The organism is Methylobacterium sp. P1-11 (genome assembly GCF_008329595.1).
Taxonomy (GTDB): Bacteria; Pseudomonadota; Alphaproteobacteria; order Rhizobiales; family Beijerinckiaceae; genus Methylobacterium.
The window spans coordinates 109,041-203,596 of record NZ_NPKS01000009.1 but is presented as its reverse complement, the minus strand read 5'-3'; the positions used below and the strand labels follow the sequence as shown (position 1 = coordinate 203,596).

The following is a 94,556-nucleotide window of genomic DNA, read 5'->3' as shown; positions in this document are numbered from 1 at the left end:
CACGTCGATAGGCCGGGGGTGCAAGCGCGGTGACGCGTTGAGCCGACCGGTACTAATCGCCCGATTGGCTTGATCGCTCTCGTGATCCGTGTCCGTGAGACACACGAAACAAGAAGACCCGCAGCGTATCCGCTGCATGCTTGCCGAACCGGACCCACGCCGTCGCACAACCCTGCACGGCCAGGTCCCCAACAATTGCGATGCGCCGGTCTGGTGGCCTGAGCGGCGTGCCCAGAACCCGATCCCATCTCGAACTCGGCCGTTAAACACGCCAGCGCCCATGGTACTGTGTCTCAAGACACGGGAGAGTCGGTCGCCGCCAGACCCGCACATCGCAATCAGCATTCCCTCTCCACGACACCGATCCGGCCCCGGAGCCGGCGCCCGCTGACACCAGCCTGCGCCGCACCGGACCAGCCGCACACACTTGGCGCGGGGTGGAGCAGCCCGGTAGCTCGTCAGGCTCATAACCTGAAGGTCACAGGTTCAAATCCTGTCCCCGCAACCAAATCCCGACACGCAAAACCCGCCGCGCTCATAAGCGCGGCGGGTTTTGCGTTTGTCGCAACCTGTCGAACTGACACGGTCCCCGCGCCGAATCGTGCCGCGACGGTCGCCGCCGCTCCGGCAGGGGAGGGGGGTCGAGCGCCGGCCGATGATCGCCGACGCCTGTGCCGGGTCGATAACGCGGTCTCAGAACAGACCGTCGGCCAAGCTCACCGAAATCACTCGATCCCGGTTCCTGGGCACGGTGTCCGAGCCGCGGCCTTGGCGGTGTTGGCCTCGCAGGCACCTGGCCTTAAGGTGCGGTGGGGTACGCCGTGATACGGCGTAAGGGGGGAGCGACAATGATCTCACAGGCGGGCGGCACGGCCGACCTCGATCGGAGCTGAAGAGCGCGGTTTGCGCGTCTCCGCTCCCTTTCATCGTCCGGCCCACCCGGTGATGCGTCGCGCATCGCCGCCGAGGCTGGCCGTTCTGGCCCTGGCCCTGCTGGTCGCAACAGGGGCTCAACCCGCGCGCGCCTTCGACCTGTTCGGCCTGTTCGGCAGCGAGCCGGAACCGCCGCCGCCGAGCGCAACCGCGCTGCCGTACACGCTGCGGATCACCGGCACAGACGATTCCGACGTGCTGCGGGCCCTTCAGGACACCTCCACCCTCTATCGCCTGAGGCAGGATCCCCCGCCCGACGGCGAGGGGTTGCTGCGCCGGGCCGAGACCGACCTCGCCAAGCTCGCCGACGTCCTGTCGGGCTACGGCTACTATCAGGGAACGGTGACGATCCGGATCGACGCCGCGCCGGTGCCGGGGCAAGCGACGGCCGCGGTCGGCGCCGCGGAGGCGTGGCGCAACCGCGGCCTCATCCCGGTCCGCATCGCGGTCGATCTCGGTCCCCTCTACCATCTGCGCCGGATCACCGTGCGTGATTCGGCGGGCAAACCGTTCCCGGAGTTCGAACTGCCCGGGCGGGTCACCCGCGTCGACGAGGATGTTCCCGCGCGCTCCGCGACGGTGCTGGCGCGGGAAGCGCAGGTCGTCGATCACTTCCGCGCCCAGGGCCATCCCTTCGCCAAGGTGGTCGCGCGCGATCCCGTGGTAGACGATTCCGCCCACGTGATGGACGTGACCTTCACGATGGCGCCGGGCCCGGTGGCCGGAATAGGCCCCGTCGCCGTCAGCGGTGCGCCGGGCATTGACCCGGCGACCATCCGGTCCTTCATCTACGCCGAGCCGGGCGACCCGTATTCACCCCAGGCGGTGGCGGCGATCCGCCGGTCGGTGGCGCGGATCGAGGGGATCGGCGGCGTGCGGGTTCGCGAGGGGACGACCCTCGACGGCGACGGGAATCTGCCGCTGTTCGTCGAGGTCACCGAGCGCGAGCGCAACCTCGTGGGAGTCTCGGCGCGCTACTCCACAGTCGACGGGCCGGGCGTGCGGGCCTACTACGCCAACCGCAACCTGTTGGGTGGCGGCGAATCCTTCCGGGTAGACGCCGACATCTACTATCTGGGTCTCGGCAACGACCCGTTCGCCAACCAGCGCAAGGCCGCCGGGATCGGCACAAACGGCCTGGGCGGACGCCTCTCGGCAACCTACGTCCAGCCGGCCCTCTGGGGGACGCGCAACGACTTCCTGGCCAACGCCTTCATCACCCGCGAGGTGCAGCAGAGCTACCTCGTGGATGGCGGGGGTGTCTCAGGGGCGATCCGCCACCGGTTCTCGGACACGTTCTCGGCGCAGATCGGGCTCGACGCCCAGGCGGGTCGGTCGAAGGACGCCCTCGGCACGGTCAATTACCGGCTGATCGGCGTGCCGGCCTCGGTCACCTACGATTCCACCGACAGCCTCCTCGACCCGACGCGGGGCGTCCGGGCCATCGCGTCGCTGGCGGTCTATCCTGGCGCGATCTCCTCGCCCGGCATCGTCGTGGCCAAGGCGCAGGGATCGACCTACTACGCCCTCGACGACGAGGCCCGCATGATCCTGGCCGGCCGCATCGGCTTCGGATCGGTCTCGGGTGCGCCGCTGGGGGAGATCCCCGACAATTTCAGGTTCTTCGCGGGTGGCGGCGGCTCGGTGCGGGGCTACCCGTACCGGACCCTCGGGCCGATCGGCCCCTTCAACCTGCCGATCGGCGGCCGCAGCCTGCTGGAGGCCTCGATCGAGGCGCGCATCAAGGTCACCGACACGATCGGCGTAGTGCCGTTCTTCGACGCGGGCACCGCCTTCGCCTCGGCGATGCCGGATTTCGACGAGAAGATCCGCAAATCCGTTGGCATCGGCCTGCGCTACTATACCGGCATCGGTCCGATCCGCGCGGACGTCGCCTTCCCGCTCGACCCCTACAAGGGCGGACACGTGCGTCCCGCCGTCCTGTATCTGAGCCTGGGGCAGGCGTTCTGAATGGCGTTCCGAACCGGACTCACGCGGCGCGCCGCGCATAAGGCCGCCCGCCACGGCCGGCGGGAGCTGGCGCTCGTCCTGGTCTGCCTCGCCCTGCTGCTGCCCTGCACCATCGCGGTGACGCGCGCCGACGAGGGTGACAAGTCCGTGCTGGCCGGCCTCCTGTCCCGCGCCCTGTCGACGCCCTCCTCGCGGGTGGCGATCGGTGCCGTCGACGGTGCCCTGTCCTCCGACGCCACCATCCGGGACGTGGCGATCAGCGACCGCGACGGCGTGTGGCTGAAGCTCGACCGGGCCCGCATCGTCTGGCGGCGGCTCGCCCTCCTATCGGGACGGCTGGAGGTCGACAGCCTCGAGATCGGGCACCTCGACGTGCTGCGGCGGCCGATCCCCGGCCCACCGCCGCCCGAGGCCAAGCCCGACGGGCGGCTCCTCCCGGACCTGCCGGTCAAGGTCGAGATCAAGGAATTCAAGCTGGCCGAGCTGACGCTGGGCGAGGCGGTGGCCGGGCAGCCGGCGCGGCTGTCGGCCGAGGGCCGGGCGAAGCTCGGCGCCGCCAGCGAGGGGCTCGACCTCCAGGCCCGGGCCCAGCGCATCGACGCGCCGGGCCGCTTCCTGCTGTCGCTGCTGTTCGTGCCGAACGGCGAGCGACTTGAACTGAAGGCAAACCTGGTCGAGCCGGCGGGCGGCCTGCTCTCGAAGGCCGCCAACCTGCCCGGCACGCCGCCGATCGATTTCGAACTCGACGGAACGGGTACACTGGACGCCTGGGGCGCCAAGCTGGACTTCACGGCCGGTCCCGAGATCGGCGCCAAGGGCGGCGCGAAGATCTCCCGCATCGGCGCCGAGCGGCGCCTCACCCTCGACCTCGCGGCGCGGATCGAGGGGCTGATGCCGGGCCCGGCGGCGGCGGTCTTCGCCGGCATCACCAAGCTCGACGGCGGCCTCGCCTTCGCGGATAGCGGCGCCTTCCGGATCGACCGGCTGGAACTGACCTCCCGCACGGCGCGCCTGGCGGCCGGCGGCAGCCTCACCCGCGACCGGGTCGCCGACCTGACGCTGCAGGCGCGCGCCCTGCCGACAGAGGGCGACGTCACCCGGGCCGGCGAGGCCGAGATCGGCAAGCTCGTCTTCGACGGCAGCCTCAAGGGACCGCTGGCGACGCCGGCGGTCCGGGGCCGTCTCGACGCGGCCGCTCTGCGCAGCCGCGGGTCCAGCCTGGACCGGATCGAGGCGAGCCTCGGCATCGACCCTCAGGGCGAGCTGTCGGCGCAGCGTTTCGTCATCACGGCGGACGGCCGGGTCGACGGGCTGAAGCTCGCCGACCCAGCCCTGCGCCGGGCGATCGGCAGCCGCGCTACCGTGACGCTGCGCGCCTCGGCCGGCGCAGACGGCGTGGTCGACATCGCGGCGCTCATGCTGGACTCCGACACAGCGCGGGCAACCTATGCCGGCCGGGTCGGCCAGAACACGCTGGCGGGCACCGTCGACGCGGCGCTGCCGGACCTCTCCGTCTTCTCCGGGCTCGCCGGTCAGGGCCTCGCGGGCAGCCTCGACGCCAAGGCCCGGCTCAGCGGCGATCCGGCGCGCAAGGCCGTCGCCGCCGATCTCGCCGTGACAACGAGCGGCCTCGTCACCGGGATCCGGGCGGCCGACCGCACCCTCGGCCGCGCGCCGAGCCTCCAAGGGCGCGTGTCCCAGACCTTCGACGGGTACGGCTTCGACCATCTGCGCCTGGAAGGCTCCGGCGTCACCGCGACTCTGCAGGGCGAGGCGACGGCGACCCACGCGGACGTCACCGGCAGGATCGACCTCAAGAGCCTCGCGGAACTCGACGGGCGCCTCACCGGCAGGGCCGGAATCGACGCGCGCCTGACCGGATCCCTGGAGCGTCCGGACGTGAGCGCGACCCTGACGGCCCCCGCCGCCACGGCGGCCGGCAAGCCGATCCGGGATCTGCGCGTCGAGGCGATCCTGCGGGACGCGCTCCTCGCGCCGGACGGCACGGTCCAGCTCGGCGGCGACGTCGGCGGCAAGCCGCTGACCGGCGGCGCGCACCTCGCGCGCGTCGGCGGGGACTGGGTCCTCGACCGGCTCGGCCTCGATCTCGGCTCGGTCTCCGTCGCCGGCCAAGCGACGGTCGCAGCCGACACGTGGCTGTCGGCGGGCACGCTCACCGTGCGGGCCGGTGACCTGACGGACATCGCGCCCCTGGTCCCGGAACCGGTCTCGGGCCGCCTCGACGCGGCGCTGACCCTCGCCCGCGACGGCGGACGCCAGGACGTGACCCTCCGCGCCACCGGGACCGGGCTCCGCTACGGCGAGACCGCGCTCGCACGGCTCGACGCAGACCTCTCGGGACGCGACCTGCGCGCCCATCCGGTCCTCGACGGACGCGTCGAGGCCGATCGGCTCGTGGCCGCCGGCCAGCGGGTCGACATGATCCGGCTCCTCGCCAACGGCACGCCCGCCTTCAGCGACGTGAGCCTCACCGCCCGAGCGCGCGGCTTCACCCTCGACGGTGCCGCGCGCGTCGTCCCGGCCGCGGACACGCGGATCGAGATCCAGCGCCTGTCGGCGGCCCGCGGCAGCGACCGTTTCGCCCTGACAGGGCCGGCTGCGATCACGCTCCGGGACGGCGGCGCCGTGATCGACGGCCTGTCGATCGCGGCGGGGTCCGGCCGCATCACGGTCGCGGGCCGCGCCGGGCAGGATCTCGACCTCAAGGTGGCGATCCGGTCCCTACCCCTGTCGCTCGCCCGGATCGCCGCGCCCAGTCTGGCCCTCTCAGGGACCCTGGACGGCGAGGCGGACCTCCGCGGCCCCGCGACGCGACCGGAGGGGCGCTACGCGGTCAGCGTGGCCAAGCTCGTCGCCCCGCAGACGCGGCAGGCCGGGCTGCCGGCGATCGACGCGACCGCGAAGGGCACGCTGTCGGACGGGCAGGCGAGCCTGGACGCTCGGGTGACGGCCGGGCGTGGCGTCGCCTTGACGGTGTCCGGGTCGCTGCCCGTGGAGGCCGGGGGGCCGCTGGACCTGCGCGCCCGCGGAACACTCGACGCCGCCCTCGCCAACTCCCTCCTGAGCGTCGGCGGCCAGAGCGTCACCGGCAAGGTCGCCATCGACGGCGGCGTCACCGGAACCCTGGCGGCGCCGCGGGCCCAGGGCGCGGCGGTGCTGAGCGGCGGGAGCTTCACCGATCCGCTGAACGGGCTCCGCTTCACCGGGATCGAGGGTCGCGTCACCGGCCGCGGCGACAGCGTCGTGGTCGAGCGACTGACCGCGACCGCCCGCAACGGCGGCCAGGTCTCGGTCACCGGACGCGTCTCCCTCGCGCCCGATTTCCCGGGCAATTTCCACGTCGTCGCCGACAAGGCCGAACTCGTGTCGAGCCCGCTGATGACGGCCGTGTCGAGCCTCGACGTCACGCTGGCGGGGCCGCTGGCGCAAACGCCGCGGATCGCCGGCCGGGTGAACGTGGTGTCGATCGACGTCGCGGTTCCGGACCGGCTGCCGGCCACCATCCGGCCGCTGCCGGGCGTCCGCCACGTCAACACGCCGCCGGCCCTGCAGGCGCGCCTGGCGCAGCGGGCGGAGCGGAAGGCGGCGACCCGTCCCGGGCGGCGGTCCGGGAAGCCCGCCGTCCCGTTCGACGCCACCCTCGACGTGACGATCGACGCGCCGAGCCGCATCTTCGTGCGCGGGCGCGGCATCGACGCGGAGCTCGGCGGCGCGCTGCGCGTCACCGGAACCTCCGCGTCGCCCAACGCCAACGGCGCCTTCTCGCTGCGGCGCGGACAGTTCGAGCTCGTCGGCCAGCGCCTGGATTTCAGCCGCGGCCGGCTGACCTTCGCCGGCAGCCTGACCACGCCGGAACTCGATTTCGTCGCCGAGACCAAGGCCACCGACGTGACCGCCCGCATCGCCGTCTCGGGCTTCGCGGACGCGCCGCAATTTTCCCTGACCTCGGATCCGGTCCTGCCGCAGGACGAGATCCTGTCGCGGATGCTGTTCAAGAAGGCGTCGGCCGGCCTGTCGCCGTTCCAGGCGCTGCAGCTCGCCCAGGCGGTCGCCCAGCTTTCGGGGGGGGCCGCCGGTCCGGACATGTTCGAGCAGGCGCGCAAGAGCCTCGGCCTCGACAGCCTCGACGTCTCCACTGGCGCGAGCGGCGGGCCCGCGATCGGCGCCTCGCGCTACATCTCGGATCGGGTCAGCGTCGGCGTGAAGGCCGGGGCGAAGCCCGCCGACACGGCCGTCGGGGTCGACTTCGACGTCACGCGGCGGATCAAGCTGAAGGGCGAGGCCGGGAGCGACGGCCGCACCAGCCTCGGCGTCGGCGCCGAGTACGAGTGGTAGCCGGCGACGTCACACATCCGCTCGTTCGACCACACCTGCAATGCTGCGGGATCGACATGCTCGGTCAATGGTTTAGGTTCGGCACGGGCGGCCGCCAGGGCCGCCGATCGGGCGGGAAACACCACGGGCGATGGACGAGCTTTTCGAGACCGATGACGATCCACCGGTTCCGGAGGGCGGCCTTCTCCGCAGGCTACCGATCATCAACAGGCGGGGCCTCCATGCCCGCGCATCCGCGAAATTCGTGCAGACCGTGGAGCGCTTCGACGCCGCCGTGACCGTGACCCGCGCGGGCGAGACCGTCGGCGGGCGCTCGATCATGGGTCTGCTGACACTGGGCGCCGCCATGGGCACGTCCATCGCCGTCACCGCCGTGGGCCCGGATGCGAAAGGCTGCCTCGATGCCATTGAGGCCCTGCTCGCCAACCGCTTCGGCGAGGACGAGTAGCGCGGCTCAGGCCGCCGCAGGGTCCGCCTTGCCCGGCCACTTGCACAGGTTTGAGACGGGGCATCGCGGGCAGGCGGGTTTCCGAGCGGTGCAGGTATCGCGCCCATGCCGGAACAACCAGACATGGGCGTTGTCTTTGAGACTTTCGGGGGCGAGGCGGGCGAGGCCGTCCGCCACCGCGTCGACTGTGGGTCCCGGCGCCAGCGGGATCCGGTTCGAGACCCGGAACACGTGGGTGTCGACAGCGATCACCGGTTCGTGGAAGGCAAAGTTCGCCGTCACCTCGGCGCTCTTGCGGCCAATCCCCGGGAGGCGGCGCATCTCCGAGGCCGTGCGCGGGACGGCGCCGCCGTACTCCGCGAGCAGGGCCGCCGACAGCTTGACGATGTTGCGCGCCTTCGAGGGTCCGAGCCCGACCGGCCGGATGATCTCCGTGATCCGGGCCTCGCCGAGCGCGACCATGCCGGCGGGATCCCGGACATCGGCGAACAGCGCGTCGGCGATGCGGGAGACGGTCGGACCGGTGGATTGAGCCGAGAGCAGCACGGTCACGAGCATGCGGAACGGATCGATGCGGTCGAACCCGGCCTTCGGGTCCGGGTCCCTTTCCGCGAGACGTCCGAGCACCGCGGCCACCGTGTCGGCGTCACCGCTCGCGTACGGTCCGGATGCCGTCCCCGCGACCGCCGTCCGGCTCGGAGCGGATCGAACGCCGTGGGGGATGTCGCGGGTCATCGGCGCCAGCTAGGGTCCGGCGCCCGCCCTCGACAGGCTCCGCGCGCGCGGCGGATTGACCGCTCAGGCCTCGGCGCGCCGCCAGGGCACCGAGGCGGAGCCGGCGCACAGATGGAGCGTACCGGCCACGACCGCGCCGGCCCTGCGCAGGATCTCGACGCGCAACGCGCCGCGGCGGGCGAACAGGCGGGTGACCACCCGGACCAGCGAGGCCTCCGCCGGATCGGCGATGATTGGTCGCGCGGCCGTCCGGGCGTCGAGGGCGAGGAAGGTCTCGACCGCGTCGCGGACGGCGGCCGGATCGGTCACGGCGAGGATCTCGGACTCTGCGGCCTCCCAACCCTCAGGGCGGATGCCGATGAGGTTCCCGACCGGAACCGACCGCGGCGGTGCTGAGCGGCGCGCCGCCAGGGGCAGACGGCGCAGCGTCGGCTCCGACACGGGTGCGGCTTCACCGACCAGGCAGATCGGGCGGCGCAGCGCTCCGAGCCGCGCCCGCAGCGCTCGGTCGACGGCCTCAGCGGCCGCCCGCTCCACCAGCCCAGCGGCCTCGGTCCCACCAGGCTGCCAGCGCCGTGTACGGCCGCCCAAAACCGAGCCAGGCATCGCCAGCGGGACGACGCCACGCAGCGTATCGCGGCCCGTGCCCCTATCCTGGCTCCAGGCGAGGGCGACGGCGACCGGGCGGCCGCCCGGGCGGTGCTGGGCCAGCGGCAGCAGATGGTCGGGATCCCGCAGCGGGTCGTCGACGGCGTGGCGCACCAGCAGGGCCCGCCACGCGCTCACGGCCCCTGCGTCCACGGCGCCGGGCCGATGGAGGTCGACCCGCCACGTCTCAGAGTGCGGGGCAACCTCTGAATCCGGTGCCGCCGCGCGGTCCGGCCACTCGGACCGGCCGCCCTGTATCACGGTGAAGCGTCGCACCATCCGCGTGTCCTGCCTCTCGACGATCCGTCCCGATCCGGGACGGTCCGGCGCCTCCGCGGCGCCGTTCGGGTCGATGGCTTCAAGGACGGTGCCGCCGGACGTCAGGGGCCCGGGATGGCAAGCGGGTTGTCGGTAAGTGCGGCGGCATCGGGCGCGTCGATCCTCGGGCGACCCAGAAAGGCGTCCCAGAGCTGGCGCACGAAGGCCGGGTCGAGGTCGTGCAGGATCAGAACGAGCCGCGAGGTGTGGTCGGGATCGGGCCAGGCCGGCAGGGTGATCGGCGCGTGGAACACGTGCTGGACACCGTGGACGACGAGGGGACGCTCGGGATCGTCGGCGAGGGCGACGATCCCCTTGAGCCGCAGCAGCTTCGGCCCGTGGCCGGAGCGCAGGAGATCCATAAACATCTCGAAGGCCGCGCGCGGTACGGGCGCCGCGCTGGTCAGGCAAATCGCCTGGATCGACGCGTCGTGGCGGTTCACGTCGCCATGGTGGTGATCCTGCTCCAGCGCCGCGTCGCCGAGCCAGGCACGCACGTCGGCCGCCTTGCCGTCGAGGCCGAACAGGCCGCCGAGGAGCGTCTCCGCGGGGGCGTCCGGCGCGACGATCGGAGCAGCCGGGTTGAGCGCCGCCAAGCGCCCTCGAATCCCCGACAGGTCACCCGCGAGATCGGCCTTGGTCAGCACGATCCGATCGGCGACCGCGACTTGCCGCAGGGCTTCCGGATGGGCGTCGAGGGTCTCGGCACCGGTGAGCGCATCCACCACTGTCACCACGGCCTGGAGGCGGTACCGCAGCACCAGATAGGGATGGTAGATCAGCGCGTGCAGGATCGGCGCCGGATCGGCGAGGCCCGTCGTCTCGATCACGACCCGCCGGAACGGCCGGATCCGGCCGTTGTCGCGCTTGCGCAGCAGATCCTCGAGAGTCGCGATCAGGTCGCCCCGCACCGTGCAGCACAGGCAGCCGGCGCCGAGCAGGATCATGTCCTCATCGACGGTCTCGATGAGCAGGTGATCGAGGCCGATCTCCCCGAATTCGTTGACGATCACCACCGTGTCGGCGAGCGCCGGATCGCGTAGCAGCCGATTCAGAAGGGTGGTCTTCCCGGCTCCCAGGAAGCCGGTGAGCACGGTCAGCGGGATCGGCTCCGGGCGTCGTGGATCCGGAGCGGGTGCGAGGGTCTCTGACATAGGCGGCGAAGTGGGGTGCGTCGGCGTCCGCGGCAACGCGGCCATGCGCGGGGAACCCCGCCAACCCTACTCGTCGGCAGCCGCTTTCTTGGCAGCCGACTTCTTAGCCGGAGCCTTGGCGGCGGCCTTGTCGGACTTGCTCTCGGCCTTGGCCGGCACCGGCTTGTGGGCGGCTGCCTTGGGTGCGGGCTTCGTCAGCCCCTTGCCGGGCTTGGCCTCGGGCATCCCGGTCGTTTCATCGGCGGTGTAGGCGCTGGCGTTCCGCGGCATGCCATGACCGGGCTTCGCGGCGACCTTCGGAGTCGATTTGGCGGCGGCCTTCGCGGCCTCGGCCCGCTCCATCCGCGCTGCGCGCGCCTGCTTGGCCGCCTCCAGGGCCGCCATGCGCTTGGCCTTGGCAGCCTCGAGCTTGGCGGCACGGGTGTTGGCGGCTGCGGCCTTCTGCTCGGCCTCCTGGGCCTCGAGGATCTGCTGGCCCTCGGCCGGATTGCGGCCGATCCAGACGGCGACCGGCTGGAGCGGCGCCCGCGGCGGCAGGGACCGCGCCCGCAGTGCCGGGTTGGAGAAGGCGGCCAGCGCCAGGGCGGGCGAGTTCGCCGCCGAGCCGCCGATCAGCTGCGCCGCCGAACCGGGGGCGCTCAGCGCGCCGGGACCGTCCTCGATGTCCGGGGGCTTCTTGCCGCCGCACACGAAGGGGCGCATGTCCGGGGGCGCGGGGCTCGCCGACGGCGGCAGCGCATCGAGAGTCGGGCTCGTCCAGCCGGCGCTCTGGCTGAAGGCGTAATCGAACAGGTCGGCGGTCTTCACGTCACGCTCGCGCGGGGTCGGCTGTCCCATCACGATGGTGACGATCCGCCGGCCATTGCGCGTGGCGGTCGCCACCACGTTGAACCCGCCCGAGCAGATGAAGCCCGTCTTCATCCCGTCCGTGCCGGGATAGCGGCCGAGCAGGCCGTTGTGGTTCGCCATCACGGCGCGACCGAACTGGATCGCTGAGATCGAGAACAGGTCATGGGAATCCGGAAAGTCGCGGATCAGAGCCCGGGCGAGAACCGCCATGTCGCGGGCGGAGGTCCACTGTCGCGGGTCCGGCAGGCCGTTGGGATTGTACCAGCGGCTGTCACGCATGCCGATCCGCTGCGCGGTCTCGTTCATCAGCGCGGCGAAGTTGTCGATGGAACCGCCGAGGGACTCGCCGATCGCGTAGGCGACGTCGTTCGCCGACTTGACCATGATGATCTTCAGGGCGTTGTCGAGGGTGAGCTGCGTCCCCGGCTTGAAGCCCATCTTCGAGGGTGGCTCGGCGGCGGCGGCGGCCGAGATGGTGATCATCGAGTCGAGCGAGACCCTGCCCTGCCGCACGAGATCCAGGGCGACGTAGGTGGTCATCAGCTTGGTGATCGAGGCCGGGTACCAGGGGTCGGTCGGCGCCTGCGCGTAGATGACCTTGCCGGAATCCACGTCCGCTACGAGGATCGGCACCGTCACGGCGTTCGCTGCGCCGATCCCGACCAAGCCTGCACCGAGCAGACCCGTCAGCGCCGCAAGCCCGACGGTGAGGCGTCGGTAGAGAGAAGAGGACATTCGAGCCCGACTCGTCAGAGGATCGCCTGGGTCGACGCAACGGGGCGTCGGTTTTCCGGCCAGCCAGCCGGAGAGCGGCGCAACCCGGACGGCCGAAGGCGGTCGCCGGACTGCATCTCGGCATGAACGAGTCCACCATGGCAAGAGCAAGGCGAGATCGCACAGCGGGTCTGCACGGCGCGGTTGTCGGTGGCCCACGGCCGCCGCAAGGCCTATGTGCAGGCCGAGCGCGGGAGGCGGATCGCGCGCGCATCTGACTGGGACGATTGTGGCTTACGCGGTCAAGGAGATTTTCCACACGCTTCAGGGGGAGGGCGCACAGGCCGGGCGTGCAGCCGTGTTCTGTCGCTTCGCCGGATGCAACCTCTGGTCGGGACGTGAGGCCGACCGCGCCGCGGCGGCGTGTCGGTTCTGCGACACCGACTTCGTCGGGATGGACGGGGAGGGCGGCGGACGTTTCGCGGATGCGGCCTCGCTCGCCGGCGCAATCGCCGCCACCTGGGCGGGGGGCGCCGAGAACCGCTACGTCGTCTTCACTGGCGGCGAGCCGCTGCTCCAGCTCGACACATCCCTGATCGCGGCCGTCCACGCGGCCGGGTTCGAGATCGCGATCGAGACCAACGGCACGCTGCCCGCGCCCGCCGGGATCGACTGGATCTGCGTCAGCCCCAAGGGGAACAACGCCCTGGCCCAGACCACCGGCCACGAGCTGAAACTCGTGTACCCGCAGGCGGATGCCGATCCCGCGGATTTCGTCGGCCTCGCCTTCCAGCACCGCTTCCTCCAGCCGATGGACGGGCCGGATCGGGCCACCAGTACCGAGGCGGCGATTGCCTATTGCCGCCGGGATGCCCGCTGGCGACTGTCATTGCAGACCCACAAGATCATCGGCATTCCCTGAGAAGATCAGCGCAAGACGAGGGACGTCTCTCGGAAGTCCTCTTCCCATCGCGCGAAGACTCGGAAACGATCACGACCGCGATTCAGTCGCGGAACGGAGCCGGTGAGCGCCGATGGATCCTTTCCACAGCCGTGGAATATCTCTGCTCCGTCGCGGAATGCGCCGGAGCACGAATGCGATGGCATCTGGCCGATCGATCCCGACCCGCACCTGACGAAGCTGTCCGGCCGCCAGCACTGGCATTTCCGGGCGGGCGTGCCGGTGGGAATCAACGTCAACGGCGTCCGGATGGACGCCGGCGATGCACGGACCGCCCTGCTGGGCATCCGGCGGGACGCCCGTGCCCATCCCTACCCGGCGACCTTCACACATGCTCCGGCGACCGGAGAGCCTCTGCGCAGTCCGACTGTGGCCGAGGAGCCGGCCACGCTCGACATCGACCGTGACAGCGTCTTCGAGATTTTGCTGCCGAGCGGCGTGCCGGTGCTGGTCCAGGCCGGGCGCCATGCCGGGCTCTACCTGTTTCAGGAGAACTTCGGCGCCTTGGAAATCTGGGATGGCCGGGCGTTCCGGTCCCTCGGACGGCTGCCCGCCGCGGCACCGGGAACCACGCTGACGGCGACTCCCGAGGGGATCTCCTACACCACCGCCGACGCGCTGGTCTCAGTGGGCCTTCCGCAACTCGGCCCGCGCCTCGCCCTCGGCGAAGGCGGCCTGCCACGCCTGCGCTTCCTCTCGGCGCCGGGCTGGCGTGGGACCGAACTCCTCGCTCTGGCGGAACGGAACGGACGCCTCGTCCTGTGCCAGGGCTCAGTCGGGGTGGATGCGCTCGACCTGCGGGACCTTGGCGGATCCTCGTCCGGGACGCCATTCTGCGGCCCCTGGATGAATCGTCTGGGCGACATGTTCTGGACCGGATCCAACGGGTTCGTCGCGTGCCGTGCGGGCGGCCCAGACGGGAACCTCGTCGCTTGGCCGGGCGGCTTCGTGCCGATCACCGCTCAGGCACCATGGCGCGACCGGGCCGACCAGCATCACCAGCTCGGCACGCTGGACGGCCGCTACCATCTCGCAGCCGTGACCTCGGACCCGGCGCTCAACCGACTCGACAGGCCGCGGCTCGCCGCCGGGTCGGCCGCCTACTGGGGTGCCGACCGTTTCGACCTGCCCTGGCAGGCACCGGCCGAGACGCTCACGCTCGGAGCGCATGCGGGCGCTCTGTTGCTCCCACTGCTGGCATTGCAGCGGGATACCGTGCTGCTCGCCCTCGCCATCGACGGTCCGCGTGCCGCATTCCTGAAGGATGTGACCCTTCCAGAGCCCGCGACCGGACACGTTCTGCACCATGCCCACGGGGCAGGCCTTCACCGGCTTCCGATCACCTTGGAGGTTTCCGCCCTCCGCGATGCCGGCGCCCTTCTGCACGACGGCACGCTGCATCTCTGGACGCGGTCCGGGCGCAGGTGCCACGCTCTACGGCTGCGAACGGCATGAGCCCGCTGCTGACCCGCGCGATTCTCGCGCTGCTCATCACCGGAGCGGCACCGGCTAAGGCGGACATAGCGCCCCGGCAGCTCGTCCTCGTTCAGGATTCCGGCTGGATGGAGCCGTTCCTGAGCGCCGAGGGCTCGCAATTTCGGCCGTTCATTGAGGCTCTGGCGGCCGCCATCCGCGTGCCGGGCGGCACGATCGCAATCGCGACCTTCGATCAAGACGGTCAGGTGCCGGAACGGATGTCACCGCGCATCCTGTACGCGGGTCCCTACGCGGCAGCGCCTATCCGATCCGCGGTGGCGGCGATCGACCTGCCGCGCAAGGCCGGCGGACAGGCCTATGCCGATGCCGATTTCAACGGCGCCCTACTCGGCGGCATCCGGCGCGGGCTGCACGGGCGAGACGGCGTCATCTGGATGGTGACGAACAACAAGAACGCCCCGGGCAACAGCCCCGCAGTCGAGCGCAACACCGCCGCCTTCTACGCGGCGCTTCGCGATTCTTCCGCGATCACCCGGATCGCTGCCTACCCGGTGAGGATGCCCCTGAAGGGCCGCAACTTCGATGCGTCCGGATTTGTGGTTTACGGCATCGGATATGGCGCGGGCGGCCAGCGTCCCCTCGAGGCGGCCCTGTCGTCGGGTGGTCTGGCGGCTTTGTTCAGACATCCGCCGGTCAACCTAAAGCCGGTTCTCGCCGGCGGCGTGACCCTGCGGTTCGACAAGCTGGACAGCGGCGGTCTTCAGGCCGGCCTGGAGGACGGCGTGCTGGTCGTCCGAGGGGCGGACGCCGCGGCGGGGACCGTTCTGCGGTTGATCGGGCACCTCGACAACGGGCTCTATCCGCAACGGATCGTCGCCGCGCGGCTCATCCTGCGCTGGAGCGCGTCCGGCCCGGAAGCGGCTTCCGCGCGGGCGGCCATCTTGCCAGACCGGGTCGCCAACCTGCCACCGCAGGGCGAGTGCGAGGCGCTCGCTGTGTCCTTGACTCTGCCGCCGGTCCCGCGGCCGGCGGGCCTCGGCGGTCTGCTCTCCGGCCAGCGCGCGGTCGACGGCGCACTGAGCCTGCAGCTCACGGAGCTGCGCCTCGGCCTCGATCCTGCGTTCTTGGAGCGTGTACGGCTGATCTTCGGCAGCAGCCTCCTGATCGGCGACCAGATGACCGGAGAAATCGTCACGCAAAACGGCACGTTAGAGGATCGCCTGCCCAGCCTGTTCCGTGATTATCGCAGCGTGTCGGAGGCCGTGGTCACACTTCCGGTCCGGATCGAGGCTGGGTTCTCGCCTTGGCCGCTCATCGCGGCCTCGACCGGCGCGCTCGCGCTCCTCGGCGTCGGCTTCCTCGGCGCAGCCGCGACCGGGCGCCCTCGGACCTGCACGGGGATGCTCGGCGCCTTCCCGAGGCGCGCGATCCTACGGCCCTTTCGCACCACGATCCTGCGGGCCCCGGATGGCAGCCATTGGCGGGTGCGCGCCACTCTCTGGGGACCGGCGCGGGCGCATCGCCTTGCGGAGGTCGAATCCGGCGCATGATCGGTTCGTTCGACAGAGGAATGCCGCCACAGGGGCCGCTCCCGATTCAGGCGCCTAGCGGAGCGGATTTCCGCATCCCGCCTCCGCAGGGCCTCGGCCCACAGGCGGAGCCGCCGCTCAAAACCGGGCGCGCGGTCGGTGCAGCGAGCCCGTTCGCCGGCCTCGACCGCGCGCCGACAATGTCGGAGATCACCCTCGGCAGCGTCGCACTGATGGTCCTGGCCGTCATCTTCCTGTTCGTCCGCCAGGGCGTCCGCGTCAGCCTGGTCGATCGACGCGCGACGCTCCACGCCGCCGCCGGGGCGAGTCGGACCCTGTTCGCGGCCCTGATGGTCACGGCCACGGTTCTGATCGGCGCCACGGTCGGCCGCCTCTGGCAGGCCTGGGCCGGCCTCACCGTGGCCTTCGCCCTCTGCGCAATCCTATTCGCCGCCGCCCTGGCGCTGATCCTGCGCGCGCCGGACCGGAGACGCTGACATGACGGACGACGCGCGCCCCGCAGGCTCGGAGACGCTTCTGAAGGTCCGTCCGACCGTCTTCGTCGCGCTGGGTGGCACCGGCATGGAGGTGTTGCTGCGCCTGCGCCGGCGCATCCTGCAGGCGGAGTGGAATGGGACCCGGATCAGCGCCATCGACCAGTTCCCGGCAGCCGCCTTCCTGTACTTCGACACCGATACGCTGGAGGCCCGCGAGGCCGGGCGCGCCGCCGCCACCGACCCGTTCTCGACCAAGGTCGCCTTCCGGGACGGGGAGACCCTGCAGAAGGCGGTTCATCTCGCGCGCTATCAGGCAGAGCGACGCAGCTACCCGCATATCGACGAGTGGCTGCCGGACCGCGACCTGTCGCGGATCGATGCATCCAAGGGTGCCGGCCAGATCCGCGCGATCGCCCGCCTGCTGTTCTTCGACGCGGTGCGCCCGTTCCTGGGCCGGCTGGCCGCGAAGGCGGCCGCGGTGCTCGCCAACATGTCGAACGAGGCGCAGCTGCGCGCGCTCGGCCTCGATACCGCCACCGACCTGCGCGTCGTGGTCGTGGCCTCGGTGGCCGACGGCACCGGCTCGGGCGCCGTGATCGATGCCGGCTACGCAATCTCGTCGCTCGACACGCCGAAGCGGCCGGACGCCGTCGATCTCTTCCTGGTCCTGCCCTCGGGCTATGCCGGGGCCAACAAGGACCGGGTCTTCGCCAACGGCATGGCGACCCTGTCCGAGCTCGAATACGTGATGCGCGGCAAACCCGAACCGCCCTATGTCGAACGCTGGGGCGACCACGAGCCGGTGGCGCCCGGGGTCGAGCGGACCTTCACCGATGTCTACCTGTTCGACACCCAGAACCTCGCCGGCCAGCGCACCGCCGCGGTGAGCGACCTCTACGACATGATCGCCGATGTGCTGTTCGAGGATTTCGGCAATTCCGAATTCTCCGGCCGCAAGCGCTCGACCGGCGTGAACCAGACTCAGCACAAGATGCACAAATGGGCGCCGCCGGGCCCGGACCGCGCGGCCCGGACGGCGCTGTTCTCCCTGAACTACTCGGCGCTCGGGCAAGCCGTGCTCGCCACCCGCGGGAGCCTGGAATTCGAGGAGGCCGCCGCCCGCGCCGGACTCGGCATGGTCGCGGCCTTCTTCGGTGTCGCCCGGGGCGAGGCCGAGCGCCATGTCCCGACCGTCGAGGCGCGCGACCGGTTCGCCGCCGACCGGCTCGGCCTGCGCTTCTCGGCCTTCGAGGCCTTTCCGAAGGTTCTCCGTCCGGCGCCGCCAAGCCTCCCGGAATACGACCTCGTCGGCCTGCTCCTCCAGCGGGCCGACGGCTCGTCGATCCAGGAATCGGTCGTGCTCGCCGCGGACGTGGCGGTCGACGCGGTCCGCGAGGAGATCGCCAACCCGCGCGACTGGGCGCCGAGCCTGCGCCAGGCCGCCGAGCGCCTGCGTGACGACATCCTCGGCCGCGCGGGAGCCGGCACCGTCTACGGCCCACGCGGCGCGGAGGTGCTGGATGTGCGCGCGCGGCTCGAAGCCGTGTGGCTCGCGGATCCGGACGGCACGCTGGCCGCCGCGCTCTATCGCCTCCTCGATGATCAGGAGCGGGGCGGCCTCGACTACACCCGCGCCCTGATCGAGGGGGTGAAGGACCTGATCGAGGCCGAGGGCGGGGCGCTCGCTCGCCTCCAGACGGCGGCCGACACCTACGGCCGTCTCGCCGACGCGGTGACGGCGGAGCATTTCTCCGCCTCGCTCAGCCGGCTCGAGCAGGTCCGGCCGGGCCTGATCGTCTCGCATCGGCGCGACGCCGAGCGCTACCTGGAGCAGGCCCGCGCGGATCTGCGCGGCGCCTGCATGCTGCGCATCCGGTCGCTGGCCGCCCGCGAGGCCGCGGAGCTGCTGCGGCGGGTCGCGGCGCGCCTCGGAACCCATGTCGGGCGCGATCCCGAGACCGGCCTCCCGCGCCATGACGGCCTGCTCGGCGCCATAAACCAGGGCCACGACGACGTGGTCCGGCTCATGACAGCGCTGCGGCTCGACATCGCCGAGATCCGCAACACCATCGAGCGGCCCTGCGGCGGAACGTTCCTGGTGCTGCCCTCCGGAGACCTGTCGGAGATCGCGGTGGCGCCGGCCGAGCGCCTGGCCCGGGCCCGGGAGGCGTTCCGGGCCTATGGCGGCTCCCGGGCCGTTTTCGCGCTGCTGCGGGAGGAGGACAGCCGGGCGGAACTGCTCGATGCCGTCCGCACCATGGCGCGGCGGCGCCTCGCACCGCATCGAACTCGCATCCCTGCGGCGCTTGACGCCCTGCGCGAATTGCCCTCCGCCCGGCAGCGCGAGACGCTGGCGCTGATGCTGCTGCGCTGCATGCCGTGGATCGACGCGCGGTTCGACGCCTTCAGCCCGAGCGGCGACCAGTTCAAGACGATCCTGGCTGTGGAGGGTGCGCACGCCTTCCAGGCGGAATTCGGCGCGATCCTGCGTGCAAGCCTTCCGGCGGTCCTCGGAGCCGGCGAGATCGGCTTCATCGAATCCGGTCAGCGCGGGCGGATCGTCTGCTATTGCGAGCTGTCGGGTATTCCCCCTCGACGTGCTCGGCCCCCTGCGGCGCGACTGGCGCCGCGCCTATGCGCAGGAACTCGACCGCCTCGACGCGATCCCGCTCCACAACCACAAGGATTATCTCCGCTTTCCGGACCCGGTGGCGCCCACGGCCGAGGAGACGGAGGCCCTGCGCGAGACCTTGGCGCTGTTTCTCCGCGCGGCCTGCCTCGGGCTGCTGCGGCGCACGCCAGAAACCGGCCTGTGGCGCTTCGAATTCGAGCCCGGCGATTGGCGCAGCGTCGGTTCCGAGCGAACCCTGCGCCGCAAGCTGTTCGACCGGGTTCAGCACGGCGCGATCACGGCGCAGCTCGCGCGGGCCGAGGCGGCGCTGTCGCCGGTCCAGACACTGGCGCTGGCGGCGCTGTTTGCCTGGACCGCCAAGCGCGCCTACGCCCCACGGCGCGAGACCGTGAATTTCGACGCCGAGGCGCGGGTGGATGGTGTCGGCCACGGCGTGGCACAGGCGCTGGCGAGCCGCTGGCGTCAGGCGGCCATCGAAGCCGGCCCGCTGCCGGGAAAGGCCGACCGGCTCCACGACGCATTGCTGGCTCGGATCGAGGACTGGACCAGGCCGGTTCCCGGGAGCCTCGGTGACCTGCCGCCCGAGGAGGCCAACCGCGACACGGCCGACCCGCCGGTCTTCCGGGCCGTCGACAAACGGGCGGTCGATACAGCGGCCTTCGCGACCGACGCCCTGCTGCGCTTGGTCGACCCGGCAGCACCGGCCCTGTCGGCCCTGACGGAGGCGACGGCGATGCGCTTCTACCTCTACCGCGACGCGGTGCAGGGGCCGTATCCGCTGTCCGCTCTGGCCGGGATGGCCCGATCCGGCAGCCTGAGGGCGGACACGCCGATCCATCCGCTCGGGGGCGCGTGGATGCAGGCGAGCGGCCATCCCGATCTGGCGCCGCTCTTCACGCCGGCGCCGCCCGACTTCTGACGTCCCGGTCAGCCGACCATGACCCTCCGCTGGGCGCGCGCCGCTCGGATCGCCAAGCGGGCGAACCGTCCGTCGGCGCGCACCGTATCAGGATCCTGCCCGGCCAGGATCGCGCGGCGCAAGGCGACAAGCGCGGGATCGCCCCAGGCGTCGAGCACGCGCCCGAACGCACCATGGCGTCCGGCATCGAACGGGATCGGCCGTCCGGATCCGTCCCGGGCGGGATGGGCCGGATGCAGCGCGCCGCAGGGTACCCAGCCCTGCGGGATCGGCGCGGTGGCCGCATGGGTCCGACCGAGCCGCAGCCATGACGGCAGGATATGGCTCCGCGGACCGACCCCTGCGGCGGCCGGATCGGTCTCCGCAGCGAAGACCTCGATGCGCGCGAAACGGGTGAGGAAGATCCGGTCCAGGCGCGAGGCAGACGCACGCAGGATTTCGACGTCGCCGGAAGCCAGGAGCGGCCGGCCCGCCAGGGCCCGGAGCCTGCCGATCCGCTCGGGATCGACGACGCGGAGGCAGGCATCCACAGCGCGCAGGCCGAGGCCGACGTCGAACAGCGCCGCCAGGCGATCCTGCGGCCGGATCGCCGCCGCGTCGGGCCCCAGTTCGGTCAGCACGGTGCGCCGGCCCATCGCGCAGGCCGCTTCGGGAAGGCAGAGCGCGACCGACTGGCTCCAGCCGTCGGTGAATCCGGTCTCGTAGGCGACCGGCCTGAGATCCGGCGGCACCGTGAAGGCGAGGCCGCCGCGGGCCGTGAGGAGGCCGATCCGCCCATCCGCGAGCAGCCGGGCCGGCTCCTCGGAATCGCGCGCGAAGACCGCGCCGGCCCCGTAGCTGCCCAGGCTCCACGTGCAGGCCGGATCGGCCAGTTGGGCGCGCAGCAGAGCGTCCACCGCGGTTCCCGGTCCGGCCGTCATCGGCTCCTCGCATGCACGCCACCGCAGCCGGCACGCCTTGACACGGGCGGCGAATGACCGGAAGTCGCGATGCATCACCGAGGTTGCGGTCAACAGGGCGGGCGCGCGACCCGGAACGACCGACGCGGAGACGTCCGCGGGACCTCTCGACGGGATCCGCAAGAAGGGCGCTGGCATGGACGTCATCGAGACCGAGATCCCGGACGTGAAGCGCATCGTCCTGAAGCGCTTCGGCGATGCGCGGGGCTGGTTCTCCGAGACCTTCCGGGTCGATACCCTGGCGCGGGCCGGCATCACCACGCCGTTCGTGCAGGACAACCAGTCCTTCTCGGCGCCGAAGGGCACGATCCGCGGCCTGCACTTCCAGATCGCCCCCCGCGCCCAGGCCAAGCTGATCCGCGTGCTCCAGGGCGCGATTCTCGACGTTGCCGTCGACATCCGCAGCGGCTCGCCGACCTTCGGCCGATACGTGGCCGTGACACTGGACGCCGAGAAGGGCGAGCAGCTCTACATCCCGCACGGCTTCGCCCACGGTTTCTGCACCCTGACCCCCGACGTCATGGTCGCCTACAAGGTCGACGATTATTACAGCCCCGAGCACGACCGCGCGCTCGCCTGGAACGATCCCGAGGTCGGGATCCCGTGGCCGGTCTCGGGCGAGGCGGCGATCCTGTCCGACAAGGACCGACGCGCGCCGCGGCTGGCCGATCTCGGTCCGGTGTTCTGATCCGCGCGTCCCGGCCGCAATTTCGTCACGCCGGCCAGTCTTACGCTGCCCGGCTTTTCAGTTTTTAGACCTATCCGAAGAGGTACTCCGCCATGCGCATCCTGGTGACCGGAGGCTGCGGCTTCATCGGCTCGGCGCTGGTGTTGCACCTCGTCAACGATCTCGGCCACGACGTCTGCACCCTCGACGCGATGACCTATGCGGCCAACCCCGTCTCGCTGGCGCCGCTGGCCGACAACCCGCGCCATCGCCTCGTCGAGGCTGACATCTGCGACCGCGCCGCCGTGCAGCAGGCCTATGCGGAGTTCAAGCCCGCGGCGGTGATGCATCTGGCCGCCGAGAGCCACGTCGACCGCTCGATCACCGATCCGGGCGCCTTCGTGCGCACCAATGTCATCGGCACGCAGACCATGCTGGACGGTGCCCGCGGCCATTACGAGGGCCTGTCGGAGGCCGAGAGGAAGACCTTCCGGTTCCTCCACGTGTCGACCGACGAGGTCTACGGCTCGCTGCCGCCGGACGCGTTCTTCACCGAGGACAGCCGCTACGATCCGCGCTCGCCCTACTCGGCCTCGAAGGCCGCCTCCGACCACCTCGCCCGCGCCTGGCACGAGACCTACGGCCTGCCGGTGCTGGTGACCAACTGCTCCAACAATTACGGGCCGCGTCACTTCCCCGAGAAGCTTATCCCGCTGATGATCCTCAACGCCCTCGAGGGCAAGAAGCTGCCCGTCTACGGCGACGGCCTGAACGAGCGCGACTGGATCCACGTCGAGGACCACGCCAAGGGCCTCGTGGCCGTGCTGGAGCGCGGCCGGATCGGCGAGACCTACCTGCTCGGCGGCCGCGCGGTGCGCAACAACCTCGCGGTGGTGAAGGCTTTGTGCGCGGCCTTCGACCGGCTGCGCCCGCAGAACGCCCCGCACGAGCAGCTGATCAGCTTCGTGGCCGACCGTCCGGGCCACGACCGGCGCTACGCCATCGATTGCAGCAAGGCCGAGGCCGAACTCGGCTGGCGCCCGCGGAAGACCTTCGAGCAGGCGCTCGAGGAGACCGTGGCGTGGTACCTCGCCAACGAGGCCTGGTGGCGCCCGATCCGCGAGGGCCGCTACAAGGGCGAGCGCCTGGGACTCAACGGCTGATGGACGTCCTCGTCCTCGGCGGCGCCGGTCAGGTCGGCACCGAGCTGCAGGCCCTGTCCTGGCCGAACGGCGTCACCGTCCACGCACCGGACCGCGCGGCGCTCGACATCACAGATGCAGACGCCGTCGCGGCGGCGCTCGCCGCCCGCGACTACCGGGCGGTGATCAACACAGCCGCCTACACGGCCGTCGACAAGGCCGAGTCCGACGTGGTCGCGGCGTGGCGCCTCAACGCGCTCGCCCCGGCGATCCTGGCGGCCGCCACGGCCGCGCGGAAGATCCCGCTGGTGCACGTCTCGACCGACTACGTCTTCGCGGGGACGAAGCCGGACGGGGCCTATGCGCCCGACGCGCCGATCGACCCGCAGAGCGTCTACGGCGCCAGCAAGGCCGCCGGCGAGCTGGCGGTGCGCACCGGCAACCCGCGCCACGCCATCGTGCGGACCGCCTGGGTGGTGAGCCCGCACCGGGGCAACTTCGTCAAGACGATGCTGCGGCTCGCGGCCGAGCGCGACGCCCTCACCGTGGTGAACGACCAGCACGGCTGCCCGACCTCCGCCGCCGACCTCGCCGCCGCGCTCGCGACGATCGCGCAGCGCATGGCCGCGGATCCGGACGCGCCGTCCGGCACGTTCCACTGCGTGAATGCCGGCGACACCACCTGGTGCGGCTTCGCCGAGGCGATTGTGGCGGGCTCGGCCCGGCGCGGTGGCCGCACCGTGCCGGTCAAGGGCATCGCGACCTCCGCCTATCCGACACCGGCTCGGCGGCCGGCCAATTCGCGCCTGTCCACCGACAGCCTCACGGCCGCCTACGGCATCGCGCCGCGGCCGTGGCAGGCGGCGCTCGACGACATCCTGGACCGGCTCGTCGGGCCGGTTTCAGAGGGAGTTTCCAAGCCATGAAGGGCATCGTTCTGGCCGGCGGATCCGGCACGCGCCTGCACCCGGCCACGCTGTCGATCAACAAGCAGCTCCTGCCGGTCTACGACAAGCCGATGATCTACTATCCGGTCTCGGTGCTGATGCTGGCCGGCATCCGCGAGATCCTGATCATCTCGTCGCCGGAGCACCTCGACAATTACAAGCGCCTGTTCGGCACCGGCGAGCAGTTCGGCGTGAGGTTCTCGTACGCGCTCCAGCCGCGGCCCGAGGGCCTCGCCCAGGCCTTCGTGATCGGGCGCGACTTCGTGGGCGACGACGACGTGGCGCTGATCCTCGGCGACAACCTGTTCTTCGGCGCCGGCATGGGCGAGCTCCTCGAGCGCGCATCCGGCCGCAAGCAGGGCGCGACGGTCTTCGCCTACCATGTCGACAACCCGCAGGCCTACGGCGTGGTCAATCTCGACAAGACCGGCCGCCCGACCAAGATTGTCGAGAAGCCGCAGACCCCGGAATCCACCTGGGCGGTGACCGGCCTGTACTTCTACGACAATCAGGTGCTCGACATCGCCGCCGACGTGAAGCCCTCGGCCCGGGGCGAGCTGGAGATCACCAGCGTCAACGAGGCCTATCTCCAGCGCGGGCAGCTGCACGTGGAGCGCATGTCCCGCGGCTATGCGTGGCTCGACACCGGGACCCACGACAGCCTGCTGGAGGCGAGCGAGTTCGTCCGCACCCTGCAGAACCGGCAGGGCCTGCAGGTGGCCTGCCTGGAGGAGATCGCCTACCTGCAGAAGTTCATCACCCGCGACCAGCTCGTGGCCCGCGGCGAGATGTTCGCCAAGACCGCCTACGGGCAGAACCTGCTGCGCCTCGCCCGCGAGACCGAGGACGACCTGCGCCTGCGCCGCGGGAAATAGGCCGCTTCACCGTCGGCCGGGCGCGCCCGCGCTATTTGGGCGCGCAGCCGATGCAGATCCCGCGCATGAGCTTGTCGTTGTCCGCCTCCCGCGGCGTGCGCTCGAGGCGATCGTCCGGCGTCTCGGCGCCGGCGCCGCGGCTCGGCGGCATGACGCGGCCGACCGACGAGGTGTTGGGCGCCGTCGCCGTCGAGGCGGGGCCGCCGCCGGTGCCGGTCTGGACTTGCGCCAGCGCGGCGCCGGTCGCCAGGACCGGCAGGAGCAGCGCGAGGCTGAGGGTGGTGAGCGGGCGGGTCATGGGTGCGGAACTCCGTGCCGGGCCATAACGCGGCTGTGACCATCCGGTTCGACCGGACGGGCCGATCCCCACCTTTGTTCGCCTTTGCAGAACCGATGCGGCGCCGTATCAGGAGCCGCGTTCCCGCCGCCGACATTCTGAAGCGTCGAAACTCGGAGCCGCCGCGACGATGCGGGACCCCAACGCGATCGACTTCTGGCGCGGCTTCGCCCTGATCACGATCTTCATCAATCACATCCCCGGCAACACCTTCGAGCGCTACACCTTCTCGCAATACGGCATCTCGGACGCGGCCGAGCTGTTCGTGTTCCTGGCGGGCTGGTCGATCGGCATCGCCACGCGGGGACGCGACGGCAATCCCGAGCCGCCCGGCCGGAGCGTGGTGCGGTTGCTGGCCCGCACCGTCGAGGTCTACCGGGCGCAGCTCACCGTGATGCTGCTTGCGCTGGCGCTGATCGCGGGCGCGGCGCTGCTGCTCGACAATCCGCTGATCCTCGAATGGCACAATGCCGGCGGTTTCTTCGCGGACCCGATCCAGTCGGTCTGCGGCATGGCGCTGCTGACCTACCAGCTCGGCTACTTCAACATCCTGCCGCTCTACGTGCTGCTGATCGGAATCGCGCCCGTCTTCGTGCTGGTCGGCCGCGTCAGCCTGGTCGCGGCCCTGGCTTTGTCCGTGGGCGTCTACCTCGCGAGCCTCGTGTTCGGCTGGAACCTGCCGTCCTGGCCGGGGGAGGGGGACTGGTTCTTCGATCCGTTCTGCTGGCAGCTCCTGCTGGTGCTCGGCTTCGTGCTCCAGGGCTGGAACCTGCGCACCGATCTCCTGCGCCGCTGGTCGCGGCGCCTGTTCCCGGCGGGCGTCGCCATCGTTCTCCTGGGAATCGTGCTCGCCGTCGCCGAGATCCGCCCGGATCCGATGCTGGTTCCGGAGCCGCGTCTGCTCTTCACATTCGAGAAGACCTACCTGACACCGGCGCGACTGGTTCATTTTCTGGGGGTATTGTTAGCGTTTGCGCCCCTTTACGCAGTGTTGGCACCCCGAATCGGCCGCGTCGTCGGTTATCTGACTCAGATGGGCCGGAACTCGCTGGCTGTCTTCTCGATGGGCTCGATCCTGAGTCTCGTCGGGCAGCTCGTGCGTTTCCAGACAGGCGGCGGCGTGCTGATCGACATGCTGGTCGCCGGCTCGGGCCTCGTCGGGCTGGGGTTTACGGCATGGTTCGTCGAATGGCGCAGCCGCAGCAGATCGTCACGACCGCGCACATGAGGCCGGTGCAGCCTTCCGCCTGCCCGACCCGGGCCTTCCTGACGCGGCTCGCCCCGGCGCTGGCGGCGCTGGCAATCCTCGCGGGCGGGAGCGCCGCGGCCGAGCAGCCCGCCAATCCCTTGGCGGGCGAGGCCGCCCTGTCGCTGGAATGCCGGGTCCCGGGGGCGCAGCTCTACACCGTGGCCCAGCTCGGTGCCGTCAAGGCGGCGCTGGCGGAGAACCGCCCGCTCAAGATCCTGGCGATCGGCGGCAGCGCGGCCCCCGGCGCGTCGGCCTCCTATCCGGCCAAGCTCGAAGCCGCCCTGGAACACGCCCTGCCGAAGGTCGACGTGACGATCGACCACCGCGGCCTCCCGGGCGAGATCGCCTCCGGCGCCGCCGAGCGCCTGCGCACCATGGTGGCCGAGGCCGAGCCCGACCTCGTCGTGTGGCAGGTCGGCACCCACGATGCCATCGCCCGCGTCGATGTCGATGCCTTCGCGAGCGCGCTGACCGAGGCGGTCGGCTGGATGCGCTCGCACGGGATCGACGTGGTGCTGGTCGACCCGATCTACACCGCCAGCATGGCGGCCGATGTCGACTACAACCGGATCGTCGAGGCCGTGCGGACCGTGGCGACCCAGCAGGGCGTGCCGCTGGTCCGGCGCTACGAGGCACTGCACTACCTGTCGAGCCGCACCGACAAGGGCGAGGGGCACATGCTCGGCCGCCAATTCCGGCTGAACGATCTCGGGCTGCGCTGCATGGCCGAGCACGTGGCCCTGACGATCGCCACCTCGCTGATGCGGACGGAGGCACCGCAGGAGCCCAAGGCGGCCCCCGCGCAGCCGCCCTTAACCGAGCCGCAACGCGCCCCGGGCTAGACCGGACGGCCAGAGATCGGCCTCCCGCCGAGTTCAGGACCGGCGCGGAGCGCGTAGTGTCTGCCACGGCTCTCCCCGTCCTCGCCTTCCGGCGCCTCTGGGCCTTGCGCAGCGGTCCCCAGCGGGCGGCCCTCACGGTCTTCGCGATTCGCGTGGGCTCCGCCGGCTTCGCCTACGGCGCCCAGGTCCTCGCGGCGCGGCTGATGGGCTGGGACGCCTACGGGATCTTCGCCTCGGTCTGGGTCTGGACCGCGATGCTCGGCCACACCCTGACCCTCGGCCTGTCGCAGGGCGCCTGTCGGTTCGTGCCGGGCGATCAGGCCCAGGGCGATCTCGACCTCGCGCGCGGCTACATCCGGGCCGGTGCCCTCGTGACCGGCGGTGCGGCCCTCGCCATCGCGGGACTCGGCGCGGCCCTGCTGATGCTCGAACCGGACCTGTTCGCCCCGGCCTATTGGGCCCCGATCGCGGTCGCGCTCTGCGTGATGCCGCTCTTCGCGCTCCAGGATTACCTTGAGGGCGTGGCGCGCAGCCAGAACTGGGTCGGGCTGGCCATCGCGCCGCCCTACCTCCTGCGCCAGACGCTGATGATGGCCTGCATGGTCGCCGCGATACGGCTCGGGGCGCCCCCCCGCGCCGAGGTGGCGATGGGCTGCATGCTGATCGCCGCCGCCCTCGCGACCGCCCTGCAGGCCGCCCTGCTCGCCGCGCGGCTCCGGCGGGCGATGCCGGCCGGGCCCCATCGCTACCGGTGGCGCACCTGGCTCGGCACGAGCCTGCCGATCGCCGCCATCGACCTCGCCAATGCCGGCTTCACCTTCGTCGACGTCATCGTGCTCGGCGCCCTGGTGAGCCCCGCGGAGGTCGGGATCTACTTCGCGGCGACGCGGATCCAGCAATTCGTCGTGTTCGTGCACTACGCCGTCAGCGCGGCGACGCTCCAGCGCTACAGCGCCGCCCGGGCGCAGGCCAACCGCTTCCTGCTCGCCGAGCTGGTCCGCCGCCAGGGCCGCATGACGGCGGCCGCGACGCTCGTGGTCGGCGGCGCGATCCTGGCCGTCAGCCCCCTGCTGCTCGCCATGTTCGGCCCGGGGCTCGGCGACAGCGTGCCGATCCTGTGCGTCCTCATCGCCGGCAGCGTCGGGGCGAGCCTGTTCGGGCCGGGCGAGGATCTCCTGACCATGCTGGGCGGCGAGCGGCTCTGCGCCGGCATCACCGTCGGGAGCCTCGTGGCCGCCGCCGGCCTCTGCCTCGCCCTGGTCCCGGCCTTCGGGACGCTCGGCGCCGCCGTGGCGGTGGCCCTCGCGACCGTGGGTCGGGCCGGGCTTCTGGCCCGGGCCGCCGGGCGGATCCACGGGCTGCCGACGCCGGTCTGGGCCGCCGGGATGGCCCGATGAAGGTGGCCAGCATCGTCCGCGCGCCGTCCGACGCCGGCTTCGCGCTGACCGACGCACCGGATCCCGTCGCCTGGGATGCGCTGGTCACGGCGAGCGCCGCCGCGCACCCGCATTTCTCGCGGCACGTCATCGACGCCCATCGGACGGCGGGTCTGCTGCCGGCCGGACTGCGCTACGTCACAGTTCGCCGGGGGGATCGGCTCGTCGCGCTCCTGCCGTTCGTGCCGGCCCGCGACCTGTCCGGTCTCGGCGGCAAGATCCTGCGGCCGTTCCTCTCGCCCTTCGTGACCGCCACCGCACCCCTGATCGCCGGCGGCCCGGACCGAACCGCCGACGCGCAGGCCCTGGTGGCCGGTCTCGAATCCGCCTCCGCCGGCCGCGCCTGGCGCTGGCCGCTGCTGGCGACCGGGGCGGGTGGCGTCCCGGAGATGCTGGCGGCGATGCGCGGACGCGGATGGGCGATCGGCACGGTGGCGGCGTTCGAGCGTCCAATCATGGACCGGCGCGCCGACCATGCGGCGTTCCTCGCCGATCATCCCAACCGGGCCCGCTTCAAGGATCTGCGCCGCCGGGCGCGCCGTCTGGCGGAGACCGGAGCCGTCGCACATGTGAGCGCGACGGGCGGCGCGGACCTCGCCCGACTCGTCACGGCGTTCCTCGATCTGGAGCGCACCGGCTGGAAGGGGCAGGCCGGCACCGCCATGGCCTGCCGGCCCGAGAGCGCCGCGCTCGCCCGCGTCCTGTTCACCGCGGCCGCCGGCCCGGTCGGGATCCGGGCCGACGCGCTGACCCTCGACGGGCGGCCGGTCGCCGTCAGCCTCGCTCTGGTCACCGGCGGCACCGCAACCCTGCTGAAGACCGCCTACGACGAGGATCTGCGCAGCCATGCCCCGGGCCTCCTGCTGGAGGACGAGATCGTGCGGGCCTGCCACGAAACCGGCTTCGCCGACCGGCTCGATTCGGCCACGCTCGAAGGATCGGTCCTGGAAGGCCTCTACCGCGACCGTCATCCGGTCGCCGAGATCATCGCCGTCCCGCCCGGCCGGCAGGTCATTTCGCTGGAACGGCGCCTCCGGCTCGCCCGGTTCGAGCGGGAGGCCCGCGCCGCCGCGAAGCGGGCCCTCCGGCGGCGCTAGACGGGTCTCCGGTCCCGTGTCCGCCACCTGTCGCACGATGGGGCCGGCGCTGCGGTCCAGACGACGCGCGCCCGCTCGCGTGCGGGCTCAGGCCGCAGGGCCGCTGCCACACTCTGTCCTTCCGGGGCCGCATAGCCGTGCCCGAGAGCCAGACCCGCCGAGGCGTCACGCCTCGGTGCAAGGATGGGTCTGGATCGCCCGCTTCAGGCGTGCCGCTCCGGGTCCGGGCTCGCCGACGGCGCCCCGACATGGCGTCGCCGGATCGGCCGGTCAGCGGCTCCGATACGGACCGTCGCCCTGCACCTGATCGTAGACGCCGTGCCCGGTCCGGGCCCGATAGGCGCGGCCGGCGATCGCACCGGGGGTCGGCGGCGTGCCCGGCTGGGCGAAACTCGTCTCCGGCCGATAGGCCGGCCCCCAGCCGATCTCCTCGTCGCCGGCGGGATCCTTGCCGGGAAAGCCAGTGACGTAGCCCGTGCTCTGGGCAAGGGCCGGCCCGGCGGCGAGCCCGAGCAGGAGCAGGAGCGCGAGGGCGCAGCGGCCCGTTGTTCTGGATGGCATCGGTCGTATTCTCCACGTCCGGTCCGCCGCGCGGACCATCTCGAGAGCAAACACGGGTCGGGGACGGAGGGTTTTCCGGGCGTGTACTCATGCCGCGGGAGGAAGGGCAGCCGGGCCGCTCGGACCAGCGGCTGCCCGGGCGGCAAACGATGATCGCGGAGGCGGGCGTCATGGACGACTGGAAGGCGGGATTCGAGGCCGAATTGCGAGCCATGGCGATCGCAAACGGCGACGCCGCCTCGGCGCAGCTACCGGACCTGCTGCGACGCCTGAGCCGGCATCAGGCCGGTCTCGGCGGCAACCCAGTCCTGTCCCTCTATCGACGCTGGCGGATCCGGCGCCTGGGGCAGGCCGTGGCGGAGGCGCGCTGGCACGCGGAGCAGGGGCGCCTCGCCCGTCTCGGCGGCCTCGATCCGCGTCCGTGAGCGGTTCCGGTCAGGCGGCGGCGGATCGGCCGGTCGCGCTCCGGCCCGCCCGCGGCAGCTCGCGCAGCGCCTTCGCGGAGACCGCCGCCACGACCGGATCCGCGCGATCGGCTCGTGTGGCCGGCAGGCGCACGAGCACGATGGTACCCACCGACTCCTCTGAGCGGATCCGGAGCGCGCCGCCATGCAGCTCGACCATCGAGCGCGTGATGGCGAGGCCCAGGCCCGAACCCTTGTGGCAGCGGGTCATCTGCCGCTCGACCTGGGTGAAGGGCCGACCGAGCCGAGCGAGGTCGGAGCGCGGAATCCCGATGCCGTTATCCTCGATGTAGAGGTGCGTGCAGGCGCCGGCGCGGCGCGCACGCACGGCGACGCGTCCGCCGGCCGGCGTGAACTTCACGGCGTTCTGCAGGAGGTTGGCGAGGATCTGCCGGATCGCATGGGGATCGGCGAGGAGGTCGAGCCCCGGGGCCACATCGACGCTGACGGTGATCGCCTTCTCGCGGGCGGCCGCATCGACAGGGGCGAGAGCGGCCGTGATCGCGGTCTGCGCGGAAATCACCTTGGGGCTGAGCTGCACCCGGCGCGCCTCGAGCCGGGCCATGTCGAGGATGTCGTCGATCATGGACAGCAGGTTCGAGCCGCTCTCGCGGATGTCGCGGCAATATTCGGTGTAGCGCGGGGTGCCGAGTGGGCCGAGCACGGCGTTCTCCATCACGTCGGCGAAGCCGATGATGGCGTTGAGCGGCGTGCGCAGCTCGTGGCTCATATTGGCGAGGAACTCGGCCTTGGCTTGGTTGGCCGCCTCGGCGGCCGCCTTCTGGTCGAGGTAGCGCTCGGCGAGGTCGGCGAGCTGCTGGGTCTGGAGTTCGAGGGTGCGGCGCGACCGCTTGAGGTCCTTCACGGTCTCGATCAGTTCGCGCTCGGAGGCGAGGAGCTGCTCCTGATTGCGCTTCAGGCTGGTGATGTCGGTTCCGACCGAGACGTAGCCGCCGTCCTTGGTGCGCCGCTCGCTGATCTGAAGCCAGCGGCCATCCGTGAGTTCGGCCTCGAAGGTGCGGGCGGCCATGCCGGTCAGCGCCATCCCGGCATCGGGCGATTCCCGCCGGACCTGGGGCAGCACGCCCCGGCCCATCACATCCGTGTAGCTCCGGCCGGATTGGGCGTCCTCCGGGCTGAGGGCGTGGAGGTGGCGGAACTTCGAATTGCACAGCACCAGGCGGTTGCCGGTATCCCAGAGCACGAAAGCCTCCGAGATCGCCTCGACGGCGTCGCGCAGGCGCATGTCGGCCGCCGCGTTGGTCTCCTCCAGAGCCCGCTGCTCGCTGATGTCGGTGGCGATGCCGACCAAGTGGCGCCCTCCATCGGCGGCATCGGCCACGACCTCGGCGCGGGCCCGCAGCCAGACATAGGCCCCGTCGGCGCCGCGCATCCGGAAGGCGTGGTCGATCTGCGTCTGGTTGGCCGCAAGCCCTCGGGCGAGGCTGTACAGGTCGCCATCGTCGGGATGGACCAGGCCGTTGACGTCCCCGAACGAGAGGTACTCGTGCTGCCGCCGGTAGCCGAGCAGCATGTACATCGAATCGGACCAGTAGATCCGGCCGCGGGCGATGTCCCAGTCCCACAGGCCGCAGGCGCCCCGGCGCAGGGCGGTCTCCAGGCGACCGCGGATCTGCTCACGGGCGCGGTCGGCCCTTGCCGCCTGACGGGTCTGCAGCCCGTACGCGAAGCCGACGCCGACGATGACGAGGGCCGCGGCCGCGATCAGGACGATCTGGTCGCGGGTCCGCGCACTCCAGCCGCGCAGCAGCGGCTCGATGGGCTGAAGCACCGCCACCTGTCCCGCGCCGCCCGGCAGGCTGTGCATGGCGGCCAGCACGCTCTCGCCCCCGGGGAGTTCGAGGGCCATGGCGCCGGCGCGCTCGCCGAGACCGGAGAGCGGCTCGCTGTCGCCGAGCACGGCGGCCAGCGTCGTCCGGTCGGCAGGCAGCGGCGGATGGGCGGCCAGGATCCGGGTGTCGGACCGGACCACCAGCAGGCGGCGGCCCGGATGCCGGTCGCTCTCCGGCATCAGCGCGCGCAGGTCCTCCGCCGCGGCACCGCTCGGATCGACCGCCCGGGCCGCGAGCCGCGCGAAGCCCTCGACCTCGCCGCGGGCGCCCGCCAGGATCTCGGCCCGCTGGCCCTGAATGTGGAGGGCCGCGAGCCCGACGAGGCAGGCGAGAAACATCGCAAGCGTGCCCGGCACGGCGTAGCGCAGCCAGCGCTCGGCCTGTCCGAGCCGCGGATCCCGAGCCCGCATCGGCCAGGAGATCGTGAGACTCGAATCCGCACGCGCGGAGATGGAAGCGGAAGCCGCCTCCGGCATGGCCGAACCTCACCCGTGGGAAACTGTGATCCGGTTGGGGGCACCGGGCCCCCGAAGGCCCCCCCGAATCTCAGTGAATACAACCACCTTGGGGGGGCATTTGTCCACGGATTTTTTACCATAAGGGCTTGACGGAAGCCCGGTGTGGCGCGGCAGCCCGAGAATCGATTTCTACCGAGGGTTCAAGCGTTTAGCCGTCTCCGAGAGTCCGCGCGAGGATGTCGGCCGAGTCCCGGGAAAGGCCCGGGATCGCCTTGATCCCATTCAGCATTTCGACCGCTTTGGCGCCGCGCGATTTTTCCAGCCGACGCCATGATCCGAAGGCCGTGAGCAGCCGCGCGGCAACCTGTGGGTTGGTCGAATCCAGCGCCGCGACCGTATCGGCCACGCGGGCGAAGCCTGCGCCGTCCCGCCGCGCGAACTGGGTCGGATTGCCGAACGCGAAGCTTCCGATCAGCGCCCGGACGCGATTCGGGTTGGTCATGGTGAAGGCCGGGTGCTCCTGGAGGCGGGCGATCCGGTCGAGCGTGCCCGGTTCCGGGATCTGCGCCTGGATGGCGAACCACTTGTCGAGGACGAGGGGTTCGTCGGCGTAGCGCGCTGCGAATTCCGCGAGCGCGGCCTCGCGGGTCTCGCCCGGAATCAGCGCCAGGGTGCCGAGGGCGGCGAGCCGGTCGGTCATGTTGGTGGCCTCGGCCAGGCGCTCGGCGGCGCGGGCGGCGCCGGCCTGGGGATCCCCGGCGGCGATCAGGTCGAGGGCGGCATTGCGGAGCGACCGGCGCCCCGCCGAGGCGGCGTCGGGGCTGTAGGGCGCGCCGGCTTCCGGCGCGAGCGCCGCGTCGATCGCCTCGAGCCGCGGCCGCAGAGCCTGGCCGAGCCGCGCGCGCAGGGCGAACCGCGCCCGGTGGATCGCGTCGGGGTCGACGTCGGCCGGCACGGCGTCGGCGGCCTCGCCCTCGCTGGGCAGGGCCAGGACCAGCGCCGCGAAGGCCGGATCGGCCAGGGCCTCACCGTCGAGGAAGCGGCCGAGCGCCGCCGCGAAGGCCTCTGTCCGGTCGTCGTCGGGATCGAGGATCAGCCGCAGCGCCACATCCTGCGCCGCCTGCCAGCGGTTGAACGGGTCGCTGTCCTGCGCGAGGAGCCGCATCCGCTGTGCGTCGCTCAGGGTGAGGTCGAGCTTCACCGGCGCGGAGAAGTCGCGCAGGAGGGAGGGCACCGGCTCCTCGGCGACGGACTCGAACACGATCGTGCTCTCGGGCCGGTCGAGCACGTAGACGCCGTCGCGCATGTCCGGACAGGTCGCGCCGGTGAGCGGCCCGGACGCCCCGACGAGGCCGAGGGCCACGGGGATCACCAGAGCCTGCCCGTCGGATTCCGCGGTGCCGGGCAGGCTCTGGGAGAACCGGAGGCTGTAGCGCGCGGCCGCCCGATCGTAGGTGGCCGTGACCGCGAGGCGGGGTGTGCCGGGGCGCTCGTACCAGCGGGCGAAGGCGTCGAGGTTCCGTCCCGTCACCGCCGCGAAGGCCGCGAGGAAATCCTCCACGGTGGCGGCGCGCCCGTCATTGGCGGCGAAGTAGCGGTCCATGCCGGCCCGGAAGGCCTCGGGGCCGATCAGGGTCCGCAGCATCCGGACGATCTCGGCCCCCTTCTCGTAGACGGTTGCCGTGTAGAAGTTGTTGATCTCGGCATAGGCCCGCGGCCGCACCGGATGCCGCAGCGGCCCGGCATCCTCGGGGAACTGGCGCGCCCGCAGGGACCGCACCTCGGCGATGCGGTGCACCGGCCGGGAGCGCATGTCGGAGGAGAATTCCTGGTCGCGGAAGACCGTGAGGCCCTCCTTCAGGCAGAGCTGGAACCAGTCCCGGCAGGTGACCCGGTTGCCGGACCAGTTGTGGAAGTACTCGTGGGCGATGATCGCCTCGATCGCGGCGTAATCGCCGTCGGTCGCCGTCTCCGGGCTGGCCAGCACGTATTTGTCGTTGAAGATGTTGAGGCCCTTGTTCTCCATGGCGCCCATGTTGAAGTCGGACACCGCGACGACGTTGAACACGTCGAGATCGTAGGCGCGGCCGAAGGCGGTCTCGTCCCAGGCCATCGAGCGGATGACGGCGTCGAGGGCATAGCCCGCGCGGTCCTCCTTGCCCGGCTCGACATAGACCGCGCAGGTGACGGGACGGCCCTCAATCGTGGTGAAGGCGGTCTCGACCTTTCCGAGCCGGCCGCCAACCAGGGCGAACAGGTAGGCGGGCTTCGGGTGCGGATCGTGCCAGGTGGCAAAGTGGCGGCCGGGCCCGGCATCGCCGGTCCCGACGCGATTGCCGTTGCCGAGCAGGACCGGCGCCTCGGCCCGGTCGGCCTCGATGCGCGTGGTGTAGACTGACAGCACGTCGGGCCGATCGAGGAAGTAGGTGATCCGGCGGAAGCCGTCGGCCTCGCACTGGGTGCAGTAGACCCCGTTCGACCGATAGAGGCCCATCAGCTTTGTGTTGGCGGTCGGATCCACCTCGGTGACGAGCCGCAGCGAGAAGGGTTGCCGCGGCGGATCGCGGAGCACGAACCCCGAAGGGGATGCCGTGTAGGCCTCGGGCGCGAGCGGCGCGCCGTCGAGGTCGGCGGAGACGAGCCGCAGATCGTCGCCATCGAGGGTGAGGGGCGCCCCCGTTACGCCCGCCGGGTTCGGCCGCAGCATCAACGTCGCGTCGATCCGGGTCGCGTGCGGGTCGAGGCGGATGTCGAGGGCGACGCGATCGATCAGGTAGTCGCTGGGCCGGTATTCCTCGAGGCGGATCAGCGGCGGCGTCTCGGTGCGCATTCGGCTCACTCCGGGTGCGGGATCGGCCCGTTCTGGTCCCTCGGAGCGCGCGGCGCAACGATCGAAGCCGCCGAAGCGGCCTGCGCGAGACCGTCAGCGCGCGGCGCGGTCGAGAGCGTTGGGGCTGGCCCCGCTCAGAGGCCCGGGACCGGACGGCGTGCCGGCACCAGCGGCCGGTCGAGGCCGATCCTGTCGAGAAAGGCCGACAGCCGCGACCGGACGAACGGCTCGGCCCAGCGCATGACGGCGAAGCTCACCGTCAGCATGGCTCCGCATGCGGCCAGAAGGACGGGGTAGGGCGGCAGGCCGGCCGTGACGAGCCGGTGAATCAGGGCGGCGCCGTTGACGTTGTGCAGGAGATAGAGCGGGTAGGTCATCAGCCCCAGCTGGCGGGCGAGCAGGCATCCCCGCGCGCCCAGCCGGTCGCGGAGCCACGCATTGCCGCGCACGCTGGCCGCGATCATCAGGACGCAGCCCGCGAAGATGAGGCGTGGAACCAGAGGGGACTCGCTCCGGCTCATCTGGGCCAGGAACGACTGGGACGCGTCCCCGACCTCGATCAGCGCGCCCACCGCACAGAGGGCGATCACGCACAGGCGGCCGGCCGTCGCACCCTTGATCAGCGACAGCCACAGGAAGACGCCGAGCGCGAAGAAGCAGCCATGGCGCAGGAGCGTCAGTTCGGCGAGGCGCGTTGCAGCCACAGCGGTGAGGCCCGGGATCGCGAGGGTCGCGATCCAGAACAGGGCGCTGGCGCCGCCCAGCGCGGCGCAGACCGAACCGACGCTCCGGTACCGCCCGCACAGCAGCAGCATGAAGACGAGGCCGTAGAAGGCGATCTCCACGCCCAGGGTCCAGTAGACGCCGTCGATCCACGGCTCGACCGGGACGAAGAGCGCGCTGTCGAGATAGGCATGCAGCAAATGCCGGCTTGATCCCATGCGGCCGACGGCGAGCGAGACGAGGACGGTCAGCGTGGCGCAGATCCAGACCGCGGGTACGAGACGCAGGAGGCGGCTGCGCAGGAATGCGCGCGCGGTCGCGTGCTCGGCCGAGTAGGCGATCACGAAGCCCGAGATCACGAAGAACAATTCGACCCCGATCCATCCGAACCAGGTCCAGGCGAACAGACCCGGATAGGCCGCGGCACCTCCGAGGGCGCGCCCGGCCGTCGAGAGCGGCGCCTGCCACGCATAGGCCCCGAGATGGAAGATCATGACCAGCATGGCGGCAAGGAATCGCGCCGCATCGAGGCCGATCAGCTGTGCATCGTGCCGGCTGCGCTCGTGACCCTGCACCGTCATCACCGGCTCCGCCGACCAGAACCGATCTGATCCTTCGCTCCGCGTACACCCGCACCGTCGTACCGCGGCTACATCTTGCTGGGTAAGGCACTCACCTCTTTCGGGCGACGCGCCGCGTCATCGCCGGATCAGGAGGTCCGGCCGGGAACGACCGGGCACGGCAGACGCGCGCAGATGCGGACCGGCCGGCTTGCTTTGACCGCTCCTGGGGCGCGCAGCCTCGAAGCCCTGGCTGGGGACTGTCCGAGATCCTGAGCTTCGCGCGGCCGGGAGCGGGCCGAGTGACCCTCGAGCGCCTATGCTGGAGCCGCCCGCCGATGGACGGTCCCTGAGGATCGTTGAAGCAACCGCGATCCGTGCATTGGACGCGGGGCACGCCTCCTCGCGCCGGATCCCCGGCAGCGATATCCGCCACAATGACCCGAACCGGGCGCGGGCCATCCGACCGCCCCTCGAAGGTGCCGGGGTCCCGTCCGGTTCCGGTCCGGCGGCCCCTCTCCGAAGCGGGCCTTCCGCGCCCGGCCCGCGGCGGCCATCTGGCTGGCTGCGCGGTCGTGCCCTAAGGGGGCGCGGCCAGTCGCAATCAGCCGTCCGCAGGGTGAGGGAGGTCCTATTGTCCGTGGCGAACCGAGCGAGCGGGACCCGGATCGCACATTTCCTGCTGCTCGGTGCCAACCTCTTGCTCGTCATCGCCGGCATCGGGATGATCGCCGCCGGTGCGGAGGGCGGGGTGGCGACGACCGCGTTCTTCGGGGTGTGCGCCGCGGTCTCCATCTGGCGGTTGCGGCCCGACCTGCTCGAATCGGAAACCCACTCGGCCGAGAGCGTGCTCGCGCAGTATCCGGGTCCGATCGTCCTGCGGGCCTCGGTGAAGAAGCTCCTGTTCCTCGCCGCCCTGTCGGCCGGTTTCGGTGGGGTCACGCTCTGGATGCTGCTGCATGAGGCGCCGCCGATGGCGATGCAGGTTCTGCTGTGGCCGGGCGTCGTGCTCTTCCTCGGCGGTGCGCCCTTCCTGATCCTCGTGGCGATCCGGGGCTCGGCGCTGCACCTCGATGGGACAGGCCTCGCGATCGTGCAGGTCGGTCGGTCGCGGCGCATCGGCTGGCAGGCCGTGAGCGGGTTCGCGGTGGCGACCCTGCCGGGCTCGGGCCAGCGGCTGGTCGTGTTCGACGACGCAAGCGCCGGGGACACCCGCCTCGTCGCGATGAACCGCCGCCTCACCGGCCGCGGCAGCGGTCTGCCGGACAGCTATGGATTGGATCCCGAGGCCCTCGCCACCCTGCTCGCGGCCTGGCGCGCGAGCGCGGTTGGGGACGCGGCCGCGAAACCTTGATGGCGTCCCGATGGTTGCCGGTCCTGCGGCCCTTCGCCGGGCGCACCGGATGGCTTAAGGCCTGACGAGAATCGGCTCTATCGGGCCGACGGCGGCCGATAGGCTTCAGGCGGAAGGTCGCGGAAGAAGGTCTCGCCAGGCGCCTGGCCCGGTGCCGGCTTGGGTGCGATCCCGGTACCGCCACCGTCCGTGATGTAGCGCTGGTTGCCGGCCTCCGGCAGGACGGGGGCGGGAGCCTGCGGGGTCGGTGGCACGATGTAGCGCTTCTGATCGGGCGAAGCGATCGGCGGAGGAGCGGGGGGAGGAGCGGGCGGCGGCGCGACAGGCGGCGCCACAGGCGTCTGCGGCGGGGACGGCGGCGGGGTCGGTGGCCGCTGCCGCGGCGACGGAGTCTCGGGCGTCTCCGCCTCGGCGGCGACCGGCTTGCCGGGGCGGCGGGCGACCGCCTTGGGCGCGGGCCTCCGGGGCCGGATGCGCGCGGCCGCCGGCGGGAGGCGCGTTCCCGGCAGGGCGATCCGAAGGCCCTCTACCGCGCGGACGAGGTCGCCGAGGCTCGCCTCGGCTGTGCGGCACAGCCGGATCCTCAGGGAGATCGCCCGGCGCCGTGCGATCGGCTCGGCCTGGAACAGCGCGGGCGGCTGCCCGCCGGAGGCGCTGTCGCTGCGGCCGCCCTCGATCCATTGCCACGCGTAGAGACAATCGGCGCCGAGGGCGATCCCGATCGGACCGTAGGCATTCCGCAGCGGCGGCCGCACCGTCATCGCCTGCCCCGGAAACCGGACGGCGATTTCCCCGGCGATCCCGAACTCGCTGGGCTTGGCCAGCCGCGGCGGGAAGGCGAGGAGCAGATCGGCGGTCTCCCGGCGCAGGGCAATCTCGGCATGGTTGCGGCCGTCGCCGCCGGCGTAGCGCAGCCGCTGATCGAACCCGTCGCGTTCGCGCGTGTCGATCACTGCGGTGACGGCCCCGGCCCCGGGCAGCAGCAGGACGGGAGCCGTCTGCGCGGTGGCCGCGCCGCAGGCGAGGAGCCACATGACGGGGCCGAGCCGAGCAGCGAGGCTTGCGGCGAGGCTTGCGGCGCGCCTCACGGGGCGGTCCGCTCGGTCGTGCCGGTCGTGTCGTAGGCCGAGCGCGCGGGCAGCTGGAACCGCTTCGCCTCGGAATTCTCGGGGCGTCCCCGCTCGGCCTGCTGGTCTTGCCACAACGTTCCCTGGGCAGGAGGCGCGAGGAGTTCCGGCTTATCGACCCCGCGATAATCCGGCAGCAGGGCGTAGCCGAAGCGCTCATAGGGCATCGGCCCCGCGCCGGGCACGCGCCGTGCCACCAGGGGCGGCGCCGGGGCCGTGGGCTCTCTCGCGTAGGTTCCGGCGGGAACGGGCTCGGCCAGGATCCGCGCGAGCCCCGGCGGCGGGTAGCGCAGGCCGTTCTCCATCGGAACCGCCAGGGGGAACTCGTTGCGCTGAACCGCGAGGGGCTTTGCATCGGCCGCCGCGGCCGGGAGATCCGGCCGCGGCACCCGGTTGAGGGGCGGCGCCTCGGTTCTGCTCGGAACGGCCGCGTGGCGCCCGGACGCCACCGGGGCGGCGGGCGGCGCGGGGTCGCAGGGCAGCGGCGTCCCGGCGGTCGCGTCCCGGAACAGCAGGTCGACCACCTTGGGGAAGAGGCCGTCGTAGCGATTCACCGTCTCGAGATAGGGGCGCTGCCGCTTCAGCCGCTGCAGCGTCAGGGCGTAGCCGAAGACCGTGCCCTCGCTCGGCATCCACGCGACGGCCCGCTGAAACCATTCGAGGGCCGTGTCGAACTGGCAGGAATTGTAGGCGTACCAGGCGAGCCCCTGGGCACCTTCGCCGGAGGTGGTCGCCGTGACGACCTGGGCGTAGCGGGCGATGCGCGCGGGTTCGATCGCGGGCGGGCGCGGCAGCGTCAGCTTCTGCTCCAGGATGTCGATGTAGAGCAGCTCGTTGCCGACGAACCGGTCGCGCCACGCATAGGCGACCTCCTCCGCCTCGCGCTGCATGTCGAGCTGGCGCAGGGTGAGGGCGAGCCCGTGGGCGACCATGGCGTCGCCGCCCCGGGCGATCGCCTGTTTGAACCATTCGAGCGCCTCGCGGAACTGGCGCCGCTTGTAGGCATACCAGCCGAGCAGGCTGGTCTGGCTGGGATCGCCGCTCTTGCGGGCGACGGTCTGGAAGGCCGCGAGGTCGGCCGGGGTGGGGGTCTCCGCGCTCTCCTCGTGCAGGAAGGCGGCGATGCGCGCGCGGGTGATGTCGAGGCGTATCGCGTCGAACTCGGAGGCCCCGTTCGCGCCGCGGTGTCCCATCTCGATCAGGCGCTCGGCCTGCGCCATGCGCAGATGCGCCATCGCCTTCTGGATGGTGGCGAGGCGGACGCCGGAATCGGCATTTCCGTCGAGGATCGACTTGTAGAGTTCGAACGCCTCGTCCCCCGAGCCGGAATCGCCGAGGGTGTCGGCGACCGTCCAGATGCTCTGGACGTCGAGGGGATCGAGGGCGCCGGGATCGGCCCGGTAGAGGTCGATGATCGCGTTGGCGTCCTTGCCGGTGAGCGCCGTCATCCGGGACCGGAACTCGGCCCGGCGGAGCTTGCGTGCCAGCTCCTCGGAGGGCTGCCAGGCGGGATCGATCGAGCGGCGGGCCGCGATCGCCGTGCGCAGGTCGTCGAAGCGCCCGGCGGTGAACAGATCCCAGAGGGGCGCCTCCTCGGGCGGGCTCGGCTGCAGGGCGTTGAGATCCGGAGGCTCGGTCCAGCCCGGATAGAGCCGCTTGAGACGGGCGATCTCGGCCTTCATCCGCGCCGTCTGCTTCTGGGCGGCGTAGTAGCGCAGGGCGCTCTCGTCGACCATGTCGGTGGTGCGGGACGTGGCGGGGTCGGCCAGGATCGCGGGCGCGCGCGGCCCGTCGCCATAGACGATGCGGGGCTCGGTCCGGGCCGCAGGTGCGGCGTTCTGGGCGGCCGGCCCGGGCCGGGGATCGCCCTGCGCCGCGGCGGGGGCGGTCGCGAGCGCCAGCAGCAGAAGACAGGGCGCAGCCTGCCGAATGCGGGCCGGCAAACGACCGGTCAGGACTTCAGGCATGACGGGTAGCGCATGCGGGCCGCGGTGAGGGCGAGAAGGCTCAGGGTCGCCGGATAGTAGTTCTGAGTGCCGATATCGCCCCGCGCATCCTCGGGGAAGGGCGTGCCGTCGAGGGCGCAGGCCACCAGCGCCGGGATCCCCAAATAGCCGGCCTCGGTGAGCCATTCGACCTTGCGCCCGTCGCTGGTATCGACGATCGGCAGCCGCTCCCGGTCGGCGCCCGACCACAGGGCCTGGAACGGGGCAAGGTCGTCCGGTCGCACCAGCCCCGCCCAGGCGAGGTAGAGCGGGATGCGGATGGCGTTGTAGGAGAACAGAGGCGGGAAGCCGGTGGCCGGATGCGGCGCGTCCTTGGCGGAGATCCACTCGGTGGGCAGGCTGCTCGGGCCGAAGCGCGACTGGCGAAGCAGGGCGAGGCCGCTGCGCGTCAGGGCTGCCCAATCGTATTCCGGCGCCACGAGGGCGAGGCGCGGGAAGGCGGGAAAGATCCAGTAGGACAGGTTGACCAGCGGCCCGTCCGGCCGCTCCCTTGCGGAGAAGCCGGAGACCGCCGGCAGCAGCAGCGCCCCGTGCGGATCCTTGAACAGGATGGTCTTGCGCCCGAACTCGATGGCGATCCGCCGGGCGGCTGTGCGGTAGCTCGGCTCGTTCCAGGCCTCGGCCGCCTCGGTCAGCGCCCAGGCGACGAGGATGTCGCCGTCGGTGGCGTTGTTCATGTCGCTCACCGCCGGCCTCTTGTCCGGCGACCAGCGCCACGCCAGCAATTCGTCGCCGCGGACCATCAGGTTCGCCCGGGTCCAGCCCCAGATCCGCTCGAAGGTCACCCGGTCGCCTGCCGCCACGGCGAGCAGCATGCCGTAGCCCTGGCCTTCGCTGTGGCTGATCTGACCGTTGGCGGTGTCGACCACCCGGCCCTGATCGGTGATGAACCGGCTGCGGTAGGCGCGCCACGCGGCATCGTTGCCGAGCTTGCCGACGAGCGCCGGGCTTCCCGGGCGCGTGGCCGGAGCGGGCTGCGTGCCCGGTTGCGCCGTGCTCGGCGGTACCATCGGCTGCTCCTGGGCCGAGGCGGGCAGGATCGCCGCGGCGAGGATGGCCGCGGCGAGGGGGGCGCGGGCGCGGCGGCTCATGAGTTCTTCCGGCCGACGTTGCGCACGAGGCTCGTGGTGGCAAGGCCGAGGCACAGGGCCATGGCGAGGGTCATGCCGACGTAATATTCCGTGTTGATCGACAGCCACGCCGCGGAGACGAGGCGCAGGTTCGCCAGGGAGCGGGGCTGCGTCTCGACGATCTCGATCCGCTCGGCGCGGGCCGTCACGAGCGTGCCGGTCGAGGCGTCGAGGAAGGCGGCGCTGCCGCCCAGCCGGGCCCAGACCACGGGATCGACGAGGCAGGAGACCGAGGCTTTCAGCAGTGACGCGTTCGGCGCCGTGACGATGACGGTGTTACTCGACTGGACCGGCGGCCCCTCGGCGATCAGCAGCGAGGCCGTGGCCGGGACCTCGATGGCGTCGTCCGTTCGCATCTGCGCCGTCACCGTCTGGCGCAGGGACCGCGCCGTCCCGACGATCTCGTTCCAGACAGCGTCCAGGGCCGCCCAGATCTGGCGCGAGCCGCGCGTCGTGGCTTCCCAGCGGTCGATGAGTTCGCGGTCGGAGGCGAGCGCCGAGGTCTGGGCCGGACCAGCCGCATCGGCCTGGGGCGGCGGGGTCTGAGCGGGCGGAATCTGCGCCTGACGCACCTGCGGGATCAGGGTGGGAAGGGCGCAGCGCATCGGCAGGTTGCGGCGCAGGCGGTCGAGGGTGAGCACGCCCTCGGGGCCGAACTGGCCGGGCGTGGCCACCATGTCGGCGCGGCCCTCCCAGACCCGCTGGACCTGCTGCGGATCGAAGCCGACCGCTTCGAGCAGCGCCGGGTCGAGGGCGCGGGCGGGCGCGACCACGAGCTGGCTCGCATCGGATGCCACCTGCTGCTGGGTGACCGTCTCGAAGTCGATGACCCGCTCGGAGGCCATCGCCAGCCGCGCGGCCAGGGTCGCGGCGGCGTCGGCGCTGTCGCGGTCCGGTGTCGGCAGCACGAGGCGCGGGCGCTGACCCGGGCCGACGAAGGGCACGGCGCCGCCCTTGATCGCCGCGAGGTCGGGGCTGCGTGCCGCCCGGGCGAATTGCGGGATCTCGATCCGCGAGCGGTCGAGGAACAGGAAGCGCGCCTGCTTGGCCGCCGGGCTGAGGGTGTCGCAGGTCTGGTCGGCGGCGTTGGGCAGCTGCGCCGAGATCTCGACATGGTTCACCCCCGGGCGCCACAGGCTGAAGGGCAGGGGGATGGCGCTGTCGTCGAACACCTCGCCGCGTGCGTCCGGGAGCGGAATGCTGGCCGCGTTGCGTCCGTTGATGTCGATGACGATGCGGGCCTCGGAGGAGAGCCCGGCCACGTAGGCGCCGGCGAGGTGCAGCATGACCTTGCCGTAATCGGCCGGGACGAAATCCCCGGGGAAGCGCAGGTCGAAGCCGACACGCAGCAGGCGTCCGGAGAACTCGCGCGACGTCGCGCCGAGGCGGTCGAGGGTCAGGTTCTCGCCGCCATAGACCATGTAGCCGCGGAAGAGCTGCACGGCCTTGAGCCCGTTCGGCGTCCCGGTCTCGGCGGGGACGGCGAGACTGGCGATCGCCTGCCGGACCTCTTCGTCGCGTGACCCGGTGACCACCAGGGTCGGCGGTGCGTTCGGCCGCGTCGGCAGCAGGGCGAGGCGGGGCCCGGTGATCGGACCGAGGTCGGAGACCCCTTCGATCCCGCCGATCTCGGATGCTGTGCCGACCACCAGGTTGATGCCGTTGCGGCCCTGGAGGGGCGGCCCGAAGGTCACGGTCGGACGGGCGACCCGCCCCACGAGCGCGAGCGCCTGCACGGCCTCGATCATCCGCTCCAGCCGGGCCAGGTTCGGGCGCTCGTTGAGGATCACCTGGATCGGCAGGGCGCCGCTCTCGTCGGGCTCCGCGGCGGCGAGGGAGCGGACATCCATGTCGGTGGCGGTTCCGACCACGAGGCCGGACCGCGACGGGTCGATCTGCGTCCACAATTCGTAGGTGGCCGCCGTCGAGCAATCGACGCGGTGGCGCTGGCTCGCCGTGAAGGTCACGGCGTTGTAGCCGGGCTTGAGCACGCCGTCGCCGATGGCGAATTCCACCACCTTCACCGCGCCGGGCGCCTGGATGCGGGTCCAGCCGACCTTGGTGCCGTTCACGAAGGCGGCGAGTTCGGAACTCTCCGGCGCCACCGAGATCGCGGACAGGTAGGAGAGGCGCAGCCGCGCCGGTCCCCGCGTCTGCGCCTCGGTGAGGTAGACCGGATAGCGCAGGGAATCCTCCTCCCCGCTCAGGCGGAAACCCCGTGGGCCGGACGGCAGCCGGCGCGCCGGCGCGATGGTCGATTGGATCACCGCGCGCGGCGCCGCCTGCGGGGCCACTGCCCGCGGCGGCTCGGCGGCGCGCGGCACCGCCGGTCGCTGTTCCGCCGCCGCCGCACCCGGGCTTCGCGCCGGACCCGTTCCGTCCTCGGGCGGAACACGCAGGGCGTTGCCGCTCGGCGGCACCGTCAGCCGCTCGGCCGGACCCCGGCCGAGAAAGCTCTGGGCCGCAGCGGGACCGCTCGCGAGGGCGAGCAGCAGCCCCAGCGCGGGGAGGCCCAGCCGGATGCCCATCGCCGTCACGCCGCGCTCGTGCGCCGGCCGCGAAGCTCGGCGAGGGTACGCTCGTTCTCGTAATCCATCATCAGGCGGACCCAATCGTCCCCGCTCTCGGAATCGACGCCTTTAGCGGCGGTGGGGAGAGATGCCGCCGGGCTCACCGCCGAAGCCGGTACGGCCGGGACGGCGGGCACGGGGGCGGTCTCGGGCGGCGCATCGTAGACCGGCGCCTCACCGATCTCGACGGGCCGGGGGCGTCGGCTGGCGAGGAGGTAGCGCAGCGCGCGGAACGGCTCGACCAAGCCCCACCACACGAATTGCAGCGTGCCGGTGGGGATGTCCTTGTGCCGCCGCCGCCGGAGCTGGAAGCGGCGCATCGCCTCGGCGTCGCCGTACATCAGTCCGGCGAGCGCCGGGTAGTCGCGGATGGCCAGCGCGCCGAAGCTCAAGCGCAGCACGAGGTCCCGGCCGTCGCGCGTCGCGTCTTCGAGGTGCACCGGCAGGGGCGCGGTCCGCCTGGCTCCCGCCGCCGGCTCGACGCTCAGCGCCCCGCGCAACGCCGCGCGGGTGAGCCCTTGATCGAACGCGCCACTGAGGAGGCGCACGGTGCAGCTCTCGGCGGAGACGCGCTCGATCGACACGTCGGTGCTGCGCCCCGATAGGGTGAGGACGCCGCTCCGATCGATCGCCAGCGACGGCGTGCGTTCGAGCTGGCGCCGCTCGGCGCAGACGCCGAGCGAGGCGCCCGCGGTGATCAGGTTGAAGAAGTTCCACAGCCCGACCACCAGCATCAGATTGGTCACACCGGGTTCGAACAGGTAGCGCCATGCCGCGACGGCGCAGCCGAGCATCAAGAGCAGGTAGATCAGGAAGAATGGCAGCGCCAACGACGAGATATGGTCGTGGTCGAGCGTCGCGCCCTTGTTGGTGACGTTGAAGGTCGGCTTGCGCGGCGAGGCGATGACCGAAACGATTGCCTTGGCGAGGTAGACGCCCTGGATGTACTCGTAAAGTTCCGACACGAACGGCCAGCGGAACTTGCCGTAGACGTAGTTCTGGATCATCAGGTTGATGATGATGTAGGTCAGCGTGTAGGCGATCGACTCGTCCACGCTGGCCACGAAGATCTTCAGATCGAAGAAGATGTGCAGCAGCGGCGCGAACATGAAGATCAGCCGCGGGATCGGGAAGAACCAGAAGGTCATGCTGGAGAGGTAGGCGATCTTCTGGATGGGCTTGAGGCCCCTCTGGAAGAGCGGGTTCTTCAAGAGCAGGATCTGGAACATCCCCTGACACCAGCGGGAACGCTGGCCGATGAAGTCCGTCAGCGTATCCGGCTGCAGGCCGGCGATCAGCGGCCTGTCGACATAGGCGCTGGTCCAGTTGCGGGAATGCAGTTCGAAGGCGGTCTCACAATCCTCCGTGATGGTGATGCCCGAGAACCCGCCGGATTCGTCGAGGGCGGTGCGGCGCAGCAGGGCCGCCGAGCCGCAGAAGAACGAGCCGTTCCACTTGTCGAGGCCGCGCTGCGTCACCGCGTAGAACATCTCGTTCTCCGCGGGCATGCGCTCGAAGGTCCGCAGATTGCGCTCGATCGGGTCCGGATTGAGAAAGGCGTGCGGCGTCTGCACCAGGAAGAGGCGCGGGTCCTGCGCGAAATAGCCCACCGTCTCGGTGAGGAACGAGCGGAACGGGACGTGGTCGGCATCGAGCACCGCCACCAGTTCCCCCCGCGCGTGGGCGAGGCCATTGTTGAGATTGCCCGCCTTGGCGTGCTCGTTGCGCGCGCGAGTGAGATAGCAGGCGCCGAGCTCGTCGCAGAGCGCCTGCAGCTCGCCCCGGCGCGCCCGCGCTGCCGCAGCCTTGGCCGGGTCGGCATCGCCGCACTTCTGGTCGGTGCCGCCGTCGTCGAGCAGCCACACGGTCAGCTTGTCGGGCGGGTAGTTCAGCTGCCGCGCCGCCGCCAGGGTCATGGCGAGGATCGCGGCATCCTCGTTGTAGCTCGGCACGAACACGTCGACCGAGGGCAGGTCGGCGGCCGCGGCCTTGGGCGGCGGGTCGCGCTGCAGCGGATCCGCGTTAATGATCAGGCTGACGAACAGGATGAAGACGCAGTACAGCTCCGCCACCAGTAGGATCAGGCCGAAGCTGAAGCTGATCGGATCGCCCGGCGCGGGCAGGGTGTTGGTGAGCCGCCACAGGATGTAGCGGATGACCACGAGGCTGCCGAGCGCCATGAAGACGAAACGCGTCCGCGGCCCGTCGAAGACGGCCCACAGCACGATCATCGCCGCCATGGCGGCGAGGCTCATGGCGAGCTGGGCCTGCGTCCCGACCGGCTGGCTGAGCAGGGCGAGGCTGGCGATCGTCGCCCCAACCCAGGCCAGCCAACGCAACGCCTGCCTCACGCTACAGCCTCCCGGGCCAACAATCCCTCGGATCGAGGTGCAACAGCTCTATGGCCGGGTTTCTACAGCGACGATGGTCAATGGACAAACGCCATCATAATATCCGGCCCGATTTACCAGATCGTAAATTGCGGTTAATTTAGGAATACGAGGCACCAAGCAGACAGGCATCACGGCACAGTCGCGCGCGCTTGAAATGCGCAATCAAGGCCTGGCAACCTGTTGAAAACCCTGTCCGCCCCATTGGAAGCTTTGCGTTAACTGCCGAGAACGGCGCGCAGCGACCGGTCGAGGCTGTTATCCCGAACCGTTCGGACGCCGCCCCGGAGCCGTCGGCCCTGGGACCATCGCCGCCCCTTGCCTCCACCGGCGGGCTTAATCGACCCTTAACGAAAATCGAGCCTCGCTCCGTACAGCTCCGCCGGGCGAACGGATGACCGCAAAGCCGCTCCAGATCTCCCTTGGACTCCTCAACGCGCTGCAGGTGGCGATCGCAGCCGCGGCGGGGTTCGCGGCCGCCGTCCTGATCGTCGTTCCTGCCGCGCAGCCCGGGGCTTCGCAGTCCACGGAGGAGACGGTGGGTCTGGCCTCGCGCGCCTACGTCGCCGCCATCACGGCGCGGCTGCGGCAGACCGTCGACGAGGCCCGCAACGCCGCCCTGGCGCTCCGCGACGACGAGGGCCTGCTTTCGGCCGATCAGCGTGTCGCACGGCTGCGCGCCTGGCTCGCCCTGAATCCGGTCTATCGAGATGCCCTGCTCGTCGCACCCGACGGCACCGTGCTGATGGCGGGGGATGAGGGGCTGGTGGGCGGCAGCGTCGCCAGGCAGTCCTGGTTCCTGCGCGCCCGTGCAGCCGGGGTCAGCTTGGTGACCGAGGGGGCGGATGCCGAGGCGCCGTTCGCGGCTGCCGTCGCGCTTGGCGAGCGCGCGGAGGGCGACCTCCTGCGCCTCGACGCCGGACCGCGCTACTTCTCCCGGATCGAAGAGGACGTCCGCCGCAGCCTCACCCTGCCTGAAACCCTCGGCTTCCTCGTCGCCACCGCGGACAGCCGGGTGCTCGCCGGGACCCCGAGCCCCTTCCGGACGACCAGTGTCGCCGTCACGACGCCGATGCGCGCGGCGGCCGAGATCGGCTCGCCCGGCTGGCTGGTCACCGCGCAGGCCGCCCCCTCCGGGGAGCCTCTGACAGGATCGCCGAACTGGCGGATGCTCGGATTCGGCCTCGCGCTCGTGGCCTGTGCGGCGGCCCTCGGCTTCGTCGCGGGCAAGCGCCTGACGCGACCGCTGCGGCGGCTTCTGAAGGGTGAGGCGTCGGTCGGGACCGCAGGCGAATCCGCCGGCTCCGAGACATGGATCGGCGAGTTCGCAGCGCTCGCGGAGGTCATGGACGGTCACCGCCGCAGCACCGGCCTGCAGATGGCGAGAGCCGGATCGGAAGTGGCTCGGCTGAAGGCGCGGCTGCAGACGTTCGAGGCGATCTCGGGCTGGGCCTGCTGCGAGATCGACCCCGACACCGGCCGAACCCTGCTGCATGCCGGGAACGAGGGGGGCGGCGCGGGAGCCCCGTTCGCCGCCTGCTTCGCCGCCGCCGACCGGCCCTGCCTCGAAAGGACGCGCATCGCCGCGCTCGCCGCCGACGGCCCGCACGACGTGGTCCTGCGCCTGCACGAATGGCCGGACCAGCCGGTTCAGGTGAGGATGCTCTGCCTGTCCGAGGCCGGAGAGGACCGCCGGCTCTTCGCCCTCATGCGGAAGCTGCCGGGCAGCGAGGGGGCGAGCCTGCCGCAGCCGCTCGAGCCGCGCCGCAACCTCGTCCTGCGCCGCGTGACCGACGGAATTGTCCACGAGTTCAACGACGTCCTCACCGTCGTTCTGGCAAATCTGGCTCTGCTGACGCGCCGTCACGCGCTCGGCGACGAGCAGGAAAGGCTGGTCGGGCGCGCGATGGTCGGTGCACGCCGGGGCGCGGCGCTCACCCGGCGGATGCTGCACCTCGTGCGCGGCGACGAGACCGGCATCACCCTCGCAGAGACCGATCTCGCCACCACCTTCGAGGCCTATCTGCCGTTCCTGGCCGCGAACGCCCTCGGCGACAGGCCGGTCCTCAACCGCATCCCCGGCGGTTTGCCGCCCGTCCTGTGCAGCGAGCGCGTGCTGGAGCTGCTGCTCCTCAACCTGGCGTTCCACATCCGCGACGCCGGCCTCGCCGGCTTCGCCATCGCGGCGGTCGAGGGCGTTCCGGACGAAACAAACGCCGCTCCGGCTCCCTCGGCCTATGTGCGGGTCCTCGTCAGCAGCGGCCGCCGTCCGGAGGCCGCCTTGCCGCCGGTCCATACGGGGCAGACCCTGGCCTCTGCCGCGGCACTGGTCGCCGAGAGCGGCGGTCTGTGGCGCCTCATCCGCGACGGCCTCGGCGGCGAGCCCTTCCTGGCCGAGTTCTGGCTGCCGGCGGCACACGCGGCCGCGGCCAAGCTCCCCCCGGCTCGGTCCGCATCCCTGACCATCCTGCTCGTGGAGAGCGACGGCCTCGTGCGGGCGAGCGTCGCCGAGGTGCTGGCCGATCTCGGCCACGGGGTCGTCCAGGCGGCCTCCGGGGCGCACGCCCTCGAGGTGCTCGCCCGCGACGCCGGCTTCGACGCGATGATCGTCGATCAGTCGATGCCGGTGATGGCCGGCCTTCAGCTCGCCGCCACCGTCGTCGAGCGGTATCCGGACATCCGGATCATCCTCGCCAGCCCGCACGGCCAGCTGCCATCCTCCGCCGACGCGTTCCTGCGCATCGACAAGCCCTTCCGCAACGAGGACCTGCAGGTCGTCCTAGACGTGGCGGTCAATCGCGCCCGCGCCGCCTGATCGTCATCCGGTCGGACCGTCCCGAGCCAGCAGGCGAGGATGGCCGCGCACTCGATCTTGGCTGCAGATGCACGGCTGTAGACCAGTCTTTCCAAAATCCAATCTTAACCATTGTCGGCGAGTGTTGGTTAAAGCGTAAATCGCATCTTAATGGAGCCGGTGCATATGGGCGGGACCGCAGGAGCGACTGCCCGATTGCTGCGCGCACCCGTCACGACGGGGCTCGTCATGTCGTGTGCCTGCGCCGCCTTCGGCACCGTGTCCACCGCGGCAGCAGCCGACCTCGCGGCGCGGGGTGCGGGCGCCGACTGGTACACCGGCGCCTCGCAGCAGGCGGTCGATGACAGTTGGGCCGTGGCCGTCGACGGCTCGACGAGCGTCACCTCAAACAGCTCAGCCTTCGGCTCGGTCACGGTGACCGCCGCGCCCAACGGATCGCCCACGCGGGATGGCCTGCGAGTCCGGGTCGACGCCATCGGCGGAACCTACTCGTATCCGGGGCGCTCCGTCGCCACGCGGGTCACCGGCTATCAGGAGGAAGGCGCCCTCCAGGCGGGTTACGAGTGGATCTGGAAGGACGCGGCTCTCGCCGGCTATATCGGCTTCAATGTCCGCAGCAACCAGCTGTCCATCCCCGATCCGGGCAACCCGGTGGTGGGCACCGGAGTCGGGCTGAAGGTCGCCGGCAACTTCTATGCGACGCCGACCGACCGGACCATGGTCTCCGCCTACGGTTCGTACTCGACCAAGTTCAACGCCTATTATTCCCGCCTGCGGGTCGGCTACATGGTCGCGGACGGCGTCTATATCGGGCCGGAGGCGCTGTTCCTCGGCGACGACTTCTTCCGGCAATACCGCATCGGCGCGCATCTCACCGGCGTCCGCTTCGGGCCCGTGCAGATGTCCGTCGCCGCCGGCTACGTCCGCGACCGGATCCAGGGCTCCGGCTATTATTCCAGCGTCGAGGCCCGCTCGACCTTCTAGGGCTTCGCCGACGCGCGATTGGCCCGTGCCTGGGACACTCCGATCCTGTGCGTCCCGGCGATCCTCGGCCGGGGCTCTCCGAGGTGCCCCAAGGGCGATCAAGGGGTCGGGCTTACCGCGACGGTGCCAGGAGTTGACTGGGCTTCAGGGGATCCCAGACGCCTTCGAAGACCGGCTGCAGCGCGGCGTTGAGCGTCTGCGCTTGCGAGACCGGCGATGGGATCACCCGAGGCTGGAAGCCGATGACGGCGGCGGACACACCGACGAGGCCGGCCACGCACAGACCAACGATGATCCACCGGGGCGCCCGCCAAGTGTGAAGGACCCCGGCAAGTGTGGCGAAAATCGCAATAAGACCAATAAATTGATGCATTGGACACCTCTAGCCGGTGCCTGCTGCGAGAATAGCGCCAGTAATCTTGTTCCAAATTGGAGCAGGCCCGCGGAGACAGGCCGGTCATTTCCGGACGCCACGTTGCGGCGGGATGCACCACCTGCGGCGGGTGCGATCCGCCATGTCTCTGACGGCGAGGCAGCCGGTTCGTCACGCCCAGAAGGCGCCAAGGTTCTGACAGAATGAACCTTTTCGCGGCCGCCTCGCGGAAAGCAGTGCGCATAGCCGCCGGAGCCGCGGGACGATCGCAGCCTGCGCGGAATCGTGCCGCGCGCCGGGCGGATTCACGCAATTTCGGATGCGATCGCCGCTCACCACCGCGCCGACGCGACGCCGACAAGATGGCGCGCGCGGCGATGCGGATCAGAGCTTGCTGACGAGAAGACCCAGACCGAAACCGACCAGACCGGCCACGATCAGGGAGGCGTGGGGCCATTCGGTGGATTTCTGATGGCCTTCCCAGGCGTAGCGGCGGCCCCGGTCATAGGCATCCGCGGCATGGTCCGAGACCTCGTCGGCCGCGTGCCGGACGGCGTCCTTGGCCTGGCCATAGAGGTTCTCGGCGTTGCCCTGGGCCTCGCGAAGGCGGCCCTCGGCCGCATCGCGATCCGAGCCGGCGAGGCCGCCGGCTACGCCCTGCACCTGTCCGCCGAACGCCCGGGCGGAGCCCGCGATCCTGTCCGTATCGACCATTGGCCTGCTCTCCCTATCCCGTCTCGGGTCGACGCTGCCGGGCGCAGCGGCGTCTGGACACCCGGGTCACTGTCGCGACTGAGGCAACAGCGGCATCCTCCGCGCGTTCCAAGACCTGATCTGCCGCGGGCTCCGGTCGATCCGGCCCGCCCTACCGGCCGCACGGCCCGCCACTAGATAAAGCAGGGCTGGATCGACCACACCGCGCCGCCAGCTGGGTTGGGCCGGCCTGTCGTCTGCGCGGCGGAAGTTCCGACGATCTCCCCGATAACAACAGGATAGCCCCGAAATGGAATTTCTGCACACCATGGTCCGGGTTGCCGATCTCGACCGGGCGCTGGCCTTCTACGTCGACACGTTCGGCCTGAAGGAGGTCCGTCGCGTCGAGAACGAGAAGGGCCGCTTCACCCTCGTGTTCCTGGCCGCCCCCGGAGACGTCGAGCGGGCCACGGCGACCAAGTCGCCGCTGATCGAACTGACCTACAACTGGGATCCGGAAACCTACACGGGCGGGCGCAATTTCGGCCATCTCGCCTACCAGGTCGACGATATCTACGCCTTCTGCGCCCGGCTGCAGGAGAAGGGCGTCACCATCAACCGGCCGCCGCGCGACGGCTACATGGCCTTCGTGAAGTCGCCGGACGGTATCTCCATCGAGATCCTGCAGAAGGGCGGCGCCAAGGAGCCGCAGGAGCCTTGGACGTCCATGGCGAACACCGGCACCTGGTAAGGGTCCTGCACCCTTGACCCGGACGGCTCCGCGGGCGCATCTGCCCGCGGATCAGCCGGCCGGGCGGCCGCTCCGGACGCGCGAGCATCCGGGGAGGAAAGTCCGGGCTCCATGGAGAGACGGTGCCGGATAACGTCCGGCGGGGGCGACCCCAGGGACAGTGCCACAGAAAGCAGACCGCCCCGGATCCGTCCGGGGTCAGGGTGAAAGGGTGCGGTAAGAGCGCACCGCGGACGCGGCAACGCGGACGGCACGGCAAACCCCACCGGGAGCAAGACCGAATAGGGGCGGCGCGCCCTTCGCGAGAGGGGCAGGCCGGCTCTCCAGGCCAGTCGCCCGGGTTGGTTGCTCGAGGCGGTCGGTGACGACCGTCCCAGAGGAATGGCCGCCACGTCGGGGCGCGCGAGCGCTCCGGCCCTACAGAACCCGGCTTATAGGCCGGCTGATCCACGCACCGATAAGCCTCGCCAGCGCAACGCCTTACGGCTCGGCGCCGCATCCGAACCGGCGCGCGATGCGCCGAAGATTCCGGTGCGGCAAAAACCTTCGGTTAACCTTGTCGGGTTCAGATCGGTCGGCGCGGCAGTGCCAAGCTTGTGCGTTGACGATCCTCCGAGGCCCATGATACCCGGCATCCTCCCGTCAACGGCGTGTATCGGATCGCCGGGCGCAACCTGCCATGGTGCAGGTCCCGTCCGTGCGCGGCATCTTGCGCGCTCAGCATCCGGTGCCGTTCCCGTCACGCGCGCCGCGCTCGCGCGGCCCGGCACAGGGCACCATGAGACGCATGAGCCGCATCCGCGTCCGGATCTCCGGAACGCGCCGACATTCCGACCGTCCGCGCCAGGCACGGCGCGCGCCATCGGCGAGGCACCCATGAGCCGGCGTCGTCCCTCTCCCGAGACGGCGCCGCGGCACGACGGCGCCGAGGCGCCGGATCAGCCGCACGTCCCGGTCCTCCTCGCGGAGGTCATCGAGACGCTTGCCACGGCGGGCGGGCTTGCGGTCGACGGCACCTTCGGTGCCGGCGGCTACACCCGCGCGCTCCTGGCGGCGGATCCTGCGCTGCAGGTGGTGGCCATCGACCGCGACCCGACGGCGATCGCGGGTGGCCAGGCGCTGGTCGCGGCATCCGGGGGGCGCCTGCGCCTCCTGCACGGTCGCTTCGGCGCGCTCGACACCGTCCTGGCGGAGGCGGGCCTCGCCCAGGTGGACCGGGTGGTGCTCGATATCGGCGTCTCGTCGATGCAGCTCGACGTGCCGGAGCGCGGCTTCTCGTTCCGCAACGACGGGCCACTCGACATGCGCATGGGCGCCGACGGCCCCAGCGCGGCCGACCTCGTCAACGAGGCCGACGAGACGGTGCTCGCCGACATCATCTACCATTACGGCGAGGAGCGGCGCTCGCGCGCGGTGGCGCGGACCATCCTCGAGGCGCGCCGCCGCGGCCGGATCGAGACCACCGCGCAGCTCGCCGAACTGGTCGCCGGCGTGGTGCGGACCGAGCCCGGCAGCCATATCCACCCGGCGACGCGGACCTTCCAGGGCCTGCGGATCGCCGTGAACGACGAACTCGGCGAGCTGGTGCGCGCCCTGCACGCGGCCGAGCGCGCGCTGAGGCCCGGCGGACGGCTCGCGGTCGTGACGTTCCACTCGCTCGAGGACCGGATCGTCAAGCAGTTCTTCGCGGCCCGCAGCGGTCGTTCCGCGCAGGCCTCGCGCCATCTGCCCGGGGGTCCGGTCGAGACCATCCGCAGTTTCCGTCTCGTCACCAAGGGCCCGGTCCTGCCGGGCGAGGCCGAGACGGCCCGCAACCCGCGCGCCCGCTCGGCCAAGCTCCGGGTCGCGGAGCGCACCGAATCCGACGTTCCCGAACCGCTCGCGGCGCTGACCGCCCTGGCGAGCCTGCCCGACGCGGCCCGCGGAGGCCATCGCCGATGATCCGCCTCCTGAACCTGCTGGCGGTCGCCGGCCTCGTCGCCTCGGCGATCTACGCCTACTCGATCAAGTACGACACGCTCTACCAGGGCGGTCAGGTCTCCAAGCTGCAGACGGCCCTGCACAAGGAGCGGCAGGCGATCGCCGTGCTGCGCGCCGAGTGGCAGCTGCTCACCCGGCCGGACCGCCTCCAGGCGGCCGTCGACAAGCATATCGCCCTGGAGCCGATCGGCACCAGCCATCTGGCGCGCCTCTCCGATCTGCCCGCCCGGCCGGAGCGCGGGGACGAGATCGGCCGGCTGCTCGCCGCCACGGCGACGCCCAAGGACAAGGGAACGATCGAGCCGCGCACGACCGGCTCGATCACCCGCACCGTCACCACGACCCGCACCCCGACGACGGCTTCGAGGTAAACCCCCGTGTCCGATCACGCCGACGAGACCCTAGACCCGGCGGTCGAGCCCGCCGTGTCGGACCACGAGGCGGCGCTGCTCGAAGCCGCCGCGCTGGCGCATGCGGCCGGCGCGCCGCGCCCCCTGGAGGAGGAGGCGCGCGAGCCCGAGCCGCGCGCCGAGCGCGCCAAGGCGCTCCTGCGGAGCATGTTCCGGCTGGCCATCGAGCGCTCGCACATGCGCGTCGCGCTGGTCGGGCTGGTCTTCGTCGGCGTGTTCGGGACGATCTCCGCCAAGCTCCTGATGATGGCGATCTTCGGGGAGCCGCCCAGCCAGGAGCACCGGGTCGCGGCAGCCTCCTCGACGGCGTTCCGGCCCGACATCGTCGACCGCAACGGCGAGATCCTGGCCACCGACATCCGCACGGTCTCGGTCTTCGCCGAGCCGGGCAACATCTACGACAAGGACGAGGCGGTCGAACTCCTCACCGCGGTCCTGCCCGAACTCAACGCCTCGGAGCTGCGGGCCAAGCTCACCCAACGCAAGGACAAGAAGGGCGCGGGCTTCGTCTGGGTGAAGCGCGAGCTGACCCCGAAGCAGCAGGCCGAGGTCCACCGGCTCGGCATCCCGGGCATCGGCTTCCTGCCCGACCACAAGCGGGTCTACCCGAATGGCGTCGCCGCCGCCCACATCCTGGGCGCGACCAATCTCGACGGCATCGGCATCGCCGGCATGGAGAAGTACATCGACTCCACCGGCCTGCAGGCCCTCAACAGCTTCGGGCTGATCAACAAGCAGGCCGACCTGAAGCCGGTGCAGCTGTCGATCGACCTGCGCGCGCAATTCGCCGTGCGCGACGAACTGGCCTGGGGCATCGACCACTTCAAGGCCAAGGCCGGCGCCGCGATGATCCTCGACGTGAAGACCGGCGAGGTCATCGCCCTGGTCTCCATGCCGGATTTCGATCCGAACGATCCCAAGGACGCGCTGTCGCCCGACCGCATCAACCGGATGAATGTCGGCGTCTATGAGATGGGCTCGACCTTCAAGGCGATGACGCTCGCCATGGCGCTCGATTCCGGCAAGTACAACGTCAACTCGACCTTCGACACCCGCGGCGGCGTGCTGAACTGGGGCCGGCAGAAGATCCACGAGTATCACGGCACCAACCGGGTCATCACCATGCCGGAGGTGTTCACGCACTCGTCGAATATCGGCTCGGCCAAGATGGCGCTCGGCGTCGGCGTGCCCGGCCACAAGGCCTTCCTGAAGAAGATGGGCCTGCTGGACCGGCTGCGCACCGAGCTGCCCGAGAGCGCGGCGCCGATCGTCCCGTCCCGCTGGACCGAGATCAACACCATCACCATCGCGTTCGGCCACGGCATCGCGGTGGCGCCGATCCAGGCGGCGGCCGCGGTGGCGGCCATCGCGAATGGCGGCGACCTGATGACCCCGACCTTCCTCAAGACGACGCCGGAGGTGGCGAAGGCCCGTGCCACGCACGTGCTCTCCGGCCAGACCTCCGAGGCGATGCGCTACATCATGCGGCTCAACGCGGCCGAAGGCTCGGCCAAGAAGGCGGCGGTCCCCTATTACTTCGTCGGCGGCAAGACCGGCACGGCCGAGAAGGTCATCGGCGGCCGCTACATCCACAACCGCCTGTTCACGACCTTCATGGCGGCGGCGCCGATGAACGATCCGAAGTACCTGTTCGTGACGATCATGGACGAGCCGCAGGGCCTGCCGGAATCCGGCGGCTACGCCACAGCGGCCTGGAATTCCGGCGTGGTCACCGGCAAGGTGATCGAGCGCGTGGCGCCGATCCTCGGCCTGCCGCCGCAATTCGAGCCGCCGGTGAGGCCGTTCCCGCAGATGGTCAAGCTCAACGCCTACCACATCAACCAGCTCGGCGGCCCGTGATGGTGGCGTCATGAGCGCGCGGCTCGCCGACCTCTTCCCCGAGGTCACCGGCCCCGCCGCGGATCTGTCCGTGTCGGACCTGACCGCCGACAGCCGGCAGGTCGCCACCGGCACGGTCTTCGTGGCCGTGCCCGGGACGAAGGCCGACGGTCGGCGCTTCGCCGCGCAGGCAGCCCAGCGGGGCGCAGCCGCAGTGGCGGGGGAGGGTACCCGTCCCGCCGACCTGCCCGACACGGTGACCTGGATCCCGGTCGCCGATGCGCGCCGGTCGCTCGCCCACGCCGCGGCCCGGCTCGCCGGGGCGCAGCCCGGGACCGTGGTGGCGGTCACCGGAACGGCCGGCAAGAGTTCGGTGGCCGATTTCGTGCGCCAGATCCTGGCCCGGCTCGGCCGCGACGCCGCGAGCCTCGGCACGGTCGGAATCGTCACGAATCGCGGGGCCCAGTACGGTTCGCTGACCACCCCGGACCCGGTCACGCTGCACCGGACACTGGCGCGTCTCGCCGCCGAGGGCGTCACCGACCTCGCCATGGAGGCCTCCTCGCACGGGATCGAGCAGCGCCGGCTCGACGGCGTCCGCCTCGACGCGGCCGGCTTCACCAATCTCGGCCGGGACCATCTCGATTATCACGCGAGCATCGAGGAATATCTCGCGGCCAAGCTGCGCCTGTTCACCGAGCTGCTGCCGCCGGGCCGCCCGGCCATCGTCAATGCCGACGGCGCCTATGCCGAGCGGGTGATCGCCGCCGCGGAGGCCGCCGGCCGGCCGGTCCGCACGGTCGGCCGGGGCGGACGGGACCTGCGGGTCGACTCCGTCCGGACCGAGGGCTTCGCGCAGGCCGCCCGCATCCTGTTCGAGGGCCGGGCCCGGGATCTGCGCCTGCCGCTCGTCGGGGAGTTCCAGGTCGAGAACGCCCTGGTGGCGGCCGGCCTCGCCCTCGCCACGCCGGCGGGCGCCGCCGATCCCGACGGCGTCTTCGCGGCGCTCGACCATCTCACCGGCGTCCCCGGGCGCATGGAGCGGATCGGCGAGGCGCGGGGTGGCCTCTGCCTCGTCGACTACGCCCACAAGCCGGAGGCCCTTGAGAGCGTGCTCGCCGCGCTCCGCCCGTTCGCGTCGGGCCGGCTGATCGTGGTCTTCGGCTGCGGCGGCGACCGTGACCGGGGCAAGCGGCCGCTGATGGGCGCGATCGCGAAGCGGCTTGCCGACGTCGTCATCGTCGCGGACGACAACCCGCGCACCGAGGATCCCGCCGCCATCCGCCGGGCGATCCTGGACGCGGCTCCGGGCGCGGAGGAGATCGGCGACCGGTCCGAGGCGATTCACAGCGCCGTCGCCCGGCTCGGACCGGGCGACGTGCTGGTCGTGGCCGGCAAGGGCCATGAAACCGGCCAGATCGTGGGGGATCGCACGCTCCCGTTCTCGGACCATGCGGTCCTGCGCGCCGCGATCGCCGCGGCGGCCTGAGGACGACGGGGGACCGACGATGACCGCACTCTGGACGCGGGAGGAGCTGGAATCCGCGACGGGCGGACGCCTGACCGGCGCCGAGCGCGCGATCGAGGGCGCCTCGATCGACACCCGCACGCTCCAGCCCGGCGACCTGTTCTTCGCGATCCGCGGCGATACCCGCGACGGCCACGACTTCGTTCCCGATGCCCTGGGCCGCGGGGCCGGTGCCGCCGTGGTGAGCGCGGGCCGCGCCGAGGACCTCGCGTCTCACGGCCCCGTCCTGGCGGTGCCCGAGGCGGGTCCCGACCCGGTCCTGACCGCGATGGTGCGCCTCGGTGCCGCCGCGCGCGCCCGGACCCGCGCGCAGGTCGTGGCGGTCACCGGCTCGGTCGGCAAGACCGGGACCAAGGAGGCTTTGCGCCACGTCCTGTCCGAGCAGGGCGAAACCCACGCCTCGGCGGCCTCCTACAACAATCACTGGGGCGTGCCTCTGACCTTGGCGCGGATGCCGCGCACCACCCGCTACGGCGTGTTCGAGATCGGCATGAACCACGGCGCCGAGATCGTGCCGCTGACCGCCCAGGTCCGGCCCGACATCGCGCTGATCACCACGATCGCGCCCGCCCATATCGAGCATTTCGCCTCGCTCGCCGCGATCGCGGACGCAAAGGGCGAGATCTTCTCCGGGCTCCAGCCCGGCGGCGTCGCGATCCTCAACCGCGACGTCCAGCATTTCGACCGGCTCGCGGCCCACGCGCAGGCCTCCCGGGCGGGACGGGTGGTGACCTTCGGCGAGCATCCCGAATCCGACGTGCGCGCCCTGAAGATCGTGCTCCGTCCCGACCTGTCGGTGATCGACGCGATGGTGATGGGCCAGCCCGTCACCTACAAGCTCGGCACCGCCGGGCGGCACGCGGCGCTGAACTCGCTGGGCGTCATGGCGGTGGTCCACAGCCTTGGGTCCGACCTCGCCCGCGCCGCCCTGTCGCTCGGCGGGCTGACGCCGCCGGCGGGCCGCGGCGAGCGCACCGCCCTCGAGATCGGCGGCGGCACGGCCTATCTCGTGGACGAGAGCTACAACGCCAATCCCGTCGCGGTTCGGGCCGCGTTGGCGACGCTGGCCGGAATCGAGACCGGGCCACGCGGGCGTCGGATCGCGGTGCTGGGCGACATGCTGGAACTCGGCGCCGCCGCGCCCGACCTGCATCGCGACCTCGCGGAGGCGATCGAGGCAGCCCGGATCGACCTCGTCTTCGCGGCCGGTCCGCTGATGCGTCACCTGTTCGAGGCCCTGCCGGTGAGCCGCCGCGGCGGCGTGGCCGACACGGCCGCCGACCTGATCGAGCCGCTCGCCCGGACCCTCAGGTCCGGCGATGCGGTCATGGTGAAGGGATCCAACGGCAGCCGCATGGGCCGGATTGTCGAGGCCCTGAAAGCCCGCTACGCGGTCGATCCGACCCGGCGGACCCAGACCGTCCCATGACCGGCACGCCCGCGCGTTCGGCGCGACCGGCGCCGTCCCCCGAAACCTGAGCCTGAACAAGGGGGCCGAGCGCCCGGATGCTGTACCTTCTCTCGGACCTGAGCAGCGCCTTCACGCCGCTCAACGTGTTCCGCTACATTACCTTCCGCACCGGCGGCGCGCTGTTCACGGCGGGCCTGTTCGTGTTCTGGTTCGGGCCCTGGATCATCTCGCTGCTGCGGATCCGCCAGGGCAAGGGTCAGCCGATCCGCGAGGACGGGCCGCAGACCCATCTGCTGACCAAGCGCGGCACGCCGACCATGGGCGGCCTGATGATCCTGGCCGGCGCCGTCGTGGCGATCCTGCTCTGGGCCAATCCGCGCAACCACTATGTCTGGGTGACGCTGACCGTCACCCTCGGCTTCGGCGCGATCGGCTTCTACGACGACTACCTCAAGGTGACGAAGCAGTCGCACAAGGGGTTCTCGGGCAAGTTCCGCCTCGCCCTGGAGGCGGTGATCGCCATGGCGGCCTGCGTTACCATCGCGGTCTATTCGCCCGCCACGCTCCAGAATCAGCTCGCCTTCCCGGTGTTCAAGGACGCGCTCCTCAACCTCGGCTGGTTCTATCCCCTGTTCGGCGCCTTCGTGATCGTCGGCGCGGGCAATTCCGTGAACATGACCGACGGCCTCGACGGCCTCGCGATCGTGCCGGTGATGATCGCCTGCGGCACCTTCGGCTTCATCGCCTACCTCGTCGGCAACTCGTTCACCGCCAGCTACCTGCAGGTGAACTACGTCCGCGACACCGGCGAACTCGCCGTGGTCTGCGGTGCGGTGATCGGCGCCGGTCTCGGCTTCCTCTGGTTCAACGCGCCGCCGGCCCAGATCTTCATGGGCGATACCGGCTCGCTCGCGCTCGGCGGCCTGCTGGGCTCCATCGCGGTGGCGACGAAGCACGAGATCGTCCTGGCGATCGTCGGCGGCCTGTTCGTCCTGGAGATGATGTCGGTGATCATCCAGGTCGCCTCGTTCAAGCTCACGGGCAAGCGCGTCTTCCGCATGGCGCCGATCCACCACCATTTCGAGCAGAAGGGCTGGAAGGAGCCGCAGGTCGTCATCCGCTTCTGGATCATCGCGGTGATCCTGGCGATGGCGGGTTTGGCGACGCTGAAGCTGCGCTGATCGAAGAGTGTGCTAGACGGGCGATCCAAGGGGGCGATCCCACGCTCGCCCTCATCCTGAGGTGCAGCCGCCCGGCGGGTGCCTCGAAGGAGGCTTCCAGTCGGCCGCGCGAGTTCTGGAACCCTCCTTCGAGGCCCGCTGACGCGGGCACCTCAGGATGAGGGCGCGGGTCGGATCGGCCGGGTTCGGCTGCCGCATCCAGAGTTTCGCATGACACCGATCACGACCTTCGCCGACCGCACCGTCGCCCTGTTCGGACTCGGCGGCTCGGGGCTTGCCACCGCGCTGGCGCTGAAAGCGGGTGGGGCGGGCGTGCAGGCCTGGGACGACAATGCCGACAGCCTCGCCCGCGCCCGGGAGGCCGGAATCGAGACGCGGGACCTGCGCGAGGCCGACTGGTCCGACTTCGCCGCGTTCGTGCTCAGCCCGGGGGTGCCGTTGACCCATCCCGAGCCGCACTGGAGCGTCCGGCTCGCCCGGGACGCGGGCGTCGCGATCATCGGCGACATCGAGCTGTTCTGCCGGGAGCGACGGGCGCAGGCGCCGGGGGCGCCGTTCGTGGCGATCACCGGCACCAACGGCAAGTCGACCACCACGGCGCTGATCGCCCACGTGCTCGCGCAGGGAGGCCGCGACGTGCAGATGGGCGGCAATATCGGAACCGCGATCCTCTCGCTGGAGCCGCCGGCCGCGGACCGCGTCCACGTGATCGAGCTGTCGTCGTTCCAGATCGACCTGACGCCGAGCCTCGATCCGAGCGTCGGCGTGCTGATGAACATCACGCCCGACCATCTCGACCGCCACGGCACCATGGAGCAGTACGCGGCCATCAAGGAGCGCCTGATCCAGGGTGCCGGCCTCGCGGTGGTCGGCGTCGATGATGCGCCGAGCCGCGCCATCGCCGACCGGCGCGGTGCCGACCTCGTGCGCGTCCACGTGCCGCACGGGGACGTGCTGTGCACCGATGCGCTGACGGTGCGCGACGGGATCGTCCGGGAGCCGGACGGGACGGCCCTCGCCGACGTCAACGGCATCGGCTCGCTCCGGGGGGCCCACAACTGGCAGAACGCGGCGGTAGCTGTGGCCGTGGCGCGGGCCCTCGGCCTGTCGCCGGAGCAGATCCAGGCCGGGCTGACCACGTTCCCCGGTCTCCCGCACCGGATGGAGGAGGTCGGGCGGCGCGGCCACGTGCTGTTCGTCAACGATTCCAAGGCGACGAACGCGGATTCCACCGAGAAGGCACTCACCGCCTTCCGCGACATCCACTGGATCCTCGGCGGCAAGGCCAAGGAGGGCGGGATCTTCCCGCTCGTGCCGTATTTCGAGCGGGTCGCCCACGCCTACCTGATTGGCGCGGCCTCGGACGCCTTCGCGGCGACCCTGGAGGGCGCTGTGCCGTATACCCGTTGCGAAACCCTCGAGAACGCCGTCCCGAAGGCCGCCGCGAACGCTGCCGCCTCGGGCGCGCCGGAGCCGGTGGTGCTGCTGTCGCCGGCCTGCGCCTCCTACGACCAGTTCCGCAACTTCGAGATCCGCGGCAACCGCTTCCGCGAGCTGGTGCAGGCGCTGCCCTGAGGCAGCGCCGTCCTCAGCGCGCCAGAACCTTGGCGGCGTCGCGGGTGGTGTCGACCGCCTGGGAGACGTTGGCCACCGACTGGACGATCGCCCCGATATTGCCGGTGATCGCCGTGACGGCGCCGGCGGCGCTCTGCATGTTCTCGGCGAGATCCCGGGTCACGGCGCTCTGCTCCTCGATGGCGGCCGCGGTGGCCACCACGGTCTCGCGCATCACCGAGACCGAGGACCCGATCGAGCTGAGAGCCTGCACGACCTCCTGCGAGACGCGCTGAACGCTGGCGATCTCGCCGTTGATCTGACCGGTGGCGCGCGCCGCCTGGTCGGCCAGAGCCTTGACCTCCGAGGCGACGACCGCGAAGCCGCGGCCCGCCGCGCCGGCGCGGGCGGCCTCGATGGTGGCGTTCAGCGCCAGCAGGTTGATCTGGCCGGCGATGTCCTGGATCAGACCGACGATGCCGGTCATGGCGGTGGCGGTCTCGGCGAGCCGCTTGGTGTGGCCGTCCGCATCCTGGACGCAGGCATAGGCGGTGTCGGTGGCGCTCTGGGAGCGCACGATGCTCTGGGACATCTCCGCCACCGAGGCCGCGAGCTCCTCGGCCGCCGCCGCGACGGTCTGGACGTTGCCGGATGTCGAATCCGCCGCCGAGGACGCCAGCGCGGCCGCCTTGGTCGAATGCGTCACCGCCTGCTCGATCTCACCGAAATTCTGGTCGATGAGTGTTCGGAGATTGGCGAAGAGCCGGACCTGATCGCTGATGTCGGTGGCGAATTTCACCACCTTGTAGGGCCGGCCGGCGGCGTCGAGGATCGGATTGTAGGAGGCCTGGATCCAGACCTCGCGTCCGTCCTTGCCGATCCGCCGGAACTGGGCTGCCTGGAAAGTGCCGTTCCGCAGGGCCGCCCAGAAGGCCCGGTAGGCCTCGCTCTCGCGGTACGCGGGCTCCACGAACAGGCTGTGATGCTGCCCGATCACCTCGGCGCGGGTGTAGCCCATCACACTGAGAAAGTTGTCGTTCACGGAAATCACCGTGCCGTCGAGGTCGAAGGCGATGACCGCCTGGACCTTGTCGATCGCTGCGATCTGGCCGGCGCGGTCGGCTTCCTCGGTCCGCTGCTGCGTGATGTCGGTGGCAAATTTCACCACCTTGTAGGGCCTGCCGCGCACGTCGAGCATCGGATTGTAGGAGGCCTGGATCCAGATCGGCCTGCCGCCGCGTCCGACCCGCTGGAACTGGCCGGACTCGAAGGCGCCGGACCGCAGGCGCTCCCAGAAGGCTTTGTATTCCGGCGCGTCCCGCTGGGCCGGATCCATGAACAGACTGTGATGCTGGCCGACGATCTCGGGCAGCGTGTACCCGACCACGTCGAGGAAATTCCGGTTCGCCGACAGGATCCGTCCCGCGAGGTCGAACTCGATCACGCCCTGGACCCGGTCGAGGGCCGCGAGCTTCGCATGCGCTTCACGGGCGTTCAGGGTAGAAAACATGGCGCGACGGCTTCCGCTGGGCCGACCGGGCGCGGCGACGCCGCTCTCCGGACGTCACGGCTCGATCCGCCGGGGCATACATCCAACGGTTGCAATAAGAGGATTAACACAGAGTATCGTTTTACCATTATAGTTCCGTCAAATACTGCAATACCGCTTCGACGGCCGGCGCTCGGCCGCTGCCGACCCGGCCGGGACCATAAGGCTCCGTTTACCATTCCTGCACAGGATCGGGCCCGACCCGCGCGGATCGGCATCCGCGCGGCCTGGAGTCGTTGCCCGGCATGATGTCACGCGCGGAACGCACCCCCCTGACCGATTGGTGGTGGACGGTCGATCGCGGGCTGCTCGCGGCCCTGTTCGCGCTCATGGTCGCGGGCCTGGTCTTCCTGATGGGCGGCGGCCCGCCGGTGGCCGAGCGGATCGGCCTGCCGACCTTCTACTTCCTCAACCGGCAGGCGATGTACCTAGCGCCGACCATCCTGCTGATCTGCGCGGTCTCGTTCCTGTCGCTGCGCGGCATCCGTCGACTGGCGCTGGTCACCTGGATCTGCGGCGTCGTCCTGTGCCTGCTCGCCGGCAAGTTCGGACCCGAGATCAAGGGCGCGCACCGCTGGATCCAGTTCGGCTCCTTCGGCCTGCAGCCCTCGGAATTCGTGAAGCCGGCCTTCGTGGTTGTCGCCGCCTGGGCCTTCTCGGAGGGGGCACAGCGCCGCGACATGCCGGGCGGCATCCTGGCGCTGCTGCTGCTGCCGATCACCATCGTGCCGCTGCTGCTGCAGCCCGATTTCGGCCAGACCATGCTGATTACCATGGTGTGGTGCGCGCTGTTCTTCGTGGCCGGCCTCCATCTGATCTGGGTGGCCGTCCTCGGCGTGCTCGGCCTCGGAGGTGTGTTCGCTGCCTATCTGTTCTTCCATCACGTGCGTGAGCGCTTCAACAAGTTCCTCGACAAGGATTCGGGGGGCGGCTTCCAGGATTTCTGGTCGCGGGAATCCTTCCGCTCGGGCGGCTGGTTCGGCACCGGGCCGGGGGAGGGCGTGGCCAAGCGCCACCTGCCGGACGCACATACCGACTTCATCTTCTCGGTCACCGGCGAGGAATTCGGCGTGATCGTCTGCCTGTGCCTCGTGGCCCTGTTCGCCTTCATCGTGCTGCGCGGCCTCAAGCTCGCCCGGCGCACCGACGACACCTTCTCGCGTTTGGCGATCACCGGCCTGACCACCCTGTTCGGCCTCCAGGCCTCTATCAACATGGCGGTGAACACCCAGCTGATGCCCGCCAAGGGCATGACGCTGCCCTTCGTCTCCTACGGCGGCTCGTCGCTGATCTCGCTGGCGCTCGGCACCGGCTTCCTCGTCGCCCTGACCCGCAAGCGGCCGCGCACCGTGATGCTCAGCCAGAAGCCCCCCGGCACCGCGCCGGCCACCGTCGCCGGAGTGATGCGGTGACGGTCTTCACCCCCACGATCCTGCTCTGCGCGGGTGGCACCGGTGGCCACCTGTTCCCAGCCGAGAGCCTCGCCCACGCGCTGCGCGCCCGCGGCATCCGGGTGGCGCTGGCCACCGATGCCCGCGTCGACGCGATCGCGTCCGAGTTCCCGGCCTCGGAGGTGGTGACCATCGCGTCGGCGACGCCGTCCGGCCGCTCGCCGCTGAAGCGGGCCAGCGCCGTGCTGACGCTCGGCCGCGGCTTCGGCGTCGCCGCGAAGGAGATCCGCCGGATCAATCCGGCCGCCATCGTGGGCTTCGGTGGCTACCCGACCGTCCCGCCGGTGCTCGCCGGCCAGATCCTGCGCGTGCCGACGATCCTGCACGAGCAGAACGCCGTGATGGGCCGGGCCAACGCCTTCCTGGCGCGGGGCGCCCGCACCATCGCCACCGGCTTCAAGGTCGTGCGCGGCGTGCCCGACACGGCCAAGGCCCCGCGCATCCACACCGGCAACCCGCTTCGCCCGGCGGTGATCGAGGCGGCCAAGATCCCGTACCCCGCCTTCGGTCCGGACGACGTCCTGCGGCTCCTGGTGTTCGGCGGCAGCCAGGGCGCCCGGGTCATGGGCGAGGTCGTGCCCGAGGCGATCGCCCGCCTTCCGGCGGCGCTGCGCGCCCGGCTGCACCTCGTCCAGCAGGTCCGTCCCGAGGACCTGACGGCTGTGCAGAACCGCTACCTCGCCATGGGACTGGCCGGGATCGAGGCGGCACCGTTCTTCAAGGACCTGCCCGCCCGCATGGCCGCGAGCCACCTCGTGGTCTCGCGCTCGGGGGCCTCGACGGTCTCGGAACTCGCGGCGATCGGCCGTCCGGCGGTCCTCGTGCCGCTGCCCGGCTCCCTCGATCAGGATCAGGCCGCCAACGCCGCGACCCTCGATGCGATCGGCGCCGCACGGGCGGTGAAACAGGCCGATTTCACCCCGGATCGGCTCGTGGCGGACCTCACCGCCTGCTTCGAGACGCCGGCAAAATTGACCGCGGCGGCCGATGCGGCCAGAAGCGCGGGCATCCACGACGCCGCCGAGCGGCTAGCCGAGGTCGTCATCGAGACGGCCGCCCGCACCTGATCCTCACGGGATTGCGCACCGGCGATCCCGCCACCAGACGGTTCGACCCATGAAGCTGCCCGACAAGCTCGGACCTATACACTTCATCGGCATCGGCGGCATCGGCATGTCCGGCATCGCCGAGGTGATGCACAATCTCGGCTACACGGTGCAGGGGTCGGATGCGTCCGACAACGCCAACGTCCGCCGGCTGGCGGAGAAGGGCATGCGGACCTTCGTGGGCCACGACGCCGAGAACGTCGCGGACGCGGCCCTGGTCGTGGTCTCGACGGCGATCCAGCGCGACAATCCGGAGCTGCAATCCGCCCGGGAGCGCCGCCTCCCGGTGGTCCGCCGGGCCGAGATGCTCGCCGAGCTGATGCGCTTCAAGTCCTGCGTCGCCATCGCGGGCACCCATGGCAAGACCACGACGACCTCGCTGGTCGCGACCCTGCTCGACGCCGGCAACCTCGACCCGACCGTGATCAATGGCGGCATCATCAACGCCTACGGCACCAATGCCCGCATGGGCGCGGGCGAGTGGATGGTGGTGGAGGCCGACGAATCCGACGGCACCTTCCTGAAGCTGCCCGCGGACGTCGCGATCGTCACCAACATCGACCCCGAGCATCTCGACCATTTCGGCTCGTTCGACGCGATCAAGGACGCGTTCCGGCGGTTCATCGACAACATCCCGTTCTACGGGTTCGCGGTGATGTGCATCGACCATCCGGTGGTGCAGGACCTCGTCGGCCATATCGAGGACCGGCGGATCATCACCTACGGCGAGAACCCGCAGGCCGACGTGCGCCTGATCGACGTGGACCTGCGCGGCGGCCAGAGCCGGTTCCGCGTAATGATCCGCGACCGCCGCCCGGGCTACCGGATGGAGATGGAGGATCTGGTCCTGCCGATGCCCGGCAAGCACAACGCGCTCAACGCCACGGCGGCGCTGGCGGTGGCCCACGAGCTTGGCGTGAAGCCCGACGCGATCCGCAACGCGCTCGCCGGTTTCGGCGGCGTGAAGCGGCGGTTCACCCGCACCGGCGAGTGGAACGGCGCGACGATCTTCGACGATTACGGGCACCATCCGGTGGAGATCAAGGCGGTGCTCAAGGCGGCCCGCGCCTCCACCGAGCACGGCGTGATCGCCATCGTACAGCCCCACCGCTACACCCGGCTGCAATCTTTGTTCGACGATTTCTGCACCTGCTTCAACGATGCCGATACGGTCATCGTCGCTCCGGTCTACGCGGCCGGCGAGCAGCCGATCGAGGGCTTCGACCGCGACAGTCTCGTGGCGGGCCTGCGCTCGCGCGGACATCGCGACGCACGGGCACTGGAGCGGCCGGAGGAGCTCGCCGGGATCATCGCGGATCTCGCCAAGCCCGGCGACTACGTCGTGTGCCTCGGCGCCGGCACGATCACCCAATGGGCCTACGCGCTGCCGGAGGAACTGGCGGCACGGGGGCGGTGAGGGGATGCGCGAGGCCGAACCGGAACGGACCTGTTTCCGGCGACGGCTGCGCGCGGCGCGGCTGATCATCGAACTTGATGGGCGCCAGCACGCGGACAACGAGCATGATCGCGTTCGCGAGGCGAGGCTGTCTGCGCAGGGCGATCGCGTCCTGCGGTTCTGGAACGCGGACGCCGCAACCAATTTCGCCGGTGTCGTGGACACTATCCTGGCAGCGCTGCCCCCGTCTCCCCGCCTGCAGGGAGACGGGAGCAGCGCGGCGAGCCCGAAGGGCGAAGGTGAGGAGGCGGCTCCGGTCGAGTCACATTCGGAACCGCCCCCTCACCCTCGGCTGCCGCCTCGATGCGACGACGAGGTCGTCGCATCCCTCTCCCCGCATCCGGGAAGAGGGGAGATTCAAACATGACCGCATCCCTCCACGACCGCATCCGGGCCGCCGCGCCCGACCTCCGCGGGCGCCTGCTCGCCGACCAGCCTCTGGCGGACCTCACCTGGTTCCGGGTCGGCGGCCCGGCCGAGGTGCTGTTCACCCCGGCCGACGAGGAGGACCTCGCCCGCCTCTTGGCCAGCCTCGGCCCCGACGTGCCGGTGACGGTGATCGGGCTCGGCTCCAACCTCATCGTCCGCGATGGCGGCGTGGCCGGCGTGGTGATCCGCCTCGGCGGCAAGGCGTTCGGGAGCATCGCGATCGACGGCGAGACTCTCGACGTCGGCACCGCAGTCCCGGACATGCGCGTCGCCAAGGCGGCGGCTGAGGCCGGTCTAGACGGACTCGCCTTCTACCGCGGCATCCCGGGCTCGATCGGCGGCGCGCTGCGCATGAATGCCGGCGCCCATGGCGGCGAGACCACCGACGTGCTGGTGGAGGCCCGCGGCATTGACCGGCGGGGCGACCCGCGCACCTTCACCCACGCTGAGATGGGCTTCGCCTACCGCCATTCGGGCGCGCCGGAGGACGTGATCTTCACGCGCGCCCTGTTCCGCGGCAGGCCCGGCAACCGGGCCGCCATCGAGGCCGAGATGGAGCGGGTCACGGCCGCCCGCGAGGCGGCTCAGCCGATCCGCGAGCGCACCGGCGGTTCGACCTTCGCCAATCCCCCGGGCGGCAAGGCGTGGCAGCTCATCGACGCCGCCGGTTGCCGGGGCCTGACCCGCGGCGGCGCCCAGGTCAGCGCGATGCACTGCAACTTCCTGATCAACACCGGCACCGCGACCGCAGCCGACATCGAGGGGCTCGGCGAGGAAGTCCGCCGGCGCGTCCGCGAGACCAGCGGGGTCGAACTGCGCTGGGAGATCCGGCGGATCGGATCGGCGGCCGGGGCGACGTGAGAGCGGTCTTCCCGACATGCCGGCGCGGTCGCGATCCGGTGCTCGTCAGCCACCGGTGACCGTTCGGGCGCATGCAGATTCTGTTTGAAGCCGACCTATTCGAGGTGCCCTGATGTCCAAGCACGTCGCCGTCCTGCTGGGCGGCACCTCCGCCGAGCGCGAAGTCTCGCTCAATTCCGGCAAGGCCTGCGCCGACGCGCTCGAAGGCGAGGGCTATCGGGTCACGCGGGTCGATGTCGGTCCCGACATCGCCTCCGTGCTGACGGCGCTCAAGCCGGACGTGGCCTTCAACGCGCTGCACGGCCCGGACGGCGAGGACGGCACGATCCAGGGTCTCCTGGAGATCCTCAAGATCCCCTACACCCATTCCGGCGTCCTCGCCTCGGCGCTCGCGATGAACAAGGAGCGGGCCAAGACCGTCATGCGCGCAGCCGGCGTCGACGTGCCGGAGGGCCGGATCGTTAACCGTCATGAGGCCGCCAGGACACACCCGCTGCCGCCACCTTACGTGGTGAAACCCATCGCGGAGGGCTCCTCGGTGGGTGTGATCATCGTGCGCGACGGACGCTCGCATCCGCCCCAGATTCTCGCCTCCGCGGACTGGACCTTCGGCGAGCAAGTCCTTGTAGAACCTTACATAGCCGGCCGCGAACTCACCTGCGGGGTGATGGGCGACAGGGCCCTCGGCGTCATCGAGGTGAAGGCCGCCAACGGCGACTGGTACGACTACGACGCGAAATATGCTCCGGGCGGCTCGGTGCACGTGCTCCCGGCCGAACTTAAACCAAATGTTTACCAGCGTGTCCAAGAACTGTCGTTAACGGCGCATCAAGCACTGGGCTGCCGGGGCGTCAGCCGTGCCGACCTTCGATTCGACGACACGCCGGGTGGTACCGGCCTGCTCGTGGTTCTGGAGGTCAACACGCAACCCGGCATGACCCAGACGAGCCTTGTGCCGGAGATGGCGGCCCATGCGGGCCTGAGTTTCGGTGAGCTCGTCCGATGGATGGTGGAGGACGCTTCCCTGAATCGCTGAGCGGCGATGCCGCCGGCCGGAGCGGTCCCGCGCGCCTCGTCGGTGCGGTCCTGGGTCGGCTCTTTGGCCGGGTCTCGTCCCGGTCCCTCTCGGTGCGTCGGGCCCGCTCGGGTCAGCGCCTGAGCGAGCGCCTGCCGCGCGGGGCCGGTGTCGTGGCGGTCTCCGTATCCGCCGCTGCCGTGGCGCTCGCCGGTTTCGTGGCGAGCGGCCGCTACGATTCTTTCGTGGCCGAGCAGGGCCGCCCCCTCGACATCGCCGCGCGGATCACCGGCTTCGGCGTCGAGCGCGTGACCATCTCGGGCATCTCCCGGATGTACGAGCGCGAGGTACTGGCCGCCGCCGGGATCGACTGGCGCTCCTCGGTCCCGTTCCTCGACGTCAACGACGTGCGCGAGCGCCTGCTCCGCGTGCCGCTGATCGCGCAGGCCTCCGTCCGCAAGATCTATCCCAACGAGATCGCCATCACCCAGGTGGAGCGCGAGCCCGCGGCCCTCTGGCAGAAGAACGGCGAGATCAGCGTGATCGCGGCCGACGGCACCGTCATCGACGCCATGCGGGACGACCGCTATGCCAGCCTGCCCCTGGTGGTCGGCGAGGACGCCAACACCAAGCTTCCGGAATATCTCGCCCTCGTCGCCGCCGCGGGGCCGCTCGCCGAGCGGATCAAGGCCGGTACCTACGTGTCCGGCCGGCGCTGGACCCTCAAGTTCGACGGCATCGACGTGCGCCTCCCCGAGGCCGACCCGGCCTTGGCGCTCGCCCGTCTCGTGCGGTTCGAGCGCGAGGCCGGCCTGCTCGAGAAGGACATCATCGCGGTGGACCTGCGCATGCCGGACCGCCTCGTGGTGCGCCTGACCGAGGAGGCGGCCGCCGCCCGTGCGGAAGCCCAGAAGGCGAAGAAGAAGGGCGCGGCCAGCTGATGCCCTTCCTGTCGATCTCCGCCCGTCCCGCACCCCGCGCCCGGTAGCGTCAATGCACAGCCAACACGGCCTCACGCCGCGCTTGAAGCCGCTCTCCGCCCGGCGCTCGACCACCCTCTCGGTGCTCGATATCGGCACGAGCAAGGTGGTCTGCCTGATCGCCGAGCTTCAGCCCGCCGAGGCGCTCACGACGCTCCGCGGGCGCACGCACCTCGCGCGCATCATCGGGATCGGCCACCAGCGCTCGCTGGGCCTGAAGGGCGGCGCCATCGTCGACCTCGCCGCGGCCGAGAGCGCGATCCGTCAGGCGGTGCATGCCGCCGAGCGGATGGCCAAGGTCGAGGTCCAGTCGGTCATCGTGAACATGTCGGGTGGTCGGCTCGCCTCGCAGCACTTCCAGGCGCGTGTGAACGTCCGCTCGGGCGCAGTCACGGGCAGCGACGTCGAGCGGGTGCTCGAGACCGCGAGCGCCCACGGCGTGAGCCCCGGCCGAGCCGTTCTGCACGCCCTGCCCACCGGCTACGCCCTGGACGGCCAGGGCGCGGTGATCGACCCGTCCGGCATGATCGGCGAGGCGCTCAGCGTCGACATGCACGTGGTCACCAGCGAGTTGGCCGCCGCCCGCAACGTGATGCTGGCGGTCGAGCATTGCCACCTCGGGGTCGAGGCGGTGATCGCCACGCCCTACGCGGCAGGCCTCTCGGCCCTGGTCGATGACGAGGCCGAGATGGGCGTCTGCGTGGTCGACATGGGCGGCGGCACCACCAGCGTCGGCGTGTTCTCGGGCGGCCACCTCGTCCACGTGGACGCCCTGGCGGTCGGCGGCCACCACGTCACCATGGACATCGCCCGCGGCCTCTCCACCCGCATGGCGGCGGCCGAGCGGCTGAAGACCCTCTACGGCTCGGCCCTCTCCACCCCCTCCGACGACCGCGACATGATCGCCGTGCACGGCGTCGGCGAGGACGAGGGCGAGGCGCCGGCCCACATCCCGCGTTCGCAGCTCGTGCGGATCATCAAGCCGCGCGTCGAGGAGGTGGTCGAGCTGGTGCGGGACCGCCTGCGTGACGCGGGCTTCGCCGCCCAGGCCGGGCGGCGCGTGGTCCTGACCGGCGGCGCCAGCCAGCTCGTCGGTCTGCCCGAGGTCGCCCGCCGCGTCCTCCAGGGCCAGGTGCGGATCGGGCGGCCCCTCGGCATCCGGGGACTGCCGGAAGCCGCCAAGGGGCCGGCCTTCTCGGCGGCGGTCGGCCTGCTCGTCTACCCGCAGGTGGCGCATGCCGAGCATTTCGAGCCGCGGGGGCACGGCGCCTTCGCGGCGACCGGAACCGACAACTACCTGAACCGGGTCGGCCGCTGGCTCCGGGACAGCTTCTAGAGTTTCGCATCCGCCCCACAGATGGGCGGGTCGAAGTGAATCCGGCGCCCCGGCGTCGCACGGAAAGCATAGTTAGCGAGAGGCTCGACACCATGGCCATCACACTCCAGGCGCCGGACATCCGGGAACTCAAGCCCCGCATCACCGTCTTCGGCGTCGGTGGCGCCGGCGGCAACGCCGTCAACAACATGATCGAGTCGGGCCTGCTCGGCTGCGAGTTCGTCGTGGCCAACACCGACGCCCAGGCGCTCACCTCCTCGAAAGCCGAGCGGGTGATCCAGATGGGCCTGGGCGTGACGCAGGGCCTCGGCGCCGGCTCGCACCCGGAGGTCGGCTCGGCCGCCGCCGACGAGGTGATCGACGAGATCCGCGACCAGCTGTCCGGCGCCCACATGTGCTTCATCACCGCCGGCATGGGCGGTGGCACCGGCACCGGCGCGGCCCCGGTCATCGCCCGCGCGGCCCGCGACATGGGCATCCTGACGGTCGGCGTCGTGACCAAGCCGTTCCAGTTCGAGGGCATGCGCCGCATGCGCACCGCCGAGTCCGGCATCCAGGAGCTGCAGGCCGCGGTCGACACGCTGATCGTGATCCCGAACCAGAACCTGTTCCGGGTCGCCAACGAGAAGACCACCTTCGCCGACGCCTTCGCGATGGCCGACCAGGTGCTCTACTCCGGCGTCGCCTGCATCACCGACCTGATGGTGAAGGAGGGCCTCATCAACCTCGACTTCGCCGACGTCCGGGCGATCATGCGCGGCATGGGCAAGGCCATGATGGGAACCGGCGAGGCGTCCGGCGAGAAGCGCGCCAACCGCGCCGCCGAGGCGGCCATCGCCAACCCGCTCCTCGACGACGTGTCGATGAAGGGCGCCCGCGGCCTGCTGATCTCGATCACGGGCGGCTCGGACCTCACCCTCTACGAACTTGACGAGGCCGCCACCCGCATCCGCGAGGAGGTCGACCAGGACGCCAACATCATCCTGGGCGCCACCTTCGACGAGAGCCTTGACGGCATCATCCGCGTGTCGGTGGTCGCGACCGGCATCGAGCCGCTGCTGATCTCGGCGAATTCGCCGAACAACCCGGCCATCGCCGAGACCGAGCAGCGCATCGCCGAGGTCGCGGAGCGCTTGCGCGCCGAGGCCCGCGCTCGCGCCTCCTCGCCAGTCCCGAGCATCCGCACCGAATCGGTCGCCCAGGCCCCCGCGCCGCAGCCCGCTGCCGAGATGCGGCACGAGCCACGGATCGAGAGCCGCATCGAGGCCGCCGCGCCGGTCACCCGCGACGACGTCGTGCTCGCCCCGGCCCAGGCGCGCGCCGCGGCGCCGTTCGTCCCGGCCCCCGCGCCGCAGCGGGCGGAGCCGGCCGCTGCCATCGAGGCCGGCCCGTTCGTCCCGCCGCGTCCCGCCGCCCCGACGGGCACGCCGCTCGCCCGCGCCCCCCGGATGCCGCAGATCCACGAGCTGCCGCCGATCGCCCAGACCCAGATCATGGCGAACCGCGCTGCCGAGGAGGCCGCTCCGGAATCCAAGCGGACCTCGCTGCTGCGCCGGCTCGCCACGGTGGGCTTCGGCGGTCGCCGCGAGGATATGGAGAGCGCCCCGGCGGCTCGGCCGGCGACTCCCGTCGCCCAGCCGCCGCATATGGGCCACCCCCAGATGGCCCAGCCTCACGTGCCGCCGGCGCCCCGCGCACCGGCCGCGCCCGCGGTGCCGCAATACCGCCCGGCGCAGGGCAACCTCGACGCGCAGGGCCGGGTCTCGCCGCAGTCCCGGATGATGGACGACGATCAGCTCGAGATCCCGGCCTTCCTTCGCCGCCAGGCGAACTGACCGGCGCGGATCTCGGACACGACAGCAGGGCCGGCGGGAAACCGCCGGCCCTCGCGCTGCAACAAAGCAACTCATGGTTGTTGCACCTGTCGAGACCGCTCCGCAGGTCGGCGCGCGGCGGGTGTCGAGGCCGTTCGCGTGGTGCATCCGCGCCACAGATCGGCCGCCGGTTAGTCACGCATTAACCAACCTTTAAGCCTTTGCTGCAGCAGGATTTTGCGGTCACGGATCGGTAAGCGTGTCTGTAACAGACCGTAAGAATCCGTGATTTGGCTGCCCTGTGCGGCGCAGCTATAGAAACCATGTGATCGAGACGACACGCATCAGGACACAACCTGATCGCGTGGGCTAGGGCATCAAGCAGCGGACGGATCAGTCAGTTTTCTCCTCACCCTCAGTCGGGGTGTCGGGATCTGGTCGCGCCCGGGGGCTAAGGAATGCGAACGCACAAACAGACGACCCTCAAAGGGCCGGCGACTCTCTCGGGCATCGGGGTCCACTCCGGCAATCCCGCAGAGATCACGATCCGACCCGCTCCAGCCAATCACGGCATCGCCTTCCTTCGCACCGGTACCACCCACGGCAATGACCGCCTGATCAAGGCGCATCACGCCCTCGTCTCCGCTACCGAACTCTGCACCGTCCTGGGTGATGTCGAGACCGGCGCCGTCGCCACCGTCGAGCACCTGATGTCCGCCCTGTACGGTCTGGGCGTCGACAATGCCCTGATCGAGATCGACGGCCCCGAGATGCCGATCCTCGACGGATCCGCGCTCCCCTTCGTCCAGGCGATCGACCAGGCCGGGATCGCCACCTGCGACACCCCGCGGCGCTGGCTCAAGATCCTCCGCCACGTGCGCATCGAGACCGGCACGTCCTTCGCGGAACTGCGCCCGATCGACCGCGGCTTCCGCGTCGACGTCGAGATCGACTTCGAGAGCCCGGTAATCGGCCGCTCCCGCAAGGCGATGGACCTGTCGCCCGCCGCCTATCGCCGCGAGATCGCCGGTGCCCGGACCTTCGGGATGATGCGGGACGTGGAGCGTTACTGGAAGGCGGGCTTCGCCCTCGGCGCCTCGCTGGAGAACACGGTGGCGGTCGGCGAGACCGCGGTGGTGAACCCGGAGGGCCTGCGCTTCCAGGACGAGTTCGTCCGCCACAAGATCCTCGACGCGATCGGCGATCTTTCGCTGGCCGGCCTGCCGATCCAGGGCGCCTACCGCTCCTATTGCGGCGGCCACCGGATGAATGTCGGGGTGCTCTCGGCCCTCTTCGCCGACCGGGCTAACTACGCCATCGTCGAGGCCCAGGGCTCGCGCCGCGAGACCGTGCTGGCCGAACTGGGCGTCGGCCTCAGCATCGCCGCCTTCGCGGGCGACCTGTAGAAAACCCTCTGTGACCGTTAGGACACAGCTGGCAACCGATCCTGGCGGCCGCAGCCTTGCCGCTTTCGTGCCCGAATCGAACGGCAGGATTTAACGGTCCGTGAACGGCGGGCACGGCCCGAGGCGGGCCGGATCCACCCACGCGATGGCATGACGGCGCGAAACAGCGCCGGTTCCGGGAAAGAGCGCCAGATGCCTGTCACCATTCGTCATCGCCGGGCGGCGGCCTTCGCGGCGCCCCTCGTGGCCCTCCTCGGCCTCGGCCTCGGCGGCTGCGACTTCGATCCGACCAGCATCTTCGCCGAGAAGTACAAGCCCGAAGTCGTTCCCGATGTTCCGGCCGACAAGCTGTACAGCGATGGCTTGGCCAAGCTCGAGGACAGCGACTACGAGGGCGCCGTCAAGAAATTCGACAGCCTGGACAAGCAGTACCAGTATTCGGAATGGTCCCGGAAGGCGCTGCTGATGACGGCCTACGCCAATTACGAGGGCCAGAAATACGACGACGCGATCAGCGCCTCGAAGCGCTACCTGCAGCGGCATCCGGCCAGCAAGGATGCCGCCTACGCGCAGTACCTGATGGCGATGTCGAACTATAAGCAGATCCCGGACGTCACCCGCGATCAGGAGCGATCCGAGAAAGCGCTCGCCGCTCTTCAGGAGCTGGTTCAGAAGTATCCGACCTCGGAATACGCCACGGACGCGAAGGCGAAGATCCAGATCACCCGCGATCAGCTCGCCGGCAAGGAGATGGAGATCGGGCGCTTCTACCTGGAGAAGCGCAATTTCCCGGCGGCGATCAACCGCTTCCGCGACGTGGTCGCCAAATACCAGACCACCCGCCACGCCGAGGAGGCGCTCGAGCGCCTGACCGAGGCCTATTGGGCGCTGGGCATCACCCAGGAGGCGCAGAACGCCGCCGCGGTGCTCGGCCACAACTTCCCGGAAAGCCCCTGGTACAAGGACGCGCACGCGCTCCTGGCTCAAGGCGGCCTTGAGCCCCGCGAGGAGAAGACCTCCTTCCTCTCGAAGATCTACCGCACGGTCACCGGCAAGACCGCCTCGGCCGAGTAAGCGTCTGGGTCCGCGCAGGGCCGGCCCACAAAACCATCGAGGCCCGGAGTCGCCGCTCCGGGCCTTTTCCATTGCGGCGCCCCTTGCGGCACACCGACTGAGCGGTGTGACGCATTTTTGGGGTGAATCCGCGCCGCAGCAGCCTTATGTCTGCGGTCCCATCCTGAGGAATCCCCGTCGCCGCATGCTGGCGCAGCTCGCGATCCGCGACATCGTCCTGATCGATAGGCTCGAACTGAATTTCCGATCGGGGCTCAGCGTCCTGACCGGAGAGACGGGCGCGGGCAAATCGATCCTGCTCGACGCCTTCGCCCTGGCGCTCGGCGGCCGCGGCGACGGCCGCTTGGTGCGCCACGGCGAGGCGCAGGGCGTCGTCACGGCGGTGTTCGATCTGCCCGTCGACCATCCCGCGCGCCGGATCGCGGCCGAGGCCGAGATCGACACCGAGGGCGAGCTGATCCTGCGCCGGACCCAGATGGCGGACGGCCGCACCCGCGCCTTCGTCAACGACCAGCCGGTGGGCGTGCAGGTCCTCCGGGCGATCGGCGCGGCCCTGGTGGAGATCCATGGGCAGCACGACGACCGGGCGCTCGCAGACCCCGCCTCGCACCGGGCGATCCTCGATGCCTTCGGTGGGCTTCACGCTCAGCTCGCCAAGGTCGCGGCTGCGTCGCGGGCCGTGAGGACGGCCCGCACCGAACTCGCCGAGCACCGCGCCCGCGTGGAGACGGCCCGCAAGGAGGCCGACTTCCTGCGCCATGCCGTGGAGGAACTCGCCGAACTCGCGCCGCTTCCCGGTGAGGAGGCCCAGCTCGCCGAGCGCCGCACGATCATGCAGCAATCCGAGAAGGTCGCGCGCGAGCTCAACGAAGCTCTGGAAGCGGTCGCCGGTCCTCATTCCGGCGTGTCGCATCTCTCCGCCGCCCTGCGTAAGCTGGAGCGCCGCGCCGCGCAGCTACCGGCTCTCGTGGAGCCGTGCGTGACGGCCCTCGACGCCGCGATGGTCGCCCTCGACGAGGCCCGTGCAATCCTCGACGCGGCGGTGGCCGAGACGGAGTTTGATCCCCGCGACCTGGAGCGCGTGGAGGAGCGGCTCTTCGCCCTGCGCGCCGCCTCGCGGAAATACGACGTTCCGGCCGACGACCTCGCGGCCCTGGCGCAGCGCTACGCCAACGACGTTGCGGCCATCGATGCCGGCGAGGCGGCTCTGGCCGGGCTCGCGCAGGCGCTCGCGGCGGCCGAGGCCGCCTATGCCGAGGCCGCTGAGAGGCTCAGTGCCGGGCGCCGCCGCGCAGCCAAGCAGCTCGACGCTGCCGTGAAGGCCGAGTTGCCGCCCCTCAAGCTGGAGCGGGCCCGGTTCATCACCGAGATCGTCACGGATCCGGAATCCCGCGATCCGGCCGGCACCGACCGGGTCGAGTTCTGGGCCCAGACCAATCCGGGGACCAAGCCCGGCCCGATGATGAAGGTCGCCTCGGGCGGTGAGCTGTCGCGCTTCATGCTGGCCCTCAAGGTGGTGCTGGCCGACAAGGGCTCCGCCCCGACCCTGATCTTCGACGAGATCGATACCGGAGTCGGCGGTGCGGTGGCGGATGCAATCGGGATGCGGCTCGCCCGGCTGGCAGCGACCGTGCAGGTGGTCGCGGTGACCCATGCCCCCCAGGTCGCCGCCCGCGCCGAGACGCATTTCCTGATCGCCAAGGCGCCGGTGAAAGGAGCCGGCCGCGTTGCCACCCGCGTGGCGAGCCTGCCGGTCGCCGAGCGCCGAGAGGAGATCGCCCGGATGCTGGCGGGCGCCATCGTCACCGACGAGGCCCGCGCGGCCGCGGCACGGCTCCTCCAGGGCGCCGATGCATAATCTGCCGGCAACCTTAACCATTGGTTGCATGCAACGATTCGTTAACCATTCATAGTGAGAGTGCCTCCATCCCGGTGCCGCGGCAGGTTTGGGCGGTCGAAGGGCGGGAGGGAGCCATGAAGCCGTCACTCGTCGAGTCCGATGCGCACCTGCCTGCGGGACGACCGCTGAAGCGCGCGGTCGACACCCGCCAGCTCGGCCTCACCCTCCGCACGGTCTACGAGGGCAGCGTCGACACGCAGCCGATCACCGACACCCACGTGGAGCTGCTCCTGCGCCTGCGCCAGAAGGAGCGGGAGTTGCGCCGGGCGATCTGACCCGGCCCCGCGCCGCTACCAGCGGCGCGCGCCCGGCCGTCGCCGGTACTCGGCAGCCCGAATCAGCGTCAGCACGCGGTCGAGGCTGACCAGCAATTCCGCCTCCTCGCACCGCGCCGCGCTGGCGGCAGCCGGATCGGCGCTGAATTTCTGACGCGCCTGTGCCAGCGTCAGCGCACGCTCCACAGCTTCCCGCTCCGCGTGCAGGGCCAACCAGGCCGGATCGGCTTCCGCCGCTGTATCGACCTCCTCGCCGCCCACGATTCCGATATCCTTCCATCGCCGTTGCCGAAGAGGAACGCGCGAGATCCCGGAACCGTGCCGCGGGAACCGCGGCGCGATGTCATGCCGGTGTCATCTACCTGTCGTAACCGCCCGTCCATCGGGCGGCCGGCGCTGGGTCTCTTCGGAAGATCGGCCGCAGAGCTCTGCCGCGGGCATGGGCTTGCCGGCAGCGCAGCGCAGGCTCTTGCCCGACGGCAACGGAGAATCCCTTGAGACCCTTCGCTTACGCGCTCGCCGTCGGCCTCGCGACGGTTCAGCTGGCGTCCGCGGCGCTCGCCGCCGATATCACCGGCGCCGGGGCCACGTTCCCCTTCCCGGTCTATTCCAAGTGGGCCGAGGCCTATCGCAAGGAGACCGGCGCGGGCCTCAACTATCAGTCGATCGGCTCCGGCGGCGGCATCAAGCAGATCCAGGCCAAGACGGTCGATTTCGGCGCTACCGACGCGCCCCTGAAGCCCGAGCAGCTTGCCAAGGACGGCCTCGTCCAGTTCCCGACCGTCATGGGCGGCGTCGTGCCGGTGGTGAACATTCCCGGGATCGAGCCGGGCAAGCTCAAGCTCACGGGCGACGTGCTGGCCGACATCTACGCCGGCAAGATCGCGAAGTGGAGCGATCCTCGGATCGCCAAGCTCAATGACGGGCTGAAGCTCCCCGACGCGAACATCACCCCGGTCTACCGCTCCGATGCGTCGGGCACGACCAACATCTTCACCACCTACCTGGCTCAGGTCTCCGAGACCTGGAAGAAGGAATACGGTGCGGCCACGACGATCTCCTGGCCGGTGGGTCAGGGCGGCAAGGGCAACGAGGGCGTCACCGCCACCGTGAAGCAGGTTCCGAACGCGGTCGGCTACGTCGAGTCCGCCTACGCCAAGCAGAACAAGCTCTCCTACGCCCTCCTGCAGAACAAGGCCGGCAAGTATCCGCAGCCCGACGACAAGGCGTTCCAGGCCGCGGCGGCGAGCGCCGATTGGAAGTCGACCCCGGGCTTCGGCATCTCGCTGACCAATCAGCCGGGTGAGGATGCGTGGCCGATCACGGCGGCGACCTTCATCCTGGTCCACAAGGATGCCGCGGATCCGGCCAAGGCCGCCGATGTGCTCAAGTTCTTCGACTGGGCCTACAAGAATGGCGACAAGCTTGCCACCGACCTCGACTATGTCCCGCTGCCGGACAACGTCGTCGATCTGATCCACCAGGAGTGGAAGGACGTGAAGGGCAAGGACGGTAAGTCTGTCTTCAACATGTGAGCGTGGCCGCGAGGAGGTGAGAACCTCCTCCCTCGCTTCCGGGAACGCAGCGCGCTACCACGCCCCCCTTCGCAGAGAATCGCGGATGCCCGCTTTGACAGAATCGATCGCCCTCGGCCGAACGCGTGGTGCAACGGCGCGGAAGGCGCCGAGCCGGAGCCTCGACACCGTTTTCCGGAGCTGCTCCTACGGCGCCGCGCTGCTGGTTCTCCTCGTCCTCGCCGGAATCCTCGGCTCGATCCTCTACGGCGGCTGGCCGGCCTTCCGCGAGTTCGGCTTCGGCTTCCTCACATCCAGTGCCTGGAATGTCGGGACCGAGCAGTACGGCGCCCTGGTGGCGGTGATCGGGACCGTCGCCTCCGCCTTCCTGGCGCTGCTGATCGGCGTCCCCGTCTCCCTCGGGATCGCGGTCTATCTCACCCAGCTCTGCCCGGGCTGGGCGCGCAAGCCGGTCGCCATGACGATCGAGCTGCTCGCCGCCGTGCCGAGCATCATCTACGGCATGTGGGGCCTGTTCGTGTTCGCGCCGCTGTTCGCGCGCTACGTCCAGATGCCGGTCTCGAACCTCGTCGAGGGCATGCCGATCATCGGCACGCTGTTCTATGCCCGGGTTCCCTCGGGCGTCGGCGTGTTCACCGCCGGGATCATCCTGGCGATCATGATCGTGCCGTTCATCGCCTCGATCGCCCGCGACATGCTCGACCAGATTCCCACGGTCCTGCGCGAGAGCGCCTACGGCATCGGCTGCACCACCTGGGAGGTGGTGCGTCACGTGCTGGTGCCGCAGGCCGCGGTGTCGATCATCGGTGCGATCATGCTCGGCCTCGGCCGCGCGCTGGGCGAGACGATGGCGGTGACCTTCGTGATCGGCAACGCCAACCGCCTCTCGGCCTCGATCTTCGACCCGAGTTCGACCATCGCGTCGCGCATCGCCAACGAGTTCAACGAGGCGGACGGCCTCCAGCTCAACGCGCTGATGGCCTTGGGCTGCATCCTGTTCGTGATCACCTTCGTGGTGCTCATCATTGCCCGGTTGCTGACGCGCCGCGTCCAGGCCGCCTGAGGAGCACGCGCGATGGATGCCTCCCCCATGATGACCGCGACCGCTCCGCGCCGCTCCGGCCGGGTTCGTCAGGGCCGCCGCATCGCCGACCGCGCCCTGCGTGTCGCCTGCTCCGGCGCGACGCTGGTGGGCGCCCTGGTCCTCGGCTCGATCCTGGTGATGCTGATCGTCCAGGGCGTGCGCGGCTTCACGCCGACCCTGTTCACCAACCCGACACCGGGCCCCGGCTCCGAGGGCGGGGGCATCGCCAACGCCATCCTGGGCAGCCTCGTCCTGACCGGGATCGGCATCCTGATCGCCACGCCGGTCGGCGTGATGGCCGGGACGTACCTTGCCGAGTACGGGCGCGGCTCGAAGCTGGCGGCGCTGATCCGCTTCCTGAACGATATCCTGCTCTCGGCGCCCTCGATCCTGATCGGCCTCTTCGTCTACACGCTGATGGTGCGGCCGATGGGGACCTATTCGGGCTGGGCCGGCGGCGTGGCGCTCGCGATCATCGCGGTTCCGGTGATCGTGCGCACCACCGAGGACATGCTGCGCCTCGTTCCCGGCACCCTGCGGGAGGCCGGCGCGGCCCTCGGGGCGCCGCCCTCGACGGTGATCATGAGCGTGACGTGGCGGGCGGCCTCGGCCGGCATCGTGACCGGCATCATCCTGGCGCTCGCCCGCATCGCCGGCGAGACGGCGCCGCTGCTGTTCACCGCGCTCAACAACAATTCCTGGTTCTCCGCCAACCTGATGGGCGGCGTCGCGAACCTGCCGGTGATGATCTACCAGTTCGCCCTCTCGCCCTACCCGAACTGGCAGGGCCTCGCCTGGGCGGGCGCGCTCCTGATCACCGCGGCCATCCTGGCGCTGTCGATCATCGCGCGCCTCGTGATCAAGCCGCAGACCTCGCGCTGAGACCCCTTTCGAGGACACGACGATGAACGCCGCCTCCGCGATCCCCACGGTCGAGCTGAACCGCAACCGCGCCGACGAGGGCGGCCCCGTGCGGATCGCCGTGAAGGACCTGAACTTCTACTACGGCAGCTTCCACGGGCTGAAGGACGTCAACCTCAACTTCCACGACCGGCAGGTCACGGCGCTGATCGGACCCTCCGGCTGCGGGAAGTCGACCCTGCTGCGCTGCTTCAACCGGATCTACAGCCTCTACCCGGAGCAGCGGGCGGAGGGCGAGATCCTGCTCGACGGCGAGAACATCCTCAGCCCGTCCATCGACCTGAACGAGCTGCGCTCGCGCATCGGCATGGTGTTCCAGAAGCCGACGCCATTCCCGATGTCGATCTACGACAACGTCGCCTTCGGCCTGCGCCTCTACGAGAAGCTGCCAAAATCCGAGCTGGACGGCCGGATCGAGGAATCCCTGCGCAAGGCCGCCCTGTGGGACGAGGTGAAGGACAAGCTTCGGCAGCAGGGGACCGGCCTGTCCGGCGGTCAGCAGCAGCGCCTGTGCATCGCCCGGACGGTGGCGCAGAAACCGGAGGTGATCCTGTTCGACGAGCCGACCTCGGCCCTCGACCCGATCTCCACCGGACGCATCGAGGAGCTGATCGAGCAACTGCGCGACGAGTTCACCATCGTGATCGTCACCCACAACATGCAGCAGGCGGCACGCATCTCGCAGTTCACCGCCTTCATGTATCTGGGGCAGCTCGTCGAGTTCGGTCCGACCAATCGGATGTTCATGAACCCGACGGAACGCCGCACGCAGGACTACATCACCGGCCGCTTCGGCTAGTCTGTCCGGGAGATCCCGGGACCTGGCGGCCAGCGCGCCGGAAAGCCCCAGCAAGCCACCCCGGCGCGCCGTTCCCGGGACCCCATCGAAGGATCCACCATGCCCGGCCATATCGTCACCTCCTACGACACCGACCTGGAGAACCTCCGTCGCTCGATCTCGGAGATGGGCGGCGTGGCCGAGAAGATGACCGCGGAGGCGACCGACGCCCTCGTGCGCCGGGACGACACGCTCGCCCAGGCGGTGATCCTCGCCGACAAGCGCCTCGACGCGCTGCAGCGGGACATCGAGGAGCGCGCGGTCCTGCTGATCGCCCGGCGCCAGCCCCTCGCGATCGACCTGCGCGAGACCATCTCGGCGATCCGCGTCTCCGGCGATCTCGAGCGGATCGGCGACCTCGCCAAGAACGTCGCCAAGCGCGTGGTGGCGATCTCCGACCAGGCGCCGGCCCAAAAGATCGTGCTCGGCGTGCGCCACATGAGCGACCTCGCCGAGGGCCAGCTCAAGGACGTGCTCGACGCCTATGCGAGCCGCGACGTCCAGGCGGCCCACGACGTCTGGGAGCGCGACGGCGAGATCGACGCCCTGTACAATTCCCTGTTCCGCGAGCTCCTGACCTACATGATGGAGGATCCGCGCAACATCTCGTTCTGCACGCATCTGCTGTTCTGCGCCAAGAACGTCGAGCGCATCGGCGACCACACCACCAACATCGCCGAGACGATCCACTATCTCGCCACCGGCGAAACCCTGGCGGGCGACCGGCCCAAGAACGATGCGTCGAACTATGTGACGGTGGACGGTGTCCAGGCTCCGTGAGCGCCCGGCCCCGGCCCCGGCGCCGCACGGCGCGCGCCTTCCCGCCGGGCGCGGCCGGGGTGACCGTGCGTGTGGGTTGAGGCGCGGCGGCGCCTCCTGCAGCATCCGCCGGACCGCCGGTAGAACGGATCTTCGAACGTGAGCATGCAAGTCCTGATCGTCGAGGACGAGGAGGCGCTGACCACGCTGCTGCGCTACAACCTGGAGGCCGAGGGTTTCCTGGTGGATTCGGCGGCGCGCGGCGACGATGCCGAACTGCTCCTGGCGGAGCGGATCCCGGACCTCGTCCTGCTCGACTGGATGCTACCCGGCCTCTCGGGGATCGAGCTGTGCCGCCGAATCCGGGCGCGCCGCGAGACCGAGCGGCTGCCGGTGATCATGCTCACCGCCCGGGGCGAGGAGGGCGACCGGGTCCGCGGTCTCGGCACCGGCGCCGACGACTACATCGTCAAGCCGTTTTCCGTGCCGGAACTGCTCGCCCGGATCCGCGCGCTGCTGCGTCGGGCCAAGCCCGCCCATGTCTCGGATCGGCTGGCGGCGGGCGACCTGGAACTCGACCGGACCGGCCACCGCGTCCGGCGCGGCGGCGAAGAGCTGCATCTGGGCCCCACAGAGTTCCGGCTCCTGGAATTCCTGATGCTGGCGCCCGGCCGGGTCTTCTCCCGCGAGCAGCTTCTCGACGGGGTCTGGGGGCACGACGTCTACATCGACGAGCGCACCGTCGACGTCCATGTCGGGCGGCTGCGCAAGGCGCTGAACGGCCCGCGCCAAGCCGATCCGATCCGCACGGTTCGCGGCTCGGGCTATGCCTTCGACGAGACCTTCTCGCTGGAAGCCTGAGGCGGGATCGAAGCGTACCGGAACGAGGATCGGTCGGCCGCAGCCTCGGTACGCGCGCGGTGCCGTGCCGCTCGGCCATACGACGTCGGCGGGTGCGGCGCCGCCGGATTGCGTCGCTCCGCTCGCAAGGACGGCGGGCCGGGCGTTTCGACGCGCATGCGGCTTCAGGACCCTCTCGACCTTTCAGCGAGCCAGCGCAGCGCTCCGGCCGGACACGGCTGGCACCGCCTCCAGCGCCGCCAGAACCGTCCCCTCGGTGAGGATCTGCGGGAGAACCTGGGGTTCCCCGGTTCCGGTGTAGAGCAGGTAGAGCGGGACGCCGCTGCGCCCGTGCTTCTCCAGGAGGCGGGTGATCTCGGGATTCTGGTTGGTCCAGTCGCCTTTCATGTAGGTCACGCCGCGCTCGGCCATCGCGGCGCGCACCGCCCTGGTGTTGAGCGAGGTCGCCTCGTTCACCGCGCAGGTGATGCACCACGCGGCCGTCATGTCGATGAAGACGGGGCGATGCGCGTCGACCAGGGCGTCGAGGCGCGCCTGGGTGAACGGCTCGACCCCGTCGGCGGCGGCCTGCGCCGACGACGGCACGGCGCGGTCCCGCGGCAGGGTCACCGCAAGGGCGGCTACGGCGATCAGCGCGAGAGCCGCGGCGGCCTGCGAGACCCGGCCGACCTTGGGCGCGGCGGCGCGGCCATGCTCCCAGGCCCAAGCGGCGAAGCCCACCAGCACCAGGCCGATCAGCGCCGCCAGCAGGCCGCGCGGATCCACCTGCTGCGCCAGCACCCAGATCAGCCACGCCACGGTGGCGTAGACCGGGAAGGCGAGGACCTGCTTCAGGGTCTCCATCCAGGCGCCCGGCCGAGGCAGCGCACGCAGGGCCCGCGGCCAGAGGGTGAGCACCAGGAAGGGTAGGGCGAGGCCGAAGCCAAGGCTCGCGAAGACGGCGAGCGCGACGCCGGCGCTCTGGGTCAGCGCGAAGCCCACAGCCGAGCCCATGAGCGGCGCCGTGCAGGGCGTCGCCACCAGGGTCGCGAGCACGCCCGTGAAGAACGAGCCGCTCAGGCCGGCACGGTGGGTGAGGCCGTCGCCAAGGCCGGCGAGACGGCCGCCGACATGGACTGCACCCGACAGGCTCAGGCCCATCGCGAACAGCAGATAGGCGAGCCCCGCCACCATGGCGGGCGATTGCAGCTGGAACCCCCAGCCGATCGCAGCCCCGCCGCCCTTCAGGGCGATCAACAGCGCGGCAAGACCCAGGAAGCTCACCAGAACGCCCGCCGTATAGGCGAGGCCGTGCATCCGCAGCCGGGCCGGCCCCTCGCCGGCATGCCGCACGAGGCTCAGCACCTTGATGGACAAAACCGGGAAGACGCAGGGCATCAGGTTGAGGATCAGCCCGCCCAGGAAGGCGAAGACCGCGGCGGTCGCGAGGGTCAACGCGTCGAAGTCGGCGGCGACCGGCGGGGCTGCGACCGGACTCGGAGCGCTCGGGGCCGCCGCGGCGGCCGGGAGCACGGGCTCGTCCCCATACGCGAAGGCGAGGCGGCGGCTTCCGGCGGTGCCGACCTCGTCGAGCGTCAGGACGCCCGGGAGTGTGGCGGGAGCCGGATCGGTCGGGCTGCTCCGCCCGACGGTCAGGTGCAGGCCGGTCTCGTCGACGGACATTACCTGTGCGGCGGCGTTGTCGATCGCCGTCTCGGCATAGGGAAAATACGCGGCGTTCCGGATCGTGTCGGCCTTGAGACCGGTCGCGGCGAAATCGAGGCGCAGGGTGTCGCCCTGGCTCGACAGGCGCAGGGGCCAGAGCGCCGGCACGGGCAGCGCGGCACGGGCGCGCGCGAACAGAGCGGCGTTGGCCGGGTCCGGCTCGGCCTTGCCCACCGGCAGGGTGAGAGCGAGATCGGCCGAACCCGGGACGCACTCGGTCTCGCAGACGAGATAGGTCAGCTTCGCCTGGATCTGCACGGGATCGGCCGGGTCGAGGCTCGGCGGCGGCGTCACGGGCACGAGGAGCGTGACCTCGCCCTCGTAACCGTAATTCATGAGCGTCGCGATCGGGATGCGCTCCGGCGCCGGCCACCGGATCGCGCCGGCGTTGAAGCCGGCCGGCAGGGTCCAGGTCACCTCCGGGGGCAGGCCGGAATCGCCCGGATTGCGCCAGTAGACGTGCCAGCCCGGCTTGATCTGCATCCGCACCGCCAGCGTGAAAGGCTGCGCGCCAGAAACCGCCGCAGGCTCCGCCACGAGGCTCGCCCGCACGAGGTCCGGCGGCGTACGGAAGCCTTGCAGGAGACCTTGCGCCGCAGCGGCCGAGAGGCTCGCGGCGAAGGCCAGGATCAGAATGGCGAGACGGCGGATCATACTGTCCCTTCGCGCGCAGGACGGTCGCGGTTTCATGCGCGGCGTGTCCGGTCCGGGGCGGGCATTTTCATGGTCCCGCGTCTTACCACGGGACGCGTCCGGGGTCCTGCGCCGGGGACTTAAGCGTCAAGCGGTGCCGTCGCCCGCTCCAGCCAGTCGCGCGTCCCGGCATCGAGCCCGGACGCCAGGGCCTCGCATACCCGGGCATGATACGCGTCGATCCAGGCGCGCTCCTCCGGTTCGAGCAGGTCCGGCTCGATCAGCCGCCGGTCGTAGGGGGCGAGCGTCAACGTCTCGAAGCCGAGCATCGGGCGCTCGCCGCCCTCGATCGCGCGGGGCTCGACCAAGACAAGGTTCTCGATCCGGATGCCGTAGGCGCCGCGGGCGTAATAGCCGGGCTCGTTCGACAGGATCATGCCGGGCTCCAGCGCCACCGTGCCGGTCTTGGCGATCCGCTGTGGCCCCTCGTGCACAGACAGGAAGGCGCCGACGCCGTGGCCAGTGCCGTGATCGAAGTCGAGGCCCGCCTGCCAGAGCGGTGCCCGTGCGAAGGCGTCGATCTGTGCGCCGGTCGTGCCGACCGGGAACACCGCCCGGGCGATAGCGACATGTCCCTTCAGCACCCGTGTGAAGCGGTCGCGCATTTCAGCGCTCGGCGCACCCACCGCGACCGTGCGGGTAATGTCGGTGGTGCCGTCTGGATATTGCGCACCGGAATCGATCAGGAACAGCTCGCCGGTCTGGACCGCCCGGTCGGTGGTGCGGCTGACCCGGTAATGGACGATCGCCCCGTTCGGCCCGGATCCCGAGATCGTCGGGAACGACACCTCGCGCAGATCGCCGCCCGCGGCCCGGAAATCCTCGAGCGCCTCGACGGCGGCGATCTCGGTGAGGCCACCGCCGAGGGCGGCGCCATCGAGCCAAGCGAGGAAGCGCACGACACTCGCCCCATCACGGATATGGGCGGCGCGCGCGCCCGCGATCTCGGCGGCGTTCTTGACCGCCTTCATGCCGGTGATCGGATCCTTGCCGACATCGGCGGTGCCGCCGGCAGCTTCGATCTTCTCCTTCAGGGCGACTGCACCGGTGGCCGCATCGAGGCGGACGCGCACGCCGGCCAGGGATGCCAGCCCGTCGTCCAGCTCTGCCCGGGGCAGAATCTCGGCGATCGGAGCGAGCACCGCGCGCAGGGCCGGATCGACGTTCGGCGAGACGAGGAACAGTCGCGCCAGCCCCGCGCGCGGCAGGATGGCGTAGCCCAGCGCCAGCGGCGTATGCGCGACATCGGAGCCGCGCAGGTTGAAGGCCCAGGCGAGATTGTGCGGGTCCGAGATCACCAGGGCATCGCAGCCGCCTTCGGCGAGGGCTGCCCGGACCCGGCCGAGCTTGTCGGCGGATGCCTCGCCGCACAGCGTGTCTGGATGGACCACCACGGGTCCAGCGGGCGGCCGCGGGCGGCCGGCCCAGACCGCGTCGACGAGGTTCGGCACCGCCCGCACCGCGCCGCCGGCCCGGGTCACGACCCGCTCCAGGCGCGCCAGACTATCCGGCGTATGCAGCCAGGGATCGTAACCCAGCACCTGATCCCGCCTGAGGTTGGCGGCGATCCAGGCCTCCGGCGTCGACTCGGCCAGCGGCACCACCGCGAGGATTCCGGTATCGACCTGCTCGGGCGCCTGCAGGGTGTAGCGCCCGTCGACGACCAGCGCCGCGGATTCCATCAGGATCACGGCCGTCCCGGCCGAGCCGGTGAAGCCGGTGAGCCAGGCCAGACGCTCGGCATCGGCCGGAACGTATTCGGATTGATGCTCATCGGCCCGCGGCACGACAAAGCCGTCGAGCCCGTTCTCGCGCAGAGCGGCCCGCAGGGCCTCGATCCGCTCCGCGCCCTTCCGGTGGCTCGGGTCCTCGAAGCTCTGGAAGCGCGGCCGCGGCCGGGACGGGCTGGTCTCTGTCATGCGTCGAGCCTAGCGCCCGCCGCTCACGCGTCGCAACACCCCACCCGCACGACGAGGGGCAGGATGCGGTGGTTAAAGATCGTCAACAATCTTATCACGCCGCCGGATTTGGCCTATTCCTCGGACATGCCACGCCGCGTTTACTACCGGATCAGCGACAGACCCGATGGCCGCTTCGACGCCGTCGTGACGATCGAGCCCGACACGGTGATCCGCCGCGACGGATTCGACTCGCTCGCCGAACTTGAGGAATGGATCGACGGTCTGCGCGTGCTGATGGCGGCGCTCGGCGCGCCGGTGGCGCAGGGAGAGCCGGCGGGATCGTCGAATCCGGAGAAACCGGTCGGGCCGAGCCGGCCGGGTCGGCTGCGCACCGCGCGCTGATCAGGCGTCGGTCATCGGCAGGTCCGGAGCCCGCTCGCTGGGCGCGCCGTCATACCCTTCCAGCCACGCCTTGCGGGCTGCCGAATTGGCCGGATAGGGACAGGCATCCTTCGGACGTCCCTGCGCCCGGGCGCGGGCACCCTCGGCGATGGGGTCCGCGGGCGGATCGTGGAGCGACCTCTGGCTCATGACCGGATAACGCGCCGGCGGGCGGGCGGTTCGGAGCGGCTCAGCGCCGCGGGCGTCGGGCCGCGCCGCCACGCATCAGCACCACGGCAACCCACCCCTCGATGACGCCGCGGCGCACCAGCGAGAAGCCCTGCAGGCGGTAGGCCGAGAGGACGCCGGGCACGTCGCGCTCGATCAGGCCCGACAGGACCAGCACGCCCTCGGCGGCGACCACCCGCGACAGGGTCGGCGCGAGAAGCCTCAGCGGCCGGGCCAGGATATTGGCGAAGACGAGATCGAAATGGCGCGGCCGGTCGGCGAGGCGGTGGCGCACCCCCGGCCCCTCGTAGAGCTTGAGATAGGGTCCGAGCCCGTTGGCCCGGGCATTCTCGCGCGCCGTGCGCACGGCCTCCGCGTCGAGGTCGCCGGCCACCACGGGCTGCCGCAGCGCCTTGGCGGCCGCAAAGGCGAGGATTCCGGTTCCGGTGCCGACATCGAGGATATGGGCCGGGCGCCGGCGCTTGAGTTCCGAGACCAGAGCCCGGAGACAGCCCAGCGTCGTGCCGTGATGGCCGGTGCCGAAGGCCAGCGCCGCCTCGATCTCGATGGACAGATCGTTGCTTCGCACGGCGTCGCGGTCGTGCGACCCGTGCACGACGAAGCGCCCCGCCCGGACCGGCTTCAGCCCCTCGAGCGACGCGCGCACCCAATCCTGCTGCGCGATCGTGCGGAACTCGGCCGCGTCGGCCGCGTCGCCGATCACCGGCCGGATCAGCGCGCGGACGTAATCCTCGTCGGGCTCATCCGCGAAATAGGCCTCGAGGCGCCATGTGCGCCCGTCCTCGTCCTCGAACGCCGCCACCGCGGTCTGGGTGGGGTCGAACATCTCGCCCAGGAGATCGGTCATCGCGCGGGCCGAGCGTTCGTCGGTCAGCAGGCGCAGGACATGGGACGGGCGGTGGGGCGGCAGGCCTTCGAGCATGGTTCCGGGCTGTAACGCCGAGGCGCGCCGCAGCCCAGGGGCTGGTGCGAAAAAAAACCGGGCTCGATGGAGCGGGGAGGCTCGCCGACGTGCCGTCCCGCCCTTTGTGGCCGGGCAGACACAAGCGCCAATACTTATCTTTTCCACGTCCTAAATCAGTACCAAGGGCCAGCCTGTGTGCTTAAACAATCTCGGCTTCCTCGAGGCCAGACCCTTAACTCAGGCGCGCCGCACTTCGTGAAGCGGCGCGCCGGTTTTGACAGACAATCGCACCCCTATGATCTCGCCCCTCCTGATCAGCGTCTTCTTCGCGGTGGTCACCACCGCCGCGGCCACGCTGTGGGCGCTGCTGGTCGCGGATGGCATGAGCGGCCTCCCGGAAGGGCGCTCACCCGAGCGGCACGATATCCGGACTTGGTAGGCCCCATATCCCGATTCGCACTTGGAACCGCCCAGAAATGCGGCAGGATGTTCGCCCGTTGACCACGTCCTCCACCATTGCGGTGGAACCCGGCGCAACGACCCGCGTTTTTGCCAGCTTTTTACGTGAATCACGATTGAGCAGGGTGCGTACAGCGTGACCAAGTCCCGGCGTTCCGGCCCCCGCGGGCCCGTGGTCGTCACCGGTACGGCCGTGCAGGCCCGGCCGCGCGAACGGATTTTCGGCGGTCCCGCACCGGACGGGCCGCTCCCCGGCCATCTCCTGGTTCTCCTGAGCCGCCTGCACCGGGCGGAAGCCGAGCCGAAGGACGGTCCCGAAGCCAAGCTCGGCTGACGTGAACAAGTCTGCTCGGTCCCACGCCAGCGACTGGCCCTTGGCCGGTGGCTGCCGGGCTCGTATGATCTCCGTCGTTCCCCGCCGTATATAGCGGGTCGCGACGGGGAGAACCCATTCATGCGTCTGACGCGACGGATCCTCGCTGCGCTTTTCCTCGCGTCGCTCGCGCTTGCCCCTCTCAACCGCGCCGCGCGGGCGGACGAGCCCATCGTGGTGTTCGCGGCCGCAAGCCTCAAGAACGCACTGGACGATGCCGCCACCGCCTGGACCAGGGCGACCGGCAAGACCGCGCGGATCTCCTATGCCGGCTCGAACGCCCTCGCCAAGCAGATCGAGGCGGGCGCGCCGGCGGACCTGTTCATCTCGGCCGACCACGCCTGGATGGACTACGTCGACCGGGCCGGGCTGCTGAAGGCAGGCTCGCGCTTCGATCTCCTGCGCAACGCCCTGGTGCTGATCGCCCCCGGGCCGAAAGACAGTAGCGCGGATCCGCAGGTCGCCCTGGCACCGAATCTCGGCAGCACGCTGACGCGCATCCTCGGCGGCGGCCGCCTGGCGATGGCGACGATCGACGCCGTCCCGGCCGGCAAGTACGGCAAGGCGGCCCTGGAGAAGCTCGGCGCCTGGGAGGCCGTGAAGGGACAGGTCGCCCAGGCCGAGAACGTGCGCGCCGCCTTGCTGCTCGTCGCTCGGGGCGAAGCGCCGCTCGGCATCGTCTACGCCACCGATGCGGCCGCCGAGCCGAGCGTGCACGTGCTGGCGACCTTTCCGGCCGACAGCCACCCGTCGATCGTCTATCCGGCGGCCATGACCAAGGAATCGCGCAATCCGGATGCAGGCACCCTGCTCACCTACCTGCGCGGCCCGGATGCGCGGGGCTTCTTCGAGCGCCAGGGCTTCACGGTGGTCGCGCAGCCCGGCGCCAGCCAGTAGCGGCGCGCCAATCCCTTGCTCGGCCTGACTCCGGAGGAATGGACCGCCGTCGGCCTGAGCCTTCGGGTAGCCACGGTGGCCACGCTCGCGAGCCTCGTGCCCGGCCTCGCCGTGGCCTGGCTGCTCGCGCGCCGTCGCTTTCCAGGCCGCGCTCTGCTCGACGGACTGGTCCACCTGCCGCTGATCCTGCCCCCGGTGGTCACCGGCTACCTGCTGCTGCTGGCCTTCGGCCGCCGGGGTCTGCTCGGCGCCCCCCTCGCCGAGATCGGCGTGGTCTTTTCCTTCCGCTGGACGGGGGCGGCGCTCGCCTGCGCGGTGATGGGGTTCCCGCTCATGGTGCGGGCGATGCGGCTGTCGATTGAGGCGGTGGACCGGCGGCTGGAGCAGGCGGCCGGGACGCTGGGCGCGCATCCCGTCGCGGTGTTCCTGACGATCACGCTGCCGCTCAGCCTGCCCGGCTGCCTCGCGGGAGCCGTGCTGGCCTTCGCCAAGGCGATGGGCGAGTTCGGCGCGACCATCACCTTCGTGTCGAACATCCCGGGCGAGACCCAGACGCTGCCGTCGGCGATCTACACGCTGACGCAGGTTCCGGGCGGGGAAGGGCCGGCCCTGCGCCTCACCCTGATCTCGATCGCGCTGTCGGTCACGGCCCTGCTGGTCTCGGAAGTCCTGGCCACGCGGGTCGGGCGACGGCTGGGGGCCGGCTGAATGGCCGACGCCCCGAAGCGGAAGACCCGCTCAGGCATACGCGTAGGGGCCGCCCTGCTGCAGCGCCCTCTGATAGGCCGGACGGGCGTGGATGCGTGCGAGCCAGTCCCTCACGCGCGGGCCCGCGCCCGTGCCCCGCGCCGCGAAGGCCTCCAGCGGGAAGCTCATCAGGATGTCGGCCGCGGTGAAGTCGGCGCCGCAGAAATACGGCTGGCCGGCGAGTTCCGTCTCCCAGAAGGCCGCATGCCGGCGCAGATCCGGATCGACGAACCCCCGCACCACCGTGTCGGCGATGCGGCGGACGAGGGGACGAAGCGACCACGGGCTGCTTGGCGCCAGCCGCCCGAAGACCAGCTTCAGCAGCAGCGGCGGCATCGCCGAGCCTTCCGCGTAATGCGACCAGTAGACGTAGCGCCGTCGGGCCTCCGACCCGTGTTCGG

General features: G+C 70.8%; 76 protein-coding genes, 1 tRNA gene, 2 rRNA genes and 1 other RNA gene (1 of these 80 only partly in view). 57 read left to right on the top strand and 23 right to left on the bottom strand.

The window, feature by feature from the left end; genetic code table 11:
* The 6 genes from CIW48_RS11955 to CIW48_RS11930 form a co-directional block, all read left to right on the top strand.
* Nucleotides 1–77: ribosomal RNA gene (locus CIW48_RS11955) — 23S ribosomal RNA — on the top strand; the annotation flags it as partial.
* Nucleotides 78–209: 132 nt separating this feature from the next.
* A 5S ribosomal RNA gene (gene rrf / locus CIW48_RS11950) occupies nt 210–325 on the top strand.
* Between the two features lie 106 nt (nt 326–431).
* Nucleotides 432–508 (top strand) — tRNA-Met (locus CIW48_RS11945).
* A gap of 437 nt (nt 509–945) precedes the next feature.
* Nucleotides 946–2,904, top strand: coding sequence for a BamA/TamA family outer membrane protein (locus tag CIW48_RS11940; RefSeq protein WP_149310964.1), 1,959 nt, complete (start codon nt 946–948; stop codon nt 2,902–2,904).
* On the top strand, nt 2,905–7,260 hold the full coding sequence (locus tag CIW48_RS11935) for a translocation/assembly module TamB domain-containing protein (RefSeq protein ID WP_149310963.1): 4,356 nt from the start codon (nt 2,905–2,907) through the stop codon (nt 7,258–7,260).
* Nucleotides 7,261–7,390: 130 nt separating this feature from the next.
* Nucleotides 7,391–7,708 (top strand): HPr family phosphocarrier protein, encoded by a 318-nt coding sequence (locus CIW48_RS11930; RefSeq protein ID WP_149310962.1) that lies wholly within the window; start codon nt 7,391–7,393, stop codon nt 7,706–7,708.
* 6 nt (nt 7,709–7,714) lie between these two features.
* Here CIW48_RS11930 and nth read toward each other — a convergent pair whose 3' ends face one another.
* From nth to CIW48_RS11910, 4 genes are all read right to left on the bottom strand, one after another.
* Complete coding sequence (nth, locus tag CIW48_RS11925) at nt 7,715–8,443, bottom strand: endonuclease III (protein ID WP_149310961.1); 729 nt, start codon at nt 8,441–8,443, stop codon at nt 7,715–7,717.
* 63 nt (nt 8,444–8,506) lie between these two features.
* On the bottom strand, nt 8,507–9,370 hold the full coding sequence (locus CIW48_RS11920; RefSeq protein ID WP_149310960.1) for a GNAT family N-acetyltransferase: 864 nt from the start codon (nt 9,368–9,370) through the stop codon (nt 8,507–8,509).
* 101 nt (nt 9,371–9,471) lie between these two features.
* Nucleotides 9,472–10,563: a GTP-binding protein gene (locus tag CIW48_RS11915; RefSeq protein WP_149310959.1), complete on the bottom strand. Its 1,092-nt coding sequence runs from the start codon at nt 10,561–10,563 to the stop codon at nt 9,472–9,474.
* Between the two features lie 66 nt (nt 10,564–10,629).
* Entirely contained in the window at nt 10,630–12,147 is a 1,518-nt protein-coding gene (locus CIW48_RS11910; RefSeq protein ID WP_149310958.1) for a D-alanyl-D-alanine carboxypeptidase family protein, read from the bottom strand.
* A gap of 268 nt (nt 12,148–12,415) precedes the next feature.
* Here CIW48_RS11910 and queE point away from each other — a divergent pair, with 268 nt between their 5' ends.
* The 6 genes from queE to CIW48_RS33910 all read left to right on the top strand — a co-directional run bounded on the left by queE (nt 12,416) and on the right by CIW48_RS33910 (nt 20,101).
* Nucleotides 12,416–13,048, top strand: coding sequence for a 7-carboxy-7-deazaguanine synthase (gene queE / locus CIW48_RS11905; protein WP_149310957.1), 633 nt, complete (start codon nt 12,416–12,418; stop codon nt 13,046–13,048).
* Nucleotides 13,049–13,150: 102 nt separating this feature from the next.
* The gene (locus CIW48_RS11900) at nt 13,151–14,542 is read left to right on the top strand and encodes a hypothetical protein (RefSeq protein WP_246695211.1); all 1,392 of its coding nucleotides are present in this window, start codon (nt 13,151–13,153) and stop codon (nt 14,540–14,542) included.
* On the top strand, nt 14,539–16,074 hold the full coding sequence (locus CIW48_RS11895) for a hypothetical protein (protein WP_246695210.1): 1,536 nt from the start codon (nt 14,539–14,541) through the stop codon (nt 16,072–16,074). The genes CIW48_RS11900 and CIW48_RS11895 overlap by 4 nt, the downstream gene beginning before the upstream one ends.
* Nucleotides 16,075–16,253: 179 nt before the next feature.
* Nucleotides 16,254–16,550, top strand: a complete 297-nt coding sequence (locus CIW48_RS33915; RefSeq protein WP_246695209.1) for a hypothetical protein — start codon at nt 16,254–16,256, stop codon at nt 16,548–16,550.
* Nucleotide 16,551: 1 nt separating this feature from the next.
* A complete protein-coding gene (locus tag CIW48_RS11885; protein ID WP_246695208.1) occupies nt 16,552–19,755 on the top strand; it encodes a tubulin-like doman-containing protein in 3,204 nt (1,067 codons plus the stop codon).
* Complete coding sequence (locus CIW48_RS33910) at nt 19,703–20,101, top strand: hypothetical protein (protein ID WP_246695207.1); 399 nt, start codon at nt 19,703–19,705, stop codon at nt 20,099–20,101. Before CIW48_RS11885 ends, CIW48_RS33910 begins: the two co-directional genes overlap by 53 nt.
* 8 nt (nt 20,102–20,109) lie before the next feature.
* Here CIW48_RS33910 and CIW48_RS11880 read toward each other — a convergent pair whose 3' ends face one another.
* Nucleotides 20,110–21,021, bottom strand: coding sequence for a hypothetical protein (locus tag CIW48_RS11880; protein ID WP_149310955.1), 912 nt, complete (start codon nt 21,019–21,021; stop codon nt 20,110–20,112).
* Nucleotides 21,022–21,196: 175 nt separating this feature from the next.
* Between CIW48_RS11880 and rfbC the strand changes: the two genes are divergently transcribed.
* The 4 genes from rfbC (at nt 21,197) to rfbA (ending at nt 24,691) form a co-directional block, all read left to right on the top strand.
* On the top strand, nt 21,197–21,748 hold the full coding sequence (gene rfbC / locus CIW48_RS11875) for a dTDP-4-dehydrorhamnose 3,5-epimerase (protein WP_091787777.1): 552 nt from the start codon (nt 21,197–21,199) through the stop codon (nt 21,746–21,748).
* Nucleotides 21,749–21,840: 92 nt separating this feature from the next.
* Nucleotides 21,841–22,890, top strand: a complete 1,050-nt coding sequence (rfbB, locus tag CIW48_RS11870; protein WP_149310954.1) for a dTDP-glucose 4,6-dehydratase — start codon at nt 21,841–21,843, stop codon at nt 22,888–22,890.
* Nucleotides 22,890–23,795 (top strand): dTDP-4-dehydrorhamnose reductase, encoded by a 906-nt coding sequence (gene rfbD, locus CIW48_RS11865; RefSeq protein ID WP_149310953.1) that lies wholly within the window; start codon nt 22,890–22,892, stop codon nt 23,793–23,795. The genes rfbB and rfbD overlap by 1 nt, the downstream gene beginning before the upstream one ends.
* Nucleotides 23,792–24,691: a glucose-1-phosphate thymidylyltransferase RfbA gene (gene rfbA / locus CIW48_RS11860; RefSeq protein WP_091787788.1), complete on the top strand. Its 900-nt coding sequence runs from the start codon at nt 23,792–23,794 to the stop codon at nt 24,689–24,691. Before rfbD ends, rfbA begins: the two co-directional genes overlap by 4 nt.
* A gap of 31 nt (nt 24,692–24,722) precedes the next feature.
* Here the strand turns inward: rfbA and CIW48_RS11855 are convergent, their stop codons facing one another.
* Complete coding sequence (locus CIW48_RS11855; protein ID WP_149310952.1) at nt 24,723–24,989, bottom strand: hypothetical protein; 267 nt, start codon at nt 24,987–24,989, stop codon at nt 24,723–24,725.
* Nucleotides 24,990–25,158: 169 nt separating this feature from the next.
* On the opposite strand from CIW48_RS11855, the gene CIW48_RS11850 reads away from it, so the two are divergent.
* The 4 genes from CIW48_RS11850 to CIW48_RS11835 are packed head-to-tail and all read left to right on the top strand — an operon-like array spanning nt 25,159 to nt 29,652.
* Nucleotides 25,159–26,256, top strand: coding sequence for an OpgC domain-containing protein (locus CIW48_RS11850; RefSeq protein ID WP_149310951.1), 1,098 nt, complete (start codon nt 25,159–25,161; stop codon nt 26,254–26,256).
* Nucleotides 26,253–27,119 carry a GDSL-type esterase/lipase family protein gene (locus CIW48_RS11845; RefSeq protein WP_244514150.1) on the top strand — a complete coding sequence of 289 codons (867 nt, stop codon included), beginning with the start codon at nt 26,253–26,255 and terminating at the stop codon, nt 27,117–27,119. Before CIW48_RS11850 ends, CIW48_RS11845 begins: the two co-directional genes overlap by 4 nt.
* Before the next feature lie 56 nt (nt 27,120–27,175).
* Nucleotides 27,176–28,516, top strand: a complete 1,341-nt coding sequence (locus CIW48_RS11840) for a lipopolysaccharide biosynthesis protein (RefSeq protein ID WP_149310950.1) — start codon at nt 27,176–27,178, stop codon at nt 28,514–28,516.
* On the top strand, nt 28,513–29,652 hold the full coding sequence (locus CIW48_RS11835; protein WP_149310949.1) for a GNAT family N-acetyltransferase: 1,140 nt from the start codon (nt 28,513–28,515) through the stop codon (nt 29,650–29,652). The genes CIW48_RS11840 and CIW48_RS11835 overlap by 4 nt, the downstream gene beginning before the upstream one ends.
* A gap of 270 nt (nt 29,653–29,922) precedes the next feature.
* Here CIW48_RS11835 and CIW48_RS11830 read toward each other — a convergent pair whose 3' ends face one another.
* Nucleotides 29,923–30,213: a hypothetical protein gene (locus tag CIW48_RS11830; RefSeq protein ID WP_149310948.1), complete on the bottom strand. Its 291-nt coding sequence runs from the start codon at nt 30,211–30,213 to the stop codon at nt 29,923–29,925.
* 170 nt (nt 30,214–30,383) lie between these two features.
* Between CIW48_RS11830 and CIW48_RS11825 the strand changes: the two genes are divergently transcribed.
* Entirely contained in the window at nt 30,384–30,638 is a 255-nt protein-coding gene (locus CIW48_RS11825) for a hypothetical protein (protein ID WP_091787868.1), read from the top strand.
* A gap of 10 nt (nt 30,639–30,648) precedes the next feature.
* Here CIW48_RS11825 and CIW48_RS11820 read toward each other — a convergent pair whose 3' ends face one another.
* The 3 genes from CIW48_RS11820 to CIW48_RS11810 all read right to left on the bottom strand — a co-directional run bounded on the left by CIW48_RS11820 (nt 30,649) and on the right by CIW48_RS11810 (nt 37,122).
* On the bottom strand, nt 30,649–33,006 hold the full coding sequence (locus CIW48_RS11820) for a PAS domain-containing sensor histidine kinase (RefSeq protein ID WP_149310947.1): 2,358 nt from the start codon (nt 33,004–33,006) through the stop codon (nt 30,649–30,651).
* Nucleotides 33,007–33,196: 190 nt separating this feature from the next.
* The gene (gene pepN / locus CIW48_RS11815; RefSeq protein ID WP_149310946.1) at nt 33,197–35,818 is read right to left on the bottom strand and encodes an aminopeptidase N; all 2,622 of its coding nucleotides are present in this window, start codon (nt 35,816–35,818) and stop codon (nt 33,197–33,199) included.
* Between the two features lie 134 nt (nt 35,819–35,952).
* Nucleotides 35,953–37,122, bottom strand: a complete 1,170-nt coding sequence (locus tag CIW48_RS11810; protein ID WP_149310945.1) for an acyltransferase — start codon at nt 37,120–37,122, stop codon at nt 35,953–35,955.
* A gap of 619 nt (nt 37,123–37,741) precedes the next feature.
* On the opposite strand from CIW48_RS11810, the gene CIW48_RS11805 reads away from it, so the two are divergent.
* Nucleotides 37,742–38,455 (top strand): hypothetical protein, encoded by a 714-nt coding sequence (locus CIW48_RS11805; RefSeq protein ID WP_149310944.1) that lies wholly within the window; start codon nt 37,742–37,744, stop codon nt 38,453–38,455.
* A gap of 77 nt (nt 38,456–38,532) precedes the next feature.
* Here CIW48_RS11805 and bcsN read toward each other — a convergent pair whose 3' ends face one another.
* From bcsN to bcsA, 5 genes are read right to left on the bottom strand one after another with little or no spacing between them, the layout of a single operon-like run.
* Entirely contained in the window at nt 38,533–39,543 is a 1,011-nt protein-coding gene (gene bcsN, locus CIW48_RS11800) for a cellulose biosynthesis protein BcsN (RefSeq protein ID WP_246695206.1), read from the bottom strand.
* A complete protein-coding gene (locus CIW48_RS11795; protein ID WP_149310943.1) occupies nt 39,540–41,549 on the bottom strand; it encodes a hypothetical protein in 2,010 nt (669 codons plus the stop codon). Before CIW48_RS11795 ends, bcsN begins: the two co-directional genes overlap by 4 nt.
* A complete protein-coding gene (locus CIW48_RS11790) occupies nt 41,534–42,679 on the bottom strand; it encodes a glycosyl hydrolase family 8 (protein ID WP_149310942.1) in 1,146 nt (381 codons plus the stop codon). Before CIW48_RS11790 ends, CIW48_RS11795 begins: the two co-directional genes overlap by 16 nt.
* Nucleotides 42,676–45,246 carry a cellulose biosynthesis cyclic di-GMP-binding regulatory protein BcsB gene (locus tag CIW48_RS11785; protein ID WP_149310975.1) on the bottom strand — a complete coding sequence of 857 codons (2,571 nt, stop codon included), beginning with the start codon at nt 45,244–45,246 and terminating at the stop codon, nt 42,676–42,678. Before CIW48_RS11785 ends, CIW48_RS11790 begins: the two co-directional genes overlap by 4 nt.
* 5 nt (nt 45,247–45,251) lie before the next feature.
* Nucleotides 45,252–47,639 (bottom strand): UDP-forming cellulose synthase catalytic subunit, encoded by a 2,388-nt coding sequence (gene bcsA, locus CIW48_RS11780; protein WP_173009247.1) that lies wholly within the window; start codon nt 47,637–47,639, stop codon nt 45,252–45,254.
* A 433-nt stretch (nt 47,640–48,072) separates the two neighbouring features.
* Here bcsA and CIW48_RS11775 point away from each other — a divergent pair, with 433 nt between their 5' ends.
* Nucleotides 48,073–50,493, top strand: a complete 2,421-nt coding sequence (locus CIW48_RS11775; protein ID WP_149310940.1) for a response regulator — start codon at nt 48,073–48,075, stop codon at nt 50,491–50,493.
* A 165-nt stretch (nt 50,494–50,658) separates the two neighbouring features.
* The gene (gene bcsS / locus CIW48_RS11770; protein ID WP_149310939.1) at nt 50,659–51,477 is read left to right on the top strand and encodes a cellulose biosynthesis protein BcsS; all 819 of its coding nucleotides are present in this window, start codon (nt 50,659–50,661) and stop codon (nt 51,475–51,477) included.
* A gap of 757 nt (nt 51,478–52,234) precedes the next feature.
* Here bcsS and CIW48_RS11760 read toward each other — a convergent pair.
* Nucleotides 52,235–52,564, bottom strand: coding sequence for a CsbD family protein (locus tag CIW48_RS11760; RefSeq protein WP_149310937.1), 330 nt, complete (start codon nt 52,562–52,564; stop codon nt 52,235–52,237).
* A gap of 289 nt (nt 52,565–52,853) precedes the next feature.
* Between CIW48_RS11760 and CIW48_RS11755 the strand changes: the two genes are divergently transcribed.
* From CIW48_RS11755 to murD, 9 genes are all read left to right on the top strand, one after another.
* A complete protein-coding gene (locus CIW48_RS11755) occupies nt 52,854–53,294 on the top strand; it encodes a VOC family protein (protein ID WP_091784111.1) in 441 nt (146 codons plus the stop codon).
* Nucleotides 53,295–53,345: 51 nt separating this feature from the next.
* An RNA gene (rnpB, locus tag CIW48_RS11750) (RNase P RNA component class A) lies at nt 53,346–53,744 on the top strand.
* Between the two features lie 426 nt (nt 53,745–54,170).
* On the top strand, nt 54,171–55,235 hold the full coding sequence (rsmH, locus tag CIW48_RS11745; RefSeq protein ID WP_149310936.1) for a 16S rRNA (cytosine(1402)-N(4))-methyltransferase RsmH: 1,065 nt from the start codon (nt 54,171–54,173) through the stop codon (nt 55,233–55,235).
* Complete coding sequence (locus CIW48_RS11740) at nt 55,232–55,645, top strand: hypothetical protein (protein WP_091784108.1); 414 nt, start codon at nt 55,232–55,234, stop codon at nt 55,643–55,645. The genes rsmH and CIW48_RS11740 overlap by 4 nt, the downstream gene beginning before the upstream one ends.
* 6 nt (nt 55,646–55,651) lie before the next feature.
* On the top strand, nt 55,652–57,544 hold the full coding sequence (locus CIW48_RS11735) for a penicillin-binding protein 2 (RefSeq protein WP_149310935.1): 1,893 nt from the start codon (nt 55,652–55,654) through the stop codon (nt 57,542–57,544).
* A gap of 10 nt (nt 57,545–57,554) precedes the next feature.
* Nucleotides 57,555–59,012, top strand: a complete 1,458-nt coding sequence (locus CIW48_RS11730; protein ID WP_149310934.1) for a UDP-N-acetylmuramoyl-L-alanyl-D-glutamate--2,6-diaminopimelate ligase — start codon at nt 57,555–57,557, stop codon at nt 59,010–59,012.
* Between the two features lie 19 nt (nt 59,013–59,031).
* Nucleotides 59,032–60,480, top strand: coding sequence for a UDP-N-acetylmuramoylalanyl-D-glutamyl-2,6-diaminopimelate--D-alanyl-D-alanine ligase (locus CIW48_RS11725; protein WP_149310933.1), 1,449 nt, complete (start codon nt 59,032–59,034; stop codon nt 60,478–60,480).
* Between the two features lie 77 nt (nt 60,481–60,557).
* Nucleotides 60,558–61,643: a phospho-N-acetylmuramoyl-pentapeptide-transferase gene (gene mraY, locus CIW48_RS11720; protein ID WP_149310932.1), complete on the top strand. Its 1,086-nt coding sequence runs from the start codon at nt 60,558–60,560 to the stop codon at nt 61,641–61,643.
* A 210-nt stretch (nt 61,644–61,853) separates the two neighbouring features.
* On the top strand, nt 61,854–63,218 hold the full coding sequence (murD, locus tag CIW48_RS11710) for a UDP-N-acetylmuramoyl-L-alanine--D-glutamate ligase (RefSeq protein WP_149310930.1): 1,365 nt from the start codon (nt 61,854–61,856) through the stop codon (nt 63,216–63,218).
* 13 nt (nt 63,219–63,231) lie between these two features.
* Here the strand turns inward: murD and CIW48_RS11705 are convergent, their stop codons facing one another.
* Nucleotides 63,232–64,707 (bottom strand): PAS domain-containing methyl-accepting chemotaxis protein, encoded by a 1,476-nt coding sequence (locus tag CIW48_RS11705; RefSeq protein WP_149310929.1) that lies wholly within the window; start codon nt 64,705–64,707, stop codon nt 63,232–63,234.
* Nucleotides 64,708–64,991: 284 nt separating this feature from the next.
* Between CIW48_RS11705 and CIW48_RS11700 the strand changes: the two genes are divergently transcribed.
* The 13 genes from CIW48_RS11700 to CIW48_RS11640 all read left to right on the top strand — a co-directional run bounded on the left by CIW48_RS11700 (nt 64,992) and on the right by CIW48_RS11640 (nt 79,849).
* Complete coding sequence (locus CIW48_RS11700; RefSeq protein WP_091784090.1) at nt 64,992–66,158, top strand: putative peptidoglycan glycosyltransferase FtsW; 1,167 nt, start codon at nt 64,992–64,994, stop codon at nt 66,156–66,158.
* Entirely contained in the window at nt 66,155–67,264 is a 1,110-nt protein-coding gene (gene murG / locus CIW48_RS11695; protein WP_149310928.1) for an undecaprenyldiphospho-muramoylpentapeptide beta-N-acetylglucosaminyltransferase, read from the top strand. Before CIW48_RS11700 ends, murG begins: the two co-directional genes overlap by 4 nt.
* A gap of 49 nt (nt 67,265–67,313) precedes the next feature.
* A complete protein-coding gene (murC, locus tag CIW48_RS11690) occupies nt 67,314–68,720 on the top strand; it encodes a UDP-N-acetylmuramate--L-alanine ligase (protein ID WP_149310927.1) in 1,407 nt (468 codons plus the stop codon).
* A gap of 4 nt (nt 68,721–68,724) precedes the next feature.
* Nucleotides 68,725–69,126, top strand: a complete 402-nt coding sequence (locus CIW48_RS11685; protein WP_149310926.1) for a DUF559 domain-containing protein — start codon at nt 68,725–68,727, stop codon at nt 69,124–69,126.
* Nucleotides 69,123–70,049, top strand: a complete 927-nt coding sequence (murB, locus tag CIW48_RS11680) for a UDP-N-acetylmuramate dehydrogenase (RefSeq protein ID WP_149310925.1) — start codon at nt 69,123–69,125, stop codon at nt 70,047–70,049. Before CIW48_RS11685 ends, murB begins: the two co-directional genes overlap by 4 nt.
* A gap of 112 nt (nt 70,050–70,161) precedes the next feature.
* On the top strand, nt 70,162–71,085 hold the full coding sequence (locus CIW48_RS11675) for a D-alanine--D-alanine ligase (protein WP_149310924.1): 924 nt from the start codon (nt 70,162–70,164) through the stop codon (nt 71,083–71,085).
* Entirely contained in the window at nt 71,052–72,005 is a 954-nt protein-coding gene (locus tag CIW48_RS11670) for a cell division protein FtsQ/DivIB (RefSeq protein WP_091784074.1), read from the top strand. Before CIW48_RS11675 ends, CIW48_RS11670 begins: the two co-directional genes overlap by 34 nt.
* 52 nt (nt 72,006–72,057) lie before the next feature.
* Nucleotides 72,058–73,380 (top strand): cell division protein FtsA, encoded by a 1,323-nt coding sequence (gene ftsA, locus CIW48_RS11665; RefSeq protein ID WP_091784071.1) that lies wholly within the window; start codon nt 72,058–72,060, stop codon nt 73,378–73,380.
* Nucleotides 73,381–73,472: 92 nt separating this feature from the next.
* Entirely contained in the window at nt 73,473–75,215 is a 1,743-nt protein-coding gene (gene ftsZ, locus CIW48_RS11660; RefSeq protein WP_149310923.1) for a cell division protein FtsZ, read from the top strand.
* A 437-nt stretch (nt 75,216–75,652) separates the two neighbouring features.
* Entirely contained in the window at nt 75,653–76,600 is a 948-nt protein-coding gene (gene lpxC, locus CIW48_RS11655; protein ID WP_149310922.1) for a UDP-3-O-acyl-N-acetylglucosamine deacetylase, read from the top strand.
* 192 nt (nt 76,601–76,792) lie between these two features.
* Nucleotides 76,793–77,674: an outer membrane protein assembly factor BamD gene (locus tag CIW48_RS11650; protein WP_149310921.1), complete on the top strand. Its 882-nt coding sequence runs from the start codon at nt 76,793–76,795 to the stop codon at nt 77,672–77,674.
* A gap of 184 nt (nt 77,675–77,858) precedes the next feature.
* Nucleotides 77,859–79,532, top strand: a complete 1,674-nt coding sequence (gene recN, locus CIW48_RS11645; RefSeq protein ID WP_149310920.1) for a DNA repair protein RecN — start codon at nt 77,859–77,861, stop codon at nt 79,530–79,532.
* Nucleotides 79,533–79,648: 116 nt separating this feature from the next.
* The gene (locus CIW48_RS11640) at nt 79,649–79,849 is read left to right on the top strand and encodes a hypothetical protein (protein ID WP_149310919.1); all 201 of its coding nucleotides are present in this window, start codon (nt 79,649–79,651) and stop codon (nt 79,847–79,849) included.
* Between the two features lie 15 nt (nt 79,850–79,864).
* Here the strand turns inward: CIW48_RS11640 and CIW48_RS11635 are convergent, their stop codons facing one another.
* On the bottom strand, nt 79,865–80,110 hold the full coding sequence (locus CIW48_RS11635) for a hypothetical protein (RefSeq protein WP_091784057.1): 246 nt from the start codon (nt 80,108–80,110) through the stop codon (nt 79,865–79,867).
* 233 nt (nt 80,111–80,343) lie between these two features.
* Between CIW48_RS11635 and pstS the strand changes: the two genes are divergently transcribed.
* From pstS to phoB, 6 genes are all read left to right on the top strand, one after another.
* Entirely contained in the window at nt 80,344–81,384 is a 1,041-nt protein-coding gene (gene pstS / locus CIW48_RS11630; protein WP_149310918.1) for a phosphate ABC transporter substrate-binding protein PstS, read from the top strand.
* 85 nt (nt 81,385–81,469) lie between these two features.
* Nucleotides 81,470–82,447 carry a phosphate ABC transporter permease subunit PstC gene (pstC, locus tag CIW48_RS11625; protein WP_149310917.1) on the top strand — a complete coding sequence of 326 codons (978 nt, stop codon included), beginning with the start codon at nt 81,470–81,472 and terminating at the stop codon, nt 82,445–82,447.
* Nucleotides 82,448–82,459: 12 nt separating this feature from the next.
* Nucleotides 82,460–83,350 (top strand): phosphate ABC transporter permease PstA, encoded by an 891-nt coding sequence (gene pstA / locus CIW48_RS11620; protein WP_149310916.1) that lies wholly within the window; start codon nt 82,460–82,462, stop codon nt 83,348–83,350.
* A gap of 22 nt (nt 83,351–83,372) precedes the next feature.
* Nucleotides 83,373–84,188 carry a phosphate ABC transporter ATP-binding protein PstB gene (pstB, locus tag CIW48_RS11615; RefSeq protein ID WP_149310915.1) on the top strand — a complete coding sequence of 272 codons (816 nt, stop codon included), beginning with the start codon at nt 83,373–83,375 and terminating at the stop codon, nt 84,186–84,188.
* A gap of 99 nt (nt 84,189–84,287) precedes the next feature.
* Nucleotides 84,288–85,007, top strand: coding sequence for a phosphate signaling complex protein PhoU (gene phoU / locus CIW48_RS11610; RefSeq protein ID WP_091784040.1), 720 nt, complete (start codon nt 84,288–84,290; stop codon nt 85,005–85,007).
* 144 nt (nt 85,008–85,151) lie between these two features.
* Nucleotides 85,152–85,847 (top strand): phosphate regulon transcriptional regulator PhoB, encoded by a 696-nt coding sequence (phoB, locus tag CIW48_RS11605; RefSeq protein ID WP_012319307.1) that lies wholly within the window; start codon nt 85,152–85,154, stop codon nt 85,845–85,847.
* 183 nt (nt 85,848–86,030) lie between these two features.
* Here phoB and CIW48_RS11600 read toward each other — a convergent pair whose 3' ends face one another.
* Together CIW48_RS11600 and CIW48_RS11595 are read right to left on the bottom strand one after the other, a co-directional pair.
* Nucleotides 86,031–88,205, bottom strand: a complete 2,175-nt coding sequence (locus CIW48_RS11600) for a protein-disulfide reductase DsbD domain-containing protein (protein WP_173009246.1) — start codon at nt 88,203–88,205, stop codon at nt 86,031–86,033.
* A 119-nt stretch (nt 88,206–88,324) separates the two neighbouring features.
* On the bottom strand, nt 88,325–90,163 hold the full coding sequence (locus CIW48_RS11595; RefSeq protein ID WP_149310914.1) for an aminopeptidase P family protein: 1,839 nt from the start codon (nt 90,161–90,163) through the stop codon (nt 88,325–88,327).
* 63 nt (nt 90,164–90,226) lie between these two features.
* On the opposite strand from CIW48_RS11595, the gene CIW48_RS11590 reads away from it, so the two are divergent.
* Complete coding sequence (locus CIW48_RS11590) at nt 90,227–90,547, top strand: hypothetical protein (protein WP_246695205.1); 321 nt, start codon at nt 90,227–90,229, stop codon at nt 90,545–90,547.
* Here the strand turns inward: CIW48_RS11590 and CIW48_RS11585 are convergent, their stop codons facing one another.
* The gene (locus CIW48_RS11585; protein WP_091784031.1) at nt 90,548–90,736 is read right to left on the bottom strand and encodes an Rmf/CrpP family protein; all 189 of its coding nucleotides are present in this window, start codon (nt 90,734–90,736) and stop codon (nt 90,548–90,550) included.
* A gap of 40 nt (nt 90,737–90,776) precedes the next feature.
* Nucleotides 90,777–91,697 (bottom strand): 50S ribosomal protein L11 methyltransferase, encoded by a 921-nt coding sequence (locus CIW48_RS11580; protein WP_149310913.1) that lies wholly within the window; start codon nt 91,695–91,697, stop codon nt 90,777–90,779.
* 277 nt (nt 91,698–91,974) lie between these two features.
* On the opposite strand from CIW48_RS11580, the gene CIW48_RS33215 reads away from it, so the two are divergent.
* The 4 genes from CIW48_RS33215 (at nt 91,975) to modB (ending at nt 94,116) form a co-directional block, all read left to right on the top strand.
* Nucleotides 91,975–92,118, top strand: a complete 144-nt coding sequence (locus CIW48_RS33215) for a hypothetical protein (protein ID WP_173009245.1) — start codon at nt 91,975–91,977, stop codon at nt 92,116–92,118.
* A gap of 156 nt (nt 92,119–92,274) precedes the next feature.
* A complete protein-coding gene (locus tag CIW48_RS11575; protein ID WP_091784025.1) occupies nt 92,275–92,472 on the top strand; it encodes a hypothetical protein in 198 nt (65 codons plus the stop codon).
* A gap of 120 nt (nt 92,473–92,592) precedes the next feature.
* Nucleotides 92,593–93,408, top strand: coding sequence for a molybdate ABC transporter substrate-binding protein (gene modA, locus CIW48_RS11570; RefSeq protein ID WP_149310912.1), 816 nt, complete (start codon nt 92,593–92,595; stop codon nt 93,406–93,408).
* A gap of 15 nt (nt 93,409–93,423) precedes the next feature.
* Complete coding sequence (gene modB, locus CIW48_RS11565; protein ID WP_149310911.1) at nt 93,424–94,116, top strand: molybdate ABC transporter permease subunit; 693 nt, start codon at nt 93,424–93,426, stop codon at nt 94,114–94,116.
* 30 nt (nt 94,117–94,146) lie between these two features.
* Here modB and CIW48_RS11560 read toward each other — a convergent pair whose 3' ends face one another.
* Nucleotides 94,147–94,556 carry the 3' portion of a glutathione S-transferase gene (locus CIW48_RS11560; RefSeq protein ID WP_149310910.1) on the bottom strand. The gene runs 247 nt beyond the window's last position, so only the last 410 of its 657 coding nucleotides appear in the window; its start codon lies beyond the right edge, outside the window; it ends in the stop codon at nt 94,147–94,149.

What these genes read in the sequence shown, in the direction of transcription:
- CIW48_RS11940 (WP_149310964.1), top strand. Translation starts at nt 946, where the DNA reads ATGCGTCGCGCATCGCCGCCGAGGCTGGCCGTTCTGGCCCTGGCCCTG.
- CIW48_RS11935 (WP_149310963.1), top strand. Translation starts at nt 2,905, where the DNA reads ATGGCGTTCCGAACCGGACTCACGCGGCGCGCCGCGCATAAGGCCGCC.
- CIW48_RS11930 (WP_149310962.1), top strand. Translation starts at nt 7,391, where the DNA reads ATGGACGAGCTTTTCGAGACCGATGACGATCCACCGGTTCCGGAGGGC.
- nth (WP_149310961.1), bottom strand. Translation starts at nt 8,443, where the DNA reads ATGACCCGCGACATCCCCCACGGCGTTCGATCCGCTCCGAGCCGGACG.
- CIW48_RS11920 (WP_149310960.1), bottom strand. Translation starts at nt 9,370, where the DNA reads ATGGTGCGACGCTTCACCGTGATACAGGGCGGCCGGTCCGAGTGGCCG.
- CIW48_RS11915 (WP_149310959.1), bottom strand. Translation starts at nt 10,563, where the DNA reads ATGTCAGAGACCCTCGCACCCGCTCCGGATCCACGACGCCCGGAGCCG.
- CIW48_RS11910 (WP_149310958.1), bottom strand. Translation starts at nt 12,147, where the DNA reads ATGTCCTCTTCTCTCTACCGACGCCTCACCGTCGGGCTTGCGGCGCTG.
- CIW48_RS11895 (WP_246695210.1), top strand. Translation starts at nt 14,539, where the DNA reads ATGAGCCCGCTGCTGACCCGCGCGATTCTCGCGCTGCTCATCACCGGA.
- CIW48_RS33915 (WP_246695209.1), top strand. Translation starts at nt 16,254, where the DNA reads ATGTCGGAGATCACCCTCGGCAGCGTCGCACTGATGGTCCTGGCCGTC.
- CIW48_RS11885 (WP_246695208.1), top strand. Translation starts at nt 16,552, where the DNA reads ATGACGGACGACGCGCGCCCCGCAGGCTCGGAGACGCTTCTGAAGGTC.
- CIW48_RS11880 (WP_149310955.1), bottom strand. Translation starts at nt 21,021, where the DNA reads ATGACGGCCGGACCGGGAACCGCGGTGGACGCTCTGCTGCGCGCCCAA.
- rfbC (WP_091787777.1), top strand. Translation starts at nt 21,197, where the DNA reads ATGGACGTCATCGAGACCGAGATCCCGGACGTGAAGCGCATCGTCCTG.
- rfbB (WP_149310954.1), top strand. Translation starts at nt 21,841, where the DNA reads ATGCGCATCCTGGTGACCGGAGGCTGCGGCTTCATCGGCTCGGCGCTG.
- rfbD (WP_149310953.1), top strand. Translation starts at nt 22,890, where the DNA reads ATGGACGTCCTCGTCCTCGGCGGCGCCGGTCAGGTCGGCACCGAGCTG.
- rfbA (WP_091787788.1), top strand. Translation starts at nt 23,792, where the DNA reads ATGAAGGGCATCGTTCTGGCCGGCGGATCCGGCACGCGCCTGCACCCG.
- CIW48_RS11855 (WP_149310952.1), bottom strand. Translation starts at nt 24,989, where the DNA reads ATGACCCGCCCGCTCACCACCCTCAGCCTCGCGCTGCTCCTGCCGGTC.
- CIW48_RS11850 (WP_149310951.1), top strand. Translation starts at nt 25,159, where the DNA reads ATGCGGGACCCCAACGCGATCGACTTCTGGCGCGGCTTCGCCCTGATC.
- CIW48_RS11845 (WP_244514150.1), top strand. Translation starts at nt 26,253, where the DNA reads ATGAGGCCGGTGCAGCCTTCCGCCTGCCCGACCCGGGCCTTCCTGACG.
- CIW48_RS11835 (WP_149310949.1), top strand. Translation starts at nt 28,513, where the DNA reads ATGAAGGTGGCCAGCATCGTCCGCGCGCCGTCCGACGCCGGCTTCGCG.
- CIW48_RS11830 (WP_149310948.1), bottom strand. Translation starts at nt 30,213, where the DNA reads ATGCCATCCAGAACAACGGGCCGCTGCGCCCTCGCGCTCCTGCTCCTG.
- CIW48_RS11825 (WP_091787868.1), top strand. Translation starts at nt 30,384, where the DNA reads ATGGACGACTGGAAGGCGGGATTCGAGGCCGAATTGCGAGCCATGGCG.
- CIW48_RS11820 (WP_149310947.1), bottom strand. Translation starts at nt 33,006, where the DNA reads ATGCCGGAGGCGGCTTCCGCTTCCATCTCCGCGCGTGCGGATTCGAGT.
- pepN (WP_149310946.1), bottom strand. Translation starts at nt 35,818, where the DNA reads ATGCGCACCGAGACGCCGCCGCTGATCCGCCTCGAGGAATACCGGCCC.
- CIW48_RS11810 (WP_149310945.1), bottom strand. Translation starts at nt 37,122, where the DNA reads ATGACGGTGCAGGGTCACGAGCGCAGCCGGCACGATGCACAGCTGATC.
- CIW48_RS11795 (WP_149310943.1), bottom strand. Translation starts at nt 41,549, where the DNA reads ATGCCTGAAGTCCTGACCGGTCGTTTGCCGGCCCGCATTCGGCAGGCT.
- CIW48_RS11790 (WP_149310942.1), bottom strand. Translation starts at nt 42,679, where the DNA reads ATGAGCCGCCGCGCCCGCGCCCCCCTCGCCGCGGCCATCCTCGCCGCG.
- CIW48_RS11785 (WP_149310975.1), bottom strand. Translation starts at nt 45,246, where the DNA reads ATGGGCATCCGGCTGGGCCTCCCCGCGCTGGGGCTGCTGCTCGCCCTC.
- CIW48_RS11775 (WP_149310940.1), top strand. Translation starts at nt 48,073, where the DNA reads ATGACCGCAAAGCCGCTCCAGATCTCCCTTGGACTCCTCAACGCGCTG.
- bcsS (WP_149310939.1), top strand. Translation starts at nt 50,659, where the DNA reads ATGGGCGGGACCGCAGGAGCGACTGCCCGATTGCTGCGCGCACCCGTC.
- CIW48_RS11760 (WP_149310937.1), bottom strand. Translation starts at nt 52,564, where the DNA reads ATGGTCGATACGGACAGGATCGCGGGCTCCGCCCGGGCGTTCGGCGGA.
- CIW48_RS11755 (WP_091784111.1), top strand. Translation starts at nt 52,854, where the DNA reads ATGGAATTTCTGCACACCATGGTCCGGGTTGCCGATCTCGACCGGGCG.
- rsmH (WP_149310936.1), top strand. Translation starts at nt 54,171, where the DNA reads ATGAGCCGGCGTCGTCCCTCTCCCGAGACGGCGCCGCGGCACGACGGC.
- CIW48_RS11740 (WP_091784108.1), top strand. Translation starts at nt 55,232, where the DNA reads ATGATCCGCCTCCTGAACCTGCTGGCGGTCGCCGGCCTCGTCGCCTCG.
- CIW48_RS11730 (WP_149310934.1), top strand. Translation starts at nt 57,555, where the DNA reads ATGAGCGCGCGGCTCGCCGACCTCTTCCCCGAGGTCACCGGCCCCGCC.
- CIW48_RS11725 (WP_149310933.1), top strand. Translation starts at nt 59,032, where the DNA reads ATGACCGCACTCTGGACGCGGGAGGAGCTGGAATCCGCGACGGGCGGA.
- mraY (WP_149310932.1), top strand. Translation starts at nt 60,558, where the DNA reads ATGCTGTACCTTCTCTCGGACCTGAGCAGCGCCTTCACGCCGCTCAAC.
- murD (WP_149310930.1), top strand. Translation starts at nt 61,854, where the DNA reads ATGACACCGATCACGACCTTCGCCGACCGCACCGTCGCCCTGTTCGGA.
- CIW48_RS11705 (WP_149310929.1), bottom strand. Translation starts at nt 64,707, where the DNA reads ATGTTTTCTACCCTGAACGCCCGTGAAGCGCATGCGAAGCTCGCGGCC.
- CIW48_RS11700 (WP_091784090.1), top strand. Translation starts at nt 64,992, where the DNA reads ATGATGTCACGCGCGGAACGCACCCCCCTGACCGATTGGTGGTGGACG.
- murC (WP_149310927.1), top strand. Translation starts at nt 67,314, where the DNA reads ATGAAGCTGCCCGACAAGCTCGGACCTATACACTTCATCGGCATCGGC.
- CIW48_RS11685 (WP_149310926.1), top strand. Translation starts at nt 68,725, where the DNA reads ATGCGCGAGGCCGAACCGGAACGGACCTGTTTCCGGCGACGGCTGCGC.
- murB (WP_149310925.1), top strand. Translation starts at nt 69,123, where the DNA reads ATGACCGCATCCCTCCACGACCGCATCCGGGCCGCCGCGCCCGACCTC.
- CIW48_RS11675 (WP_149310924.1), top strand. Translation starts at nt 70,162, where the DNA reads ATGTCCAAGCACGTCGCCGTCCTGCTGGGCGGCACCTCCGCCGAGCGC.
- CIW48_RS11670 (WP_091784074.1), top strand. Translation starts at nt 71,052, where the DNA reads ATGGATGGTGGAGGACGCTTCCCTGAATCGCTGAGCGGCGATGCCGCC.
- ftsA (WP_091784071.1), top strand. Translation starts at nt 72,058, where the DNA reads ATGCACAGCCAACACGGCCTCACGCCGCGCTTGAAGCCGCTCTCCGCC.
- ftsZ (WP_149310923.1), top strand. Translation starts at nt 73,473, where the DNA reads ATGGCCATCACACTCCAGGCGCCGGACATCCGGGAACTCAAGCCCCGC.
- lpxC (WP_149310922.1), top strand. Translation starts at nt 75,653, where the DNA reads ATGCGAACGCACAAACAGACGACCCTCAAAGGGCCGGCGACTCTCTCG.
- CIW48_RS11650 (WP_149310921.1), top strand. Translation starts at nt 76,793, where the DNA reads ATGCCTGTCACCATTCGTCATCGCCGGGCGGCGGCCTTCGCGGCGCCC.
- recN (WP_149310920.1), top strand. Translation starts at nt 77,859, where the DNA reads ATGCTGGCGCAGCTCGCGATCCGCGACATCGTCCTGATCGATAGGCTC.
- CIW48_RS11640 (WP_149310919.1), top strand. Translation starts at nt 79,649, where the DNA reads ATGAAGCCGTCACTCGTCGAGTCCGATGCGCACCTGCCTGCGGGACGA.
- pstC (WP_149310917.1), top strand. Translation starts at nt 81,470, where the DNA reads ATGCCCGCTTTGACAGAATCGATCGCCCTCGGCCGAACGCGTGGTGCA.
- pstA (WP_149310916.1), top strand. Translation starts at nt 82,460, where the DNA reads ATGGATGCCTCCCCCATGATGACCGCGACCGCTCCGCGCCGCTCCGGC.
- pstB (WP_149310915.1), top strand. Translation starts at nt 83,373, where the DNA reads ATGAACGCCGCCTCCGCGATCCCCACGGTCGAGCTGAACCGCAACCGC.
- phoU (WP_091784040.1), top strand. Translation starts at nt 84,288, where the DNA reads ATGCCCGGCCATATCGTCACCTCCTACGACACCGACCTGGAGAACCTC.
- phoB (WP_012319307.1), top strand. Translation starts at nt 85,152, where the DNA reads ATGCAAGTCCTGATCGTCGAGGACGAGGAGGCGCTGACCACGCTGCTG.
- CIW48_RS11600 (WP_173009246.1), bottom strand. Translation starts at nt 88,205, where the DNA reads ATGATCCGCCGTCTCGCCATTCTGATCCTGGCCTTCGCCGCGAGCCTC.
- CIW48_RS11595 (WP_149310914.1), bottom strand. Translation starts at nt 90,163, where the DNA reads ATGACAGAGACCAGCCCGTCCCGGCCGCGGCCGCGCTTCCAGAGCTTC.
- CIW48_RS11590 (WP_246695205.1), top strand. Translation starts at nt 90,227, where the DNA reads ATGCGGTGGTTAAAGATCGTCAACAATCTTATCACGCCGCCGGATTTG.
- CIW48_RS11585 (WP_091784031.1), bottom strand. Translation starts at nt 90,736, where the DNA reads ATGAGCCAGAGGTCGCTCCACGATCCGCCCGCGGACCCCATCGCCGAG.
- CIW48_RS11580 (WP_149310913.1), bottom strand. Translation starts at nt 91,697, where the DNA reads ATGCTCGAAGGCCTGCCGCCCCACCGCCCGTCCCATGTCCTGCGCCTG.
- CIW48_RS33215 (WP_173009245.1), top strand. Translation starts at nt 91,975, where the DNA reads ATGATCTCGCCCCTCCTGATCAGCGTCTTCTTCGCGGTGGTCACCACC.
- modA (WP_149310912.1), top strand. Translation starts at nt 92,593, where the DNA reads ATGCGTCTGACGCGACGGATCCTCGCTGCGCTTTTCCTCGCGTCGCTC.